The sequence below is a fragment of the Luxibacter massiliensis genome (assembly GCF_900604355.1).
GTDB classification, from domain to species: Bacteria; Bacillota; Clostridia; order Lachnospirales; family Lachnospiraceae; genus Luxibacter; species Luxibacter massiliensis.
In genome coordinates this window covers 1956888-2072230 of sequence record NZ_UWOE01000001.1, presented here as the reverse complement: position 1 = coordinate 2072230, position 115343 = coordinate 1956888, and the positions used below count along the sequence as shown (strand labels likewise).

Here is a 115343-nt window from a genome sequence, read left to right as displayed (position 1 = left end):
TTGTCTGCCACATAAGCATATTCCGTATACTGGCGCAATTCTCTGACCTTTTCTTCATTACAGTCTACAACAATGACCTCTTTTCCAGACTGTGCCAGGCTCAATGCCAGGGCAGTTCCGAAACGGCCAAGGCCGATTACCCCAAAAGAAGCTGATTTTGTATTTTTCATTAGTTTTCTCCTTTAACCGATTGTTATGGACTCTTCGATATACCGGGCATTTGGCGCCGGGCGGCACACCCACATGGAGGCCAGGGTAAAGGCCCCCAGCCTTCCGATAAACATGATTAGGACCAGGGCCAGCTTACTTATATCCCTGAGCTCCGGGGTAATGCCGGTAGAAAGGCCTACTGTACCGAAGGCAGAGGTTACTTCAAATAAAATCTGAATAAATGTACATTGTGGCTCTAGTATACAAAGACCTAGCGTCCCCGCACATACAACCAGCAGAGAAAGCAAGGTGATGTGATAGGCCTTTGCGATCCCCTCAGCCGGAATACTGCGGTGGAACGCACTGTAGTGCTTCTTGGCCATAAGGCTCTTTACAGACTGAACCAGGGCGAAAAAGGTACTGGTCTTAATGCCGCCGCCTGTGGACCCGGGTGATGCCCCGATAAACATTAAAAGGACAAGGATAAAAAGTCCTGCATTGGTAAACTCACCTATGGGGTAAGTAGAAAATCCTGCTGTCCGCGCTGATACACTCTGGAAAAAAGCGCCCAGCCACGAAATATCCTCAGTTGCCTTAAGCAGAAGGGTTCCCATAATCAATAAAGCTGTACTCGTGGTAATTACTACCTTTGAATGCAGGCTGAGTTTTTTAAATGAGCGGTTTTTGAGTATATCAAGAATGACCAGAAAGCCTAAGCCTCCGAAAATTATGAGCACACTGGTTGTCAGGTTAAGCAGCACATCATTTTGATAGGGGATTAGGTTCTGCATACCGCCTAAAATATCAAAACCGGAGTTATTAAAGGCTGCTATGGAGTGGAAAATACTGATACCCAATGCTGCCGGAGGGGGATAGTCCCGGGCAAATACAATAAAACTAAGGATTGCCCCGCCCAGCTCGAAACAAAGCGTCATGAGTAAAACGGACTTTACCAGGCGGATCATACCCTTTGACGTATTTACATTCAGTGCCTCCCTCACTAGAAGCCGGCCTTTCATGCCTACCCGTTTGCCTGTGGCTAAAATAAAGGCTACGCCAACTGAGGTCACGCCAAGGCCTCCTATCTGAATCAGCAGTGCCACCACGGCCCGGCCAAAGACTGTGAAATGGTCGGCTGTATCTATGGCAATCAGGCCCGTGACACACACTGCGCTGGTAGATGTAAAAAGTGCGTCTGTAAAACTGACCTCCACCCCTGGGTTTATAGAAACGGGTAAGAGCAGCAAAAAGGTGCCAAGCAGTATGACACAGGCAAACCCCAGAGTAATCAGCCGCCCTGGGGGTTGTTTTTTTAGTAACTGAAACAGCCTAATCATAACCCCTCCACCTTCTGGCATATAGATCTGCCTGCTTTCACAGGGAAATGGCACACCATAACTGCAGAAAAGCGCAGGGTGTGCCGGACATCATGATCATTCATCACATCTTTATATGTACAAAGGGCAAAGCCGTTTGTGTGATTGTACATGGCTGGGAGTATCTCCTTTCATTTTAATATTACCTCCTGCATGATATCCCCTATCATGGCCCAAAGGCGCCTTTTGGTGAGAAACCCGTCCGTCTGCATAGGACATTTGTTAAGAGGGCCTTGGGAGGATAAATTATTGGGTATTATAAGAGATATTCTCGTTTAATGCAAGCAGGTTTCTGTGAATTTAGCGGAATCTTTATTTATTTCTCTGTCATTCAAAGTCTATTTAATAAAATAATATAGAAAACTAAAAATGTGGAATAATATTTAAATATTTTCCTATGTGTGTTTTGAAACAAAAATCTGTGTCATTATGAAAATAATGTGACAGTATTTCGCCAAAAAGAAGTGACACACTAAAGTTGGCACGACTCTTGCTGTTATATATGGGCAGTAAGATAAATACAAAAGTAGAAAGGGGGAATGAAGGTGGCAAAAAGAATTGTATTTCTGGCCAGTTACGCCACAGATTATACAGGCGTGTGCGCACATCTTCCCAGGGAAGGAGAGACAGTAACCGGAGATTACTTTAAAATTGGGCCGGGCGGAAAGGGAAGCAACCAGGCAGTTTGCGCCCACCGTCTTGGCGCAGATGTAGATCTAATCGTAAAGATTGGCCGTGATATGTCAGGGGACTATGCAAAAAGATTCTATGAGCAGGAACAGATACGTACAGATTACCTGATTGTAGATGAGGCCGTATCTTCCGGCGTGGCGCTGATTGCCGTGGATAGGGAAACAAAACAGAATCAAATACTGATTATGCCGGGCGCCTGTAAGACATTCAACAGCCAGGATATTGAAAAAGCCAGAAGTGTTATTCAAGAGGGTGATATTTTTATGGGACAATTTGAGGTGAATCTGGATGGGTTGGAGAAGGCCATGGATATCGCAAGAAAGGCCGGGAATATGATCATGATCAACCCAGCCCCGGCACAGAAGGTGTCTGATGAATTTTTGTCTAAAATCGATATAATTACACCCAATGAGACAGAGACGGAAATATTAACTGGAATCCATATAGATAGCATAGAAAATGGGCGCAGGGCCGCTGCAGTATTCCACAAGGCCGGCATCCCATATGTTGTCATTACTATGGGAGACAAGGGGGTTTTCGCAAGCTGCCGTGGAAATGACAAATTTATTCCTGCATATGACGTAGAAGCTGTAGACACTACTGGGGCAGGGGATGCCTTTAATGGAGCACTGGCAGCTGCTCTGTCAAGAGACGTAAAATTTATGGAAGCGGTCATATATGCAAACCGGGCGGCTTCTATTGCAGTCCAGCGTTTTGGATCTGGACCGTCTATGCCATATAAGGCAGACATGCAGTAGAAAGGAGAGACTATAGAATTCTTTTAAAAGTGTGGGCTTTAAAACAGATTTTAGATGAGAAGGATCATATAAAAATAGAAGGGAGGGAGAGAGATGATAGGCATTGTTGTTGTCACACATGGTGATTTCGGAAAGGAACTATTAAAAAGCACTGAGATGATTATGGGAGATATAGAGAAAATTAAAGCATTATCACTGTATTCAGGTGACAGTCTGGATACCTTAAGGGAACAAGTCACAAATGAGATCCAGAGCATTGATGAAGGGGATGGTGTGCTGGTGCTGGTAGATTTATTTGGAGGAAGTCCCTGCAATGCAGCGGCAGTGAATGTACGGGAGGATAATGTGGAATGTGTGGCAGGGCTGAGTATGCCAATGCTGATAAAAGCAGTGGAAGCGAGAATGAGCATGCCGCTGAAAGAGCTGCCAAAAGAATGTATGGAGTACGTACAGGAAAGTGCAGTCAATGTAAAGGCGTGCTATACATCCTAGAAAGAGAAAGACAGGAGGGAAAAAGAATGGGAAACTGTGTACTTGCAAGGGTAGATTTCCGTCTGATACATGGACAGGTTATTACAAAATGGGTAAAAAAGACATGTGCTGAAAAGATTATTATTGTAGATGAGGATTTGGCCAGAGATGACTTTATGGGCATGATTTATGCCAATGCGGCGCCTAAAGGGATGAGTGTCACGATTGATACGGTCCTGGGAGCGGCAGAAAAATGGAAGATGGATGAGTATGGAGATGGAAAAATAATGGTTCTGTTCAAAAATGTATCCACCTGCTATGAGGCCATTAAACAAGGAATGTGCATAGAGAAAGTCCAGCTGGGGGGCGCCCCCAATGAGCCAGGCAAAAAGAAAGTTACAAATGAAATATTCTTAAGTGGTGATGAAGTGAAGAACTTAAAGGAGCTTCATGATGCGGGAATAGAGATTTATATCCAGGCGGTTCCGGAAAAACCAGTGGCTGGATATGAAGAGATTATCAAAAGAGCAGGTTAAAGGAGGGATGGCTTTATGACATTTATATTGGCAACTGTAGCAGGATTGTGGTTCTGGCTTGCCAGGACAGAGTTTGGATATCAGTGGATACACCCATTTAAACAGCCGTTGGTTATAGGCTTGGGGTTTGGCATTATTACGGGAGATATTGCATCCGCTATGATAGTGGGCGCTTCATTAGAAATGATTTATATAGGAATTATTTCTCCAGGCTCCAATATTCCTACGGATGAAACACTTGCAGGTACTGTGGCAATCCCGATAGCGCTTTTAAGCGGCATGGATGCACAGACAGCGGTCACCCTGGCCATTCCTGTAGGTATTCTGGGAGTGATTCTGGAGACAGTGCGCAAGAATATCCAGATTGTCTTGGTACATAAGGCGGATAAATATGCAGAGCAGGCAAACATCAGGGGAATAGAGCGGTGTGCGGTACTCTGGCCGCTGCCTATTGGGTTTGTGCTGAGGTTTATCCCTGTTTTTGCGGCTGTTTACTTTGGCACTGATTTTATTCAGGCAGTACTGGATTCCATCCCAGAATTTGTTTCAAGCGGATTGAGTGTTGCAGGGGGCCTGCTGCCAGCTCTGGGTTTTGCAATTACAATTAATGTAATTGGAAAAAAGGTGCTGATCCCATTTTTCATAATTGGTTATTTCCTGGTACAGTACTTAGGATTAAATGTTATGGCATGTGCTATTTTCGGCATCTGTATTGCACTGTTAATAACTATGCTGAAACGTGAAAGTGCCAAAGAGTGTTAAAGGAGGGAATGCTATGAGTGAGGAATTAAAAAATGTAAATGTAGATGCAGAAAATGTAGAAGCCAATAAACTTGAGGATGCTCCCCTCCTTACAAAAAAGGATATTAGGAAATCCCTGCACCGCTGGATATTTGCCTGTGAGGCATCCAATAATTATGAGCGTATGCAGTCCCTGGCATTTTGCTATAGTATGATCCCATGCCTGAAGAAATTGTACAAGGATAAAGAGCAGTTAAGTAATGCCCTGAAACGGCACCTGAACTTCTTTAACAGCCAGGCTATATGGAGTTCCCCAATCCAAGGCATGGTTCTTTCTATGGAAGAGGAGATGGCTAAAACCGGCGCAGTATCGGAGGGTGCCATTACTGGTATTAAGACCGGGCTTATGGGGCCTTTAGCGGGAATAGGCGATACTATTGACTGGGGAACACTGAGATTGATTATTTATTCGGTTGCAGTGACTTTTGCAGCAGAGGGAAGCGCATTGGGGGCAATTATCCCATTTGTTTTTCCTATTATTACATATTTCGTGATTGCAAAACCCCTTTGGTTTTTGGGATACAGGCTGGGCCGGTCCTCTGTGGCAAATATACTGGAATCAGGCTGGCTTAAAGATCTAATCTTTGGATCTAGTATTCTGGGAATGTTTATGATGGGCGCTTTGAGCGGAAGTTATGTAACGCTGGCAACACCGGCAAGTTTTACAATCGGTGAATCTTCTTTTGTCATACAGGAGATTTTGGACAGTATTGCACCGGGACTGCTTCCACTGCTGGCTGTATTCCTTATTTATTACATAATTAAGAATAAGACACAAAAATATGGAAGGATTTCACTTGTTATTATTGCATTGGCGATTATATTATCGCTGATTGGGATTGTATAGGAGGAAGTACTGTGGACAATTTTGAATTCATACTGCCGACAAAATTTTATTTTGGTAAAGATGAGGATAAACGTGTCGGGGAAATTTGTAAAAGCCATGGCGCGACTAAAATTATGATTATTCATTACGGGGATTTTGTAAAGGAAACCGGATTATTCGGACGGATAGCAGATTCCATAACTAACGCGGGGATTTCCTGGGTTGAGATAGACGGCGTCCGCCCGAATCCACGAGTGGACCTAGTTAGAAAATGTATTACACAGGCCAGAGATGAAGGGGTCGATTTCCTGCTTGCCATTGGCGGCGGAAGTGTGATTGATACAGCAAAGGCAACGGGGGTTGGCATGAATTATGATGGGGATGTATGGGATTTATATGAAGGAACAGGAGACGCCAGTAAAATGACCCCGGTGGGTGTTGTGCTGACAATTCCAGCATCAGGGAGTGAGTCCAGCGACGGATCTGTAATTATGAATCAGGAGACACACAGTAAACGCGGCTACGGCAGGGAGTTTATGCGCCCGGCATTTGCTGTTATGAATCCAGAACTCACGTATACACTGCCTCCATTCCAGACAGCGGCAGGGGGGTTTGACATTATGGCCCATGTGATGGAAAGATATTTTACAAAAACTAAACATTGTGATGTGACAGACGAATTGTGCGAGGGAGTTTTGAGGGCCATGGTGAAGAACATACCTGTAGTTATGAAAGAACCCCAGAACTACGAGGCCAGGGCCGAGATTATGTGGGCCGGATCCATGGCCCACAGCGGACTTCTGGGAGTAGGGCGTAAGGAGGATTGGGGAAGCCATGAGCTGGGGCATGCGCTGAGCGCTTTCTATGATATAAACCATGGAGCTACATTGTCGATCATATTTCCGGCGTGGATGCATTATGTATATAAGCTTTGCCCCCAAAAATTTGCTCAGTTTGCAGAGCGTGTGTGGAATGTAGAGAAGAGTGAGGATAACGAATGGATGGCGTTGGAGGGGATCAAAAGGATGAAAGAATTCTGCAGGGGCCTGGGACTTCCGGTGCGCTTTGAGGATGCAGGAATCCCCCCGGATAAGATTGAGGAAATGGCTGGGCATTGTACGCTCAACGACACAGTGGCGGCAGGGGGAATAAAAAAACTATATAAGCAGGACTGTATCAATATTTATAGAGGAGCATTATAACAAAACAGTAAGGAAGGTAGAAACAATGGAAAAAACAAAAATGAGATTCTCATGCCTGGTAAAGAAAGGGGTTTCCGAGATAAGGGAACGCCCACTAGAAGAGATGAAGGAGGATCAGGTACTGGTAAAGCAGCTTGCCTGCAATATCTGTACTACAGATGTAGGACGGATTTTGCGGACATTCAAAATAAAAAAGAATGTGGAGGTAACAGACAATGGCAAAATCATTATTTGAGGAACTGGGCGGCAAATACGAAAGGCAAGGGGATTATTTGATACCGTGCTTAACTGTACCCGCCGAAGAAGAACAGGCAATAGGCATCTGGGGGCAACGGCATTTAGATTATCTAAAACAGTACCGTAAAGTTACATACACCAATCTTCTTACAAGCGGCAGGCTAAACGCCTACCTTGCCGACATCAACAGACAGGCACAGGAACGCTTTGAAAGGCTCATAGAGGGTATGAAACAGGCACAGGGCATAACGGAACAGCTAAAGGCAGAAAACGCCTTAGAATGGACAGGATGCCTCAATAACATAAGGGCTTGTGCGAGGGAGATTGTGGAAAAGGAAATTATTTTTGCATAAACAGATGATTAGTGGCAGGGGGAAATCCTGCCGCTTTTTCTGCTTTAGTTTGTCAGCTTGACAAATAAAGGGTTAAGGAATATAATTAGATTCAGTATTATACAAGGAGTTAATAAATATGCGGCAAGGTATTCTTAAATAAACTGTCAATTTGATAGTGGGAACAAAAAGTAGCAGTCCCGTTTCACTTTTAATATGGGGCTTAGTTTTTTGTACCCAGTTTAAGAATACTTTTATCATGTAATTTTATATGCCCGAAAACATATAAGTGTTTTGGGGCTATTGGAGTTATTTACCCAGTGATAGGAGTATTTATCACTGGGTATTTTTATGCCCTTTTTTGGGTGTTGATAGGAGGAAAATCACATGAAAATAATTAACTTAGGCATTCTGGCTCACGTTGACGCAGGAAAGACAACATTAACGGAAAGTTTATTGTATACCAGTGGTGCAATTGCAGAACTAGGGAGCGTAGATGAAGGCACAACAAGGACAGATACAATGAATTTGGAGCGTCAAAGGGGAATCACTATCCAGACAGCAGTGACATCTTTTCAGTGGGAGGATGTAAAAGTCAACATTATAGATACGCCAGGCCATATGGATTTTTTGGCGGAAGTATACCGTTCTTTATCCGTATTAGACGGAGCAGTATTATTAGTTTCTGCAAAGGATGGCATACAGGCACAGACCCGTATACTGTTTCATGCACTACAGATAATGAAGATTCCGACAATTTTTTTCATCAATAAAATTGACCAAGAGGGGATTGATTTGCCAATGGTATATCGGGAAATGAAAGCAAAGCTTTCTTCGGAAATTATAGTGAAGCAAAAGGTTGGGCAGCATCCCCATATAAATGTAACGGACAATGACGATATGGAACAGTGGGATGCGGTAATTATGGGAAACGATGAACTATTAGAGAAATATATGTCAGGGAAACCGTTTAAAATGTCAGAACTGGAACAGGAAGAAAACAGGAGATTCCAAAACGGAACGTTATTTCCCGTTTATCACGGAAGCGCTAAAAACAATCTGGGGATTCGGCAGCTTATAGAAGTAATTGCCAGTAAATTTTATTCATCAACGCCTGAAGGTCAATCTGAACTATGCGGGCAGGTTTTTAAGATTGAATATTCAGAGAAAAGGCGGCGTTTTGTTTATGTGCGTATATATAGCGGAACATTGCATTTGAGGGATGTTATTAGAATATCTGAAAAAGAGAAAATAAAAATCACAGAGATGTGTGTTCCGACAAACGGTGAATTATATTCATCCGATACAGCCTGCTCTGGTGATATTGTAATTTTACCAAATGATGTTTTGCAGCTAAACAGTATTTTGGGGAACGAAATACTGTTGCCGCAGAGAAAATTTATTGAAAATCCTCTCCCTATGCTCCAAACAACGATTGCAGTAAAGAAATCTGAACAGCGGGAAATATTGCTTGGGGCACTTACAGAAATTTCAGATGGCGACCCTCTTTTAAAATATTATGTGGATACTACAACGCATGAGATTATACTTTCTTTTTTGGGGAATGTGCAGATGGAAGTCATTTGTGCCATCCTTGAGGAAAAATATCATGTGGAGGCAGAAATAAAAGAGCCTACTGTTATATATATGGAAAGACCGCTTAGAAAAGCAGAATATACCATCCACATAGAAGTCCCGCCAAATCCTTTCTGGGCTTCTGTCGGGTTGTCCATAGAGCCGCTCCCTATTGGAAGCGGAGTGCAGTATGAAAGCAGAGTTTCACTTGGATATTTAAATCAATCGTTCCAAAATGCGGTTATGGAGGGGGTTCTTTATGGCTGCGAGCAGGGGCTGTATGGATGGAAAGTGACAGACTGTAAAATCTGTTTTGAATATGGATTGTATTATAGTCCTGTAAGTACCCCCGCAGACTTTCGGCTGCTTTCCCCTATCGTATTGGAGCAGGCTTTAAAAAAAGCAGGGACAGAACTATTAGAGCCATATCTCCACTTTGAAATTTATGCACCGCAGGAATATCTCTCACGGGCGTATCATGATGCTCCAAGGTATTGTGCAGATATTGTAAGTACTCAGATAAAGAATGACGAGGTCATTCTGAAAGGAGAAATCCCTGCTAGATGTATTCAAGAATACAGGAACGATTTAACTTATTTCACAAATGGGCAGGGAGTCTGCTTGACAGAGTTAAAAGGATACCAGCCAGCTATTGGTAAATTTATTTGCCAACCCCGCCGCCCGAATAGCCGTATAGATAAGGTTCGGCATATGTTCCACAAGTTAGCTTAACAGCTTGCAAAAGTCATATAAAATGAGATTTGAAAGGATTAGAGACTAATTATGATGAAATGCGAATGGATATTGTGTCCTGTTTGTGGGAGCAAAACCCGTAATAAAATTAGGAAGGACACTGTTTTGGAGAATTATCCCCTTTATTGTCCAAAATGCAGACAAGAAAGATTGATTAAAGTTGACAACTTGAAGATAACTGTCATCAAAGAGCCAGACGCTTAAGACGCAGAGCCGATGAAATTGTGGAACAATTCACGAATCATCGGCTCTTTTTGTTTCGTATTTGAAAGAACAAACTCACCAAATAAAAAAAACGATATTCGGGTGGGTTATTTTGTTATACCCTAAATTACCCTCTGAATTTGTTTTTAAATTTGGAGGGATTTTTTTATGTCCTTTTTTCGGGCAGTTATCTATCTGCTCATACGAAGCAAAATTTATCAATACATAGCATATCAGAGAACGGCAGGAAACCAGTTAAAAAAATTTCTGCCAGTGCAACGGTACTTCTCACCTTGAAAGTAGAAGTACAATCTCCATACAATAGAATTACTATTTCCTATAACCGTAAAGGTCACAGAGCCTTTGCGGTTTTTCTTTTGTCGATTTTTGTTGGAAAGTGCCGTAGGGCTGTTTCTGATATGCGGTGTCGTTCTCCGCCTCTCCATCTGGATTTTTTACATTTCAAAAATTCAGATGGGAGGTATTTATGGTGAAATATGCACCAAGAAAGGTATATATCAGAGAAAGTGGCGGCTATGTGGAATTATCCTACACGGAGTTCTGCCGTTGCAGGGAATCCGACCAGACCTATATGGACAAGCTGTTTATCCCCATTCAAGGCTGTCTGCTTGAAGTCGTGAGGGAGCAATACACAGACTTCTACCGTGACAAGGAACGGTGGCGTTATCTGCAAAAATTAGATACAAAGAATAGACTGCTATCTCTCGACGGATTTACGGACAGCGAGGGGAATCCTCTGGACTTTATCACTGATGAAGCGGTGGACATTGCAGAAACCGTTGTCAATGCGGTCATGGTGGACAGGCTGAAAGCCGCCCTGCCTTTGCTGTCGGATAGTGAACAGGAGCTGATACAGGCAATCTTTTTTGACGGACTTTCCGAGCGTGAAGTCGGGGCGAGGTTGGGCATAACCCAGAGCGTTGTAAACAAACGCAAAGCCAGAATCCTAATAAAACTAAGAAAGATAATAGAAAATTAAAATTTAAGGCGTTCAGCCCCCTTGTTTTTTCCTTTGGGAAGATGAGGGGGCTTTTCTCTGCCCTCTCAATCAATTCTGATTGGAGGAAGTAAGAATGGCATACAACCACGGACGGGAGGACAGGAAATGGCGTATCTGGAAAGAAGCGGAGGAAAAGCTGCTGCGTGAGTGCGGCGTTGATGAAGCGACCATTGAGCAGATACGCATGGCGGACAGGGCAGACTTCAATTCCAACAGGCGGTTTTACCGATGGACGAATGACGTTGCGGAATATCTTGAGGACATGGCAGGCAGGGAGCGGCAGGCGGAAGTGGGTACGGTTGCGGAGTTACTGGAAGAGATTGAGAGCGAAAATCTCTATCAAGTATTAGTCACGGTGGACGGGCGTACCTTGAAAATCGTCCTGCTGAAAATGCAGGGGTATTCCACAAAGGAGATTGCCCCGCTTGTGCATTTGACGACTGGTGCCATCTATGCGAGGTTAGACCATCTGCGGAAGAAGCTGCGGAAAATTTTATAGCTTCTAAAACAGCCTGCCATCCTGCGGGCTACTGGGTGAGGGATGGAAATCCCCTCACTCATTTTTTGCAGGAGGACAACAGGATGGCATACAGGGTTAAGGCATACACGCTTCGGGAGGAATCCACGGAAAGCGGCACAAGGTATTTTATCAGCTTTAAGGACGGGCAGGGCAAATCCCACGAGTTGGAAGTGTCGGAACAGTTCTTTATGGAGTTTCGGCAGATGGAGCGCAGGAACAGGAATCTTTTCTAATGGGACGAGCGGCACAGGGAGTTTAACGAGGTATGGGACGAAACCCTTTACAGACGGGCGTTGCGTGTGCCTAAGAGCCTTGATGAACGCATGGTTGAGGAAGAACGGAATGAAACGCTCTATAAGGCGGTTGGGAGCCTTCCAGAGATACAAAGGCGGCGTTTCCTGCTCTACTACGAGTATGAGTTCAATTTTTACCAAATCGCCGCTATGGAGCATTGCACCGCTTCGGCAATACAGAAATCTGTTGCGATTGCAAAGGAGAAAGTAAAGGCGGAAATTGAAGAAATATCTCCAACCGTGACCGACACCGCCCGAAAAAGAAATCTGTTTTTTATTTGTGTGGGATTGGCGGCATTACATACTCTCACTTTTTTCCGTGGGAGTAAATCTATTTTTAAGGAGGTCAACGCCTATGTGCAACGAAAACAAAGACACCGCCCGAAAGGAGGAAAGCCATGCAGAAGTTACAGACAGTCAACGCCGAAACGCTCCTTTATGAACCGCTTGAGAAACCATCCTTTGTGGTGGACAGCCTTATCCCGACAGGCTTATCGCTGTTCTGCGGCTCACAGAAGATAGGCAAAAGCTGGCTCATGCTGAAGCTATGCTTATGCGTGTCGCAGGGAATCCCTTTATGGGATATGCCGACAATGGAGGGCGATGTGCTTTACCTCTGCCTTGAGGACACGTTCTGCCGCATACAGGACAGGTTATTTCGTTTGACGGACGAAGCAAGCGGGCGGCTCCACTTTGCCGTGGCAAGCTGCAAGCTGTCAGACGGTCTTATCGTGCAGCTTGAAGATTATCTGAAAGATTACCCAGACAGCAGGCTCATTGTCATTGATACCTTGCAGAAAGTCCGTACAGCTTCAAAAGACAATGCCTATGCAAGCGACTATGGGGACATCTCCCTCATCAAAGACTTTGCCGACAGGCACTCTCTGGCGGTCATTGTCGTACACCACATCCGAAAGCAGAATGACAGCGACGTGTTCAACAAGGTGTCTGGGACGACAGGATTAACGGGGAGTGCGGACGCTACCTTTGTTCTGGAAAAGGAGAAACGTGCGTCTGACACCGCCAAGCTGTATGTGACGGGCAGGGACACGCCTTATCAGGAATACACGCTGCGTTTCCGTGATTGCCGTTGGGAGCTTGTGGAGCGGAAAACGCAGGAGCAGCTTGCGAAAGAAACGATACCAGATGTCCTTTTTCGGTTGGTGGATTTTATGAGGGATAAGGAAGAATGGATAGGCACGGCAACGGAACTGTTAGCCGCTATGGGGGAAACGGAAACCATACCCACGGTGATTACGAAATGGCTGAATGAATACCGCACCACATTTTTAAGCGAGAACCGTATCTGCTACCAGTACAGCCGCAGGAAAGACGGCAGGCGGATTGCCCTTGCAAGGAGGGCGGGTGACAGCGGTGATGGTGGTGACAGCGATATTAGGATACCCCCCTGTTACTGTCATTGACGCTTAAAGCCATGTAAAGCTGGCGGCTCTGCCCTGCGGGTGACAGCAGTGACGGTGGTGACAGTGATTTTAGGATACCCTGCCGCTGTCATCCCTACGGGAGAACACCCCGTAAACGCAAAATGCAGGCGTGAGATTTACTCGCCCTTTTCGGTCGTGTAAAACCACCCCTGCGGTCAGAAAAATCATTCCGATTTTTCCGACTGCGTTTACAGGGTGTAACACACTACACTTTGCCCTGCAAAGTCGTGTGCCAGACGTTCCCTCTGGACTCCCTTAAGGCAGGGCTGTGCCCTGCTATCCTACGCCTTACGGCTTCGGATAAAAGAATGGCGGCATGACGGTGACGGCTCTTGCGAGGGGGGTATCCCAAAAACACCGTCATCATCGACATGACCGTCATGCAGGGGGTGAGGGTGACAGTTGCGGCAGTCGGCAGGGGGTATCCCAAAACTGCTGTCACCACCGTCACCGCTGTCACCCCAAAGGACGGTCACCCGCCGAAAGAAAGGAGGAATCCGCCTATGCCTTATGCAATCCTGCGTTTCCAGAAACGAAAAGCGGGCGGCGTTGCGGCTTGTGAACGCCACAACGAGCGGAAGAAAGAAGCCTACAAAAGCAACCCAGATATAGATATGGAACGCTCTAAAAACAATTACCATCTCATAGCACCACCAAAGTACACCTACAAGAAAGAGATTAACCGCATGGTAGCCGAAGCGGGGTGCAGGACAAGGAAAGACAGCGTGATGATGGTGGAAACGCTCATCACAGCTTCACCAGAATTTATGAACCAGTTACCGCCCGAAGAACAAAAAGCGTATTTCCAGACGGCTCTTGACTTCATTTCGGAGCGTGTTGGAAAGCAGAATATCCTCTCCGCTGTCGTCCATATGGACGAGAGAACGCCCCATATGCACCTCTGCTTTGTGCCGATTACGCCAGACAATAAGCTGTCAGCGAAAGCTATCTTAGGCAACCAGAAATCATTATCCGAGTGGCAGACCGCCTACCATGAGCGGATGTCCTCACGGTGGAATCAGCTTGAACGGGGGCAGTCCTCAATGGAAACCAAGCGGAAACACGTCCCCACATGGCTCTATAAATTAGGCGGCAGGCTTGATAAACAGTATGAAGAAATCGTGTCTGCCCTATCCGACATCAACGCCTTTAACGCAGGGAAGAAAAGGGATAAAGCGTTAGATTTACTCTCTGCATGGCTGCCAGACGTGGAGAAATTCTCTAAGGAAATCGGGAAACAGCAGGCGTATATCGACAGTTTGAAAGAGAGAATTGGGCAGGAATCAGACTATGCGGGGCGTATGCGTGATGAAAAGTACGAGCAGGAACTAAAGGTGCAGAAAGCGAATCAGAAGATATTTGAATTGCAGAGAACCAACGAGCAGATGGGGCGGCTGCTGTCAAAAATACCGCCCGAAGTGTTGGAAGAATTGCAGAAAAATCATAGAAGCAGAGCGAAAGAAAGGTAGATATGTGAATGAAGAAACAGGATTTTAAGGTGTTAAAGACCAAAGACTTGTACCCGTTCCCCGACAATCCGTTTCATGTGGCAGAAGATGAAACACTGTCAGAGTTAGCGGAAAGCATCAAGGAATTTGGCATTGTCACGCCGATAATCACACGCCCGAAAGAGGACGGGGACGGTTATGAAGTGATTGCAGGACAGCGGCGTGTCCGTGCTTCTGAACTTGCAGGGATAAATACCGTGCCTGCGTTTGTCCTGCCCTTAGACCGTGACCGAGCCATCATCACCCTTGTAGACAGCAATTTGCAGCGTGAGAATATCCTGCCATCGGAGCGGGCGTTTGCTTACAAGATGAAATCCGAAGCCATGAAGCGGCAGGGTTTCCGCACAGACTTAACCTCGTCACAAGTTGTGACGAAGTTGCGGACGGACGACAAGGTGGCACAGGGCTTCGGCGTGGGCAGGATGACCGTGCAGCGTTTTATCCGCCTGACGGAACTGATACCGCCGATTTTGCAGATGGTGGACGAGGGGAAAATCGCCCTCACGCCTGCGGTGGAACTGTCCTTCTTGAAGAAAGACGAGCAGGAAAACCTCTTTGCCACGATGGAGAGCGAAGAAGCAACGCCCTCACTCTCACAGGCACAGCGGATGAAACAGTTAAGCCAGAGCGGGCGGCTTGACATGGATACGATATTTGCGATTATGACGGAGGAAAAGGGCAACCAGAAAGAAACCTTGAAAATCAACACAAGCAAGCTGAAAAAATACTTTCCGAAGAACACAACGCCGAAGCAGATGGAGGAAACCATCATCAAACTTTTGGAGCGTGAGTTGCAGAGGAAACGCAACCGTGACAGCCGCTAATCTTCTTTTTTCGGGAAGTAAATACAGAGAGTTGAGGTATGGAGAATGAGAGAAATCCAGTATGAAATCGTAAAGGAAATCGCAGTATTGTCTACGGGCGACAGTGGCTACACAAAGGAAATCAATCTCATTTCATGGAATGGGAAAGAGCCGAAGTATGACATCCGCAGCTTTTCCCCGAACCGTGAAAAGTGCGGCAAGGGAATCACGCTGAACGCTGATGAAGCGGCGGCACTCCTTAAAGCATTACAGAAAGAATTAAACAGCGAGGATTAATGGTATCTGATTGGCAGGGCGGGGACATTTCCAAACTCTTCCCTGCCCTGTCTGGAAAGGAAGATTTAAGTATGGGCGAGGATAAGAAAGCAGATAAAAAGAGAAAGCGTATCGTGCCAAAAGCACCAGTGCAGATGATAATCAGCCGTGAATATGTCGGCACACAGACCGTTACAGAAGCGTTTGTCCCGATTATCTCCGAGGATATTCGGAAGAAGATTGCCGAGGGCGACACCTTCGACAATGAGGGGCTGTCCGCTTAGAATGTACGCAATGGGACATGAAAACAGATAGGACAGATACGGAGGTTTTACAGTATGGCAGGAATCAAAGAAGAAAAGAAAATCTATTTAGTCGGCATTTATTGCCGCTTATCTAAAGACGATGGTACGGATAACGAGAGTGCGAGCATTGCGACACAGAAATCCATCCTCACGGATTATGTGAAAAAGCAGGGATGGCACATAGCAAAAACGTATGTGGACGATGGTTATTCTGGTACAAATTTCCAAAGACCAAGTTTCCAGAATATGATAAAAGACATTGAAAGCGGTCTGATAAACTGCGTGATTACGAAAGATTTATCCCGTCTGGGGAGAAACTATCTTGATTGTGGGTTATATCTGGAAGTTTTCTTCCCAGAGCATAACGTGAGGTATATAGCGGTCAATGACGGCGTAGATACCTTGAATAAATCTGCTATGGACATCACGCCTTTCCGCAACATTTTAAACGAAATGTATGCCGCTGACATATCTGTTAAGATAAAATCGGCATATCGGGCGAGGTTTCAACAGGGGAAATTCATGGGAACTACCGCCCCTTATGGCTATATCAAAGACCCTGCCGACCACAACCATCTGCTGATAGATGATAAAGTGGCACATGTTGTAAAAGAGATATTCGACCTTGCATTAAAAGGGAATGGAGTTGCCAAAATTTGCAGACATCTTAATAAACAGCATATCCTACGCCCTGCCGCTTATGCGGCGGAGCGTGGCGAAACAGGCTTTGAACGTCATTTTGAGGGGAACGAGGACAAACGCTATATTTGGAGTGGGAACAGCGTGAGGAGCATTTTAAGAAGCCCGATATATGCGGGAAATCTTGTAGGCTACAAACGGATTGCCGCCAATATGAAAAGCAAGAAACGCCCCTCTAAGCTGCCCGAAGAATGGGAAGTGATACCCAATACCCATGAGGGAATAGTCACGCAGGAGGAATTTGATATTGTCCAACAGCTTATTACAAGTCGTAGGCTTCCACAGAACAAGGGAGGATTTGTAAATATTTTTGCAGGCGTTATCAAGTGTGTGGACTGCGGATGTGCTCTGCGGGCAATGAACGTACACAGGAGGAAACGCCCAGAGATTATCGACTGTGTACAGTATTCATGTAATAATTATGCAAGAAACGGAAGAAGCGAGTGTAGTGCCCACAATATAGAAGCAAGGGATTTATTCAATGCCGTTCTTGCCGACATCAACTGTTTTGCGGATATGGCAGTGAATGATGAAAAGGCGGTCAGGGCCATAGAAAAGCGGCTCACGGAAACAGACCAGAGCAGGGCGAAAGCATTAGAGAAAGAACGTAAGAAGCTGAACAAACGCCTTGCGGAACTGGACAGGCTGTTTTCCTCTCTCTACGAGGATAAGGTCATGGAGCGTATTACCGAGCGGAATTTTGAGATGATGTCGGGGAAATACCAGAAAGAGCAGCTTGAAATTGAAGCAAGGCTGAAAGAGGTGACGGAAACTCTTAATGAAAGCTACGAGAAATCACGGGGAATCCGTGACTTCCTCGCCCTTATCCGAAATTATCAAGGCTTAAAAGAACTGGATGCAACAGTTATAAACGCACTCATAGACAAGATACTTGTTTCGGAGCGTGAGAAGATGGCAGACGGAACAGTGAAGCAGGAAATCAAGATTTACTATAAATTCATCGGCTTTGTCGATGAATTACATATCATACCTACAAAACGGTGGGCAGCAATGCCCGCTAAAAATTGTACGGTGTGCGGCGTTGAATATGTCCCGGGCTCTGGTGCATCAAGGTATTGTCCTGCTTGTGCCAAGAAGATACGGAGGGAGAAATCAAACGAGAGCAAACGCAGGAGCAGAGAACAGAAAAGGATAGCATGTATGAACTGTCCGCAAAAAATGACCGACTGACTATGGACAGTGGCTGGGACTCCGTGAGCATCAGGGATATCCCCATGCAAATGGGCATGAGGGATCTGGCATCGTCGCTGCAAAGGGAAGTAAAGTCAGCGGCCTGGAAATTGGGGATATGGTTGCCATGGCGTATGATGGATGCGGCGAATGTGAATCCTGCCGCAGGGGGGATTATGCACATTGTGTGAAACTGAAGGGGAGATGGACAGAGGATGGGTACATTGGCGGCTTTGGATTTTCTGACTATTGTGTGAGAAATGCAAGGAGCCTAGTGAAAATGAACAAAGACATGGATCCGTCTGCGGCCGCATTTTTAGAGCCATTGGCAACTGTCGTGAGGGGCATTAAAAAGTTAAGGGTTCAGCCAATGGAGACAGTCGTTGTTATTGGAGCAGGAACCATGGGTATCCTGAATGCACAGATGGCACGGGCATACGGTGCAAGAGTTATTGTAAGTGAATTGATGGAGAAGAAAATCAATACAGCAAAATCCCTTGGATTTGAAGTGGTTAATCCAGGGGAGGCCGATCCGGCGGAGAAAATTAAGGAGATGACAGATGGTACCGGAGCCGACTGTGTGATTGTAGCAGTGGGAAATACGGCTGCAAACCAGCAGGCCCTTGATATGGTGAAATATACAGACGGGCGGATCCTTCTTTTTGCTGCAGGCTACCCGGTGCCGGAGTTAAAGGTGGATTCTAATATGATCCACTACAGAAGGCTGGAGCTCCTCGGCACTTTCGAGGCAGATGTAAATGACTTTATGGCCGCCGGGAAGCTTCTAAGCGACTATACAATCGATGTGTCACGGATTATAGAAGAACCAAGGTTTACCCTTAATACTATGCAGGAAGCATATGAACATGCAGCTGTCCCTGGCATGTACCGTGTCAGTGTTATATTGAATGAGAAGTAGTACATAGCATAGGAAGGTGGAGAAATGCCATTAGTAAATTTGAGGACAATATTAAAAGGATGTGTAGAAAAACATACGGCTGTAGGGGCCTTTGATGTTTTAGACCATACATTTGCGGAGGCGGCCATAGAGGCTGCCCAGGAGACAAATACACCTATTATCATTATGGTGGGAGATTTTGAAGGGCCGGATTATGATAACTTCTATCCATATCTCACACAGCGCCTTAAGAGGGCATCTGTGCCGGTTTGCCTGCATTTTGACCATGGAGAAAGCTTTGAGAGATGTATGCTGGCCATCAGGAGGGGATGCACTTCTGTGATGATTGACGGGTCGGCACTGCCCTTCGAGGAAAATGTGGCCTTGACTAAGAAGGTCGTGGAAGCCGCACATGCCTGTGGAGTAGATGTGGAGGGGGAATTAGGATGTATTGGTAGCGGCGCAGGTACAATAGAGGGCGGCCAGGAAGGCAGTTATACAGATCCTCAGTTAGCCCTGGAGTTTGTGCGGCTTACAGGAGTGGATGCCCTGGCAGTGGGGATTGGCACTGTACATGGAGTCTACAGAGGGGAACCTAAATTGGATTTCCCCAGACTAGAGGAGATCAGGAAGCTGGTAGATATACCTTTGGTCCTCCACGGAGGCTCGGGCCTTTCCACAGAGGATTTCAGGCAGGCTATCCGGTCAGGCATCAATAAGATAAACGCTTTTACAGGACTCTCTATTGCAGTGGCAGATGCAGTCAGAAGAAAAGCAAATGAGGCTGGACCTGGTATAAATGTGGTGCCCCTTATACAGGCGGCCACACAGACAGGCATACAGGAAATTAAAAGGCATATTAAAATATTCCAGACGGAGGCCCAGGAATCATGAAAAAAGCAGTTATTTTAAAAGATTATATGCACCAGGAAGGGCAAATGGAAAAGTTCAGCTTTCTGGAAAAGTATGGGTATAAGACAGTGGTGTTGCCTTTTATAGAAAACTGTACAGAGGATCAATTTATGGAGACTTTTTTGCTGTTTGAGACAAAAGGCCCTGATGCGGTTGCTTCCAACCCAAAGCTGCTGGAAGAAGTCCAGGATGCAGACCTGTTGATTACCCAATTAAGTCCTGTCAGCACAGAGACACTGAAAAAAGCCAAGAAGTTAGAGGCAGTCATAATACTTAGAAGCGGAGTGGAAAATGTAGATTTGGATTTTTGCTCAAAACGGGGCATAAAGGTCATAAATGTACCAGGACGCCTGGCGGTGCCGGTATCAGAATATACGGTGGGCATGATTATTTCAGAGACAAAGAATATTGCACGTTCCCACGAATCTATCAGGAGGGGGAACTGGACAAATAAATATCCTAACCAGGACTTCTCCTTTAATCTAAAAAACCACAATGTGGGGTTAGTTGGATATGGAAATATTGGAAGGCGGGTGGCAAAGGCCATGCAGAGCATGGAGGCAAATGTACTGGTATATGAGCCTTATCTCCCAGAGGAGGACATACGGGCGGAGGGATGCAGGCCAGTATCCCTGGATAGGCTATGCAGGGAGTCAGATGTAATTTCCGTACATTTCCGCCTGACAGACCAGACAAGAGGCATGATAGGAAAAGAACAGTTTCAGCAGATGAAGAAAGGAGCGTTCTTAATTAATACAGCACGCGCAGGATTGATTGATGAACAAGCTTTAATTGACGCTTTGAAGAGCGGCAGTATTGCGGGGGCAGCCCTGGACGTGTTTTATGAGGAGCCGCTGCAGAAGGGCCATCCTTTTATGACATTGGATAATGTGACGCTCACAGCCCATATTGCAGGCTTATCCTGTGACGCATTTGACCTTGCGTACGAGATTGTCTCAAAAGATATTTACAGATATTTAGAGACAGGAACGTGGACTGCAGTGGTGAACCAGTAGGAGAAAATATGGAAAAGGCTATATTGGTGGCTGATTTTGGCACATCAAAGGTACATATAAATTTAATAGAGCCAGGCAGGGGCCGTGTCCTGTATTGTGTAAGCAGAGGGTACAGGACACAGATCCCGAGGCCGGGGTATGCTGAGATAGACCCGCTTGAAATGTGGGAGGCAGTCCAGGAAGGGGTTGGGCTGGCAGCAGAAAATATCCCTCCGGGATATAAAATTTCAGGTATTAGCTTTTCTTATTTTGGCGACAGCATTATGGCTGTGGACCAAAATAAAAGACCTCTGACTAACCTGATCCTGGCCTTCGACGGGAGGGCGAAACAGCAGCAGCGGGAGCTTTCCGGACAGATTGGGGAGACAAGATACCGGCAGATAACAGGGGGCCTTACAAGCAGTGATGATACTGGCGCTAAGATTCTCTGGTTAAAAGAGAATGCCCCAGATATATATAGACAAACAAAGTACTATTATACAAACCAGCAGTTTATACTCCATAAGCTGGGGCTTATACCTTATAATGACATGACTATGGCGAGTAGGAAAATGCTCTTTGATGTGAGAAAAAAGTCGTGGAGCAAAGAGCTGACAGCATATATTGGGATTTCAGAGGAAAGCCTGGGACGGACTGCTAAGAGCGGCACGATAGCCGGGGAAATCAAAGCTTTTGGGAAAGTTAAGTTTGCAGACAGTATCCCCGTAGTTATCGGGGCCCATGACTGTGACTGCGGCATGGTGGGCGCGGGCCTGGATGGGCGGGACAGAAGCACACTTGTGGATATTACAGGTACCTGGGACCACCTTGGATATATAGCCAAAGGCATGGCAGATACTGAGATTGTGGTCAGGGAAAAAACAATGCATACATACTGCGGCCCGGTTGAGGATTCCCACGTTTGTCTAGGTGCGTTTCCAACATCAGGAGCCGTGGTAGAATGGTTTATGAAACAGATTGTAGGGAGCACTAGTGCCAGGGCATATCAGAGTATGTGGGATGAGATTGACTTTACACGGCCTGGCAGTGAAATGTTTTATCCTGATTTTGCGGTGAACAGGGGGAAATTTACAGGACTGGGACTGGGTACAGACAAAGGGAAACTTTTCCGGGCATTAATTGAATCATTGACATTTGAGGCCAGGGGAATTATGGAAATATGTGAAAAGTCTGTGAATAGGGAGTTTTCTACAGTGTGCCTAGGAGGCGGCACGGCAAAAGCGGGGAAGTGGGCGCAGCTTAGGGCGGATGTGTTTGGCAAACCCGTGGCAGTCCTTGAAAATACAGAGATTTCTTCGCTGGGCGCGGCAGTCATTGCCATGAATGCCCTGGGGATTTACAGCACAATAAAGGAAGCCGCGGACCATATGGTGCGGGTGGAACAAATGTTTTACCCAAAAGAATCTGACAGGTGCCTGTACCATGCAAAGTATGCGGCGTATAAAGGAGGTAAAGCAGATGGAGACAGCGTTGATGGCTGTGATGACAGATGTCAGAAAGCTGGAAATTAGAGAATACCCAATTCCTGAACCTGGGGAGGGACAAATTCTGATTAAAGATAGAAGCGACAGCCATATGTGGTTCAGACCAGCATATTTTTAACAACCCTATTGCATATCAGACGGCCCTGGGCCATGAATTTGTGGGCAGGGTCGTGGAAATGGGGAAGGATGCAGAGAAAGAAATTCTTTGTTATGACGGGGAAGTAAAGGTGGGGGACAGGCTGGCAGTCTATCCCTGGCTGACATGCGGACACTGTAAAAACTGCCTGACGTATGGAAGAGGAACTTGTACAGTATGTGATACTTCATTTTTTTATGGAGGCCCGGTAAGTCCTATGGGCCATGAGGCGGATGGATGGCACAGCTCCAACCCGGATATTTACCCTCATTTTAAAGCAGGATATGGGGAGTACTGCATCTTATTTCCGGGAACTTATGTATGGAAGGTGCCCCGCGAAATGCCATCATCAGTGGCTGCATTACTGGATCCCATGGCTGTGGCCATGCGGGGGATAGAATTGGCGCAGACCCAGTGCGGGGTGAAAGAAGAGGCCTTAAATACAAGTACCGATGCATGTATTGTGGGGGCGGGGCCCATCGGGATTATGGCAGGCATGATCCTGAAAATTATGGGAGTCAATTCTGTGACAATGATAGATGGGATTCAGTATAAGCTAGATAAGGCAAGAGAACTGGGAGCTGCAGATTATATCATTGACTTTACAAAGTATACCGATATGGAAGAGAGAAAGAAACTCTTAAATGAATATGCAGGCGGAGGCCCCCGGCTTGTGATCCAATGTGCTAATACGGTGGCCGCATTTGTGGATGCCCTGCACTATGTAAGACCTCTGGGCACAGTGGTAGAAATTGGAAATGCAGAAGATTACGGAGAGACAGTTACATGTAATCCGGCGGCGCTGATCTGCAAGAAACACCTTCGGGTCATGGGAATGTCCGCAAACCAGCCGGGTACTTACGACAAAGCATTTCAATTACTAAAGCGGTATCAGGAATATCCATTTGAAAAGCTATTTACCCACACATGTACACTGGACACCCTTCAGGATACCCTGGGGAAAATGAGGGATAGGGATTATATCAAAGGTGTGTGTCTTTATGACAGATAGGGGGGAAACAAATTGAAGCACATTATATTAGAGAATAAATATAACAAAGTAAAGGCCAGCGGCGTTATATATGGCCCGGGTGAGGCAGGCGGGCTTCTGGATAAAATGACATCCTATCAGTTTATGGATTACTATGTGTACAGAGGGGGGGATACCATTGATACTGCAAGAGTATATGGTTCCTGGTATATGGCAGGCAGGGCACTGAGCGAGGAGATGGTTGGTTCCTGGATGAAGTCCAGGGGGAATAGGGGACAGATAATACTTTCTACAAAGGGGGCCCATCCTCCCATGGACAATATGTATAGTCCCAGAGTCAATGCCAAAGAGATCCGGAAAGATTTAGAGGGCAGCCTTAAGGATCTGGAGACAGAATATGTGGATATCTACTGGCTGCACAGAGACGATATACATAAACCGGTCTCAGAGATAATGCCGGTACTGGATTCTTTCGTAAAAGAAGGGAAGGTGAGAGCCTTAGGAGCCTCTAACTGGACCCATAAGAGAATAGAGGAAGCAAACAGATTTGCTGAGGAAAATGGGCTGACACCATTCTCCGGAAGCCAGATGTGCTGGGCGCTGGCCAAGTACCGCCTGATGCCCCACGATGATACAGAAGTACAAATGACAAAAGAAGCCTATGACTGGTACCTGGCAAATAAAATGCCCGTTTTCGCTTTTACTTCCCAGGCCCAGGGCCTGTTCAGGAAAGCAGCCGCGGCCGGAGGGAGTTTAGAAGCGATGGAGGATGAAAGGTTTACACATTTTTTTGAAAAAGATATTACGAATAAACATATCCGTGCAGTACAGGCACTGGCAGAGAAATACAATGTCAGTCCCTCTACGGTTAATCTGGCATATTTTCACTCGAATAAACTGCCCGCTGCCGCACTTTTTAGTGCAAGCAGGCTTTCCCAGATGGAAGATACACTGGCAGATACTGATATGCTGCTGACTGATGAGGACATGAGACTGTTTGAGTGGTGAAATGGGGGTCACGAATTTCTATAATGCCTGGCAGGCAGACACTGCCCCAGGATATGTTTGAAAATTAAATTAGGAGGAAATATACAATGTTGTTGAATATGTCTGATTTATTGAGTGTAGCAAAGAAAAATCATTTTGCTGTCCCTGCATTTAATGTAGGGAGCAGTGAAATTTTGAAAGGGGTCATGGAGTCGTGCGAGGAGAAGGGTTCACCAGTCATTATACAGATCCATCCTGCAGAACTGGAGTTCGCAGGGGATTCATTTGCACATATGGTGGCTGCAGAGGCGGAGAAAACACATATCCCTGTAGTTTTACACTTAGACCACGGTGGAACCGTGGATGAAATTATGCGTGCCGTGCGCAATGGGTTCACTTCAGTTATGATTGATGCCTCCAGCTATCCATATGAAGAAAATGTGCGGAGGGTAAAAGAAGTTGTGGCCCTGGTCCATCCTTTGAATCTTTCCGTGGAGGCTGAGCTGGGAACCATTGGTTCCACAGGAAACGGTGCAGAGGCCGGGAATAATAAAATCATTTACACAGACCCGGGGCAGGCAGTGGAATTTGTAAAAGAGACTGGGACGGATACGCTGGCTGTGGCAATCGGCACGGCACATGGTATCTATCCAAAGGATATGAAACCAGAGCTGAAGCTGGACCTTCTGAGGGAGCTGGCGGAGGCGATTGATATTCCTCTTGTATTGCACGGCGGTTCTGCGAACCCTGATAAAGAAATTGAAGAATCTGTAGAAATTGGGATTTCCAAGGTCAATATCGCGAGCGACATTAAAGCGGCATTCTTTGAGGGATGCAGGAATGTACTTGCAGACCAGGAAATAAGGGAACCTCATGAGGTCTATGGAAAGGCAATGCCATGGATGAAGCAAGTGGTTTCCCATAAAATTGATTTATTACATGCAGCAGGCAAGGCAGGGCTGTATTAGACAGGAGCCATACCGAGAAAGCTACTGGAAAGGAAATGCCTGGAAAAAACATTACTAAACGAAAAAGTCAAAATAAACAGAGTATAATAAAAGGACAAAAATTCGATGTAGGAAGAGGCATGCCATGAATCGCAGAGAACGGATTTTGAAAGCGCTCACGGAGAACAGCGGTCTGGAAGGGTTAGACGCCCTTGCATTATCCGGACTGACAGGGATAGGAAGGGCAAACATCAGCAGAGAATTGAACGAATTGACCAGAGAAGGCAAGCTTGTTAAGCTCACCGGGCGGCCAGTGAAATACTTCCTTCACGGGATGGAACCCCAGAGACTGGCAGAGCCGGATAAGAAGGGGAAAAGTTTTTCTTTCATAACCGGTGAGGAGGGGCCCCTTGCGGTTCAGGTAAAACAGGCGAAGGCAGCCATTCTCTATCCGCCCAGGGGGTTACATACACTGCTTATCGGACAGACTGGTGTTGGGAAAACCACATTCGCAGAGCGGATGTATGCTTATGCAGTACATATGAAAGTTATCAGTGAAAAGAGTGGTTTTGTAAGTTTTAATTGTGCAGAATATGCTGAGAACCCACAGCTTTTGCTGTCCCAGCTCTTTGGTTATGTGAAAGGTGCCTTTACAGGTGCCGACCAGGAGAAGAGGGGACTTGTGGATAAGGCGGAGGGGGGGATTTTGTTCCTGGATGAGATACATAGACTTCCTCCAGAGGGGCAGGAAATAATGTTCCATCTCATTGACAAAGGAACTTACCGTAAGTTGGGGGAGACAGAAAGTACCCATAAAGGGAATGTCTTAATCATCGGGGCAACAACAGAAGATCCTGAAGAAGCGCTTTTATCCACTTTTATGAGGCGGATCCCTATGGTAATCAAACTGCCTTCGCTGGAAGAGCTTTCTGCCTTTATGAGGCTTAAGCTGATTGAGAATTTTTTTAGGGCAGAGCAGCAGAATATAGGCGTTCCTATTAGAGTAGAGAAGGAAATCCTGCTTGCATTATTACTGTATGAATGTAAGGGTAATATCGGACAGCTAAAGGCTGATATACAGCTTTTGTGTGCGCGGGGGTTTCTGGATTACAAAATGTCCGAGGCAAAACAGGTATATATCAGTACTACAAAACTTCAGGCATATATAGAAAGAGGATTGCTGCGCAGAAATAAAATAAAAGATGAAGTAATTGACTTTATTGAACATTCAATAGAGAATATCTTCTGTTATGAGGGGGCGCAAAAGCCGGAACATGAAGAGGGGATTTATACAGAGATATCCCAGAGATATGCCCACTATGTGGAAAAAGGGCGTGACAGCCAGGAGATCAGGGAAAATTTGGAGTATGGCCTTGAGGCTTATATTGAAAAGCTCAGGCAGCAGTATAATGTGGATAGGGAACAAAGGAGCAGTGATACTGGAGAAAACCTAAATAAGATTCTGGAACCGGAGGCTGCCAGGCCCATAAAAGAAATTCTTCAGTTCATAGAGATCAAACTGGAACGGCCTATTTCCCCTAAATTAAAAACAGGGTTTGCCATGCATGTTAACGCTTTAGTGGAGCGGCTGGAGAGAGGGATTCCAATTGAAAATAGGAATTTAGATAATATTGCGGGCCAATACCCCAAAGAATACAGGCTGGCCAAAATCATAGGGTTTATGCTGGAGGAAGAGTTCCACATTAAGATCCCAGAGGAAGAAGTAGGCTTTTTAACTCTTTTTCTATTAAAAGAAGATGAAAAAAGCGACGGCCCCAGAATCGGAGTCGTAGTGATTGCCCACGGAAAGTACACTGCTACAGGAATGGCAGAGTTTGCCAATCAACTGTTGGGGGCAGACCACTGCCGTGCCATTGACATGCCCCTGGAAAGCCCTGTGGATGAAATTTTGGAGGCGGCGGTGGAGGAAGTAAAAAAAGCGGATCAGGGCAAAGGTGTGGTTTTATTAGTAGATATGGGATCCTTAAGGAATTTCGGGGATATAATTTCTCATAGAAACAGACAGAGAGTGATCTGTATTGATATGGTTTCTACATTGACAGTAATAGAAGCTGTGAGGAAAACTACTATGTCTGACATAAATCTGGATACGTTGGCGTCCCATCTGAGAATGCTCCCTTTTTATACAAGCCAGATGTACATAAAAAATGAAAATGGCAGTGAAGGAATGTATACGATTATAGCGACTTGTATTTCTGGGCAAGGTTCGGCGAAGAAAATCGGAGAGATAGTGATGAAGGCTGTTCCCAAAGAGATTAGGCCTAGTGTGTCCGTCCAGTACATGAACCTGACAGATGCCGGGACGGGGGTAAGCCTGGTGAAGCAGAAAAATATTCAAAACCTGACTGCGGTTGTCGGAACCATAGATTTGGAACTGCCCGGCGTACCTTATATCCCGGCAGATGAGCTGCTGACACAGAATGGGATCAACCGGCTCAGGATGCTGCTTGGCCTGGCTGCGGAAGAAGGGCAGAAAGATAGCAGCAATTTAGGCCGTGAGGTTTTGGTAAATACGTTAAGAGGACTTTTGTCATTTTTAGATGCTGAGAAAGTTATTGATTTAATAGAAGAGTCTTTAGAACAGCTTACAGACAGCCTGGGTCTGGCCATCACAGAAAAAACAGAGATCGGGTATGTTGTCCATACAGCATGTATGATAGAGCGTAATCTGAAAAATGAAGCGCTTCCATATAGATATCTGGAAGAAAAAAAGCAGAGCCGTACCGCCCTGTTTGAAATCCTTAAAAATATACTGGCTCCGATAGAGGAGATGTGGTCAAAAGAAATACCAGACACAGAGATTGCGTATCTTGTAGAAATTGTTGAGAATATACCACGGATGGAGGCAGGGATTGATGAAGATTGAGATGTTAAGAGTGGATGAGCGCCTGCTCCATGGGCAGATTCTGTTGAAGTGGATGGAAGAAGCAGGCTGCACGAAGGTCGTCTTTGTGGATGATGAAACTGCAGAAAATCCTGTGATGAAAAAGATTCTGGAACTGTCATTTCCTCCCGGGTATGAGTGCAGTATCCAGGGAATTTCCGGATTTAGAGGGTTAATGGAGGCCCAGGGAGAGGAAAAGAGTTTTGTGGTGGTGAAAAAGATATCTACTTTATACGAGATGTTTAAACAGGGATATGTCCCTGGAATCATTAACCTGGGAAATACTTCCTATGGGATAGGAAAGCTGAAGCTGGCGCAAGGAGTGTATACTACCCTCCGGGAGAAGGAGCAGCTTATGGAAATATCCTTGAGGGCAGCATTGTTTTACCAACCTGTCCCCGACAGCAGAAAAGTAAATATAAATCAATTATTAGGGCATATTTAATTATTTGTGGGGCAGGCATGTCAAGGGCAGGCCAAAGGGACATTATTATTAATATACTTTGGATATTGGCAGCGGATAAGGGGAGGGGCAGATGAAAGACAGGCACATTTTGATTTTGACACATGGAAACTGGGGGGAAGAGTGTGTAAGAGGGGCGGAGATGATAATAGGGAAAATCCAGGATCTATCTGCTTATTCTCTGGAGCCTTCCGACAATTTGGATGAACTGATCGAGTATATAGAAAAGGATATAAAAGAAAGACATATTGAACATCCCATTGTAATTTCAGATTTAAAGGATGGGAGCACATCCCACGGGGCCACTTATATCGCACATGTATCCGGGGGACTGGCTGTCAGCGGACTAAATCTCTCTCTGTTGATTACGGCGGTAAATGAAAGGGGAGAGTGCGATGAGGGCAGGCTGTATGAATTAATGCTACAGCGGGGAAAAGAAAATATTAGTAATATCAGCATAAAGGGATAATAGGAGAAAGGATTATGGTAAAGGCAAGTATAATAGTTAGGAACAAGTCAGGCATCCATGCCAGGCCGGCGGCAGAGCTTTCTAAATTGGCAGCAAAATGTAAATCTGATATCAGCCTGAATTTTAATGGGAAAAGGGTAAACCCAAAAAGTATTTTGAATCTGCTTTCTGCTTCTATCAACTGTGGGTGTGAGGTGGAACTGGAATGTAAGGGGGATACGGAGGAACAGGATCTAAAAATGCTGGCTGCTGCAATTGAGGCTGGGTTGGGAGAATAAACAGGAGGAATAACATGGAATGCATTCAAGTTGACAGGACAGCATCAGACGGTACAGCCACAGGTGAAGCGTATATCTATCAGGGGGTAAGTCTGCCCTTTTGTATGGAGCTTATCCCTGAAGCTGCAGCAGGGCGGGAGATAGACAAGTTTTTACGGGCCAGGGAGGCTGTCTGCCAGAGGCTCCAAAAGCTCAGCCAGACAAGCACCGTTTTTGAGGCCCATCTAATGATGGCGGCAGATGCAACACTGGAAGAAGCCGTGGCCCATAGAGTCAAGGAGGAAAGGATGAATGCCGGGATGGCATTAACAGAGGCAGTGGGGGAGCTGAGAAATATTTTCCTGGGGATGGAAGATGAATACATGAGGGAGCGGAGCGCTGACATCAAGGATGTGGGACGCCAGCTTCTGGCAGAGATACAAGGGATAGATATTCATAGCTCCTTGGATATAAAAGAGCCGGCTATCCTGGTTGCCAGGGAGCTTATGCCGTCAGATACAGCAAGGCTGAACAAAGACTATGTTCTTGGGTTATTGACGGAAGAAGGCGGAGTTACCAGCCATGTGTCGATTATGGCAAAGGGATGGGGAATTCCGGCATTACTGGGGGTAAAAGGTTTGCTCCAAAAGGCAAAAAACAAAGATATTATATGCATGGATGCCGGGAAAGGCGAAATTATTATTTCTCCCACAGAAGAAATGAAACAAAAGTTTGACCAGAAAAAAGACAGGCACAAATTTGATACCGGGAATATTTAGCTGATAAAAGACGCCAGAAAGGAAAATAAAAGTGATAGAGTACGATCTGAAGCAGCAGCAAAGACAATATTTGTCCCAGACACAAATACAGTCTTTGGAATTGATGGGCATGTGCAATATGGAACTTAGTATTTTCTTAAATAACGAATATCTGGAGAATCCCATCCTGGAACAGTATGGGGGCGGGGAGGCGCCGGGAGCCACAGAAGAATTAGGAGACTGGTACAGCCGGAACCAAAATGATAATGAAGGGTATGGGCACGGGGATTATGCTGAGGGAAGGCATGGCGGTTTTGTGCCTGCAGATAGGGAACCTGGGATTGAAGAATATTTGAAGGAGCAGCTGGATGGAAGGCACTATAGTCCGCTTGAATGGCATGTTATGGAATTCCTTATAAAGAATCTGGATGATAATGGCTTTTATTCTACCTCAGTTAAGGAGACTGCAGGCCTGATAGGCGCCCCCAGGGAGGTGGTGCAAAAATGTTTAAGCCATCTGCAAAAGCTGGAGCCTTCCGGGATTTTTGCAAAAGATCTTTCCTCTTGCCTAATCAGGCAGTTAGAGACTATGGACATAAAGGACACTGCGCTGACCCAGATTTTGTCGGAACATCTTGAAGATATTGCCCAGGGAAGAATCAGCGCCATAACCCGGCATATAGGAATTTCTTCTGTGATGGCCAGAAAATATATTGCCTTTATCCGCACTTTAAACCCCAGGCCTCTGTCTGGTTTTTATTCTGGGAATACTTCTTATATTATCCCGGATGTCCTGGCTGAAAAGAAAAATAATCAATGGGAGATCCGGCTAAACGATCATTGGATGGGCAAATATCAGCTGAATGAATATTACCTGAAAATGCTCAATGAAAGTAAAGATAAAGACCTGAAAGAGTATTTTGGCAAAAAACTGGAAAGAGCCAGATTTATTTTAAAGAGTATCGAGCAGAGAAGGAATACGATCTATGCTGTCGCGGGGGAGATCCTGGAATCACAGAAGGACTTTTTTGAAGGGATAGGGGAGCTTAAATCTTATTCTATGGCTGAGGTGGCACGCAGGCTGGACATTCATCCGTCCACAGTCAGCAGAGCCGTAAAGGGGAAATATATCCAGTATCCGGGAGGGGTCCTGCCCATGAAAGATCTGTATCTCCAGGGCGGCAGGCAGGAGGGGGAGACCTGTGGCAGGACAGCGGCCCAAATGAAAAAAATTTTGAAAGCAGTGATAGACGGGGAAGATAAAGGGCATCCGTACAGTGATAGCAGACTGTCCAAAGAACTGAAGGAACAGGGAATACTGCTGTCAAGGAGAGGGGTGGCGAAATATAGAGAAGAACTGGGGATTAAAGGGAGCTTTGAAAGAAAAGAATACCCGTAAGGGCGCCTGGCTGTGGGCGCCGTTGCGGGTATTTTCTGGTTATAATAAAAAATAATTCTAATGTATTGACATATCAGGAAAATAGTGGTATAACATAATGCATATAATATATATAAGAATAGTAGGATTTAAAAGGAGGTGTTCTATGAAAATATCTACAAAAGGGAGATATGGATTGCGGGCACTTGTGGATATGGCAGTTTATGCAGAAGAGGAGCCTATATCCCTGATACAGGTGGCAAACAGGCAGAAAATATCTTTAAACTACTTAGAACAGGTATTTGGCACTCTGAGAAGGGCAGGGATTGTTGTCAGTATCAAGGGGGCCAGCGGAGGCTATAAGCTGGCCCGGGATGCGCAAAGTATAACGGTCCGGGAGATACTGGAGGCGCTGGAAGGAGAATTTTCTATTATTGACAGACATACAGGGGAGGAACCGGATGCTGTGCAGAGAGCCATTGCAGAATTGGTCTGGGATGAGATTGACAGGCAGGTGAATACATTCCTCAGTGAACGCACTCTGGCACAGCTTGTCAGCGAGTACCAGAAAAATTTAGATTACAATGCAAATATGTACTATATATAAAGAGATTTATCAGGCACATCCTTATATTTGCAGTTCCTTCCCGGTACATTACAATTTAAAAGGCACCCCATAATATATACCCTTAAATGCAGTACATTAGGATGGCAGGAAACATGTAGACAAAAGGCAAAGAAGAAAGTGAGGACGACAAAATGAGTAAAGAAAGACAATTAAAATTTGAGACATTACAGCTTCATGTAGGACAGGAACAACCAGATCCGGCAACGGATGCAAGGGCAGTCCCCATATACCAGACAACGTCTTATGTGTTTCGTGACTGCCAGCATGCAGCAGACAGATTCGGGCTTGCCGACCCGGGGAATATATATGGAAGGCTGACAAACAGCACCCAGGATGTATTTGAAAAACGCATAGCGGCTCTTGAGGGCGGCACAGCGGCATTAGGCGTGGCTTCCGGCGCAGCTGCCATTACCTACACGTTCCAGAATCTGGCCAGGAATGGGGAACATATCGTGGCCTCTAAATATATTTATGGGGGCAGCTATAACTTATTAGAGCATACCCTGCCTGAACAGGGGATAACAACGACCTTTGTAGATCCTGACCAGGAGGGGGCCTTTGAGGAGGCGGTCAAAGAAAACACAAAAGCTATTTTTATAGAAGCCATAGGAAATCCAAATGCGAATCTGGCAGACATACGCAAAGTGGCTGATATCGCCCACAGACACGGCATTGTCCTTGTGGTTGACAGCACTTTTGCGACCCCCTATCTCCTGCGGCCCTTTGAGTATGGCGCAGATATTGTAGTACATTCAGCTACCAAGTTTATCGGTGGGCATGGGACTGCGCTGGGCGGCGTCATAATTGAGAGCGGAAAGTTTGACTGGGAGGCATCTGGGAAATATCCACAGCTGTCAGAGCCGGATCCCAGTTACCACGGTGTGCGCTTCTGCCAGGCTGCAGCGGGGGCGGCTTTTGTAACTAGGATCCGCGCAGTTTTGCTTCGGGATACTGGCGCCACCATGGCTCCCCTCCATGCTTTCTTGTTCCTGCAGGGATTAGAAACCTTATCACTGAGGGTAGAGAGGCATGTAGAGAATACTCGGAAGGTGGTAGAGTTTTTGAATAACCATCCCAGGGTAGAGAGGGTGAACCATCCTTCACTGCCCGATAGCCCTTATCATAAATTGTATCAGGAATACTTCCCGAAAGGAGGGGCATCTATTTTTACTTTTGAGGTCAAGGGAACGGAGCAGGATGCAAAGGATTTTATTGACAGGCTGGAAATTTTTTCCTTGCTGGCGAACGTGGCAGATGTGAAATCGCTGGTTATCCATCCTGCCAGTACGACCCATTCCCAGATGACCCCGGAGGAACTTTCAGCTTCAGGGATCAAGCCTAACTCAGTAAGGCTTTCTATTGGAACGGAGCACATCGATGATATTCTGTATGATTTAGAACAGGCATTATCCTATAAGGGATAAGGATAAAAGTGCCCCGGCAAGGCAGCCATGCGTTATACGCTGCCTTGCCGTAGTATATTTTATGGAGATGTCCGCTGCACGCAAAGTATTCTATGTTTTTACATTTTTACACCCAAAGGGGCGCCCGATCATGTCTGCCCTCACAGGGGATTATGTCAAAAAAGGTGAACGTATTTTTTAGCTTTAACATGGTATTATATAATAAGTAGGAGGTAATGAGGATATGGTATATAAAAGTATAACAGAGTTAATAGGCAGGACACCTATGCTGGAGGTGGCAAATATTGAGAAGGAGCTGGGGTTAAAAGCAAAGGTTCTAGTGAAACTGGAGTATTTTAATCCCGCAGGCAGCGTCAAAGACAGAGTTGCCCTAAGTATGATTGAGGATGCTGAAAGCAGGGGCCTTATTAAGCCGGGAGCCACTCTTGTGGAGCCTACCAGCGGAAATACGGGCATAGGGCTGGCAGCCGCCGCGGCAGCCAAGGGATATAAAGCCGTTTTTGTGATGCCCGAGACAATGAGTGTGGAGCGCCGCAAACTTTTGCTTGGATATGGCGCAGAAATTGTACTGACTGAGGGTTCTAAGGGGATGAATGGGGCAATAGCAAAAGCAGAGGAACTTGTGAAAGAGCGTGAGGATGCGGTTGTACTGGGACAGTTTGTAAATAGCGCCAACCCTAAGGTCCATATGGAAACTACCGGGCCCGAAATATGGGATGATACAGATGGGAAGATAGATATTTTTATTGCAGGCGTAGGGACTGGGGGGACAGTCACAGGTACAGGGAACTACCTGAAGGGGAAAAAAGAAAGTGTACAGATAATCGCCGTGGAGCCTGCAGGGTCCGCCGTGCTCTCAGGGGATAAACCAGGCCCCCACGGAATCCAGGGAATTGGAGCCGGTTTTGTCCCGAAGATTTTGGATACAAAAGTCTACGACAGTATTTTTAAGGTAAAGGAAGAGGAGGCATATGGGGCAGCCAGGCTGCTGGCCAGGAGAGAGGGGATTCTTGTAGGGATTTCATCTGGAGCTGCACTCCATACGGCTATTGAAACTGCAAAACAGCCTGAAAATGAAGGCAAAACGATTGTTGCACTGCTGCCGGATACAGGAGAGCGCTATCTGTCAACACCGCTTTTTACATCATGATCCCCTGGACAAAGTGAAATTAAATAATTCTTAAGCAATTGAAAAAGTATCTAATATGGTATATACTAAGTTAAAATATAAAACAGGAGGACAAAAGTAGTATGAAAGAGTTTAAATATGTTGTGACAGATCCAGAAGGGATCCATGCAAGGCCTGCAGGGTTATTGGTTAAGCAGGCAGCAGGCTATAAATCTGATATTAAAATCGGCAAAGGGGAAAAGACCGCAGACGCTAAAAGAATTTTTGGTGTGATGGGACTGGGCGTCAAGACTGGCGAAGAGGTTGTAATGACTGCTGACGGTGAAGATGAAGATACAGCAATTAAAGAATTAGAGGCATTTTTTAAGGAAAACTTATAATTCGATGATTTCAGGGAAGGTATTATGATTACAATTAAAGGCAAAAGCGTATTCGGTGGTGTATCCATAGGAAAGCTTTCTTTTTATAAAAGGAAGCAAAAGGTAATTAAACGTACGCATGTAGACGACGTGGAAGCAGAATGTACACGTTTTCACGATGCGAAGGCAGAGGCGGTTGAACAGCTCAAGGATCTCTATAACAAATCTTTAGAGGATGTGGGAGAGGCCAATGCCATGATTTTTGAGATCCACCAGATGATGCTGGAGGATTTGGATTATATTGAATCTATCGAGAATATTATCCGTACACAGGAGGTAAATGCTGAGTTTGCAGTGGCCACCACGGCAGATAATTTTGCCCACATGTTTGCCTCTATGGATGATGCATATATGCAGGGGCGGGCGGCGGATGTAAAGGATGTGTCTGAGAGGGTCCTGGATATTTTATGTGGGACAGGCGGCGGTATTTGCCAGACTGATGAGCCGTGTATCATTGCGGCGGATGACCTGGCTCCCAGTGAGACTGTACAGCTGGATAAGAGCAAGGTGCTTGGCTTTGCCACAATGTACGGTTCCTCCAACTCCCATACCGCTATATTGGCCAGAACTATGAATATTCCTGCTGTTATTGGCCTTGGGGAGGAATTAAGCCAGGAGTGTGACGGGCAGATGGCTGTCATAGATGGTTTTACAGGTGAATTATATATTGACCCCGATGAGGAGACTCTGGCCGTGATGCAGAAGAAGCGCGAGAAAGACCTGGAACAGCGCGCCCTTCTGGAGCAGCTTAAAGGCAAGGAAAATGTGACGAAGAGCGGCCAGAAGATCAATGTCTACGCAAATATAGGCGATGCCTCAGATGTTGGGGCTGTCCTGAAGAATGACGCAGGCGGCATCGGATTATTCCGAAGTGAATTTTTATATTTGGAAAATGATAATTTTCCCACAGAGGAGCAGCAGTTTGCCGTATATAAACAGGTTGCAGAGAATATGGCCGGCAAGAAGGTGATTATCCGTACCCTGGATATTGGGGCAGACAAGCAGGTGGATTATTTTGGGTTAGATAAGGAAGAGAACCCGGCGCTGGGTTACCGTGCCATCCGAATTTGCCTGACCAGGACGGAGATTTTTAAGACTCAGCTGCGTGCTTTGTACAGAGCAGCCGTATATGGAAATATTTCTATTATGTTTCCTATGATTATATCTGTCAGCGAGATCCATAAAATTAAAGAAATTATTGCAGAGGTACTGGCGGGACTGAAGGAGGAGGGAATCCCTTACAAAGAGGATGTTGAACTAGGCGTTATGATAGAGACGCCGGCTTCTGTTATGATCAGCCGTGAGCTTGCCAAAGAGGTAGATTTCTTCAGTGTGGGTACGAACGACCTGACTCAGTATACGCTGGCCATTGACAGGCAGAACTCTAAATTGGATGAATTTTATGATCCCCATCATCCTGCCGTGCTGGCTATGATTAAGATGGCCGCTGACAACGCACATGCTGAGGGCAAATGGATAGGGATCTGCGGCGAGCTGGGGGCAGATCTGGAACTGACGGAGGAATTTTTAAAGATGGGACTAGATGAGCTGTCTGTGTCACCTTCCATGGTACTTCCTCTTAGAAATAAGATTAGGGAGTGCGACTAGAAAGTGAGTTTTTATATTCCAGAAGGTGTTTGTCCATCAGGCATATTTATGGCCTGAACCCCCAATAATTAAATAACTTAAGGAACGGCGCCTGCCGTGCAGTTATATTGCACGGCAGGCGCCGTCTTTGCTTCCCGTAAGACAGGATTGAAAAATAAAATGTTATATTCAGTAAAAGATTGGGGAACTTTAATATCAGGGCAGGAGTATGTATGCCTGTAAAAATTTTGCCTCTGTGGGAAACTGATGGAGGCTGGCTGATAGGAGAAGAGTTACTGAGATGGATAAACAAAAGAAATTTTTTATTAATAAATGGATTGGCCCTATACTGGTGGCGGTGTATGCAGTATCAGCAGCCTGTCTGGCCATATATTGTATAAGACTGAATATCTTTCCGGTTAAATACATCGTATATGCAGGGGTGTCCCTGGCCCTGCTGGGAGTTCTGGCAGCCATATTATTCAGGCGCCCTGCCACATCCCCAATAGGGGCACTATTAATGCTTGTCTTGACCGCGGCCTGTCTTACAGGATTTAATTATATCCAGATGACCTGGCAGGCTATTGATAAAGTGACAGAGGCGGATCTGCCCGCGGATATTATTTCTGTTTATGTGATGCAAGAGGATCCGGCCCAAACTGAGGAGGACATTGCAGACTATCAGATTGCTGCTGTCAGCGGGGCCTCTGCAGGGGAGGCAGAATATAAGAATGTAAAAAAGACAATAGAGGATCTGGAAAAAAATATTGGAGGTCCCCTGGATATCAGAGAATATGAAACAGGGTTTGCCATGTTGGATGATCTGAGGGAGGGAAAGATTCAGGCGGTGGTTCTGGGGGATGTCTATTTAAGTATGGCAGCCGATGTTGAAGGGTACGGCTGGGCGTCAGAAGGTCTCCGCAGGGTTGCGGCAGTGGAGCATCAGGCAGAGGAGGAGAACCGCATTGTAATTCCGAAAGATGTGCCAGAGACATTTATTATGTATTTGAGCGGCATAGATACTTATGGCAGTGCCGCCGCACGTTCCAGAAGTGATGTGAATATTTTGGCGGTTGTAAATATTCGTACAAAAAAAATTCTGCTTCTATCCACCCCAAGAGATTATTATATAGAATATGCGGTTACTGGCGGGGCAAAGGATAAGCTGACCCATGCTGGGGTGTACGGGGTGGATGCGTCTGTGGACGCACTCCAGAGATTGTATGATATACAGGTGGATTATTACCTGAAAATAAATTTTACGGGGTTCGTAGAAGTGATTGACGCTCTGGGAGGGGTTGACGTAAATTCAGATTATAGTTTTACAGTACCGGGCGCCGGAGAATTTACAGCAGGGCAAAATCATCTTACTGGGGAGGAGGCCCTTATTTTTGCCAGAGAGAGATACAGCTTTCAGGAGGGAGATTACCAGAGGGCCAAGAACCAGATGGAGGTAGTGCGGGCCATGATACAGAAATGTGCCTCCGGGTCCATGCTGAAAAATTACAGGAAGGTATTAAAAGGCATAGAGGGAAGTATTGAGACAAATATGCCAAATGAACAGCTGGCATCTCTCGTAAAAATGCAGTTGGCTGATATGGCCCAGTGGGAGGTTACGTCTTACACGCCCGGAGGGACGAGCATGTATGCAGAAACATTTTCCATGCCCGGGGAACTGCTTTCAGTTATAGAGCCGGACCAGGCCGAAGTTGAAGAGGCCAAAGCTAAGATACAGAGTATTTATACAGGGGGATCCACAGATATGTAAATAGACGGGGCAAAGATCCCAATGCAAGGAGATGGAGCGTCAAACTAGCAGCGGTGCAAGCATCATAGTATTAGACCCTGGCGGCAGCTGCCAAGGGGACATGCAGGTATGTCTCCTTGGCTTGTTGCCTGTGGAATAAATCTTGGGATCAGTCTGGATAGCCCTTGATTTGGATAAAAAAATGTGGTATCATAATGTAGAACATATGTTCTGAAAGGAAAGGGCGGGAGGGGGACTCCTGGAACCGGAAGAAAGGAAGTGTAGATAGGATGTCTGGAGTCATTCACGAACAGATGTCAATTTATGATAAACTGCAGATCCTAAGTGATGCGGCAAAATACGATGTGGCATGTACTTCAAGCGGCGTGGACAGGCAGGGCGATGGCACTGGCATGGGGAACTGCCATAAGGCAGGGATATGCCATAGCTTTTCTGCAGATGGAAGGTGTATTTCCCTGCTGAAGATTTTGTTTACGAATGAATGCATTTTTGACTGTAAATACTGTATCAACAGATCCTCCAATGACGTGGCGAGGACTTCCTTTACTCCGGATGAGATCTGTACGCTGACAATGGAGTTTTACAGACGGAATTATATAGAAGGACTGTTTCTAAGCTCAGGGGTTTTGAAAAGTCCTGACTATACAATGGAATTGATATATGCGGCGCTGTATAAGCTGCGCCATGAGCATAACTTTCAGGGATATATCCATGTGAAGGCGATTCCCGGGGCTGCCCAGGATATGGTTGAGAGGGTAGGGTTTTTGGCAGATAGGATGAGCGTGAACCTGGAACTTCCCACGGCAGAGGGCCTGCGGCTTTTAGCGCCCCACAAGAGCAGGAAGAATATCCTGTCCCCCATGAGGCTTGTACAGCAGAAGCACAATGACAATAAGAAAGAAATCATGCTTTATAAAAAGGCGCCCAGGTTTGTCCCGGCGGGCCAGAGTACCCAGATGATTATCGGCGCTACCTTAGAGACAGATTTTCAGATACTTAATGTAGCAGAATCTCTTTACAGGAAATTTGAATTAAAACGTGTATTCTATTCTGCCTTTATAGCTGTGAATGACGATTCAGCGCTCCCTGCCAGGAGGGATGAGGGGCCCCCGCTTCTGCGTGAGCACAGGCTGTACCAGGCGGACTGGCTTCTTAGGTATTATAGATTTGAGGCCAGGGAACTTTTGGATGAGGAGAACCCCAATTTTAATATATTTCTTGACCCGAAGTGTGACTGGGCCTTGAAGCATCTGGAATTTTTTCCGGTGGAGGTGAATCAGGCAGATTATAATACATTGCTGCGGGTGCCGGGGATTGGATATAAGTCGGCCTTACGGATTGTAAAGGCGCGAAGGATGGGGGCGCTTAAATTCGAGGATTTGAAGAAAATGGGAGTTGTGCTCAAACGTGCCCTGTATTTCCTGACATGTGGCGGAAGGATGATGTACCGGACAAAATTAGAGGAGGACTACATACTGAGGAACCTGCTGAATACAAAGGAGAGGCTGCCTGATTCTGTGGCAGGCATGACATACAGGCAGCTGTCCCTGTTTGACGATGTGAATTTCCGGGAAGGACAGGTGAAGAATATAATTGGATGAAAGAAGGAACACTATGAGACAGATCTATATCTGCAGTGATACAGTGACAGGGATTTTTTCAGCGATTTATGATGCATGGAAGGAAAACAGGGACGGCGATGCTGGGATTGCACTGAGCGGCATGGCAGCGCCCCAACTATTCTGCGAATACCATGAGGTGCGGGAAGAGGGGCGGAAATCCTCTGCAGTGGAACGCCTGATTAAGAAGAATCTTGGCAGCGGCGTATACAAAGATATTTATCACGCGCTCCTGGCTGATGATGCCATGAAGGCGGATGCAGTATACCAGGCCATGCTTGCATCAAGGAAGATCCATAACAGCCGCAGGATTATGGAGCATTTAAGCAACCCCCATGTGGCGAAAGTATTTGAGCTTAGCCGCAGTGTGATAAATGAGGCCCATCTATTTACTGAATTCATCAGGTTCAGAGAGCTTGAGAATAGAGTCCTGCTGTCAGAGATTACTCCCAAGGGACAGGTACTGACATGTATAGCAGACCATTTCGCTGACAGGCTGCCTTTGGAGAATTGGATGATATATGATAAAACACACAGGATGTTCCTTGTCCACCAGGCCAAAAAAGGATGGATATTGATCACTGGCGGGGAATTAGATGTAAACGCAGCAGAAAAAGTATCTGAGAAGGAATGTGAGTTTGAACGTATGTGGAAAGGGTTCTTAAGTGCCATTTCCATTCAGGAGAGAGAGAACCCTGCCCTCCAAAGGTCCCATCTCCCCATTCGTTTCAGGGAGGATATGACAGAATTTACGGCTTGCCGGCAGTCTATAGGGCCCGGGATTTCACTGAAGCAGGAAAACGCTGCATTCACGCAAAAAGTATTGTATAATAAGCAAAACCAGATTAACATATAAATATCATCAGAGGGGGGGAGGCGGCAGACGGAGGCAAAGGACGCCCCTTTGTTGGCTTAAAAGCCACCCGGGCCCCCTGCATTGGCAGACATTGTTTCTGCAAGGTGCACCTGGTGAAATTAAAATCGAGAGAAGGGAGAAAAATGGAGAGAGAAGCTTTTGTATGGCTTGGACTGCTGATTGTTTTTCTGGTCGTTGAAATTATTACAGTCGGGCTGACATCGGTCTGGCTGGCTGGCGGTGCACTGGCGGCATTGCTTTTGAACATTGCAGGGCTGAACCTTGTATGGCAGATAGGAGCATTTTTTATAGTCTCATTCTTACTGTTGTTTTTTACCCGGCCTTTTGCGGTAAAATACATAAACTCCCACCATGAGAAGACGAATTATGAGGGGGTGATCGGTAAGGTCGTCAGGGTTACAGAGACAGTGGATAATCTGGCCCAGACAGGGACGGCGGTTGTCAACGGACTGGAATGGACGGCAAGGGCCGAAAGTGATGAGGAGACATTGGAGCCGGGAGCGCTGGCAAAGGTAGTCAGTATATCCGGTGTAAAGCTGATAGTAAAGAAGTATGAGGAGGAATAAAAATGGGACTTTGGATAGGGTTTACGCTTTTGATAATTATACTTTTGATCCTAGTTTCAAATATCAGGATCGTGCCACAGGCACATGCATATATACTGGAGAGGCTTGGTGGGTATAAGGACACCTGGGGTGTGGGACTGCACTTTAAGATTCCGCTGATTGACAAGGTTGCCAAAAAGGTGTCATTGAAGGAGCAGGTTGTAGATTTTGAGCCACAGGCAGTGATCACTAAGGACAATGTAACCATGCAGATTGACACAGTTGTATTTTTCCAGATAACAGACCCAAAGCAGTATGCATATGGCGTGGAACGCCCCCTTTCTGCTATTGAGAATCTGACGGCTACGACGCTGCGTAATATTATTGGTGACCTGGAATTAGATGAGACCCTTACATCCAGGGAGACCATCAACTCTAAGATGAGGACTTCCCTTGATATTGCAACAGATCCCTGGGGAATCAAGGTGAACCGTGTGGAGCTGAAAAATATTATGCCTCCAAAAGCCATTCAGGATGCTATGGAGAAACAGATGAAAGCAGAGCGGGAACGAAGAGAGGCAATTTTGAGGGCAGAGGGTGAGAAAAAGTCTACCATCCTTGTTGCAGAAGGCGAGAAAGAGTCTGTAATCCTGGAAGCCGAGGCATCCAAACAGGCAGCCATTTTAAAGGCAGAGGCCGAGAAACAGAGACGGATTAAGGAAGCTGAAGGACAGGCGGAGGCCATACGGTCTGTACAGAGGGCAACCGCCGAGGGTATTGAGTTTATCAAGGAGGCCGGCGCGGATGAGGCAGTGCTCACAATCAAGAGCCTTGAGGCATTTGCAAAGGCGGCTGACGGCAAGGCCACGAAGATCATCATCCCGTCCGAGCTTCAGTCAATTGCCGGACTGACCAAGACGATTGCAGAAGTTGCCCGTCATGAAACCCACGAATAAGAAAGAAAATGCCAAGCATTGGCAGGCAGATGGAGCAGATTATGGCAGAAATATTAGTATTGGAAGATGACAGGGCCAGCAGAGAAGCGCTGGTAAGTATGCTCTGTGCCATATCCGGCCATGTGGCGGTGAAAGAAGCGGAAAGCCTGGCAGAAGCCAGGCTGCTTTTAAATGGCACGACTACTTTCGACTTGTTTTTACTGGATGTAAACCTGAATATATGTCAGGCAGAGGATGCATCAGGACTGGTATTTGCTGAGGAGGTGCGCCGTATTGATGAGTATGAATTTACTCCTATTGTGATGCTGACTTCTGTTGCCTCACTGGAAATGGATGCCTATAGGAAAGTTCATTGTTACCAATATATACTGAAGCCTTATGAGGCCGGGGAAGTGGAGGCAGTCACAAGAAAGGTGCTTGCCCATGCCAGGGCGGAGGAGAAACCGTACATTGTTGTGAAAAAAGATGGTATTAACTATAAAATATTCTGTGAGGACATTGTATTTATACGGGCTATTCCCCGGGGCGTATGCATCTGCATGCGCCAGGAGCAGATGAATGTGCCTTATTTGTCTATACGGCAGCTGCTGGACAGGCTGCCAAAGCAGGAATTTTTTCAATGCCATAGAATGTATGTAATCAATAAAAATTATGTAATATATTATGACATGGTAAACCAGATGATACAGGCAGAGGGGTATGAGGAGAAGATTGATATTGGCGTTACTTATAAAGGGGAGGTCAGGAGGCTTTTGAATGGATAAATCGGTCAGGAGGGCATTGTACAGGATCTTTTGTTTCCTGTCTCTTGTGATAGCTGTATATCTAGCCATTGACCTGAAAGTCAGCGGGACTCTGGATGTGAAGATGATGATTGTGTTTCTGTTGTTTCTGGCAGTCATCATATGGGGCACAATTGACTGGAAGGTGAACAGCGATATTATAAAGGAGCAGGAGAACGAGCTGAAAATGTACCGGCTCTATATCCATCCTCTTGAGGAGTTGGTTAAAGAAATACGTGCAAAACAGCATGAGTTCGATAACCATCTCAATGCTATATTGAACATGCATCTGACTGTAGATTCTTATGAAGGGCTGGTCAGACAGCAGTCTGCATATATCAGGGAAGTCCGGCACGAAGGCATGAATCAGTATCTGCCGCTGCTGAGGATCAGCGACAAAGTACTGGCCGGCTTTTTGTACAGTAAGATCGTGGGCATGGGGGAGCAGGCAGACACACAGATCCAGGTTTTAAATAGGGAGATTATATCCAGAGTTTCCGAGCACAGCCTGATAGAGATTGTGGGAGTGCTGGTGGACAATGCATATGAGGCTTGTCTGGACAGCAGCGGGGATATGTCCCAGACTTTGGCGGGCCGGGGTAAAGTACGCATGATTCTGGATTCTAGGCAGGACCATCTGTATTTTCAGATACTGAACAGGCATAGCAGAGTTTCTTTTGAGGAGATTGGGCGCTTCTTTGAAAAAGGCTATTCTACCAAGGATCATGGCTTCCAGGGGAGGGGACTGGGACTGTACAGGGCAAAATCCCTTGCTGAGAAGGCCGGTGGGGAAATTACCGTAGGCCAGGAGGAGATTGAAGGGGAGAATTATATCCAGTTCACAGTGTTAATTTAAGAGTGGCGTTTTTCCGGCTGCCAGGGTATAATGACACATATGGAAGAAAAAGAAGTAATACGGATATCTGTCAGGAATCTGGTAGAATTTATCCTCCAAAGTGGGGATATAGACAACAGAAGGGCGGGTGCCATGGATATGGATGCCATGCACCAGGGGAGCAGAATTCACCGCAGGATCCAGAGGCGGATGGGTTCTGCTTATTGTGCTGAAGTTTTTATGAAGATTCAGATGCCATGCAGTGAATTTATTATCCAGGTGGAGGGAAGGGCAGATGGCGTCATAGAAGATGAAGAAGGCACCACAATTGATGAAATTAAAGGGACCCTTCGGGGACTGGAGCATATGGAGGAACCTAATGCGGTTCATCTTGCACAGGCCAAATGTTATGCTTATATCTATGCAGAACAAAATGGCCTGAAAGAAATCAATGTCCAGATGACATACTGCCAGATGGAGACTGAGGAGTTGAAAAGATTCCTCTTTAAGTTGTCCTATGGAGAGTTAAAAGAGTGGTTTGTATCCCTCATAAATAGTTATGAAAAATGGGCCCGTTTTCAGATCCAGTGGCGGAAGAAGAGGGATGCATCTATCAGAGAAGTACAGTTCCCTTTTGAATATAGAGAGGGGCAGAGGGAGCTGGTTGCCTCTGTTTATAAGACAATCCTCAGAAAGAAGAAACTTTTTATCCAGGCTCCAACTGGTGCGGGCAAAACCATGGCAACCCTTTTTCCCGCGGTGAGGGCCGTGGGGGAAGGTTTAGGGGAGGGACTCTTTTATCTGACTGCCAGGACAATTACGAGGACAGTGGCAGAGCAGGCATTCCAGATTCTGAAGAAGCAGAAACTCTGTTTCAAAGTCATTACCCTGACGGCTAAGGAAAAGATCTGCTTTTTAGAAGAGACGCTATGTAACCCGGATAGCTGCCCCTTTGCGAAAGGGCATTATGACAGGGTCAATGAAGCTGTCTTTGACATGATCACCCACACGGATGACATGGGCCGGGAGGCATTAGTAAAGCAGGCCAGGAAATACCAGGTCTGCCCTTACGAGATGGCGCTGGACGTGGCCCTCTGGTCGGATGCCGTTATCTGTGATTATAATTATGTATTTGACCCAAATGCACATTTGAGAAGATTTTTCTCTGAAGGAGGCAGGGGAGAGTACTTGTTCCTGATTGACGAGGCCCATAATCTGGTAGAGCGGGGAAGGCAGATGTACAGTGCCTCTCTATATAAAGAAGATGTGCTGGAGATAAAGCGGCTTGTCAGATCCGATTCCCCCGGCCTGGCGAAATGCCTTGAAGAATGCAATAAGCAGCTCCTCTCCCTGAAAAGGGAATGTGAGAATTACCAGGTTTTAGACAGTGTGTCCCATGTGGCCTTAAAATTAATTAATGTTATGTCAAAAACCGAAGAATATTTGGAGGAAGTGCAGGATGAGGAGAAGAGGGAGGCAGTGCTTGGGTTTTATTTTGGGGTGCGGGATTTTTTGAATATCCACGATATTCTGGACGAAAATTATATGGTTTATACAGAGCTGGAGGGAGATGGGAGGTTTAAAGTGCGGCTTCTCTGCGTGAATCCGTCGGTGAACTTAAAGTCTTACTTAGATCAGGGGAACAGCACCATATTTTTTTCTGCCACGCTGCTGCCTATCCACTATTATAAAAATCTGCTCAGTGCACAGGACGATGATTATGCCGTATATGCGAAATCTTCATTTCCGGCCCAAAACCGGCTGCTTTTGTTGGGAAATGATGTCAGTACTAAGTATACCAGGCGGGGGCGCACCATGTATGAAAAGTTTTCCAGATATATTCTTTTAGTTGTGGAAGCCAGGAAAGGGAACTATATGGTTTTCTTTCCCTCCTACCGTCTTATGGAGGATGTATATGAATATTTTCAGAAGGCTGCCGGGGATGTAGGGGACATAGAATGTATAGTCCAGTCCCAGTATATGAATGAGGAAGCCAGGGAGATATTTCTGGAGAATTTTGAGGAGGAGCGCCAAAACAGCCTGGTAGGGTTCTGTGTCATGGGAGGCGTTTTTTCAGAGGGCATTGACTTGGCAAAGGACCGGCTGATCGGAGCCGTGATTGCGGGCACCGGACTTCCACAAGTCTGTAATGACCGGGAGATAGTGAAACAGTACTTTGACAGCAGAGGGATGAAGGGATTTGACTATGCCTATCTCTATCCGGGGATGAACAAAGTGCTGCAGTCTGCGGGGCGGGTCATCAGGACAGAGTATGACAGAGGGATTATTGTACTCCTGGATGAACGTTTTATGGGCAGGCAGTACCAGGAGATTTTTCCCAGGGAATGGAGTGGATACAAGGTCTGCCAGCTGGAGACACTGAGGGGCCAACTGGAAGAATTCTGGGATGAATCCAGCGCAGGAGAGCTTCCTATATGATATCCATCCTGGAAATATACTGGCCCCAGATTTTAGTAAGAAGATTAAAAATAATTTAAAAATTCTGCAGCAGTCCTGGAAAGGGGAATATGCTCATTACAGGCAATTACTAGATCCCGGGCAGGAAGTTCCTCCTGTGTTTCGACAATGAATAAGTCTTTGGGACTGTCAAGGAGGCAGTAGTCAGGAATAAATGCAATCCCAAGCCCTATCCGGGCCATATCAATGAGCAGGTCATTGCTTGTAAGCTCTATCTCGGGGACAAGATCAAGCTGGTGCTGCTGAAAGAGGCGGTGCAGGAACTCGCTTGTCGTACTGTGGCGGTCCAGCATGAGGATGGGATATTGGGAGAGCTGCTTATATGTCAGCTTTTTATTCTTAAGTGCCTGGAAAGTATGGTTGGCGATAAAGACGTCCCGGAAGGTTTTAATTTTCTTTATAGAAGAAACATTGCTCAGATAGTTATTCGGATAATTGACCACGATTAAATCTACCTGCCCGGTTTCCAGCAGCTCTACACATTTGATAGAGGTCTGGTTAATTACCTTTATATGTGCATTTGGAAAGGCCTTATGGAACCTCCCGAGATAAGGGACCAGGAAATAACGGCAGATAGTATCGCTGGCCCCGATGCGGATCTGGCCTCCTGTTGAGGAGGCATCCAGGAGCTGGCTTTCACCTCGTTTTATGAGATCCATGGCAGGCTCGATGTGGCGCAGCAAAATTTCGCCCTCTGGCGTAAGCTGGACTCTTTTGGTGCTCCGTATAAAAAGAACCTGGTCCAGTTTCCGTTCCAGTGTTTTGATAGACTGGCTGACTGCTGACTGTGAAATAAAAAGCCGTTTGGATGCTTCCGAAAAACTCAAGGTTGCGGCTACATGATAAAATACTTTATATAATTCATAGTTTATATCCATGATTGTCCCCTTAAAAAGTGATGTTTGTATTATAAAGCAATTAAAGATGAATTACAATCAGGTTTATGGTAGAATAAAACTATTCCCATCTTGCGTTCTAAAGGCCATCCGACTTTTTTACGGACCGCACGGGAATATATGGAAACGGGGATTTGGATTAAGGAAAGAAAGGAAAAGTAAGCAGATCATTTTTTATGTTGATTTGCCTCTTTTAAACACGGGTGGTTTTGTGTTTGGAAGAGAGGGGACAAATATGAAAAAATTGCAGTGGGTATTCGGGATACTTTTATCCCTTTCGGTGGTTGTGATCCTTCTGATTACAAGTTTTCAGGCAGCTATGTATGCCGACTTCGGGTTTTATCAAAAAGAATATGAAAAGTATGGGGTGCTCTCGGAACTGGATATGAATATGGAGGATGTGATGTACGTCACCCACGAGATGATGGCCTATCTGAAAGGGGACCGGGAGGCTTTAGAGGTAATCACGACTGTGGAGGGAAAAGAACAAGATTTTTTTAATGAGCAGGACAGGCTGCATATGGCAGATGTGCAGGCGCTTTTCCTGGGGGGCCTGAAGCTCAGGGTGGGGGCCTTTGTGGTTCTGCTTATCTGCCTTTTGGCCCTGGCAGGCTGCAGAATGGATTGGAAATATGTAATACCCAGGGCCTTCCAGGCGGCGGTGGCCCTGACAGCAGTGGCGGGCGTGCTGCTGGCATTTGCTTTTTCCAGAGACTTTACAGCTGCCTTTACAAAATTCCATGAGATTTTCTTTACCAATGATCTGTGGATTTTTGACCCTGCGCAGGATTATATGATCCGGATGCTGCCTGAAGGGCTGTTTGCTGATATGGTGGCCAGGATCGGAGCCATCTTTGGAGTGGGGCTGGCTGTGTTGCTGGCTGTAAGTGTGGTTTGGAGAAGGAAAACAAATATTAAAAAAACTAATGAGTAACTTAAGGTATATTAATTATACTAATGATTGGGAATATGGTAGGATGATATAAGAAAGTGAGAACATATACGCAGAAGCATCCAAGTGATACGTGCAGGCATACCATAAAGTGTCCTTGGGGGAATATCTGTTTGGTATGCTGTCCTGCGGGAATAAAATGTAAAGGAGACCAATTATGAGTAGTGTAAAGCGTGTTTATGTGGAGAAGAAGCCAGAATTTGCTGTCCAGGCGAGGGAACTTTGCCATGAGATTCAGCATTACCTTGGTATTTCAGGCATTTCAAATGTGAGGATGCTGATCCGTTACGATGTGGAGGGTATTTCAGAAGCTACTTTTGAGAAGGCCTGCGCTGGTGTGTTTGCAGAGCCGCCGGTGGATATACTCTACAGAGAGAATTTCCCGTCAGGGGAGGGGGACTATATATTCTCCGTAGAATACCTCCCAGGCCAATTTGACCAGAGGGCAGATTCTGCTGAACAGTGTGTGCAGTTTATAAAGGAGGATGAAAAGCCTGTCATAAAAACGGCTGTTACCTATGTGATAGAGGGGGGACTGACAGAGGCCGAGCAGGAGGCTGTCAAAAGCCACTGTATCAATCCTGTAGATTCCAGGGAGACTGGCATGGAAAAGCCAGATACGTTGGTGACAGAGTTTGAAGAGCCTGCGGATATCCCTATATTCGAGAAATTCAGGGAGATGTCTGAAAGGGAGTTAGAGGAGCTGTATGATTCCCTGGGCCTTGCCATGACTTTCAGAGATTTTCTTCATATCCAGAATTATTATAGAGGAGAAGAACACAGGGATCCCACAATGACGGAGATCCGTGTCCTTGACACATATTGGTCAGATCACTGCCGCCACACCACATTCTCCACTGAATTAAAAGATGTTACATTTGGCGAGGGAGATTATAAAGTCCCAATCGAAAATACGTACAGGCAGTATCTGAAAGACCACAGTGAAATTTTTGCAGGCAGAAAGGATAAGTTTATCTGCCTGATGGATCTGGCACTTATGGCTATGCGGAAACTGAAAAAGGAAGGGAAACTCCAGGATCAGGAAGAATCAGAGGAGATCAATGCCTGCAGTATTGTGGTCCCTATTCAGGTGGATGAAGTGACAGAGGAGTGGCTGATTAATTTTAAGAATGAGACCCATAACCATCCTACTGAGATTGAACCCTTTGGCGGCGCGGCTACTTGCCTGGGCGGGGCAATCCGGGATCCTCTCTCCGGGCGTACTTACGTCTATCAGGCAATGCGGGTGACAGGTGCGGCAGATCCCACTGTCCCTGTGAGGGAGACGATGAAAGGAAAGCTGCCCCAGAAAAAGCTGGTTCGCGGTGCGGCAGCCGGCTATAGTTCCTATGGCAATCAGATTGGGTTGGCTACAGGGGCCGTGAAGGAGATATACCATCCTGATTATGTGGCGAAACGCATGGAGATAGGCGCCGTCTTAGGTGCAGCTCCCAGGCGGGCCGTGATCCGTGAAACTTCTGACCCCGGGGACATCATTATCCTTCTGGGAGGACGCACAGGCCGGGATGGATGCGGCGGCGCCACAGGCTCATCTAAAGTACACACTGAGGAATCCATAGAGACTTGCGGTGCAGAGGTGCAGAAAGGGAATCCTCCTACAGAACGTAAGATCCAGCGCCTATTCAGGCGGGAGGAAGTAAGCAGGCTGATTAAAAAGTGCAACGACTTTGGGGCAGGCGGCGTATCGGTTGCCATTGGCGAGCTGGCTGCCGGCCTGCGGGTGGATTTAGATAAGGTGCCTAAAAAGTATGCCGGCCTTGACGGGACAGAGATCGCTATTTCTGAGTCACAGGAGAGGATGGCAGTTGTAGTGGATCCCAAAGATGTTGCCGGCTTTATGGCATATGCGAAAGAGGAAAACTTAGAGGCCGTGGAGGTGGCAGTTGTGACAGAGTCTCCCAGGCTGGTGCTTGTGTGGCGGGGAAAGGAAATTGTGAATATTTCCCGGGCCTTTTTAGATACCAACGGGGCCCATCAGGAGACTTCTGTAGAAGTAGAGATACCGGACAGGGAGGGAAGCCTTTTTGCCGTCCGGGAGATTGGAGACATAAGAGAGAAATGGCTGTCCATACTGGGCGATCTGAATGTATGCTCCCAGAAGGGCCTTGTGGAAATGTTTGACGGCTCTATCGGCGCAGGTTCAGTATTCATGCCCCACGGCGGCAAATACCAGATGACAGAGACACAGGCTATGGTTGCCAAAGTTCCTGTCTTAACCGGCAGGACAGACAGTGTGTCTATGATGAGTTTTGGGTTTGACCCCTATCTCTCAAGCTGGAGTCCTTATCACGGCGCTGTGTATGCGGTAGTAGAATCTGTGGCAAAAATTGTGGCGTCAGGGGGTGATTACAGGAACATACGTTTTACCTTCCAGGAATATTTCCGCAGGATGACAGAGGATCCAAAGAGGTGGAGCCAGCCCTTTGCGGCTCTGCTGGGTGCATATCAGGCGCAGCTGGGATTTGGGTTGCCTTCCATCGGCGGTAAGGATAGTATGTCAGGTACCTTCCAGGATATTGATGTGCCTCCCACTCTGGTTTCCTTTGCGGTGGACATGGCAACAGACAAAGATGTAATTACACCAGAGCTGAAGCAGGCGGGAAATAAATTAATCTGGCTCAGGGCCAGCAGAGATGAATATGACCTTCCTGTGTACAGCCAGCTGATGGAGCAGTATGGGAAGTTTACGGAGGATATACGTAAGGGCAGGATTGTCTCTGCCTATGCGTTGGATCGGCATGGGGTAATCCCGGCAGTCAGCAAGATGGCTTTTGGCAATGCACTGGGCCTGAAAATAGAGCATAGTATGGACAAGAGAGAGCTTTTTGCTCCTGCATTTGGGGACATTGTGGCAGAGGTGCCATCGGACAAGGTGGCTGAACTGGGCATTACGTATACACTAATCGGTGAGGTGACAGATGACGGGAAATTCTCTTATGGAAATACAGTCGTCAAAATTGACGAGGCCAGGACAGCCTGGGTTAAAACTCTGGAAAAGGTATTCCCCACAAAGTCCTCCGCAGACAGTGAGGAAATCCTTGAGGAAAAAGTTTATGATACCCAGGATATCTATGTATGCAGCCACAAAATCGGCCTGCCCACAGTCTTTATTCCTGTATTCCCCGGGACAAACTGTGAGTATGACAGTAAGAGGGCCTTTGAGCGCGCAGGCGCCCGGGTAGTCACAAAGGTATTTAAAAATATGGGTCCAGAGGACATCCGTGACTCTGTGAGAGAGTTTGAAAGAGCTATATCCGGGGCGCAGATAATTATGTTCCCAGGAGGCTTCAGCGCAGGCGATGAGCCAGACGGATCTGCAAAATTTTTTGCCACAGCATTCCAGAATGCAAAGATTAAAGAGGCTGTAGAAAAACTGCTCAATGAGAGGGATGGCCTTGCCCTTGGAATCTGTAATGGTTTCCAGGCCCTGATTAAGCTGGGCCTTGTGCCCTATGGAAAGATAACAGGCCAGAAGGAAGATTCCCCCACACTGACATATAATACCATTGGCCGTCATATTTCAAAGATGGTTTATACAAAGGTGGTTTCAAATAAATCTCCCTGGCTTCGCTGTGCAGAGCTTGGCAAAGTGTATACGAATCCAGCTTCACACGGGGAGGGGCGTTTTGTGGCAGATTCAGAGTGTCTGGATAGGCTATTCGGGAATGGACAGGTGGCAACACAGTACTGTGACCCTAGCGGCGTGGCCAGCATGAGCGAGGAGTGGAATGTAAACGGTTCTTACCGCGGGGTTGAGGGGATTACAAGTCCAGATGGGCGTGTCCTTGGAAAAATGGCCCACTCTGAGAGGCGGGATGCTTCTGTGGCAGTCAATATATATGGGGAGCAGGATTTAAAGATTTTTGAGTCAGGCGTAAAGTACTTCCAATAGGGGATACTGCGTTAGCTATTTATGATTATAGAGGAAAAGCCGAATGTTTCAAATTTTAGTAGTGGAGGATGACAAAGAGCTGCGGGAGCTGTTCTGCACGGTATTGTCAGACAATGGATATACGGCCATACCGGCCACGGATGGCATGGATGCTTTTGATATAATGGAGAATACTTTTGTGGATTTGGTTATTTCAGATGTGATGATGCCCCTGATGGATGGATTTGAAATGACAAGGGTAATCCGCAGGAACGGCTATACCATGCCAATTCTTCTTATTACGGCGAAGGAGGACGCATCAGATAAGAGAGAAGGTTTTCTTGCTGGTACAGACGACTATATGGTAAAGCCTATAGATGTAAATGAGATGGTCTGGAGAGTGGAGGCGCTGCTTAGGCGTTCCCAGATTGTCAGCCAAAAGAAAGTGCAGGTGGGTACATCTGAGCTTAACTGTGACACACTGACGGTACACACGAAAGAATCTGTCACAGAGCTTCCACAGAAGGAGTTTTTCCTGCTGTTTAAACTGGTCTCTGCACTTGGCCGCATTTTTACAAGGCGGCAGATTATGGATGAAATATGGGGGCCGGAATCTGATGCGGATTCCCACACGTTAGATGTGCATATCAGCCGCCTCCGTGAAAAGTTTAAAAGTAATCCAGATTTTGAGATTGTGACTGTTCGCGGATTAGGATATAAGGCGGTGGCAAAGAAGCATGAGTAGGCATTCATTTAAAATTACAGTTATTTTTTCCTTTATAGTATTCATTACCCTGAGTGTGGCGGTACTGCTCACTGTATTATTGACGATCCTGCTGTTAAATTTGGGCGTCATCCAGAGTCCCCGCCGGGAACTAGGACTGATTGCCTTTGGCGCTGTATGTATCTTGTCAGGCACATTTCTGGCCAATAGGATCGGGAGGCAGCCGCTGAAAGTAATCCAGTCCCTGGATGAGGCCACCAAAGAAGTAGTGAGAGGAAATTTTCAGATCCAAATAAATGAAGATATTCCTGCGGCAGAATTGAGGTCCATGACCCATAATTTTAATGTGATGGCCAGGGAGCTTGCAAATACAGAAATTCTACGGAAAGATTTTGTGGAAAACGTATCTCATGAATTGAAAACGCCTCTTTCTGCTATTGAAGGGTATGCGTCCCTTCTGCTAAATGAAGGCCTGCCCGAGGATAAACGTGTCTTATATGCAGACAGAATCTTGTTCAATACCCGGCGGCTGTCTAATTTAACAGGAAACATCCTTTTACTGTCACGCCTGGAACATCAGGAGACAGAAGTGAAAAAGGAATGTTACTCCCTGGACGAGCAGCTCAGGGAAGTGGTTTTGATGTTTGAGCACGCCTGGACAGAGAAGGAGCTGGATTTAGATATTGATCTTTGCGCTATAGATTATACTGGAAACAAAGAACTTCTCGCACAAGCTTGGCAGAATATTTTGGGAAATGCTATAAAATTTGTGCGAAACCAGGGGAGAATACGGGTAATTCTAAAAGAGGGCCCTGGGGCGGTACAAGTTTCCATCACAGATAATGGCATAGGTATGGATGAGGATACTCTGAAACGGGTTTATGAGAAGTTTTATCAGGCAGATACATCCAGGGCAAGCATTGGCAATGGACTGGGCCTGACATTGGCAAAACGGATTATTGACCTCCACCGTGGAACCATAGAAGTGTCCAGCAAAGTCGGAAGAGGGACTACCTTCACTATTTTCCTCCCAGCCGTCCCGGCCGAATAAATATTATGGATATAGATAAAAATATTTGGGGTCAGCAGCAGGCAGAAAAGTTTAGAATATAACTTTTCTGCCTGTTTTTTGTTTTTAAAGAAAGAAAAAGTTGAGGTTGAGTTGAGGTTGGGGTGAGGTTGAATTGAGAAAAGAGATGTACCATGGATCCATAATGAACAAGGAGGTCAATATGATAAGAATATGTAAGTATTTGAAAAAGAGAGATTGGGAATTTGTCTGTCTCAGTCTTGTGTTTATTGTAGCACAAGTGTGGCTGGAATTAAAAATGCCTGATTATATGTCAGAAATTACTGCCTTGGTTCAGACAGAGGGAAGCGAAATGAGTGAAATCCTTTCGGCCGGCGGCTCTATGCTTTTATGTGCCCTGGGAAGCCTTGTCTCTGCCTTTATAGTGGGTTATTTTGTGGCAAAGATAGCAGCCGGGCTTGCCATGCGTCTAAGGGAGATGGTCTATAATAAAACGATGTCTTTCTCTATGGAAGAAATCAATGGTTTTTCTACGTCCAGCCTGATTAACCGTTCCACCAATGATATTACACAGATTCAAATGTTTGTAGCTATTGGACTTCAGGCATTGATCAAGGCACCTATTATGGCGGTATGGGCTGTTGTGAAAATAGCGGGGAAAGGGTTGGAATGGACAGGGGCCACTGGGGTTGCTGTTGCCGTCCTGGTGCTCCTGATTGGATTGATTATAGGATTTGTAATGCCGAAGTTTAAGAAAATCCAGGCACTTACTGACAACCTGAACCGGGTGGCAAGGGAAAACCTTACTGGAATCCGTGTAATCCGCGCTTATAATGCGGAAAAATTCCAGGAAGAACGTTTCGAAAAAGCAAATGAAGAACTGACTTCAACGAATATGTTTGCCAACAGGATGATGTCGGCCATGCAGCCGGGGATGACTCTGATCATGTCAGGCCTCAGCCTTTCTATTTACTGGATCGGCGCCTATTTAATTAATGCAGCGCAGATGGCAGATAAATTGGATCTGTTTTCCAACATGGTTGTATTTACTTCCTATGCCACACAGGTCATTATGGCATTTATGCTGCTTACCATTACCTTTATTATTCTGCCCCGGGCTTCTGTATCGGCAAAACGTATTAATGAAGTGCTGGAGACAAAGGAGAGCATTGTAGATGGGAATGTGAGAGACTCTGAGTTGTTTGAGCAGGGTGAGATTGAATTTAAACATGTAAGTTTCCGCTATCCTGACGCCCATGATTATGTTCTGCATGATATTAACTTTACTGCACATAGAGGTGAGACCGTGGCGTTTATTGGGTCTACAGGAAGTGGAAAGAGTACATTGGTCAATCTTATCCCCAGATTTTATGATGCCACAGAAGGAGAAGTATTGATAGACGGAGTGAATGTAAAGGATTATACGCAGGAAGCACTTCATAACAAACTAGGGTATGTCCCACAGAAATCTGTCATGTTCTCAGGGACTGTTTCCTCCAACGTGACTTATGGGGAAAATGGAAAGGCTCCTGCTGACCGGGAGGCCATTGAGAAATCTGTTGCCATCGCCCAGGCTGAGGAGTTTGTGTTAAAGATGAAAGGGACTTATGACGCGCCAATTTCCCAGGGAGGGACGAATATTTCAGGGGGACAGAAGCAGCGCCTTGCCATCGCAAGAGCTATTTGCCGCAGGCCGGAAATATTTGTGTTCGATGACTCCTTCTCCGCCCTGGATTATAAAACAGACAGGGTTTTGCGGAAAATCTTAAAGCAGGAAATAGGAGGGACGACTTCTATTATTGTAGCGCAGAGGATAGGGACAATTATGGATGCAGATAAGATTGTTGTGCTAGACAACGGGGAGATTGTGGGCCAGGGTACCCATAGAGAACTTCTAAAAAACTGTCCAGTCTACTTAGAAATTGCACAGTCACAATTGTCAAAGGAGGAGATGAAAAATGCCTGAAAAAGAATATGAATTTGGCACACATAAAGCAAGCAAGATGCCAGGCCCTGCAGGTCCGGGAGGTCCGGGTGGAAGGCCGGGTACTGGTGAAAAGGCAGAAAACTTTGGGAAAGCAATTGGGAAGTTAGGCCTCTACTCAAAAAGGTACCTGCCCTTCATGTGCATAGCCGTGATACTGGCAGTGGCCGGGGCGGTGCTGAATATTATTGGCCCTGGAAAACTGTCAGATATTACAGATTTGATTACAGAGGGACTGATAGGCGGGATTGATATTGACAAGGTTCTGAAAATAGCCTGGACTCTGGTTGTTCTTTATAGCCTGGGTTTTGTATTTAATGTATGCCAGGGACTTATTATGGCCACTGTGACACAGAAAATCTCGAAATCTCTCAGGAGGGATTTTTCAATAAAAATTAACTGCCTCCCTTTAAAATATTTTGATGGTACCACCATTGGCAACACTCTTTCAAGAGTAACGAATGATGTAGATACCATTGGGCAGACGTTGAACCAGAGCCTGGGCACACTGGTGACTTCCCTTGCAACTTTTATAGGCGCCCTGGTGATGATGTTTTATACCAACTGGATTATGGCACTGTCAGGGGTTCTGGCAAGCTTGGTGGGATTTGTATTGATGTTGTTAATCATTTCACGTTCACAAAAATATTTTATGCAGCAACAGTCAGAGCTGGGGGTTTTAAACGGCCATATAGAAGAGACTTATGCAGGCCATAATGTGGTTAAGGCCTATAACGGTGAGAAAAAAGCAAAAGAAAAATTTAAAGAAATGAATGCAAAACTATATGGCTGTGCATGGAAGAGCCAGTTTATGTCAGGTCTGATGCAGCCGCTCATGGGATTTATAGGGAACTTTGGGTATGTGGTTGTATGTATTGTAGGCGCTCTTTTGGCAATAAATAACCAGATTTCCTTTGGTGTTATTGTGGCGTTTATGATTTATATCCGGCTGTTTACACAACCCTTGTCACAGCTGGCAACAGCGGCAACCAGCCTGCAGTCTACTGCGGCGGCATGTGAGCGTGTATTTGAATTTTTAGAGGAAGAGGAAATGAGTGATGAAAGTAATAAAAAAATCCGTCTCGTCACGGCCAAAGGCAATGTAGAGTTTGAACATGTTCAGTTTGGGTATAACAAGGATAAAACCATCATCCATGATTTCTCTGCAAAAGTAAAAGCAGGGCAGAAAATTGCAATTGTAGGGCCCACAGGCGCCGGGAAAACTACGATGGTCAACTTGCTGATGCGCTTTTATGACACTCAGAAAGGGGAAATTCTCATTGATGGCATTCCAATCAGCCAGATGGCACGTAAGGATTTACGCAGCCTGTTCTGTATGGTTCTGCAGGACACATGGCTGTTTGAAGGGACGATTAAGGAAAACATCATATATTCTACGCCAAATGTAAGTGACGGGCAGGTAGTTGAAGCAGGCAAGGCCGTTGGACTGCATCATTTTATTATGACGCTGCCCAAGGGGTATGACACGATGCTCAGTGATAATGCAAGCCTGTCCACAGGACAGAGACAGCTTATCACCATTGCACGTGCCATGGTGGCCAATGCGCCAATGTTGATTTTGGATGAAGCAACCAGTTCAGTGGACACAAGGACAGAGATTCTGATTCAAAATGCCATGGACAAATTAATGGCAGGAAGGACCTCTTTTGTCATTGCCCACCGGCTTTCCATAATCCGTAATTCAGACTTGATTCTTGTAATGAAGGACGGGGATATTATTGAAAGTGGAAATCACGAGGACTTGATGGAGAAAAATGGATTTTATGCAGGTCTGTATAACAGCCAGTTTGAGGATGCAAAGGCTGTGTAACGAAAATTAATTGTATTGTCAGGGTGCACGGCAGATGCCTGTATCCCTGCCGGGAATGAAGGGACAAGGCTTATGAATTATAATTATATTGCTATTGAACGGGAATATGGAAGCGGCGGGAGCAAAATAGGGAAAAAACTGTCCGAGGAAACAGGGATCCCCTGTTTTGGAAGTGAGATATTGGAGGAAGTATCAAAGAAATACAATATTTCTGTCGGAGAAATCCAGGAATATGGGGAAAAGGCCACTAACAGCCTGCTGTATTCTTTATATATGATGGGCCAGATACAAAAGGGCCAGGAAAATGTAGTTTCCATGGAAGGCAAAATTTTTCTGGAAGAACAAAAAGTCATACGCCGTCTGGCCGAAGGGGGAAAAGGGATTTTTCTGGGACACTGCGCCTCAGAAGCATTAAGAGGCCAAAATGGGGTTTTAAACGTATTTATCCATGCACATCCAGATGATAAAAAGGAACGGATACAAAGGGATTATGGGGTTTTGCCAGAGGCGGTTGAGCGGACCATGAGGAGGTTTGATAAAAAGCGCGGAAATTATTTTTATGTAAACACGGCTAGAAGATGGAATGATTTATGGCAGTATGATATTGTGCTGGACAGCAGCAGGCTGGGGATTGGGGGCTGTACCTCTATTCTCAAAAGATGTCTGGCGTCTGAAATATGACCCAGGGGCATCACTGATACGCATCCATAGGGAGCGGCAAAGTTCCTGGCAGGAAGCAGGGGCAATCCATGGATGTTGGTTTTATAGGTGTGTATCTGAACGCCCCAGATACACACCTAGTTTTAAGAACTTAAAAAATGGTGCAAGAAAATTAAAAAAACTGTTGACATTTGATGGAAGATAATAGTATAATAGCAAAGCGAGTTACGGGTGAGACAAACTGTAAAGCGCAGAGTATATGGGGTCTTAGCTCAGCTGGGAGAGCATCTGCCTTACAAGCAGAGGGTCACAGGTTCGAGCCCTGTAGGCCCCATACATCTAAAATTAAATATGGCGGAATAGCTCAGTTGGCTAGAGCATACGGTTCATACCCGTAGTGTCGCTGGTTCGAATCCAGTTTCCGCTACTATTTGAGGAGTCCGTTTTTACGGACTTTTTCTTTTGTACAGAATTATATGATGGGGGCAAGATAGCTGGCTGTTTTGTGGTATCTGGGACAGATGGGTTCCCCTGTGGGGGGGCAGTTTCATAAAAGAAAATCTATAGGAATAATTTGCCATATTCGTACATATAATTTAATAGAGCCTTAATTGGGACACAGAGGTAAAAAGAAACGATAGGAGAGAAAAATATGGCAAGACAAAGAAAACCACTAACAGAGCAGATTGAGATTTTAGACGGACAGATTGCAAAATTGCAGGAGAAGCTAGATATCCTGACAAAGCAGCGGGAAGAGCTGATTGTCAAAAAAAGAGAGGAAGAGCTCAGTGAATTATATAAGTTCATGCAGGATAATCAGATATCTATCCAGGATTTATATGGAATGATACAACCCGGGGAAGAGGATAACTGGCAGACAGCATGATGTATTTTTTGTATATCCGCCAGACAGCGCTGTATTTCAATATGGTAAATAATATCTTATTGAACATTAGTGGTTCAATACGTATACCTCATTGAACATTAGTGGTTCAATACGTATACCTCATTGAACATTAGTAGTTCAATGAGTATATATTTTTAATATGTTGATGAATCTATGGGACGGCCGGAAATGGCCGTCTTTTTAATTACATAGGAAATTCTGCTGGATATCCTATGTAATAACAAAATCACTCTGTGCTGGGCCGCACTGGGGCTTAGTGGGATTATATTGTTCATGGGACCCGCCCCAGGCGGAGAATCCTGCTTTGGCAGAATCCTGTTTGATGGGAGTATATAGAATGTATCTATAAATATATTGATAAGAATAATTTGTGCCTGGCTCAGGCAGAGAGTATAATTGTCGTATAGAATTTTATGAATACTAAGGAGGATCATCATGAAAATTGGAGTAACAGAAATTAGTCCAAGGGCTGTGCAGAGGGTGGCGGAGAAAAAGTTTAAAGGAGGTTATTATTGCTGTGAGGCGCTGATGAGCGCTCTCCGCGATGAATTTAAACTGGATGTCCCGGAAGAGGTTATAGGGATGGCATCGGGAATGGCTGTGGGAGCTGGAAAGTCAGGATGCGTCTGCGGCGCGTTTAACGGAGGTATACTTGGACTTGGCATGTTTTTTGGGCGGACAGAGCAAAACGGCCCCAAAGATCCCAAGAGCGTAAAATGTATGGAGCTGACACATGAGCTGCATGAATGGTTTAAAAAAGCGAACCAGAAAAATGCAATCTGCTGCAGGGTTTTGACAAAAGAATTTAATATGGGACAGGGGGAACATAAAGAGCAGTGTATTTTCTATACAGGATTATGTGCATGGAAAGTTACACAGATTGTCTGTCGGGAACTGGGAATCAAAAATTTAGATGAGATTGACGAGCCTGCTGAGCGCCGTGCTCTGGCAGAGATTTAGGGAAAATGGAGAAGGATGATGAAAAATGTAATTAAAAAAGTACCAGTCCCACTTTGTGGAGTAATGCTTGGCACGGCTGCCCTTGGGAACCTGCTGCAGAGCTATTCGGAGGGAATACGTTATGTGTGCGGAGTATTTGCGGCTTTTCTTCTTATACTTGTTCTTTTAAAGCTGGCCATGTTTCCGAAAGCAATAAAGGAAGACATGGGAAATCCAATCATGGCAAGTGTAGCGGCAACATTCCCCATGGCACTTATGATTCTTAGTACATATGTAAAGCCATTTATTGGGCAGGCGGCATATTATATCTGGCTTCTTTCCATAGTGCTGCATGTAATATTGATTATTTACTTTACTATAAAGTTTATTGTGAAGCTTCAGGTTCCAAAGGTATTTGCAAGTTATTTTATTGTTTACGTTGGGATTGCAGTGGCGGCAATCACCGCACCAGTTTATGATAAGCTTTCAATTGGAAGCGCAGCCTTCTGGTTTGGCTTTGCGGCTCTCGTCCTTCTTCTCATTCTGGTTACATACCGGTATGTTACGGTAAAAGAAGTGCCGAATCCAGCAAAGCCACTGATTTGTATATATGCAGCCCCGACAAGCCTGTGCATTGCCGGCTATGTCCAGTCAGTGACACCAAAATCTTATGGGTTTCTGATGGGGATGTTCGCAGTTGCAGCCATTCTTTATATTTTTGCCCTGGTGAAGGCAGTTACATATTTAAAAATGCCGTTTTTCCCAAGCTATGCAGCGTTTACATTCCCCTTCGTAATCAGCGCTATTGCATCTAAGCAGACCATGGCATGTGCGGCAAACTTAGGGCACCCAATGCCATTTCTTCAATATGTGGTCTTGCTGGAGACTGTCATTGCGGTTGTTTTAGTGGTATATACATATATCAGATTTATGGGGGCAATATTTAAACAAGACAAATAGGGAGTGTTTTTGTGCCCTCAAATGGGAAAGAAAAGCAGGTGTGGTTCTTTTGCAGGCCACACCTGTTTTTAGTGTGTGGCTATCCGGTATTCAAGGGAACCAACTCTTGGAAATATATACTTATTGTACAAATTAGTCCAATAAGTATAGAGAAAATGTATATACCTGATGCAAAAGAGCAATGAATATGATATTATGGGGACATGTCCCCCTGGCTCGTTGCTGGCGGGAATAAAGAATTGATAATCTTTACAAAGTACGTATTTGTCAAAAATTAAGTAAGTAAACGGAGGAAGCAAATTATGAATGAAAAGTCCAGGCTGATACTCAGGGTCGTGGCAGGTTTATACCTTGCATATCTGGGGATACAAATGATACGGGGATTAATCGCGGACAGGCCGGAGAACTTTGCATTTATGGCGGCTATGGCTGTAATATTTATTGTAGTAGGAATTGGGTTTGTTATTTTTTCGGCGAAAAATGTAATAGCGCTTAAAAATGAGGAGCCAGAAACCGAGCAAGAGGGGGAAGAGGATACAAAGGAGAATAGTATTACAGAAACTGAAGAAAATATAGAAACAGTGGAAGTAAACGATAAAGAGGAGGGTAAGACCCAAGCATCCGGGGAGGATGAAGAGCCGAAGGCTTAAGTTAAAGGCCCCGATGCAGGTATACGGGACATCAAACTAGCAGCGATGCAAGCACTGGGGCATTAGAACTTTGCTGCAGCCGCCAAATGGACATGCAGGCATGTCCCCTTGGCTTATTGCTTGCGGGAATAAATTTACAGTATAAGGAGGCGGGCAGTATGCGTGTAGGACTGGGATATGATGTGCACAAGCTGACAGAGGGCAGGCGTTTGATTCTGGGGGGGGTGGAGATACCATATGAAAAAGGGCTGCTGGGACATTCAGATGCAGATGTGCTTGTGCATGCGGTTATGGATGCCCTGCTGGGCGCGGCAGGACTTGGAGATATTGGAAAGCATTTTCCTGATACAGATGAACAGTACAGGGGCGTATCAAGTATAAAGCTGTTGAGGCATGTGGCCCAGCTTTTAGACGACAGACAATATCTGATTGAAAATATTGATGCAACTATAATTGCACAGAAGCCGAAGATGGGGCCCCATATCGAGAAGATGCGGGAGAATATAGCGGAAGCACTGGGGATTCTTGTGGAGCAGGTGAATATAAAGGCCACCACAGAGGAAGGGCTTGGCTTCACTGGCAGTGGGGAAGGAATCTCATCCCAGGCAATTTGTGCCCTGGAGAAAATTATGAATTACAGCAGCTATGATGTTACACCCGGCCAGGGAGGGTGTGGAGAGTGTAAAAGCTGCTGCCATAGTATGCCCAAGGGTACTCCTTAATTTGCCCTGGGGCAATCTCACCGGATATTTTAGCAGCCGTCGGCCCAGGGCATCTCAGGTAAACAGCGCTGGTTACTTCAGCATCCATCTGCCTGGCAGGGTATGTATGAAAGGGTGCTCCTGGGGAGGAATGGATGATGAAGAGGGACTGGCAAAGAAAGGATACAGGAATATGCAGCTACGGAAACTGGAGAATAACGAACATGGATTGACAAGAAGCCTGTGGGAGCAAGTATTTTCGGAGGACAGCCGGGAATTTTTAGACTATTACTATTTTATAAAAACAAGGGATAACCAGATATATGTCATTGAGGAGGACGGCACGATACGTTCCATGCTTCAGTTAAATCCTTATCTGCTGAGGACTGGGGAGCAGGAGTATCTGGCTGAATATATTATAGCAGTGGCCACGGAGGAGGGGTACCGCAGGAGAGGGTATATGGGACTGCTGCTTAACCGCGCCATGACGGACATGTATGCCCAAAAGCAGCCCTTTACTTTTTTGATGCCGGCGGCGGAGGCTATTTATACTCCCTATGATTTTAGGTTTATATATGCCCAGAATCAGGAAGAATCACAGGGAGAGCGGGGAGAACCACAGATAGAAGTGGCAGAGGCCGCTATGCGTGACGCCGGCAGTATGGCAGAATTTTTTAACAGGCATTTTAAAGATAAGTATCAGGTATGTGCTGTCAGAGACGAGAAATATTATCAGACTATGATACTGGAGCAGCAGAGTGAAAATGGCGGAGTAAGGCTGCTGAAAAGAGATGGCCAGATTGTAGGTATGTTTGCTTACGCGCAAGAAGAAAGTGTGGAAATTAGAGAGCCTTTGTATCTCCAGGAATACGAAGGGGACTTTGAGAAGATTATAAGAAAATTAAAAGAAGAGAGTGCAGGGACTGTAAAAATATTTGCAGGGAAGGATAGCCATGATAGCAGGAAAGTGCCTGTCATCATGGCCAGAATCCTGCATTTGGAGACAATGTTTTCCCTTCTTAAGACAAAAGAAGGGAAAGACATAGATTGTTCCTTTGCAGTTCTGGATTCTATTATTACAAAAAATAGTAAAGTATGGCGGCTGCAGAGCTTTGAAGATAACAGGCAGATACAAGTGCGGGAGACAGAAGATTCAGAAGGTGTGCTGACAATCGGGGCGTTGGCAAGTCTTTTGTTTGGATATAAGGCTGTGGAAGAGATAAAAAATGAGGAGAATGTTGTAATTTCTGACAGGTTGGAGGAAGAATTGGGGAAGATCGAAACGCTGAACCGGGTTTTTCTGAATGAAATAGTCTGAATATTCTGAAAACGGAGGGCAAAGGGGACAGTCCCTCTTGCAAGAGGGACTGTCCCCTTTGCCCTCCGTTTTCAAAATTAGTTGACAAATTCCAAAAATTTGAATAATATATATCTATATTTATACAGTATAAAAGACTATGAACGGAAAGAGTAGCTGATTTGAAACCATCAGAGAGGGCCTGCCGCCGGCTGAAAGCAGACCTGGAATAAGAATCTGTGAAGTGCATCCGGGAGTTGACTCCGTGAGAGGGTTTTGGTAGCGGAGTACGGGCAGGCATACGTTACATGTGATGAGTGGAAGAAGAAATTTTTTTAGTAGAGTGGAACCGCGGATAATAACTTCGTCTCTTGCAGGAGATGGAGTTTTTTTATTCCATAGAAATTCTGTTGGATTCCCTATGTAATGCAGAAGCATTCCGTGCCAGGCCGCACTGCGGCGGAGTGTTTTAAGAAAGTGTAACTTGTAGTTATAAAAAACCGGTGATAGTTATACCGTAGCTTATTGGTATTTGAAACTTTTGGATGGAGGGAAAACATATGGGAATGATATCTTATATCAGAAATGAGATCCAGGTCATCAGAGAGCGGGATCCGGCAATTAAATCCAATATGGAGGTGTTGCTTTACCCCAGCTTTAAAGTTATACTAAGGTACAGAATAGCCCACCGGCTGTACAAGAAGAACCATTTTTTCCTTGCAAGGTGGATATCACAGAGGGCTGCCAGGAAAACCGGGATAGAAATCCATCCAGGGGCACAGATAGGGCGGGGCCTGTTTATTGACCATGGCAGCGGAGTGATTATTGGAGAAACTACGGTGATCGGGGATAACGTGACCCTCTATCAGGGCGTGACCCTGGGGGGCACTGGAAAGGAGCAGGGGAAGCGGCATCCCACTCTGGAAGATAATGTGATGGTCAGCGCAGGCGCCAAAATTCTTGGCTCTTTTACGATAGGAGAGAACTCTAAGATCGGGGCAGGCTCAGTAGTGCTTGAGGAGGTTCCGCCAAATTGTACGGTGGTTGGAGTACCGGGGCGTATTGTGCGTATGGGCAACAAGAAAGTGCCCAGGACTGACATGGACCAGATCCATCTGCCAGATCCGGTACTCAGTGATATCAAAGAATTGCAGGATGCCAACCTCCGGCTTTACAGACAGCTTAAGGAGATGGAAAAGCATATGAGATGTATGGCCCAGAAAGAAGACATTTAAAAGGAGAAGAAAAATGAAATTATACAATACACTGTCAAAAGCAAAGGAAGATTTCGTCCCTATTGAGGAGGGAAAGGTAAAAATGTATGTATGCGGCCCTACCGTGTACAATTATATCCACATTGGAAATGCAAGGCCTATGATTGTGTTTGATACAGTGAGGAGATATTTTGAGTATAAAGGATATGAGGTGAATTTTGTCTCTAATTTTACCGATGTAGATGATAAAATTATTAAAAAGGCTATTGAGGAAGGCGTAACTGCGGAGGAAATCTCTAAGCGTTATATTAAAGAGTGTAAACACGACATGGATGGGATGAATGTAAAGCCGGCCACAAAGCACCCTCTTGCCACTGAGGAGATTGGCGGCATGGTGGAGATGATACAGACATTGATTGGAAAAGGCTATGCATACGAAAAAAATGGGACTGTATATTTCCGTACAAGGCGGTTCAAAGATTATGGCAAGCTGTCACACAAAAATCTGGATGACCTGCAGTCCGGCGGACGTTCTCTTTTAGTGACAGGGGAGGATGAGAAGGAGGATCCGCTTGATTTTGTACTGTGGAAGCCGAAAAAGGAAGGCGAGCCTGCATGGGAATCCCCCTGGGGGGAAGGACGCCCAGGCTGGCATATTGAATGCTCTGAGATGTCCAAGAAGTACTTGGGAGAACAGATCGACATTCATGCGGGAGGAGAGGATCTTGTATTCCCTCACCATGAAAATGAAATTGCACAGAGTGAGGCAGCCAATGGAAGGGAGTTTGCAAAATATTGGATGCACAATGCATTTTTGAATATAGATAATAGAAAAATGTCAAAGTCCCTTGGCAACTTTTTTACTGTCAGGGAGATTAGTGAGAAATACGACCTTCAGGTTTTACGTTTCTTTATGCTCAGCGCACATTATAGGAGTCCTCTGAACTTCAGCGCAGATTTAATGGATGCAGCCAGGACTGGCCTGGAAAGGATAAGAAACGCTGCAGATAATTTGAAGTTTCTCAGAGAAAACGCAAAGCTTAAAGAGATGACAGAAGCAGAAAAAGAGAAATTGGACAGAGCTGGTGAGTATGTACGGGGATTTGAGAAGGCCATGGACGATGACTTTAATACCGCAGATGCCATAGCTTCTATATTTGAACTGGTGAAATATAGTAATACCACTGCAGATGAAGAGAGTTCTGCAGAGTATTTGGAGAGCTTGCTCGGCCTTATTGTGAAGCTGTCAGATGTCCTTGGGATTCAGTCCGAAAAGGAAGAAGAAATATTGGCAGATGATATTGAAGCTCTTATAGAAGAACGCCAGGAGGCAAGGAAAGCCAGGGATTTTGCGAGGGCAGATAAAATCAGAGATGAGCTGCTTGCAAAAGGCATCATTCTGGAGGATACGCGGGAAGGAGTAAAATGGAAAAAGGCATAGAATTGGAGTTTCACGATTGTATTGAGGAAGTACTGGGACTCAAGGAGGTAAATGCGGCAGAATACTCACCTCTCGTCCTGGCATATATCGGGGATTGTGTCTATGATCTGGTAATTAAGACAATGGTAATCAGCTATGGGAACAAACAGGTGCACAAGCTCCATGAGGAAACCAGCAGTTTTGTAAAGGCATCTTCCCAGTCATTTATGATGCGCGCCATGCAGCAGCATCTGACTGAGGAGGAACACGCAATATACAGGCGGGGGCGAAACACAAAATCAGTTTCGCCGGCCAAAAACCAGACAATCACAGATTACAGAAGAGCCACAGGATTTGAAGCTCTGATTGGCTACCTGTATCTCAAAAGGGAATATAAAAGGCTGCTTGATCTTGTGAAAATAGGCTTGGACAGCTTAGAAGGACAAATAGAATAGGGGGAAACTATGAAGGAAGATTTTGAGCATACTTTAATAATCGAAGGGCGCCATGCAGTCCTGGAGGCTTTTCGGTTTGGGAAACCTATCGATAAGTTATTTGTGTTGGAGGGATGCCAGGACGGCCCGGTCCAGTCCATCATAAGAGAGGCAAAAAAGCACGGTACGATAATCAATTTTGTGGGGAAAGACAGGCTGTCAAGAATGTCAGAGACCGGGAAGCACCAGGGTGTTATTGCCTATGCGGCCGCCTATGAATACGGGGAAATATCAGACATGTTTAAACTGGCAGAACAAAAGGGAGAAGATCCCTTTTTTATCCTTTTGGATAATATCGAAGATCCCCATAATCTGGGGGCAATCATCCGTACTGCAAACCTGGCAGGTGCCCACGGTGTCATTATACCTAAACGCAGGGCCGCAGGACTTACGGCAACAGTGGCCAAGACATCTGCAGGCGCGCTGAACTATACGCCTGTGGCAAAAGTGACGAACTTGGCAAAGACAATCCAGGAATTGAAGGAACAAGGTATGTGGTTTGTATGTGCAGATATGGCGGGAGAATCTATGTACAGCCTGAACCTGACAGGCCCTATGGGACTGGTCATCGGAAATGAGGGGGAAGGGGTTGGCAGGCTTGTGAGAGAAAAGTGCGATTTTACTGCCGCAATTCCTATGAAAGGAGAAATAGATTCCCTCAATGCATCTGTGGCGGCAGGTGTGCTGGCATATGAGATCGTACGCCAGAGGATTCAGAAATAGAAAGGAAACATCTGATGGATAAATATGAGGCGATTGCTGATGAACAGTTGATTGCAGATTTCAGAGAAGGGAACTCTGAGATTATGGATTATATTATGGTGAAATATAAAGCAATGGTCAGAACAAAGGCGAGAGCCATGTATCTAATCGGAGGTGAAAATGAGGATCTGATCCAGGAAGGGATGATAGGCCTGATAAAAGCAGTGCGGGATTATGATATTACCCAGAGAGCCTCATTTGCCAGCTTTGCAGAACTATGTGTGTCCAGGCAAATGTACACGGCCATAGAAGCGTCCAAAAGGAAAAAGCATCTCCCCCTAAATTCATACATATCTCTTTATGAGGAAGGGGGGGAGGCAGGGGGAGAGAAAAAAATTCCCCTCATAGATACTATCGAGCCGGATGTGGAGACGAATCCGGAGGCCTTGTATTTTAGAAAGGAATTTACAGAGGCTTTTGTAGAGCAGCTTAAGGAGAACCTAAGCGCCCTGGAGAGCCATGTGCTGTATCTTCATCTTTTAGGCACAGATTACCGGACAATTGCGGAACTGCTGGGGAAAAGTCCAAAGGCAATCGATAATGCACTGCAGAGAATACGGGGAAAGGCGGAGAGGCTGCTAGGCAGGTAAAAACTGCTTTTCCTGGTTTTAGGACATAAAAATAGAGCTGGACAAAAGGGCAGCATACAAAGCCATTTTAGAACAACTCTTCAATAAAAGCTGTCGAGCGGAATCGAACCGCCGACCTCCGCCTTACCAAGGCGACGCTCTACCGACTGAGCCACGACAGCTTATGTGCATTTCATACACAACGTCATTAATATACACAATAATATGGTTTTTGTCAATATACTTTTAAAAATATTTATACCCCCCCCCAAGGCGCCCAGGGTATATACTCTTCAGGACATTGCATACAAAACAGCAGATGGGGCCTGCCTGCAGGGCGGCAGGAGGGAACAGCCTACATATCCCTGGAATCCAGTATAATGGTGAAAGGTCCGTCATTGACAAGGCGGACTTTCATCTCTGCCCCAAACTTTCCAGTCTGGGCGCGGGGGATGGTGGCCCTGCATTTTTCAATAATATATTCGTATAGTGCATTGGCCTTTTCTGGTTTTCCAGCCTCTATGAAACTTGGACGGTTGCCTTTTCTGCAGTTGGCATAAAGGGTGAATTGGGAAACTAGCAGCAGATTTCCTTCCACATCGGTGAGGGAGAGGTTTGTCTTGCCGTCATGGTCCTCGAAAATACGCAGTCCGAGCATTTTTTTTACCAGCTTATCGGCAGTTTCTTCAGTATCGCTGTCGGAAATGCCTATTAGTACAAGAAACCCTTTCTGGATTTCTCCTATAATAGTACTGTCTACGGTTACAGAAGCTTCTGTGACTCTTTGGATTACAAATTTCATGTCTTTCTCCTTAAAATTCCTTTTCATTTGTCAATAGCAATAGGTGTGCAGGACCGGGTGGCCGGCACAATGGAAACTCTATTTTCAGCTTGTATTTGGCACAGCATTTATTTTATACTTATTATAGAATAAAGTCCAGAGTGTATGTAATAATTGGTTTAATGTTGTTTTTCGGGATTTTATAAAACAGAAGTGAGGGGGAATTGATACATGAAAAAAACTACGATTATGACCGAGGGGGCCATCTGGAAAAAACTACTTTTCTTTGCGATCCCTTTGATCTTGGGCAATTTATTTCAGCAGCTGTACAATACGGTAGATTCAATCATTGTTGGGAACTACATAGGGAGTGAGGCACTGGCTGCCGTGGGCGCCAGCAGTTCTATTATTAATCTCTTGATTGGCTTTTGTATCGGGGCCTCTGCCGGGGCCGGAGTTGTCATCTCACAGTTTTTCGGGGCCCAGGATGGCGAGGGGGTACGAAAGGCTGTGCATACGACAGTGGCGATATCCATAGCGGCGGGGATTCTGCTGACAATTTCTGGTATTGCCCTGACTCCTGTACTGCTGCGGATGATGGGGACTCCCGCAGAAGTATTTTCAGATGCAGCGGCATATCTGCAGGTATTTTTTGGGGGGATTGTGTTTTCCGTCATTTATAATATGTGTGCAGGAATTTTAAATGCGGTGGGGAATTCCAGGCGATCCCTGGTTTACCTTCTCATAGCGGCATGCTCCAATATTTTCCTGGATTTATTTTTTGTTGTGGTCCTGAAGATGGGGATTGTGGGAGCGGCTCTTGCAACAGATATCAGCCAGCTTCTTTCCTGTGTGTTTATTCTTCTTTTTCTGACGAGGACAGAGGAAATGTACAAAGTCAGGATCAGGAGTATCCGCTTTTACGATAATCTGCTTGGAAAAATCCTGAGAATTGGACTGCCCACAGGAGTGCAGAATATTGTGATATCCCTTTCCAATGTAATTGTACAGTCCACTGTAAACAGTTTTGGGGCCGTGGTGATGGCAGGGTTTGCGGCTTATATAAAAATTGATGGCTTTAATTTGCTTCCTGTGCTGAGTATCGGCATGGCAGCCACTACATTTACTGGACAGAATATAGGGGCCGGGAAGATTAGCCGGGTGAGAAAATGTATTGCAACCTCCATTGCCATGGGAGTGGCATACACGGTGGTGACGGGGATTCTCCTGATGCTTTTCGCCCCACAGGTAATCCGGGTGTTTACAGGCAATCAGGAGGTTGTGGAATGTGGGGTTTATCTTATGAAGTTTTTCTGCCCGTTTTACTGGCTGCTGGCCGTCCTGCAGATTTTTTCAGGAACCATCCGGGGAGCGGGGAAGACGATGGAGACAATGCTTATTTTTCTGGCGTCGCTCTGTGTGTTTAGGATCGCCTGGATATGGGGAACCATGGCCATTGAACACCGGTTGGACTGGCTGATGATGGCTTATCCCACTTCCTGGCTTGTGGGGGCAGTTTTGATACTATTGTATGGATGGAAAGGGCATTGGCTCCCTAAGATCACGCTTAAAGAGACAGAGGATGTGCAGGGGATGCCAGAATGACAGGCCTGCACACTCCGGCGGTTAAGGGGCGGCAAACAGGGAAATTGAAGGCGGATAATAGGTGAAAATAAGAAAGCAGACCCCCAGTGCCAGTGTGCAGAGAAAATAAAAAAATGTATATTTTTTCCGGCCGGGCAGGAGCAGAGAGCGTCCCCGGGCATAAAAGCCAACAGCCGCGCAGATAATAAATATCAGGATGTCAAGGGCCAGATAATGGGCGCCTAAAATTCCAAGGGATGTGTAAAATATGACCGGGATGAGCAGGGTACCAGTAAGAATCCCGATAATATCTGCCCGGAAAAGCCGGGGCATGGAGCGGTATAAAAAAACGTACTCAATCATAAAGAAAATAAGCATGGGGAAATAAATGAGCTTCATATGTTCCCATGTAGACTCATTGACAGGTGAGAAGAGTCCAACTATATAGTTTTGGTTTGTCCAGCCATAGGTAAAGTGGAGCAGCACGCCTGCCAGGCATACAGCAAAAAAACCGATGGCTGAACATATGCATAGCCTTTTATATTTTTTATAAAATAATTTCATGAATGTTTCCTCCAATCGGAAATATTAAATCTGCCCAAATGGGGTGCCCTTTGGGCATACCTTAATGGACGAAGTCCATCAGTCCTAAGGACATGAATAGTGGGGTGCCCTTTGGGCATACCTTAATGGACGAAGTCCACCAGTCCTAAGGACATGAATAGTGGGGTGCCCTTTGGGCATACCTTAATGGACGAAGTCCACCAGTCCTAAGGACATGAATTGTGGGATGCCCTTTGGGTATAATATTCGGGAAAGTGGACTTTTCTGGATAGTATGTACAATATTTGGGAAAATATACATATATTTTTGTGGATTGGCAACAATTTGTCGAAATATATATAAATATGTCGAAACTTAGCGAGGTTCCGGTAATAGTATGTTATAATACAAAAAATTCGATGTGTTTTTGGTACAGGCATTCAGAAAGGAATGCCATGGGTAATCTTATGAGGGAGGATTTGGAACCGTTAAAGAAGCGGCTGCAGGAACTGTCAGAGTTTCTATACGCACTACATGTTGAAGAGCTTCCATATTTTCACAGGTTTATTGAGAATATGAAGAATAATCTGGAAATATGCTTTCTGGTTCAATATGATGGGTGGGAAGATTTAGAACATATTCTCAGAAGGGACTGGAATGCTGCAAACAATGTACTGACAGGAATCCCGGACTTTGTTATCTGGGTTGAGAACCAGGAGAGAAGGGCAGAACTGAACTGCCAGTTTATTGAGTTGATAGCGGATGTTGGGAGGTACTTGGAGCTTAAAAGTATGCGGGAAATTGAATAGGAATCATCGGGGACGGCCTGGCGGCTTCTGGTACCTTACAGCAGAACTGCCGGCCGATTCTTTTTGCCCTGGATCACTATGCCTTATGAGCATGGACATCGCTGACTCTTCTATAAACTACAGTATTAATACGCCCAAGTGCATATAGTTGCGCATTTAGGGGACTGATGATTCAAGTATTTCAAATATTAGGAAGTACCATGAAACTATTTGCAGGATACATACGTCTAATAAGTAAGGAGAAGGCAGCCGGCGCTAAATGAAATTGCCTGCGGATACAGCCGTTCTCTGTAGTCTGAGACAGGGGCATCTGTTGGGAAGCTTATAATCCGGGGTGTACCTGACATATAGGATCCTCATTTTGGAATGTGGGTTACACAGAAGGAGGGATTTTGATTGAAATACCTTGTGAAAAAGGCTCAAAAGCATGATAAACAAGCGTTTGTGGAGCTTATGGAGCTGGAAAAGCAAAATATGTATAAGGTGGCCAGAAGCTATCTGAACTGCCAGGAGGATATTGCAGACGCTATTCAGGAGACAATCGTTACATGCTACGAGAAAATAGACAGCCTGAAGAATCCTGAGTTTTTTAGGACATGGCTTGTCAGGATACTGATCAACAAGTGCAAGGATATTCTGAGGTCCGGGAGAAGGGAGTATCTGCTGGAGACATTTCCTGAGCAGGAGGATACATGTATGGAGCTTTTGAATTATGAATTTGAGGAACTGATGGGCCAGATGGATGATAAGTACCGCATTGTCCTTCTACTGTATTACTCGGAAGGTTTTAAAGTCAGAGAGATCGCGCAGATACTGGATCTGGAGGAAAGTACAGTAAAGACAAGGCTTGCAAGGGGCCGGAAGCAGTTTGAAAAAGTATGCTTATTGAACTGCTAATGTTCAATAAGATATGCCTACTGAACTGCTAATGTTCAATAAGATATGCTTATTGAACTGCTAATGTTCAATAAGATATGCCTACTGAACTGCTAATGTTCAATAAGATATGCCTACTGAACTGCTAATGTTTAATTAAGATATGTTTATAGAACTGATAATGTTCAATCGTGCAAAGGAGGTAATGGATGTGAGGAAGGAATATTCCCCAAAAGAGATAGAGAGAATCCTAAAACAAAATATAGAGATCCCAGGTGCTGTGGAAGACCGGATACAGCAGACATATGAAACTCTTGGGATGGAGGGAGAGGTGACAATGAGATATACAAAGAAGCACAAGGTGTGGGCGGCAGTAGCAGCGGTTGCAATATTGACAGTTGGAATATCTGTTGTAACAGTGGCTGCCAGCAAATTTTTGACGGCGGATCTTTTGGAAAAGGAGGGTTCAGTGCAATATAACTTCCAGGTAGACAAAGATTTTGAGGCCCATGAGATTTCTGTGGAACCCACCTATATGCCAAAGGGATACGAGCTGGGCGATGAGAATAGTCCATATGGCGGTAAATGGCACAATTATGATACAGATGGAGGCATAACGATTAATCCCCTGAATGCGGCAGAGCTGGATCGTATAGAAAGAACTGGCGGCGCTGATTTCCTGGAATATCCCAGGGATGAGCATATAAAAGAGATGGAAATAAGCGGGATGAAGACGAATGTGTTTGTCAGTGACAGCTTTTACATGGATAGTGCAAAGACAACTAAGAATCTTTACCTGTTTAATGAGGAATATGGGTACGGGGTGCAGATATTCAGTTACAGTGACCTGCCGGCAGAAGAGCTGATTAAGGTGGCAGAGGGACTGGAGATAACGGTGCTTGATACGGTTGTGCCCTATGCGACAGACGAAGAACTTGCAGCAGAGAAGGAAGACGAAGAAACCTATCAGTCAGAGGAGGAACAGTATAGAAGTACAGGTGTTATTGCAGAGCGTATTTTTGAAATAGGAGATGAAGTGAGGGATCCTCTAATGGAAGCAGACCTGGGGGATGATGCCTATCAGTGGGATGATATCCGCTTTACAGTGGAAGAGGTTCAGATAAAGGATGCACTTCCGGCTGATGAGTATCCGGCGGAAAACTATATCTCCTATGAAGAGATCCAGCCATGGATGAATGAGGACGGCTCACTAAAGGCACACGAAAGGTATAGGTATACAGAAGGACAGGGGGAATCAGAGAAAGTCCTGGAGACAGCGAGTTCTAAATATGTAGTGGTAAAGATGAAGGCAAAGAACTGTGGGACAACAGCAAGTGACTGGAACAAGGAGAGCGGGGTGTCTATTGCCCCAGACCTCACAACGCTGACGCCAAGGGAGGATGGGAACTATTCTTACCCAGAATATTCTTTCATGAGTGCCAATGAAGGCTATTCCCTGCAGTGGTATGCATCAAATGGGAGCAGTTTTCCAGTATATTTTGACCAGATATACTATACAGAGGGCACACAGCGCCTGAAACATGCTTTGTTTAGGCCCATTGAACCAGGGGAAGAATTGGAGTATACGCTTGCCTATGTGGCAGATGAGGATCAGCTTGACAATTTGTACCTTTGGTTTTTCCCCGGGACTGGAGGAACTGCGGCAGACGGAACTATGATCCAAAGTCTTTATGTCAGGATAAGCGAGTAAATCCACAAACATTTGCTTATGTATGATAAAGCAATAATAGAAGTTTAAAATGTTTTTGCAAGCTGGAATCGCGGTCTTTCAGTTCCGCAAAGAGCAGAAATAACAAACCAGACAGAGAATGGATAACAGCGTGTGCGGGGAAGGTTGTAATTATCGAAGTAATCTATGCATAAAGGCATTGGCAGGGAGAAATCTCTGCCAATTTTTTGCAGAAAACAAATATTAAGAGCATATTTGTTTCCTAACAGTTGATTTTATTTCCAAAAGTATCATACCATTCCATTGATTTTACACTCTACTGTAGTTAAAATATAAGGGAAAGAAGGAGATTAGTTTGAATAGTTTAAATATTGCGGATAATATTGTCCGATTACGGCACAACAAAAAAATTACACAAGAACAGTTGGCGGAATTTATAGGTGTTACAAAGGCATCTGTTTCAAAATGGGAAAACCGGCAGAGCACTCCTGATATAACTATTTTGCCGCAGCTTGCCACATTTTTTGATGTCACAATAGATGAGTTGGTAGGATATACTCCTCAGTTGTCAAAAGAACAGATACAACGTCTTTATCAAAGATTCGGGAAGGATTTTGCAGAACGTCCTTTTGAAGAAGTGATGAAAGAAACACAGGATTATGTAAAACGATATTACTCCTGCTACCCTTTCCTGTTGCAGATATGCATTTTATGGTTGAATCATTGTAAAATGGCAGAGAATGAAGAAAGACAAAAAAACATCTGGTTATGCATCGAGGAACTTTGCAGGCATATAAAAGCAAATTGTACAGATATGAAAACCCACGGAAATGCGGTTGTGATTCAAGCACTTGTCTATTTTCAGATTGGACGCATACAGGAAGTTGTTGATGAATTGGAGGAGTTTTCTGCTTCTAACCGATTCGGCAACCAAAGCAGTGTTCTGCTTTCACAGGCTTATGCAATGCTTAATAGTAAAGAAAAGGCAGAAGGTTATGCTCAAATCAGTATGTATGACAATGTAATGAATCTGCTGGCGAATGCAGCCTGTTATCTTTGGATACACAACGAAAATCTGGCTGTGTGCGAGGAAACTATTGAGCGTATTGAGCGTGTGGCAGAAGTCTATAAGATTTCCAAACTGAATCCCAATAGTCTGTTGGCTTTTGAATATCAGTCGGCAATCTGCTATTTGGGACATGGCGGCAATCAAAAAGCGTTGGAACATATTGATAAATATATACAGAATTTATTCAATCTTTTTTCCACAACAGATTTACGCCTGCATGGAGACACTTATTTTGACAAAATTGAAGATTGGTTTGACAAGGAACTTGATAACGGAACAAATGCTCCGCGCAATCGGAAAGTCGTTTTAGAAGATGTAAAAAAAACATTAGATGTACCGCCGTTCACTATACTAAACGGAAACTCTAAATTTGAGAGATTAAAAAGTAAATTAAAGGAGTTAAACTGATGAATACGATTACTGAAATGTTACCATTTTTGATTCCCCTTGTCATTGTGGAACTTGCACTTCTTGGATATACACTGTGGCATATTCTTACACATAAGAATTACAAGCGCGGCACACGGACATTATGGCTGATTGTTGCGGTTGTCGGCATGAACTTTATTGGTCCCATTTTATATTTTGTGTTAGGTAAAGAGGAAGCATAATGAATATTTTAGAGATTTCGCACGTAACGAAAACATTTGGGACAAAGAAGGTTTTAAATGATCTGAGTTTTTCCGTACCTGAACATTCTGTGTTTGGGTTTATTGGACAAAATGGTGCAGGAAAAACAACAACGATGAAAATAGTGCTTGGTCTGTTAAAAAGCGAGCAAGGCGAAGTTTTTGTAAACGGCGAACAAGTAACTTTTGGACAGAATAGCACGAATAAGTATATTGGCTACCTGCCCGATGTTCCAGAATTTTATGGCTTTATGACGCCAAAAGAATATTTGACAATGTGCGGTCAGATTACAGGAATGTGTAAAGAGGAAATAGCAGAAAAATCCGCAGAGTTATTAAAACTTGTGAGACTTGAAACAGAAAACAAATGCATCAGAGGTTTTTCACGTGGAATGAAGCAAAGGCTTGGCATTGCCCAGGCACTTTTGAACAGTCCCAGGCTATTGATTTGTGATGAACCGACATCAGCACTTGATCCTATGGGAAGAAAAGAGGTTTTGGATATACTCGCTTCTGTGAAAAAACATACGACTGTTGTGTTTTCCACGCATATTTTGTCCGATGTGGAGCGTATTTGTGACCGAATCGCATTTCTTCACCAGGGAAAAGTTGCTCTTAGTGGAACATTGGAAGAAATCAGGAACATCAGAAAAGGCGATAGTATAGAAATTGAGTTTTTTACAGAACAGGATGCAGATGCATTTCTGCATATTTGTTCAGGCGGTAAGAAAACAGGCAGAACAAAACTGCTATTCTCCCAAAAGACGGAGCGTGATATGTTAGAAATGATGGGATGTCTGTCAAAAAAACAAATCCCTATTTTGCGCTTGGAGAGGCTAGAACCGACGCTTGAGGATTTGTTTTTGGAGGTGGTTGGAAAATGAAGCAATTAACGGCTTTCATTAAAAAAGAGTTTTTAGGACAAATACGGGGCGGCAGATTTATGATTCTTGGAATTTTGTTTTGCCTGTTTGGAATTATGAATCCGGCTACCGCTAAAATGCTTCCGTGGCTGCTGGAAATAATGTCGGAACAGCTTGCAGAGAATGGTATGTTCATTACAGGGATAGAAGTGGACGCACTGACCTCCTGGACTCAGTTTTTTAAAAATATGCCTGTTCTGCTGATTGTATTCATTGTGATGTTCAGCGGCATTTTGACAGCAGAATATCAGAAAGGGACATTGATCAATGTTATTGCCAAAGGACTGAAACGCTGGAAAATACTGATTTCTAAACTGTTGATTATGTTTGTGGCTTGGACAGCCGGATACCTGATAACATTTGGAATTACTTATGGTTATAATGCGTATTTTTGGGATAACCACATTGTCCAGAATTTATTGTTTGCTGCCTTTGGCTATTATTTAGTGGGAGTGTGGCTTATTTCAATCATATTGCTGGCATCTGTCATTTTAAAATCAGCATCCGCTGTCATACTCTTAGTGGGAGCAGCGTTTGTTATTTCATACCTGAACGGTTTTCTGCCTGCATTTCAGGAATATGTACCTACCTATCTTTTAAATTCTGATGAATTGCTGATGGGAATCCTTAATAGCAGCCGGTGTATGGCTGCCGTAGGGATAACGGTTTTTCTGACGGTATTTAACGGGATTTTATCTGTTCTTATTTTTAATAAAAAGAGGATATAGTCTAATACCCCGATGCCTGCATCGCTGCTAGTTTGACTCCCCGTATGCCTGCATGGGGGTTCTTGACTGGAGATTAACATAGAAATAACAGGGGTAGATATTGATAAAGTTATAAGAGGAAGAGAAGGGGAGACTACTGAAGTGCCTGTATGAAAAGATGAATAAAATTATTGTTTGCATTTAGGAAAGAAGGTATAATAAAAAATAATAAATGAGCCAGCGAAGTAAAGAAGAATTAAAAGAATGATCCAATGCCAGTTCCTCTGCCAGGCAGAACTGGCAATTTGATTTCAGGTGCCCTTTTGGTATACCGTATTGGACGGGGCCAGCCAGTCCGAAGGACATAAATTATGGGGTGTCCTCAGGGCATATGAAATTGAAGGCTTATACAAACATATGGTAGGAGGAATAAAAATGCCGTCATTTTTAAAAGATATTTCATCATTTTATGGAAACAGAGAGAAAAACCAGGAGGGCCAGACATTAGAGGAGTTTTTGGAGACATATGACCCGTATAAATACAAGAATCCCAGTGTGACAACAGACGCTGTTGTATTTTCTTGTGAGGGGATTTATAAGAATTCTCTGGATAAGCTGAAAGTATTGCTTATAAAAAGAGGAAACCATCCAAGTATTGGATTCTGGGCATTGCCGGGAGGTTTTATTAATCTGGAAGAGAATCTGAAAGATACGGCGGCCAGGGAGCTGAGGGAAGAGACTGGGGTGGAAAGCCTTCCCATGGAACAGTTTGCGGTATATGGAGATTATGACAGGGATCCCCGGGCCCGCATTATCACTGCTGCCTATATGGCCCTCATAGATGAGGATGCTGTCAATGTAAATGCCGGCGATGATGCGGCAGATGCGGCATGGTGCCAGGTGGAGATGGAACAGTCTGGCCAGCAAGTGGTTCGGGGGTATACGGAAAAGACGTATGTCCTTTCTTTTGTGAATGAAGAGAAAGGAGTGCACACAAAGGCGGAAGTTGTACATAAGACACGTGGCAGCCTTATAAAGGAAGAAAGCTTTAAAGTGGCAGACGGAGGGGAGATTGCGGTTGACCATGCTGCTATTATTGCTCAGGCGGTCTTAATTTTAAAAGAGCGGCTGGAGGGATAACATGAATTTGAGAGTTTAAAAGACGGCGCATGGGGAGGGGAGGCTTCAATCCTGAGAATCGAAATATTGCAGGTTCAGTCCTTGTGGATGGATACATTTTATGGTAAGATAGTTGGCAGAATGTGACGACTTTGAGGAGGAAACCATGGAAAACGAGACAGTTTCAAAGAATTTTATCGAGCAGGAGATAGATAAGGATCTGGCAGAGGGAGTATATGACCATGTCTGCACTAGATTTCCGCCTGAACCGAACGGATATCTGCATATCGGACATGCCAAGTCCATCCTTTTAAATTATGGACTGGCGCAGAAATATAATGGTACATTCCACATGCGCTTTGATGATACAAATCCAACAAAAGAAAAGATGGAGTTTGTAGATTCTATTAAAAAGGACATCCAGTGGCTTGGGGCTGACTGGAAGGAGCATTTATACTATGCATCTGATTATTTTGAGCAGATGTATGAATATGCTGTCAAACTGATTAAGAAGGGAAAGGCTTACGTCTGCGACCTCACTCCTGAGCAGATCCGCGAATACAGGGGTACCCTAACTGAGGCAGGGAAGGACAGTCCTTACCGCAGCCGGTCTGTGGAGGAGAATCTTGAGCTGTTCCAGAAGATGAAAGATGGTGAGTATCAGGATGGTGAGAAGGTTCTGCGTGCTAAAATTGACATGGCTTCGCCCAACATTAACATGAGGGATCCGATTATTTACCGAGTGGCGCGTATGTCCCACCATAATACAGGAGACAAGTGGTGCATTTATCCCATGTATGATTTTGCACATCCTCTGGAGGACGCAATCGAGGGGATTACCCATTCTATTTGTACCTTAGAGTTTGAGGATCACAGGCCGCTGTACGACTGGGTTGTAAGAGAATGTGAATTTAAGAACCCTCCCAGGCAGATTGAATTTGCGAAACTATACCTTACCAATGTGGTGACAGGAAAGCGCTATATTAAAAAGCTGGTGGAGGATGGCATCGTGGACGGATGGGACGACCCTAGGCTTGTGTCCATTGCCGCACTGCGCCGCAGAGGGTTTACGCCCGAATCCCTGAAAATGTTCGTTGAGATGTGCGGTGTATCCAAAAGCCAGAGTTCTGTGGATTATGCCATGCTTGAATACTGTATCCGTGAGGATTTGAAGCTGAAGAAGCCGCGCATGATGGCAGTTTTGGATCCCATTAAGTTGGTGATTGACAATTATCCTGAGGGCCAGGTGGAATATCTGGATGTGGCCAATAATCTGGAAAACGAAGAGCTTGGAAGCAGGAAGGTGCCATTTTGCCGCGAATTGTATATAGAAAGAGACGATTTTATGGAGGAACCCCCTAAGAAATATTTTCGGCTGTTCCCAGGCAATGAAGTACGCCTGATGCACGCCTACTTTGTGAAATGTGAGAGCTTTGTAAAAGATGAGGAAGGCCGGGTTAAGGAAGTCCACTGTACCTATGACCCAGAGACAAAATGCGGCAGTGGTTTTGCAGGGAGAAAGGTAAAAGGCACGATTCACTGGGTGCCCGCCCCTTATGCTGTAAAGGCAGAGGCCAGACTGTATGAAAATCTGGTGGATGAGGAGAAAGGGGTATATAACAAAGAAGATGGGAGCCTGAATTTGAACCCCAATTCACTAAAAGTAGTTAAAAACTGTTATGTAGAACCCAGTTTTGAGAACGCAAAACCATGTGATAGCTTTCAGTTTGTGAGAAATGGCTATTTCTGTATTGACGGGAGAGATTCTTCGCCTGATGCACTTGTGTTTAACAGGATAGTCTCCCTTAAGAGCTCTTTTAAATTACCTAAATAGAGATAAGGGACAGGCTCCAATCCAGGGCCCTGTCCCTTCACTGATATTTGGGGAGATATTTTGTCATAGATAGAAATGTAGATATACCCGGAATAATGGGAGGCAAAGGCACCCGCGGCAATCCCAGTCCATGCAACGATATTTTGATTATGAGGAGACATTCCATGAATGAGCTGACAATCAACCTGCAGCCGAAGTCAGAGATTCCGCTTTATGAGCAGATTTATACGTATATTAAGAGAGATATACAAAATGGACGTATTCTAAGCGGAGAAAAACTGCCTTCCACCAGGGCCCTAAGCAGACATTTGGAGGTCAGCAGGAGCACTGTGGAGCTGGCCTATGAGCAGCTCCAGTCGGAGGGGTATGTGGAGGCCGAGCCATACAGGGGATATTTTGCGGCCCAGGTTGATGGCCTGTATCAACTGAAGCAGACAGTCGGCCCGCTGCCTGAAGAACCTGGAAGGGGGCAGGTAAAGCCTAAATATGATTTTACCCCCAATGGGGTAGACTTAAAAAGCTTTCCCCATCATGTCTGGAGAAAGCTCTCAAAGGAGTGCCTTCTTGACGACCAGGCGGAACTGTTCAGGCTGGGGGATCCCCAGGGTGAGCCCGGTCTGAGAAGGGCCATATGTGGATACCTGCACCAGGCCCGCGGCGTAAACTGCCTCCCAGAACAGATTATTGTAGGGGCAGGGAATGACTACCTTTTGATGCTTCTGACAACAGTGATAGGGCCAGGCCATAAAGTGGCACTGGAAAATCCTACTTATAAACAGGCCTACAGGCTTTTTAAAAACCTGTCCTATGAAGTCTGCACTGTAGATATGGATGAAAAAGGCATGGAGGTGGAGAAACTGGGGAATACAAATGCAGATATTGCTTTTGTAATGCCATCACATCACTATCCCCTTGGGACTGTAATGCCAGTTAAAAGACGCACAGCCCTGCTGAAATGGGCGGAGGAAGAGGATGGGCGCTATATTATCGAAGATGATTATGACAGTGAATTTCGCTATAAAGGAAAACCAATTCCCGCGCTCCAGGGATATGACAGTAATTCAAAGGTGATATATATGGGTACATTTTCAAAATCTATCGCGCCGGCAATCCGTATGAGCTATATGGTACTGCCTGTCCCCCTCTTGAGGCTTTTTAGGGAAAGGAGCGGATTTCTGAACTCCACAGTATCAAAAGTGGATCAGATGATATTACAGAAATTTATAGAAGGGGGATATTTTGAGAGACATTTAAATAAGACAAGGGCATTGTACAAAAGCAGGCATGATACACTTCTGGGATGCCTTAAGGTGCTTAGGAAACGGTGCAGGATTTCGGGTGAAAATGCAGGAGTCCATCTGCTGCTTCATTTTCAGGATGGGACGACAGAGGAGGAATTAATACAAAGCGCGGAGGCAAGAGATGTAAGAGTATATGGGTTATCCCAATATTTTATTGGGCCGCGGAAAAATGGGCAGGCCACTATATTGCTGGGTTATGCCAATATAGATGAGGAGAAGATTCAAGAAGCTGTTAAGATATTAGCTGAGGCGTGGAAATAAAGGGGAAAATAAAGCTGCCCTACAATGAAACTTCTACATGAAAGTTAGGGCAGCCTTATTCTTTAAAAATGCTATTTTTCTTCCCCGGCAGTCTCTTTATCTTCTTCTTTATTCTCCTCAGCCTCGGCGGCCGGTGTATCAGAAACTGAATCAGCCGTTCTGTGCAGTGGGACATATTCTCTGTCAGCAGGCTGCAAATCGCTGTCTAAATCAAAATCCTCTTCTTCCGTATCCTGGCCGTTATCGTGGCAGTCATCAGAGCATCTGCCTTTGCAGAAATAAGCGATGATCAGGCCCACTGCTGAACCGATAGCTGCAAGGGCAATAAACCATTTTAGAAATTTTTTCAATGTAAGAGTCTCCTTTCTGAACTTCTTTCACAGATATACTGTGCCAGATAAAATAATTCATTATCTATTGTAATACTTTTCTTCTGCAATTACAACAATAGAGAGTAAATAAACGGCATTTATTGTGTATATTTGCCGGACTTCTAATGCGGGATGAATTGTGCTATACTATTGTGTATTGGCGCGCATACATGAGGGATACACGGGAGGTGTGTATGATAAAAGACCAGACTTCCAGGAAACAGACAGTCAGAAAAGCACAAAAAGGATTGCTTGGCGTTATATTCAGCCGTACGGCGCTTTTGCTTCTGCTTGTCCTGATGCAGCTTCTCCTTATGCTGGGGGCAGCAACTTATCTGAGTGATTATGTAGTATATGTCTATGGGGCCATGAATATACTTGGCGCTGTTATTGTTGTTTATATTATTAACCAAAGGGGCAATCCTGCCTTTAATATGACCTGGGTGCTTTTAATCCTTGTTTTTCCGGCATTTGGATGTCTTTTCTATATATATGTAAAATCACAGATCGGTACCAGATATATTGGGAAAAGGCTGGCCAGGCTTAAACTCGATACATATCATTATATGGAGCAGAGAAAAGACATTATTGAGGATTTGCGTCTGAGTAAGCCGGCAAATGCAAATTTGGCACATTATATGAAGTATCAGCTGGGTTTTCCTACTTATAGAAATACAAAGGCTCAGTTTTTCCCCTCTGGAGAAGCAAAATTTCCCGTAATGGCCGAAAAACTCAAACAAGCTAAAAAGTTTATATTTATGGAGTATTTCATAGTCGAAGAAGGGTATATGTGGGGGACGATCCTGGATATTCTGAAGGAAAAGGTGCAGGAAGGGGTGGAGGTCCGCTTTATGTATGACGGGATGTGCAGTATCTCCATGCTTCCTTATAATTATCCAAAGCTTATCCGGAGATATGGCATTCAATGTAAAATGTTCAGTCCTATAAGGCCTGTGCTGTCTACCACACAGAACAACAGGGATCATAGGAAGATTTGCGTGATTGACGGGACAATCGGCTTTACCGGAGGGATTAACCTGGGGGATGAATATATTAACAGGAAAGAGCGTTTCGGTTACTGGAAGGACACTGCCGTCATGCTTCAGGGAGATGCCGTGCAGAGTTTGACTATGTTATTTCTTCAAATGTGGAATGTCACAGAGATAAGGCCGGAGCAATATAAAAAATATCTCACTCCTATGTCGGCAGGACTTCACAGGGAGTTAGGGTTTATGATTCCTTATGGCGACAGTCCTTATGACAATGAGGATGTGGGGGAGGAAGTATATTTCCATATATTAAACCATGCCAAAAAATATGTACATATTATGACCCCATATCTGATATTGGATAATGAAATGCTGGATACATTAATGCGGGCGGCCAAGAGTGGAATAGAGGTATGTATTATTATGCCCCATATACCGGATAAGTGGTATGCTTTTGCAGTAGCTAAAACATTTTACAGAGAGTTAATTGAGTCTGGGGTGCAGATATATGAGTTCACCCCCGGCTTTGTCCATGCCAAGATCTTTGTGTCTGACAATGATACGGCCGTTGTGGGGACAATCAACCTTGATTACAGGAGCCTGTACCTCCATTACGAATGTGGTGTGTTTATATATAATAATCCAGTGGTCCAGGATATCGAGGGAGACTTCCAAAAAACATTAAAGCAGTGCCAGAGGATTTCTATTGCGGATTTAAGAGAAACTGGACTGCTGATGGCTGTGTGCGGCCGTGTACTCAGGCTGATAGCGCCCCTGATGTAAGAATCCCCACAGACAAGAAGGCCAGACAGCTGCGAACAATGGGGAGAATGGGAAATAATATTTTACATCACACAAAAAATATAGTATAATTTTTAAGGTAGTTTGATTTCTTAGGCTGCCGTGCACAGAGGACAGGGGGATATGTATCCCAAAGCCTGGCATAAGGGGTGCATATCCTCCTGTCCTCTGTGGATGATCAAGTGTAATAGCGACAAAATACGCAGGAGGGTTTGAAATGGTAAAAGCAGTAGTAGGTGCTAACTGGGGCGATGAAGGGAAAGGCAAGATTACAGACATGCTCGGTAAAGAGGCTGACATCATTGTCCGCTTTCAGGGAGGGGCGAATGCAGGCCATACAATCATCAATGATTATGGGAAATTTGCCCTTCACACACTGCCGTCTGGAGTTTTTTACAGCCATACAACCAGTATAATCGGCAATGGGGTGGCACTGGATATCCCTGTATTGTTCGAAGAAATCCAGACGATTGTGGGCCGGGGGGTACCCATGCCAAAGATTTTGGTATCCGACAGAGCGCAGATTGTGATGCCATACCACAAGGATTTTGACGCATATGAGGAGGAACGGCTTGCAGGGAAGTCCTTTGGATCCACTAAGTCAGGGATTGCACCGTTTTATTCTGATAAGTATGCTAAGATTGGTTTTCAAGTGAGTGAGCTCTTTGACGACGGACTTTTGAAAGAAAAGACAGTGCGTGTGGCAGAGCAGAAGAATGTGCTGCTTGAACATTTATACCATAAACCACTGATCAACCCTGAGGATTTATATAAAGAACTGAAAAAGTATAAAGAAATGATAGCTCCCTATGTCTGCGACGTATCTCTGTACCTCAATCAGGCGCTGAAGGAGGGCAAGAATATATTACTGGAGGGGCAGTTGGGTTCCTTGAAGGATCCAGACCACGGCATTTATCCTATGGTGACATCCTCCTCCACTCTGGCTGCCTATGGCGCTATAGGGGCGGGCATACCTCCATATGAGATTAAGCAGATTATCACCGTATGCAAGGCCTACTCCAGCGCAGTGGGGGCAGGGGCATTTGTCAGCGAGATATTTGGCGAGGAGGCAGATGAACTGAGGCGGCGCGGAGGCGATGGCGGAGAGTTCGGAGCCAAGACAGGACGTCCCAGGCGTATGGGGTGGTTTGACTGTGTAGCTTCCAAGTATGGGTGCAGAATGCAGGGCACAACAGATGTGGCATTTACGGTCCTTGATGTGCTGGGGTATCTGGATGAGATTCCTGTATGTGTGGGATATGAGATTGACGGGGAGGTTACAACCGAGTTCCCTGTTACCCATCTTCTTGAGAAAGCAAAGCCTGTTTTAAAAACACTCCCGGGGTGGAAAACAGATATCAAAGGTATCAGGAAATACGAAGAACTTCCTGAGAACTGCCGTAAGTATATTGAATTTGTGGAGCAGGAGATTGGATATCCAATTACCCTGATCAGCAATGGCCCGGGAAGAGATGATATTATTTATCGATCATAAAATTCTGATACACACCAAAATCTTATAAAAATAATAAAGAAGGATTGTTATAAAATGTATCTCTCATACAGGCCGGTAGGCTCCAGGAGGATTTTACGTTTTATGGCAGTCCTTTTTTGGCCACAGGAATATTTAAGAGACAGATTATAAAGTTTTTAGAGTTCTTCCATAGCTCCGACACATTTGGCGGCTACAATATACCTGTAATAACAAATGAGCAACACATAAGGATATAAGTTTTTAGGAATATTTGCAGGTATGTATTCATATAATGATAAGGCTGAGATTTAGTAAAGGAGGTATTTATATGTATAGAAGCAATAAAAAGAAAATGCAGGAGATGATATCCATGGAAGAATATCTGGAAAGAAGGAAACAAAAGGAAAATACAGAGAAAAAGCATAAGACTTTAACAGAAAAAAGAGCAGCACAGTGGGGAGCTGCCCTGGAGCTTGTACAATTATATGTCTGATGGGTTATTGCTCTGTATCTGTTTTATCTGCCCTGTCTTTATGGGCCAGGCGGAAGAGGAGAGTGTATCCATATATGAGGACGGGAAGCAGGATTGTAGCGGCCATGGATGCTTTCAAAAGTCCCAGTGAAGCAGAGCTGCCAGACAGTGCAAAAACCAATGTGCTGCCATAAAGGCATATGAGAAGAGCTGCGGCGGCCAGCGCCAGGATCCGTTTCGTTTTTTTCATAAATACATCCTTTCTGATTACATAACATGTAATTATAGATATTATAACAAAAAGCAGGTGTAATGCAAGCCCAGATTCCCGGCAGATAAAAAAGGTTTTTAGTAATCGTACAAACGGATAATATTTATTTACTATATTTGAATTTTGGTATATAATGGGGACACGAGTGAAAAATTAAAAAAGGAGTTATATACAATGAGTGAAAAGTGTTTATTGGATCAATGGAGAGACACGGCCTATAACAAGGATTTGACAAGGGAACAGCTGGAGAAGTTCTGGGGAGTGTACTTTAATATCGAGAAGGAGATTTATGAGCAGCTTCTGACAGATCCTGATGTGGAAGTAAAGGGGACAGTAGAAGAGCTTGCCGGCAAGTACGGCCAGGACGTCATGACAATGGTAGGTTTCCTGGATGGCATTAATGACAGCCTGAAGATTCCCAATCCAATTGAGACAATGACAGAGACTACGGAGGTCAGCCTTGCTTTTGATAAAGAGAAACTATATAAAAATATGGTGGATGCTAAAGCAGACTGGCTGTATGAACTGCCCCAGTGGGAAAGTATTTTTGATGAAGAGACAAGAAAGCGGCTCTACCGGGAGCAGAAGCAGTCAGGTACTGTCCGTAAAGAGAAGAAGATAGGAAGAAATGACCCATGTCCCTGTGGAAGCGGCAAAAAATATAAAAAATGTTGTGGGAAGAATATTTAATTCCCTTAAGTCTATATCGGATTTGGACATCCCCCGGACAACTGCGGCCGGGGGATGTGGCTGTTTTATAGGATGGTTTTTGGGAAGGGGAAGCGATGCACATTTATTTTGGGGTGGCGGGCCTAATTTGTGTTGTGTATTATCTAATAATTTGTAAATATACAGGAAGGTGGAATTCTACTTTTTCCGGTTTCTGGCTCATGGCGGCAGCCTTGAATTTTCTTTTAGGGATTTTTTCAGGACACCCGGCTGTGGATAAATTTTTATTTATAGTGATGCTGCCTCTGTGGAGCGTTTTTGTAGTGACAGAACTTTGTATATGTATGGCAATGAGAAACCGGGATGGTGTGAAAGTTAAGTATTTAATTATTCTGGGTGCGCAAGTACGGGGGACAAAGATTACAAATTCCCTGCTAAGGAGGCTGGACGCTGCCCTGAAGTATTTAGAGGAACATCAGGAGACCATTGCAATTGTGTCAGGAGGGCAGGGGAAGGAAGAAGATATAACAGAGGCCTGTGCTATGGCCAGTTATCTGGAAGGGCACGGGATCGAAAGACAGAGGATCTGGCTGGAGGATGCCTCTGTCTCCACATGGGAAAATCTAAGAAACAGCCGGGCCCTGATCGGGGATGGCACACAGCCTGTGGCGGTTGTGACGAATAATTTCCATATGTACCGTGCCTTGAAGATTGGGAGAAGGGCCGGATTTTCTGATATTCATGGAATTTGTGCAAGTGCAAACCCGGTTTTGCAGTTAAACTATATGGTACGTGAATTTTTCGCCGTGATCTGGATGTATGTGCGGAATCTTTCGGGTTGACAAAAGCTAAAGCAGTGTTATAATGAGTCTATATTCAAACTGACAATACATTGATGAGACGAGTAAAGTGTGGAAAGACACAGAGAGGGGAATCTTAGGCTGGAAATTCCCTGTCCTGGAAACATTTGAAAACTACCTCTGAGTGGCTGAAAACAGTCCGGTGATTCCGTTATAATCAAAATTAAGAGGTGCCGGCAATGAGATAATGCCGGGGCAATTAGGGTGGAACCGCGAGATATGTCTGTACTCGTCCCTTTCTGTATTATTATATACGGAAAGGGACTTTTTTATTTCATAGGAAATTACGTCCTATGAAATAAAAACTCTCCGCGGGATCGCGCTGCGGCGGCAGGGAATTATGTTGCTAATGCAGCCCGCCGCAGGCGGAGAATCCTGCAAGCAGGATTCTTTCTTAGTGTCATTAGAAAGGAGAATTTTATGAATAGTATTCGAGATTGTTTTACGTTGAGTAATGGTGTAGAGATTCCCTGCATGGCTTTTGGGACGTATAAAGCTTCTGAGGGCCAGACTGCCGACGTTATTAAAAGGGCCATCGAAGCAGGCTACCGGTATTTTGATACTGCCTCTTTTTACGGTACGGAGAAATATTTGGGGCAGGCTATCAAAGATAGCGGCATACCCCGCAAAGAATTTTTTATTGCCTCCAAGGCATGGAAAGATGAGATGGGACATGAAAAAACAAAAGTGGCCTTTGAGTCCTCTCTGGAAAGGCTTAAAACAGACTATCTTGATTTATACCTGATCCATTGGCCCCTTCCGGTACCAGAGTGTGAAGATTGGAAGGAGTTGGATGTGGATACATGGAGGGCGCTGGAGGAATTATACGGTGAGGGACGGGTGCGTGCCATTGGCCTGAGCAATTTTCTGCCACACCATATTGAGAATATTTTGGAGCATTGTGAGATTAAACCAATGGCAGACCAATTGGAATTCCATCCGGGTTATTCTCAGGAAGCAGCCGTCAGATACTGCCAGGAGAGAGGAATACAAGTCCAGGCCTGGAGTCCTCTGGGGAGAATGCGTATGTTTAAAGAGCCGCTGCTTGTAGAGATATCTGAAAAGCATGGGGTATCTCCGGCACAGGTATGTTTAAGATATGCATTGCAGAGGAATATTATTCCTCTGCCAAAATCTTCTTCTATAGAGAGAATGAAACAGAATCAGGAGATTTTTCATTTTGAGCTGTCCGCTGAGGAGATGTACAGGCTGGAGACAATGCCTCAGGCCGGGTGGTCGGGAGAGCATCCAGACAGGGAGAGGATTATTTTAGGGTAACTGAAATCTATAAAATTTGAATGAAGAAAAGTGAGGAATAAATAATGATTATCAAATTAAAAGACGGTTCCTGCAGAGAATATGCAGAGAGTAAGGCGGTGATTGAAATTGCGGCAGATATAAGTGAAGGACTTGCAAGGGTGGCCACAGCGGGGGAAATCGATGGCCAGATTGTGGATTTAAGGACTATAGTCGACCGAGACTGTGACTTAAGCATCCTGACTTTCCAGGATGAAAACGGGAAAGGTGCATTTTGGCATACGGCCTCCCATATAATGGCACAGGCAGTGAAGCGTTTGTACCCAGATGCAAAGCTGGCAATCGGGCCGTCTGTGGCAGATGGTTTCTATTATGATATTGACAAGGAAATCCCGCTGACAGCAGAAGACTTGGAGAAAATCGAAGGGGAGATGAAAAAAATCGTAAAAGAAAATCTTCCTATCCAGCAATATACAAAGCCAAGAGAAGAGGCAATTGCATACTTTAAAGAAAAAAACGAACCATATAAAGTAGAATTGATAGAGGATCTTCCCGAAGATGAAGTCATTAGTTTCTACTCGCAGGGTGAGTTTACTGATTTATGTGCCGGGCCTCATCTGATGTCTACTAAGCCAGTTAAAGCGTTTAAGCTGACAAGCCTTGCCGGCGCCTATTGGCGGGGAAGTGAAAAAAACAAAATGCTGCAGCGGATCTATGGCACGGCATATCCTAAAAAAGCAGATCTGGAAGCATATCTGACAATGCTTGAGGAGGCAAAGAAGCGGGATCACAGGAAGATTGGAAAAGAATTGGGCCTTTTTATGATGCGCGATGAAGGCCCTGGGTTCCCGTTCTTCCTCCCCAAAGGGATGGTTCTTAAAAATGTACTTCTGGATTATTGGAGGGAAATCCACCGCAGAAACGGCTATGTGGAGATCGCCACGCCTATCATGCTCAGCAGGCATCTCTGGGAGACGTCAGGGCACTGGGATCACTACAAAGATAACATGTATACAACGGTCATCGATGATGTGGACTTTGCCATTAAACCTATGAACTGTCCGGGAGGTATTTTGGCGTATCAGTCAGAACCCAGGTCCTATAGAGATCTGCCTATCCGGATGGGAGAATTGGGATTGGTACACCGCCATGAAAAGTCCGGGCAGCTTCACGGACTGATGCGAGTCCGGTGTTTTACTCAGGATGACGCCCATATTTTTATGATGCCAGATCAGATCAGAGATGAGATCAAAGGAGTTGCCAGGCTTATTGATGAGGTGTACAGGCTGTTTGGCTTTAAATATCATGTCGAGCTTTCCACCCGGCCTGAGGACAGTATGGGAAGCGAAGAGGACTGGGAGATGGCAACAGACGCACTCCGGGGCGCCCTGGATGATTTAGGGCTTGACTATGTAATCAATGAAGGGGACGGCGCCTTTTACGGGCCAAAGATAGACTTCCACCTGGAGGATTCTATCGGAAGAACCTGGCAGTGTGGGACCATCCAGCTTGATTTCCAACTTCCACTCAGGTTTGACCTTGAGTATACGGGAGACGATGGGGAGAAGCACAGGCCTATAATGATCCACCGCGTTGCATTTGGGTCTATTGAGCGTTTTATCGGTATATTGATTGAGCATTTTGCAGGTGCATTCCCTACATGGCTTGCGCCTGTACAGGTAAAGGTACTGCCCATCTCAGATAAATATATGGAGTATGGGAAAAAGGTTCTGGATGTGTTAAATGACAATGGGATCCGTGCAGAGATAGATACTCGTGCAGAGAAAATTGGATATAAGATACGCGAGGCGCAGATGCAGAAGATACCCTATATGCTTGTAGTCGGGGCAAGGGAGGAAGAGGAAGGCCTGGTATCAGTGAGAAGCCGGTTTGCAGGCGACGAGGGCCAAAAGAGGACGGAAGAATTCCTTGCGGATATACAAAAGGAAATTTCTTCCAGGTCTGTAAGAGAGACAGAGACGCAGGAATAAATGCATTGATTATGGGGCATAATGATACTGATTTCAATATAGAAGGAGGTATGATCATGCCAGAATTAAAATGTACAGTACAGACATGTGTGCATAACCAGCAGTTTTTATGTGCTCTTGACAAAATCCAGGTGGGGGGCAGCCAGGCTACGACCGCAAGGGAGACAAGCTGTGACAGTTTCCAGAAGAGAAACGGGGACAGCTACAGTAATGTGACAGGGGCGGCTTCAGACTGCAGCTGTATTGACTGTAAGGCGACAGGATGTAAATATAATGATAACTGTGAATGCCATGCAGGGAAAATCAGTGTGGAAGGCAGCAATGCCTGTCAGTGCGAAGGTACTGAATGTGCCACATTCTCCTGCAGAGGATGAGGAAAATAACATCCGCTTTGTAAAAAGTGAAGTATATGGGCAGGCGCCCGGCATATATCCGCCGGCACCTGCCTTTTACATGTGCAGAAAAATTTCACCTGCCTAAAAGGCTGTCCTATGTTGACTTGCCTATAGCAGACGCGCTATAATCATCATATGTGTAAAATTGGGAGAGGACTTAAGGATGAAAGATGATAAGCAAAAACAACAGGATAGGATAAAAGGGGATTTTCAGGAAAAGGACAGGCAGCATGTAAAGCAACAGGAAGAGAGCAGCGGATATTATGCAAACAGGCCTTCTTTTGGCAACGGCGGCCCATCTAAGCTGCGGCAGAAATTCAGCCGGGGAATGACATTTTTTGTGGTGATTGCCGCATGTATTATATTTTATTTTGCACTTTTGAGGGTTCACGCCATATCTGGTGTATTAAAAGAAATTATTCAAGTTTCAAAGCCAGTAGTCTACGGACTTGCCATTGCATATCTTTTGAATCCCATTGTAAAATTTGTGGAAGGCCATTTAAAGCCATTCCTTGAAAAAAGGATTTCCAATGACAGACGTGCGCAGAATATAGCCCGCTGTACGGGGATTTTTATAGCGGTCACGGTGCTGCTCCTTATTATTGTGGCACTTTTTAATATGATGATCCCTGAACTGTACAGGAGTGTCCGGGATATGATCCTGACTGTGCCAAGCCAGCTGAACCAGGTAGTAAATTCAATTATGAAAATGAACAGCCAGGATTCTACACTGAGCCAGCTTCTTGCAAATATATTGAAGGAGCTCACTGATTATGTGCAGACATGGATGCGCAGCGATCTTTTGAATCAGATTAATATTGTAATGTCCAATCTGACTGTGGGGGTTATCAATATAGTCAGTGAGCTGTTAAATGCTGTCATTGGAATCATTGTGTCTGTATATGTGCTTTTCAGTAAAGAAAAGTTCTCAAGCCAGTGTAAAAAAATTGTATATGCACTGTGCAAGCCGTCCCACGCAAATATGGTTTTGCATCTGACCATTAAAAGCAACCAGATTTTTGGCGGATTCATTATTGGCAAGATTATTGATTCGGCTATTATCGGGGTTCTGTGCTTTATTGGGTTATCGGTGCTGAATATGCCCTACACGCTGCTGGTCAGCGTGATAGTGGGGGTGACAAACGTCATTCCCTTTTTTGGCCCCTATATTGGGGCAATACCCAGTGCTATCCTGATTATGCTCTCAGATCCGAGGATGGGGTTATATTTTATTATTTTTATACTTGTCCTGCAGCAGCTTGACGGGAATGTAATCGGGCCTAAAATCCTGGGGGACTCTACAGGACTGTCGGCTTTCTGGGTTGTATTTGCTATCTTGCTGGGCGGAGGCCTCTTTGGTTTCTTGGGAATGATACTCGGAGTACCTACTTTTGCTGTGATCTACTATATTGCGAATATGCTGATTAACCACAGGCTTGAGAAGAAAGGCCTGCCTGTGGAGACTGTGGCATATGGTGAAATGAGTTATGTGGATTCTGACGGGACATATGTATCCTCGGATGACAATGAGATGAACCAAGAGCCTGTCATGGGCAGCGGACCAAAAGAAAAAGTAAAAAAAGGAAAGGGAGAATAGAAGATGCCAATACGTGTACAAAATGATTTGCCGGTAAAAGAAATATTAGAACAGGAAAATATTTTTGTTATGGATGAATACCGCGCGGCGCATCAGGATATTCGCCCAATCAGTATTGGACTGTTAAATCTAATGCCCTTAAAAGAGGACACGGAACTGCAGATTCTGCGTTCTCTTTCTAATACGCCCCTGCAGGTGGATGTGACATTTGTGCGGGTAAAAAGCCATGTATCCAAAAATACTTCCACAAGCCATATCTATAAATTTTATGAGACTTTTGACAGTATAAGAGACAGAAAGTTTGATGGATTTATCATAACAGGGGCGCCAGTAGAGCAGATGCCTTTTGAGGAAGTCGATTACTGGGAAGAACTGAAAAGTATTATGGACTGGACTGCTTCTAATGTGACTTCGACCCTGCATCTGTGCTGGGGGGCACAGGCAGGTTTGTATTACCACTATGGGATAGATAAAGTGCAGCTGCCCCAGAAAATGTTCGGTGTATTCAGGCATCATGTGAGAAACCGAAAAATTCCGCTGGTAAGAGGGTTTGACGATATCTTTTATGCCCCCCATTCCAGGCATACTACAGTTCCGTCAGAACTCCTTAAGAAGGATGCAAGGATTACAATTCTTGCAGATTCTGATGAGGCAGGAGTGTTTTTGTGTATGGCCAAAGATGGGCGCGAGATATTTGTCATGGGCCATCCAGAGTATGACCGGGTGACGCTGGATACGGAGTATAAGAGAGATAAAGGGAAAGGGTTGGATATTCAGATTCCTGCCAATTATTATCCAGATAACAATCCAGACAACAGGCCGGAGCTTGTATGGAGGTCCCACGCAAATAATCTGTACACAAACTGGCTGAATTACTACGTGTACCAGGTGACGCCATATGATATGATAGGGACGCCGTTTTAGAATGATGTAAATGGTGTGGTAAAAAAGAACTGGAAATAGTGTAAGGAGAAAAGGCATGAAAAGATACATAACAAGACAGACGATAACATTCTTAAGAAACGAGTATAAATATTTAGTGGGTTGGGGCGCTGGAAGAGATGAGTTCTTTAGGCGTTATAATCCAGCCATGTATCAGCTGGATTATATGATTGACAGTAAAAATTGTTATTTTGGTGATATCTGCGGCATAAAAATATCATCGGAGGCTATCCTGGATGGCCTAAAGGATAGAGGGAGGATTTGCTTTATTATATATCCAAATGCAGAGCTGGAAATTATAGAACAGATTCAGCAACACGTTTTAGATTTTGATATAATTGCGGCCAGACTTATTGACTGCGGTGATCAGCCTGTTAGTACTGGGTTTTCTTCAGATAATGAGGATATCATAATTGCCCATGCATTGTCAAAACTTGGTGTGGAAAATCCTTATTATGTGGATATTGGAGTGTGTCACCCGGTAATCCGTAATAATACGTATTTGTTTTATGAAAGAGGGTACAGGGAAGGGGTTTTGGTAGAACCCAACTTGGATATGTGTGGACTTGCAGAAGCTTACCGGGGAGAAAATACAATAGTCAGGGCTGGAGCCTGTGCCTCAGAAAGCGGGATACTTAAATATTACCGTCATCCTTTATCTACTTTTGCCGGGCATAATACATTTAGCTTAGAAGAGGCAGAAAAAGGAGGGTTTGCTGATAATTATATCGAGGTTCCTGTCTATAATATCAATCAGATAATGGCTGAGAATTGCAGAAGAAATCCAGATATACTTGATATAGATACAGAGGGAATGGATTATGAGCTGCTGAGAGTTCTGGACATGGAGAAATATAGGGCAAAGATAATTTGTACAGAGTCATGTATGATCAGGGAGCAGATGAATAAGCTGATGGCAGAGAAAGGATACATACATTTTATGGATACTTTGGAGAATTCCATTTATATAGCCAGAGAATGTATGGAAATGCTCATTAAATAGTCATTGGTGTGCAGCTTATAGGAGGGATATGGTTACTTTATAACCATGTCCTTTTGTTTTGGGGAAGGATTGCTTGTGAAAATACAATAGGCGGCATGCAAGTCCTATTTTTGCCTTATAGGTTCAGTCCAAAAAGGCAGGATATGGCGGCGCGGAATTCTTCTTTTATCAGTGCGGAATCAGCTTCAGGGTTCTGGCATTTATATTCTATCTTATATTTGCAGTATGCAACACTGATCTCATTGAGTATCTCCAGGTTGTCAGGCGTGACAGCCGTGTCCTCAGAGAGAAGTATCTTAAGCAGATGCAGGGAACGTTCTGTAAGATTTCTGCCAAAATACATAATCTCTATATCATCAGAAAAATATTCACGCTCTTCCGGGAAAAGCTCATAATACGTATTCATTATATTATATAAATTATCACTGTCCTTGCCGAAAAAGAAATTATAGAATACGAGAGGTTCTTCCAGGACAGCATCAAAAAAATAATTCCATATCTTGATAAACTGCTCTATAGGGGTACGGGCCTCATGGCTTAAGTGGTTTAATGCGTGGCTGTATTCTCCGAAATATTTCATGGATGCCAGCATAAGGAGCTGGTTTAAGTCCTGGAAATATAAATAAAGTGTAGAGTTGTGGAAACCGGCCCTTTGGGCGATCTTCCGAATAGAGACATTCTGGAAGCCTTCCAGGTCAATCAATTCCTTTGCCGCATTTATAAATTGGATACGTTTCTGCCTCTTCTGCGCGTCTGCTTCTATATCATTTACATTCATAATCTGTTCTCTTTTCTCCGGCCATATGCCGGTCTGAATTTCTTTAATAATATACCACATTTTTGAAACTAATAAAACGGATATCTGTTTAACTTTTCCGCAAATGTCGGCCTGATTATAGATTATGTCTATAATCAGGGCCAGCAAGGGGACTTTTATGATAAAAAAATAACAGGTATACCTTGACAATAAGCGCGCTTATTGTTAAGATGATTGTATAATATTTATTATAAGCGCGCTTATCAAAATGTGGAATTGGCAAAAATGACATATAGATAATATCTATATGAAAAAGAAGGAGGAAGTCATGAAACTGGAGATTGGTAATTTCTATGTGAAAGATATCGTATTTGGGGAGCAGCTGTCGTTTAATGACGGCGTGCTGACCATTAACAAGGAAGAGGCTCTTAAGTTTATCTGCGAAGATGACCGAATCACAGAAGCAGATCTCTACATCGCAAAGCCAGGCGATAAGATCCGCATGTGCCCTGTAAAGGAAGCCATCGAGCCAAGGACCCGTCCAGACGGGAGAAGCCTGTTCCCGGGATATACAGGAGATTTGGCCCAGGCAGGAGAAGGCGTTACCTATGCATTAAAGAATTGTAGTGTACTGGTAGTAGGAAAGCATTGGGGGGGATTCCAGGACGGACTCATTGACATGAGCGGCGAAGGCCAGAAATATACATATTTTGGACAATTGAACAATATTGTGCTGGTGGCCGACACAAACGAAGATTTTGAAAAGAATGAGCAGCAGAAGAAGAACGATGCGCTCAGGAGGGCAGGGCATAAGCTGGCCGAGTTTATCGGTGCCTGCTTAAAAGACCTGACACCGGAGGACACAGAGGTTTATGAGTCTAAACCAATGATTAAGCGGGGGGAAGAGATTGAGAAACTCCCTTCTGTTGTCTATGTAATGCAGCCGCAGTCCCAGATGGAGGCGATGGGATATAATGACCTTATCTACGGCTGGGATACAAACCACATGGTACCCACGGTTATGCAGCCTACGGAGGTGCTGGATGGCGCTATTGTATCAGGAAGCTTTATGCCGGTTTCCTCCAAGTGGTCCACTTATGACTTTCAGAATTGCCCCAATATTAAAGCTCTTTACAGAGAGCATGGCAAAACCATCAATTTTCTTGGGGTTATCATGTCCAATCTGAATGTTGCCCTTGAGGAGAAAGAAAGATCTGCCCTTTATGTTGCGCAGATTGCGACGACCCTGGGAGCCGATGCAGCAGTTGTGGCAGAAGAAGGGTACGGCAACCCGGATGCGGACTTTGTAGGGTGCATCGTTGCACTGGAGGATGCAGGCGTTAAGACAGTAGGCGTGACAAATGAGTGCACGGGCCGTGACGGGCAGTCCCAGCCTCTTGTGACATTGGATGAGAAATGCGATGCAATCGTATCCTGTGGTAATGTATCAGAGATGATTGAATTACCTCCTATGGAAACAGTACTTGGAGAACTGGAAGCCCTGGGAAGGGACGGACTTTCCGGCGGATGGGCAAATGACGAGATTTTAGGGCCATCAGTCAGGGCAGACGGTTCTATCATTATGGAAAATAATGCAATGTTCTGCGGCGACCAGGTTTGCGGATGGTCTCCGAAAACAATGAAAGAATTCTAATGGAGGGAAGAAAATGAAAAAAGCGATTGTATATATAAATCAGTTTTTTGGCCAGATTGGCGGAGAAGAGCAGGCTGGGATAGAACCTCAGATTCACGAAGGGCAGATAGGCCCGGCTATGCAGTTTGACAAACTTTTGGATGCAGAAGTGACACATACGATTATCTGTGGTGACAACTATATGGGGTCTAACACAGAGGCCGCCATTGCAACAATTTTGGGAATGCTGGAGGACAAAGAGTTTGATATTTTTCTGGCAGGCCCGGCGTTCCAGGCAGGGCGCTATGGAGTTGCCTGCGGTACCATCTGTAAAGCTGTAAAAGAAAAGTTTGGCGTTCCGGTTGTTACTTCTATTAATGAGGAGAACCCAGGGGCGGAGATGTTCAAGAAGGAGATGTATATATTAAGAGGCGGAAATATTGCATCTAAGATGAGGAAGGATGTTGCCGCCATGGTCAGCCTTGCCAATAAGCTGCTGAATGGGGAGCCGGTGGGCAGCGCTGAGGCGGAGGGGTATTTCCCGAGAGGAATCCGCCGCCAGGTATGGCGGGAAGATGCAAAGCCTGCTTCTGAGCGTATGGTAGAGATGCTTGTTAAAAAAGTAAATGGGGAACCCTTTGAGACGGAACTTCCTATACCTAAGATGGACAGAGTGCCTATAGCGCCCCCTGTGAAAGATTTAAAGACAGCCAGGATTGCCTTGCTCAACACGGGCGGTATTGTGCCGGTGGATAATCCAGACCGTATCCAGTCCGCATCCGCCACACGCTGGGGAAGATATGATATCTCTTCCACAGAGGCTTTAAAAGGCGGAGAATATAAGACAATCCATGCGGGGTTTGACCCGGCTGCAGCAGATGCGGACCCCAATGTCATCACACCCGTAGATGCACTGAAGGTATTGGAAAAAGAGGGAGTGTTTGGAAGCCTGCACCCATACTTCTATTCAACAGTAGGTACAGGAACTACCCAGGCGGAAGCGCAGAGAATGGCGCAGGAGATGATTCCATATCTTAGGGAGGACCATGTAGACGCATGTATTATGGTTTCCACGTGAGGCACCTGTACTCGTTGCGGTGCAACGATGGTGAAAGAAATTGAGAAGGCTGGCTTCCCGATTGTACAGATGTGTAATCTGGTTCCTGTGGCAAAGACCGTAGGATCGAACAGGATTGTGCCTACCATTTCCATCCCATATCCTCTGGGAGATCCGGGGACAACCAAGGAAGAGCAGTGGAAGCTGCGTTATCACAGGACGAAAGTGGCTCTGGAAAGCCTGGCTACTGAGATTAAAGAACAAACCGTATTTCGTGTTTAATGGTACAGAGAGTAAAGTGAAATAAGGTTGGAAGAAATTCATAAGGGAAGGGAAAGGGTATGCAAATCACTCTTTCAACCTGAGATTTGCAGGACTGCCCTAAAATAAATATTCACGCGGGAGAAGTGTGGCGGCTGTGGCCATGAAGTGATATCCTGCTGGAGCTTCATATTTTAAGGCAGTCCCATGGTGCAAAATATGGAAAAAAGTAAAGTGAGCAATGTCGTTTTTTATGCATCATTGATACTGACAGGTGGTATTGCCATCTGGGCAGTGGTAGGGAATGCTAGTTTTTCAATTGTATCCAATGCCGTATTTGGATTCCTGACTACGAATATGGGGTGGTTGTATCTCCTTGCAATGACCTTTTTTGTAATCTTTGCGATTGGCATTGCGTTTAGTAAATACGGGAATATCCGCTTGGGCCCGGATGGATCCAAACCAGAATATAAGACGGTGTCCTGGTTTGCCATGCTCTTCGGGGCAGGTATGGGTGTAGGGTTAGTATTCTGGGGGATTGCAGAGCCAGTTTCCCACTATATCAACCCAATTGCAGGGGTGGAGCCGGCTACGGCGGAGGCAGCGGATTTTGCTATGAAGTCATCCTTTATGCATTGGGGAGTCCATCCGTGGGCTGGCTATGCCATCATAGGTATGGCGCTGGCATATTTCCAGTTCCGTAAGAATAAACCAGGACTGATTAGTTCTATTTTTGAGCCTCTGATCGGTGAAAAAGGGGTGAAAGGCCCTGTAGGGAAATTGATAGATGTACTTGCTGTGTTTGCGACTGTTGCAGGAGTTGTAACTTCTTTAGGACTGGGAGTCCTCCAGATTAACAGTGGGCTGCAGTATCTGTTCGGGATTCCCACCACCCTGATTATCCAGATTATTATTATAGCTGTCATTTCTGTAATTTATATATGGTCGGCTGTATCTGGAATTGATAAGGGCATCAAGATTATATCCGATGCAAATCTGTATATTGCCTTTGCCATTATGATTGCGGCAGTCCTGGTGGGCCCGAAGCTGGAGATTGTAAATAATCTTGTGAATGGCTTTGGGAGCTATATTGGGAACTTTATGCAGGATAGTCTGGGAATCAGTACATACGGTGATAATTCCTGGGTAGAGGCATGGAGAATTTTCTACTGGGCATGGTGGATTGCCTGGGCGCCATTTGTCGGTATTTTTATTGCCAGGATTTCCAAAGGCAGGACCATCCGGGAATTTGTCCTGGGTGTAGTTGCGGCTCCCAGCTTGGGGTCTATCCTGTGGTTTGCTATTTTTGGGTCCATGGGCCTGCACTTGGGGGAGACAGGGACGTTGTCCCTTGAGACATTAAAGGAGGTTGCAGCGGTTCCTGAAACCGGCCTCTTTGTAGTCATGAAAGAATTCCCGCTGGGAACAGTGCTGTCGCTGGTTGCGCTTGTACTGCTGTGTACGTTCTTTATTACATCGGCAAATTCTGGCACATTTGTGCTATCTATGCTGACATCGGACGGAAATTTAAATCCGCCGAATAACAAAAAGGTATTGTGGGGAGTTGTCCAGTCTGTGACTGCAGTGGGCCTTTTGATTGCAGGAGGGTTAAAACCTCTTCAGACGATCTCCATTGCAGCTGCATTTCCATTTATATTTATTATGCTGTTCACCTGTGCTTCGTTAATAAAAGCATTAAAGACGGAAAAGAAATAAGGATAGTAACTGACAGGCAATAGTTTGAGAAAATGCAGGGCGAAGTTTTTCCTGGGATGCTTTGGCCCATGGGTTAATTTGCGGAGATCCATACCCTGCATTTTCTATGAGAAAGAGAGTGGGTGCAGGTGAGTACTTTAACTGGATGGACGCGCCAGGTTCCGCAGGTCTGGGAAGAAATACAAAGGACAGGCCAATACAGTGTGAGAGAAGAGTATATACAGTCAAAAAATGATACGATTGCAGATTATTATATCCGGCTGTACCGCTGGTATACCCAGAAGAGCCGCAGCTATATCCATATCCCCCCAGAGGAGGAGTACCCTGTGTGGTTCTCCCTCTCTGAAGGGTTCCGCTTGCAGAAAGTTCCGGATACGGTTATACTAAAGGTGGAGATTCCAATAGAGAAGGCGCTTATTATTGATATAGAAATGTGGGAGTACCGCGGGAATATGATGTATGTGCCTGTGGATAAACAAGACAGGAATGCCTTTGAAAAGGAACTGGCCCGTTATGGCATCGGGGATGAGACTGCCCTGGCAGAATCTGCCAAGGGAAATTACTATCCTCTGCTGAAAAAGAAAATCATAGACAGCTGGGAACGTTTGTTTACTATGCCCTGCAAGGATCCGGAAAAAAGCTACGCCACAACCTGGGGGATTCAGAGGGAGTGGGTAAAGGAGGTAATATCCGATGAATAGCGGGAAAAGGGTACACATGTGGACTGGGCAGGACGGACGTGTTATGGAGACATTGGCCCGCTCAGGCAGATATGCTGTTAAACAGGCATTTATTGAGGAGAAGTACCAGGATACTGCATGGATTTTTAAAGAGGCTTATCAATTTTTGGCATCCTGTGCCCAGGAAAGGATTTCAAGGCCGCCTGATGCACAGAGTCCGGTTTGGGTCTATAAATGTGTCCAGAATATCCACGGAGGGGCGGGACTTTATTATCTGCAGCTTGCCATACCTGAAGATCAGATCCTCATCTTTGACATCAGAAAATGGAACCGGGTTCTGAACCTGAATTTTATAGGAGAAACAAGGGAAGAGGAAGAAGAGTTCCAGAGAAGGCTGGAAAGAAAGGGAATTAAAGATTCGGTCTCTGTGTTTACTTCCCCCTTCTATCCTGTGGAAAAGCAAGAAATTAAGAAAAGCTGGAACAAACTGCTGGAAATGCCGGCAGAAGAAGAAATGTACGTGCAGGGCATGACTTGGGAGATCAGGCAGGAATGGATTGAGAAAACCATCACATAAAAAATAAATATGGGGGCAGGAAGGTAACTGGTGTGCCTCCTGGTCTTCAAAACCAGTGTTGGGCGTTTGTAGCGTCCTGGGTGGGTTCGATTCCCACATGCCTCCGCCAAAAGAGAATACAATTCCAAGACCTTTAAGCAATGTTAAATCATGTGGCTTAAAGGTTTTTATGCGTCATCTTTTTCAGATAATATAGTTTTAATTCTTTGATAAATCTTATCTTTTTCCAGATTAATCTCTCCTGGCTGGCTGATATAATCAGCGAAAAAGTCAGGTGTCTCTTCAAAGAAACGTTCTTGGGCATCTTCCGGCAGATCGGCAATATATTCTTCATAAAACTGAAAGTCATCCATAAAAATAAATTCCAAGAACCTTTTATGTTGTTCTAAAGTCATCCGTGTAATCATATTGAATCACCCCTTATAACAATTATAGTCTTTATATAGATTATAGTCAATTAAAAGACGCCATACTATCCTATAAACAGGAGGCGACGAAAATGATTGATTATAGTCCTTTCTGGCTGACGCTGCAGAATTCAGAAGAAACTACGTACACTTTAATCCACAAACATCATATATCTGGCTCAACATTGGACAGGCTGAGGAAAAATCTGCCTTTAAGTACAGTCACGATCAATGATTTGTGCAGGATACTGGATTGTGACATCTCAGATATTGCACGGTACATCCGATCGGACGATGAACAGAAATTATAAATATGCTGTATATACGAGGGAAAGAGATGCGGGAGGCATGGCTTTCCTATTTTATTTCCGCGGGCAACGGGCCAGGGGGTGCCCTGTGGGTATACCTTGCTGGACGGAGTCCGCCCGTCCGAAGGACATGTGTCAAGGGGTGCCCTGTGGGTATACCTTGCTGGACGGAGTCCGCCCGTCCGAAGGACATGTGTCAAGGGGTGCCCTGTGGGTATACCTTGCTGGACGGAGTCCGCCCGTCCGAAGGACATGTGTCAAGGGGTGCCCTGTGGGTATACCTTGCTGGACGGAGTCCGCCCGTCCGAAGGACATGTGTCAAGGGGTGCCCTGTGGGTATACCTTGCTGGACGGAGTCCGCCCGTCCGAAGGACATGTGTTAGGGGGTGCCCTTTGGGTATAGATTTATGGATGATATTATGTTGACAGCAAATTGGTATTAATATATAATACCAATTAGAAAGGGATATAACTTTTGCGCGGGAAGGAGGAAGCTATGCGGATTTTTCAGAAAGGCTTTAATTATTCCCAGGATGGGTTTGGGAATAGGCTTGTTTATCATTTGCAGGGGTGCAATATGCATTGCCCCTGGTGTTCCAACCCAGAGGGAATGAAGCAGGAGGGAGTCCTTATGACGGACGAAGAGTGGTTGTTGGACTCTGTCTGTCCCAAACATGCAATCAAGGAGGGAAAATTGGACCGTACCTTTTGTGCCGGCTGCCAGGAAAAGGAATGTGTCACCCAGCATCGGACAAAGGGGATCCGGCTGTCTTATGAAGAAATGAGTGTGGAGTCAATCGTGGATGAGGTTCTGGCAAACAGTCCAATGTTTTATGACAAAGGAGGAGTGACTTTTACAGGGGGCGAGGCCACCATACAGTTAGGGGAACTTCTGTCTGTATGCAAGCTGCTCAGGGAATGCGGCATCCATACGGCCCTGGAGACAAATGGGAGCCACCCTAAGCTTAAGCGGGCATTTCCTTTCGTCAGCCAGCTTATCATGGACTGTAAGCTTTGCGATGAGGAAAAGCATAAAAAGGCGGTTGGGATATCGAACGCGGCAGTGATGGAAAATATACGTCTTGCGGCGGCTGAGCACCCCTGTGTACATATCCGGGTTCCCCTGATTGGCGGCATCAATGACAGCAAAGAAGATATCCGGGAATTTCTGGACTTTTTTCAGGAAATTGGCGGGGGCAACGTAACTTTTGAGATATTGGCGTACCATGAGTTTGGCAGGAAGAAATGGGAACAGTGCGGTTTCAGTTACCAGATGACGGACAGGGCCCATGTGAATGCGGCAGCCGTAAGGAGATTTCAGGATGAGATTGTAAGGCTGGGACTCAAATACATGAGGACATGATTGGAAGGAGAGAGGAGAATGCATACAATGACAGCAATGCAAGTATTGGAAAAGTCACTTACACCAGGACAGATCACAAAGATAGCAAAAAGAAGGTTTCAGGAGGAGAGAAGCATTGACCATCTGGAGGGATGGTTTCTGGCGAAAGAAATAGGAAGGAAATGCGATCAGGAGTATAAAGATGATGCAGACTGTATGAGGGCGGCAAAAACATTATGTGCAGTTGCAGAGGAACTTCCGCTGTGGATTGGTGACTATCATTTGTTTGCAGGCACCCAGGATGACGCCTTTGCCCGCTCCTATGCTTTAATTAATCCGGCCTTTACTGTAGACTCTTTCAGCGGGTACTGCGACCCAGTGGCTGTATTTGGAGATATTGAGCCTACCCGGGAGATATCCAGGGAGAGGATTGAGGCGCTGAAAGAGTACAATGACCATACAGCCTTTGCAGACGCCCTGCGCAGAGCCTATGACATAGCCGGGGACAGTACAAGTGAGGCCGTCTTTTTCATAGAACAGGTGACAGGGCATATGATTCCTGACGTACGGCCTCTCCTGAGAATTGGCGTGGCAGGTGTCAGGGAAGAGATACAAAGTGCCATGGGACGAGAAACAGATGCTGAAAAAAAACTGTATTACCGGGCAATGGACAGGGCCTTGGAGGCTGCCCTGATCCTGGCCAGGAGGTATGCCCATCTGGCCCACGAAAAATGGGAGAAGGCAGATGAGGGTACTAAGCCTGTATTTGCCATGATGGAAAACACCCTAAAAAAGGTGCCCGGGCAGGGAGCGGAAAATCTTTATGAGGCGATCCAGTCATTTCTTTTAATCTGGCAGGCGATGTGCCTGGAGCAGGCGCCCAACCCCTTTGCTTTTTCAGTCGGGAATGCAGACAGAATTTTTGAGCCTTACCGGGCCATGGAGAATACGGGCCAGGAGATGGCGGCTGCGCTGTTTAAGCATATGCTTGTATTTTTTAATGTGGCCGACAGAAGCTGGGCCATATCCCAGAATCTGATAGTGGGAGGGAAATCATCCGGCGGCAGAGACATGACGAACCTCTCTTCTTATGCTCTTTTGGATGCCTATTATGACATGAACCTTCCACAGCCGATCCTCTCGGTGAAGCTCCACAAAAATACGCCTGATCGACTATATAAAAGTCTCGGGAGATTTTTCTTTACTCCCGGCTGCCTGACGCCTTCTATTTTCAATGATGATGCTGTGTTCCAGGTGTTGGAGGAGAAAAGCGGGGTAGATAAGGCGGAGTTGGAGGACTACGCTGTTGCAGGCTGCCAGGAGCCATTGATCATGGGGAAAGACAATGGGAATACGACCAACAGTTGGCTGAATCTGGGAAAAATACTGGAACTCTCTTTAAATAGCGGCGTGTCTGCCCTGACTGGGAGACGGCTGGGAAAAAGTGACGGGGAGATGGGGTTTAAGACCAAGACAGAGGTTCTTAAAAATATCAGGGAGATATTTTACCGCAACTTGGAAGAATATACAGACAAAATGGTGGAGTCTGCCAATGTCGCTTCTGAAGCTATAGGACTTCTTAAGGTTCCTTTCCTGTCAGCAATGATGGGGGGCATCACGAGCGGGGCGGATGTAAGAGATACAAAGCGCCAGGGGACAAAATATAACGGAAGCGGCTGCCTGATCCATGGCCTGTCAGTGGTGGCGGACTCTTTTATTGCCATTGACACGCTGCTTCAGGAAAGGCCCCAGGATGCAGGCCGCCTGATAGAGGCGCTGAGGACAAATTTTGAGAATGACCCGGAAATGCAGCAGTATCTTTTAACTGCCCCTAAATATGGAAATCATATTGCCAGGGCAGACCAGGAGGCGGCTGATATAGCGAACCGTGTCAGCGACCTTATAGCCTCTAAGAAAAATTATTTAGGAAATCCATTCAGGGCCGACTGGTCTACGCCGTCAACACATTTGCTGTATGGGTACTGGGTGGGGGCCACGCCAGACGGAAGAAAGGCCAGGGAACAATTGGGATATGGTATAGACCCATTATATGGGGAGGCCCATCAGGGGTTAGGTTTCCGTATACTTTCCAATATGGGGCTGCCCTTTGAAAAAATGAACGGCGGCTATGCCTCACACTTGGGAATTAACCCCCATTATTTCAGGGGCGCTGATTATGAGGAGAAGGGACTGGAATTTTACAATAAGATTATCAGGCCTCTATTCTATAATCCACATAAGGCCGGTGTATCTCCTTTCTATTTGTATGTAAATGTCACCACTCCTGAGATGCTGCGCAAGGTTCTTGCAGATCCCAAAAAATATGCGCCCAGTGGTGTATATATTATGAGGATACATGGAACTTTTGTAAATTTCCTGGATCTGTCGCCGGATATACAGGAGGATATTATCAAACGCCTGGATCTGGAGTCCACCAGCCTGGAGGCCAGCTGATTGCCAGCCAGAGCGTGCCTGAAAACGGAGATGCAGGAAAGCGAGGCGCCCGGATGGGAATGGGGGCCAACTTACCCTGGCCCATAATAGGCCCGCTGTTTATGAAAAAGGAGAGAAGGATGAAGTACTATATTGGAATTGACCTGGGTACTTCCAGTGTAAAGTCGCTGCTGATGCAGGAGGACGGGACAGTGGTGGGTACCGCACAGGAGGGGTACGATATTGTAAAACATAAACAACAGTATGCGGAGCAGGACATGGATCTGCTCTGCCGGGCTGCGTTTCATACGGTCAGAAGCCTCACAAAAAGGTATCCTTTGGAGGCAGGGAAAGTGAAAGGGATTGGGTATTCCGGGCAGATGCACGGACTTGTCATGACAGATGGTGAAGGGCGGCTTGTGCGGGATGCAATTATCTGGGCGGACCAGCGCTCTGCCGGCGCCGTCCGGGATATATACAAGGTTATACCAGAGGCAGAATATAACAAAGTCACGCGCAATGCCCTGAGTACTGGGTTTTTAGCCAGTTCCCTTGTATGGGTAAAGGAGCAGGAGCCGGCTGTCTATGAAAGAATCAGGAAAGTGATGCTCCCCAAAGATTATCTGAGATTTCAGATGTGCGGGGAAATGGGGACAGATATGTCAGACGCCTCCAGTACAGTGATTTTTGATACTGGGAAAGGGCAGTGGGCCTGGGAGTTTATTGACCGTCTGGGATTGGAGAGAAGTTTTTTTGTGCCCTGCCATGAGGCTTGTGAGACGGCCGGCGAGGTGACGGCGGGATGCGCCGCCCTGACAGGTTTGGAAAAGGGGATACAGGTGGTGTATGGAGGCGGTGACAGCCTCATGCAGGCAGTGGGGAATAATATGGTGTCTCCGGGAGTGCTTTCCTCCAATATTGGGACTGCCAGCCAGCTTGCCTGTGTGCTGGATGAACCACTGTGTGACAGCTTATACAGGACAAACACATTCTGCCATGTAAGAAATGGGCATTGGATGCTTATGGGGGCAAATTTAAGCGGAGGAGTGGCGCTTAAATGGCTGATGAGCCAGATTCTGCACATGGATTCATACGATGAAATGAACGAGTTGGCTGGGAAATCTCCTGCGGGGAGTCAGGGACTCTTGTTTTTACCTTATCTGAGCGGGGAACGCACGCCCCATAATGACCCGGATGCAAAGGGGATTTATATGGGACTGACTCTCAAACACAGCAGAGAGGATCTAATCAGGAGTACAATGGAAGGGGTGGTATTCGGCCTAAAGAATTCCCTGGAGATATTCCAGGCTATGGGAGTGGGATATGAAAAGATTCTTGCCTCCGGGGGCGGGGCAAGGGGCCGCCTTTTCCGGCAGATCCAGGCAGATATGTTTGGCAGGGAAATCTACACAAGCCTTATCACAGAGCAGGCTTGTGTGGGGGCTGCAATAGCGGCAGCTGCAGGCACCGGAGGATATGCATCCCTGGAAGAGGCGTGCGGGGCCATTGTCCGTTTCAGCAGTGAAGTTACAGAACCGGATGCAGAGAGCCAGAAAATATATGCAGAGAGGTTTGAGGTTTACAAGGAGCTGTACCCACGGAATAAAAATCTGTTTATGAAAGGCTGATAATATCAGATATTTCAGAATGGGAGAGAGCCTATTTTAGGAAAAACAGCTTATCTGCTGCAAATACCGCCATATAGGGGGATAGGAATCAGATTGCTGCTTGCATAAAAGGAATTTCAGAAATATAATGGTCAGTATGAGTGAAGAAAATCTTTATTTAAATGTGAAAAACAGAATCTGTGATTTTATTTTCCAGGGCGCCTACGAGGAAGGGGGGCGCATACCGGCAGAACGGCAGCTTGCAGAGCAGTTAGACGTCAGCAGGGTGACGGTGCGCAGGGCCCTGGAACTTCTGGAGCAGGACAGGCTGGTGGTCAGGGAAGTGGGAAGCGGCACCAGGGTCTGCCTGCATAATTATGGAAATATGAGCAGCATGGACATGATTGTGCTGGTGGCGCCGGCGAAAAATCCGTTTTTTGCAGAATTTATCGCACATTTCCAGGAATATGCCCAGAAAGAAAACTCCCTGCTTCTGTATGTGGAAAAACCAGGAAAAGAGTCCCTTGAGAACTGTCTGTACCGCCTGTATGGGCGGGGCCTGCATGACGTGGTCATATGGCTGGAAGATTTGGCGGTGGATCTGGAGAAATTGAAACGCCTGAGGGCCCTGGGGATGAATATGGTGTTTTTTGATACAGACAGAGGATTTCCTTATGCAGACTGCGTGACTCTGGACAATGAAGGGGCCATCCGCGCCTTATATGAAAACCTGAGGGACAAAGGATGTACTGAGATTGCATATGCCGGGTGGGACAGAAAAGATATATATAGTATTGCCAGGAGGGAGAAGGCATACGCCTCTGTATCCGGCCAAAGAGAGGTGTTTTTGCATCTGCCCTGGGGGGAGAGGCAAAAAAGCCATGATATTGTCCTCGCCAGGCTTTCCAGTGGGCCGGAGGGTCTCCCTGACGCTATCATTTGCGGTGACAGGGAGTGTGGAAAGGCTGTTTCCGGCGCCCTGGGAAAGCTTAAGCTCAAGCAGGTACGGGCGGCGGCGGTGGATGGGTTCCCAGAGGCCAGGAGACGGCATGTGACGGTCTGTGCGCAGAACCTGGAGCGGACGGTGGGGGAGATATATGACTGTCTGCGGAGGCAGAGCCGGGAGGGAGAGAAGTGGAAAGCAAGAGTGTATATGATAGAGGGGATCCTTCATCTGCATTGAGGGGCCTTCTCCTAATAAATATTTTTTGCTTTTCATATATGGCCTGGGTTTCCATGTGTTTATTTCAGAGCGGCACATGAGGGCAGATTTAGAAAGTACTTTAATTTTAAAAGGAAAGAGAGGGACAAAAGAGTGGATTATAGTGAAGTGATAAAGAAAGCCGCCTCTTGTATCGGGCCTTACTGCAGGGCCTGTGCTGTCTGTAATGGGAAGGCGTGTAAAAATACCATTCCGGGCCCTGGGGCAAAGGGCAGCGGGGACGTGGCAGTGCGTAATTTTGAGAGTTGGCAGGATATACGCATCAATATGGATACAGTCTGCGGGCAGAAATCCGTGGATACATCTTTCAGCCTGTTTGGCAGACGTTTTGCATATCCGTTTTTTGCCGGCCCGGTCGGCGCCGTAAAGCTGCACTATGGAGATAAGCACACAGACCAGGAATATAATGAAATCCTTATAGAGGGGTGCGCCAAAAATCAGATCGCTGCTTTTACAGGAGATGGAACTGACAGGGAGGTTATGAAGGAGGCCACAAAGGCAGTCAGTAAATTTAATGGCCTGGGGATTCCCACGGTAAAACCATGGGATATGGGAACCATCCGGGAAAAGATAGAATTGGCCAAAAAGTCAGGCGCTTTTGCAGTGGCCATGGACATTGACGCGGCGGGACTGCCATTTTTACAGAACTTAACGCCCCCTGCCGGAAGCAAGTCTGTGGAAGAACTGAGGGAGATTGTGAAAATGGCCGAGGTACCTTTTATTTTAAAAGGAATTATGACCCCTAAGGGGGCCCTAAAGGCAGTGGAGGCTGGAGTCTCGGGCATTGTGGTATCTAACCACGGGGGACGTGTTTTGGATCAGTGCCCTGCAACGGCAGAGGTGCTTGAATCCATTGTAGATGCTGTGGGGGGAAAAATAAAGATTTTAGTGGATGGCGGCATCAGGACTGGGACAGATGTGTTCAAAGCTCTGGCTATGGGAGCGGACGGGGCGCTGATTGCACGTCCATTTGTAACTGCAGTTTACGGAGGCGGCGTAAAAGGGGTGTCTGCCTATGTGCAGAAATTAGGGGCAGAGCTGAAAGATACGATGGCAATGTGCGGTGCATTTAACCTCGGTGAAATACAGAATGATATGGTCTGGAAATAAGTCGGAAATAGTCGGATGATTATTCACTAAAATTTCCTTCTGAAAAAACTGCGTTTTTTGTGAAAGATTTTGTATTGACGATACACATCAGATAGTGGTAGTATTGTTTGTACTGGCACATGATATGGAGTGAAAATCATGTGAGGCATACTAAATATAGAAAAACAGCGGCTGGAAGGGAGTTTTGAGAATGATTCATGTGGTGAAGAAAGATGGTACAAAAGAGGACTTTAATGTGCAGAAAGTGGTGGTGGCTGTGAATAAGTCTGCCTACCGCGCCCTGATTAAGTTTACAGATGAAGAGCTGGATTATATCTGTAAGTTTGTGAAAGAAAAAGTAGAGTCTATGCACATTACGGATATTCCCATTGCAGAGATGCACAATGTGGTGGAAGGCGCTTTAGAGAAGGTAAATCCGGTTGTGGCGAAGAGCTACCGGGATTACCGGAATTATAAGCAGGATTTTGTACAGATGTTAGATGAGGTGTATAAAAAGAGCCAATCCATCATGTATATCGGCGACAAGGAAAACAGCAATACAGACAGCGCTCTTGTGTCCACCAAAAGGAGCCTTATTTTTAATGAGCTGAATAAAGAATTATATAAGAAGTTTTTCCTGACAGTGGAGGAAATACAGGCAATCCGGGAGGGATATATCTATATCCATGATATGTCCGCCAGAAGAGACACAATGAACTGCTGCCTTTTTGACGTGAAGAGTGTTTTGAGCGGCGGTTTTGAGATGGGGAACCTCTGGTACAATGAACCCAAGACCCTGGATACGGCTTTTGATGTAATTGGAGATATTGTCTTAAGTGCGGCCAGCCAGCAGTACGGCGGATTTACAGTGCCCAGCGTGGATGAGATTCTGGAGCCATATGCGGAGAAATCCCACAAAAGGCTCCTGCAGAAATATACAGATCTTGGACTGCCAAGAAAGACGGTAGAAGAGGTTGCCTGGGCAGACCTAGAGAAGGAGATGGAGCAGGGATTCCAGGGATGGGAATATAAATTTAACTCTGTATCCTCAAGCCGCGGCGACTATCCCTTCATAACCGTGACAGCAGGTACCCGGACAAGCCGCTATGGAAAACTGGCCACCATAAAAATGCTGGAAGTACGGCGCAAGGGGCAGGGGAAGGAAGGGCACAGAAAACCAGTCCTGTTTCCGAAGATTGTATTTTTATATGACGAGAACCTGCATGGGCCGGGGAAGCCGCTGGAAGACGTGTTTGAAGCAGGCATTGCATGCTCGAGAAAGACAATGTACCCAGACTGGCTCAGCCTTACCGGGGAAGGTTACGTTCCCAGTATATATAAGAAGTACGGTAAGATTATCAGCCCTATGGGATGCCGGGCATTTTTATCCCCCTGGTATGAGCGCGGCGGCATGGAGCCTGCAGACGAGAAGGATGAACCTGTATTTGTGGGCAGATTTAATGTGGGGGCCATCAGCCTCCACCTGCCCATGATCTATGCCAAAGCACAGCAGGAGGGCAGGGATTTTTATGAGGTTTTGGATTATTATCTGAATCTGATCAGAAAGCTGCACCAGAGAACCTACGACTATTTGGGGGAGATGAAGGCCTCCACCAATCCCCTGGCATACTGTGAGGGAGGGTTCTATGGCGGCCGCTTAGGGTTATATGATAAGATCAAGCCGCTTTTGAAGGCTGCCACCGCCTCTTTTGGCATTACGGCCCTCAATGAACTGCAGCAGCTCCACAACAAAAAGTCTATAGCAGAGGATGGCAGTTTTGCCCTGGAGGCTTTGAGGTACATCAATGACAGAGTGAATGAATTTAAGCAGGAAGATGGGCATCTGTATGCAATTTACGGGACGCCGGCAGAGAATCTGTGCGGCGTGCAGGTACAGCAGTTCCGCAAAAAGTATGGCATTATTGAAAATGTATCTGACAGGGAGTATGTAAGCAACAGTTTCCACTGCCATGTCAGTGAGGAGATCACTCCCATAGAGAAACAGGATTTAGAAGGCCGGTTCTGGAATCTGAGTAATGGGGGAAAGATTCAGTATGTCAAGTATCCTATAAGCTATAATACTGAGGCGGTAAAAGCTCTTGTCAGACGCGCCATGGACAGAGGTTACTATGAAGGGGTGAACCTGTCACTTTCATACTGTGACGATTGTGGGCATGAGGAGCTGGATATGGATGTGTGCCCCAAGTGCGGGAGCACAAACCTGACAAAGATAGACAGGATGAATGGATATCTTTCTTATTCCAGGGTAAAGGGAGACACTAGGCTCAACGATGCCAAGATGGCGGAGATCGCAGAAAGGAAAAGTATGTAGTATGCGGTACCACAATATTACAAAGGACGACATGTTGAATGGTGATGGACTGCGGGTTGTCCTGTGGGTGGCGGGGTGCTCCCACCATTGCCGGGAGTGCCATAACCAGGTCACATGGGATCCAAAAGGGGGAATCCCTTTTGGCCCGGAGGCTAAGCAGGAGATCTTTGAGCAGCTGGAGAAGGACTATATCAGTGGTATTACATACAGCGGGGGCGATCCCCTGTTTGAGGGCAACCGTGCCGCAGTTACAGAGCTGGCAGCGGAGGTGAGAAAGAAGTTCCCTGGCAAGACCCAGTGGCTGTATACAGGATGGGAGTGGGAAGATGTCAAGGAGCTCCCTGCCATACAGTATTTGGACGTGCTGGTGGACGGTAAGTTTGACGCCAGCCTGAAAGATACGCAGTTACACTGGAAGGGAAGCTCTAACCAGAAAGTGATTGATGTACAGGCCAGCCTCAGTCAAAATAAAATTGTGCTGCATAATTCTTAAGCAGGCAGGAAAGGTATATACATGAGAAGAATAGCAAAATTCCACAAAGTTAGCATAGAGCAGTTTTCAAAGGATTGGGAAGATACTTTTGGGGATGGGAAAAGAGAACAGGTTCAGGACATATATGAGGGAATCGTACTGCCAAAAAGGGCCACATCGGGATCCGCAGGCTACGATTTCTATGCGCCTGTCAAGTTGGTTCTTAAACCAGGGGAGACGGTAAAAGTCCCAACCGGAATCCGTGTACAGATGGAGGAAGGATGGGTCCTGAATTGTTATCCCAGGAGTGGGTTGGGGTTTAAATACAGACTGCAGCTGAATAATACGGTTGGTATTATAGACAGCGACTACTTTTACTCTGACAATGAAGGGCATATTTTTTCTAAAATAACCAATGATACTAATGAAGGGAAGACTGTTGAAATCGCCAGAGGCGAAGGGTTTATGCAGGGGATCTTTACTGAGTATGGCATCACAATGGATGATGAAGCCAGTGAAGTAAGAAACGGCGGATTTGGAAGCACCACCAAAAAATAGACGATTTTAAGTTCCCCACCAGGATTTTTTTGTATATTTAAGGAGTATATGGGGATTCTAACCATAGGATATGTATAGCATACACTTTGCAGATAGCATTTGGAGAAAGGACGCACATTCTATGGTTAAGAAAAATACAAAAAAGGTCAGCTCCTATCAGGAGAATATTGAGTATATGGATCAGGCCCTGCCGCTTAAGGAGAGTTTTGATATTATCCGGCGGGATCTGATGATTGGTGGGAAGAAGGCTTCATTTTATTTCATAGACGGGTTTACCAAAGATGAGACAATGCTGAAAATCATGACATCCTTTTTCGGCCTTAAAGAGGATGCTTTGCCGGGGGATGCAACCGCATTTGCCCAGCAGTGTATCCCATATGTTGAGGTGGATATTGTAGGAGATTTTGACCAGGTACTGCGCAATGTCCTTTCAGGCATCACCTGCATGTTTATGGAAGGATACGACGGTGTATGTATCGCCATCGACTGCCGCACTTACCCGGCCAGGGGCGTGGAGGAGCCTGATAAAGACAAATCACTGCGTGGTTCCAGGGATGGGTTTGTGGAGACCATTGTTTTTAATACTGCCCTTATGCGAAGGCGGATTCGAGATCCCCATCTGGTTATGGAAATGGTGGAAGCCGGGCAGACAACCAGGACAGACATAGCAATCTGCTATATGTCGGACCGGGTGGACGATGAATTGCTCAAAAATGTAAAGGGCCGGATTGAAAAACTGGAGCTGGATGATCTGCGTATGACCCAGCAGAGCCTGGCAGATGCCATGTTTAAGCGTAAATGGTTTAATCCATTCCCTAAATTTAAGTTTACAGAGAGGCCGGATACAGCGGCGGCATGCCTGCTGGAAGGGAAGGTTGTCATTATGGTAGATAATTCGCCTTCCGCGATGATTCTGCCTACCTCCATACTGGATATGATAGAGGAGGCGAATGACTATTATTTCCCTACTCTGACAGGGGTATACTTGAAAATATCGAGGACTCTGATCACGATTCTGACAGTATTTCTGACACCAATATTTCTGCTTTTTATGCAGAATATTAACTGGCTTCCAGATATTTTTGCCTTTGTGGCGGTTAAAGATACAGTGAATATCCCCCTGATTTTCCAGCTCTTAATACTGGAACTTTCGATCGACGGACTGCGGC

At 45.5% G+C, this 115343-nt stretch carries 109 protein-coding genes, 4 tRNA genes, 2 pseudogenes and 2 other annotated features (2 of these 117 cut by a window edge); of the genes and pseudogenes, 104 read left to right on the top strand and 11 right to left on the bottom strand.

From position 1 onward, the window contains the following. The 3 genes in view from EFA47_RS09610 to EFA47_RS19875 are tightly spaced (at most 12 nt apart) and all read right to left on the bottom strand, a layout consistent with a single transcriptional unit that may run on beyond the window. Window positions 1-170, bottom strand: partial view of a potassium channel family protein gene (locus tag EFA47_RS09610; protein ID WP_122643066.1) — the beginning only. The gene continues 499 nt to the left of window position 1, outside the view; the window shows 170 of its 669 coding nt (coding positions 1-170); it begins with the start codon at window positions 168-170; the stop codon falls past the left edge of the window. A gap of 12 nt (window positions 171-182) precedes the next feature. Then, window positions 183-1487: a TrkH family potassium uptake protein gene (locus tag EFA47_RS09605; RefSeq protein WP_122643065.1), complete on the bottom strand. Its 1305-nt coding sequence runs from the start codon at window positions 1485-1487 to the stop codon at window positions 183-185. Continuing rightward, window positions 1484-1639 carry a hypothetical protein gene (locus tag EFA47_RS19875; protein ID WP_164689969.1) on the bottom strand — a complete coding sequence of 52 codons (156 nt, stop codon included), beginning with the start codon at window positions 1637-1639 and terminating at the stop codon, window positions 1484-1486. Before EFA47_RS19875 ends, EFA47_RS09605 begins: the two co-directional genes overlap by 4 nt. Window positions 1640-2071: 432 nt before the next feature. Between EFA47_RS19875 and rbsK the strand changes: the two genes are divergently transcribed. From rbsK to EFA47_RS09370, 46 genes and pseudogenes are all read left to right on the top strand, one after another. Further along, window positions 2072-2977 carry a ribokinase gene (rbsK, locus tag EFA47_RS09600; protein ID WP_164689968.1) on the top strand — a complete coding sequence of 302 codons (906 nt, stop codon included), beginning with the start codon at window positions 2072-2074 and terminating at the stop codon, window positions 2975-2977. Window positions 2978-3070: 93 nt separating this feature from the next. Beyond that, on the top strand, window positions 3071-3469 hold the full coding sequence (locus tag EFA47_RS09595) for a PTS sugar transporter subunit IIA (protein ID WP_122643063.1): 399 nt from the start codon (window positions 3071-3073) through the stop codon (window positions 3467-3469). A gap of 26 nt (window positions 3470-3495) precedes the next feature. After that, on the top strand, window positions 3496-3984 hold the full coding sequence (locus EFA47_RS09590) for a PTS sugar transporter subunit IIB (RefSeq protein ID WP_122643062.1): 489 nt from the start codon (window positions 3496-3498) through the stop codon (window positions 3982-3984). 15 nt (window positions 3985-3999) lie between these two features. Beyond that, a complete protein-coding gene (locus tag EFA47_RS09585) occupies window positions 4000-4746 on the top strand; it encodes a PTS mannose/fructose/sorbose/N-acetylgalactosamine transporter subunit IIC (protein WP_122643061.1) in 747 nt (248 codons plus the stop codon). A gap of 13 nt (window positions 4747-4759) precedes the next feature. Next, window positions 4760-5632: a PTS system mannose/fructose/sorbose family transporter subunit IID gene (locus EFA47_RS09580; RefSeq protein ID WP_122643060.1), complete on the top strand. Its 873-nt coding sequence runs from the start codon at window positions 4760-4762 to the stop codon at window positions 5630-5632. An 11-nt stretch (window positions 5633-5643) separates the two neighbouring features. Next, a complete protein-coding gene (locus EFA47_RS09575; RefSeq protein WP_122643059.1) occupies window positions 5644-6813 on the top strand; it encodes an iron-containing alcohol dehydrogenase in 1170 nt (389 codons plus the stop codon). Between the two features lie 25 nt (window positions 6814-6838). Further along, window positions 6839-7048 carry a hypothetical protein gene (locus tag EFA47_RS09570; RefSeq protein ID WP_122643058.1) on the top strand — a complete coding sequence of 70 codons (210 nt, stop codon included), beginning with the start codon at window positions 6839-6841 and terminating at the stop codon, window positions 7046-7048. After that, entirely contained in the window at window positions 7029-7403 is a 375-nt protein-coding gene (locus tag EFA47_RS09565; RefSeq protein ID WP_001129922.1) for a TnpV protein, read from the top strand. Before EFA47_RS09570 ends, EFA47_RS09565 begins: the two co-directional genes overlap by 20 nt. A gap of 366 nt (window positions 7404-7769) precedes the next feature. Continuing rightward, window positions 7770-9689 carry a tetracycline resistance ribosomal protection protein Tet(O) gene (gene tet(O) / locus EFA47_RS09560; RefSeq protein WP_000691758.1) on the top strand — a complete coding sequence of 640 codons (1920 nt, stop codon included), beginning with the start codon at window positions 7770-7772 and terminating at the stop codon, window positions 9687-9689. Between the two features lie 51 nt (window positions 9690-9740). Further along, window positions 9741-9914 (top strand): cysteine-rich KTR domain-containing protein, encoded by a 174-nt coding sequence (locus tag EFA47_RS09555; protein WP_002779755.1) that lies wholly within the window; start codon window positions 9741-9743, stop codon window positions 9912-9914. A 490-nt stretch (window positions 9915-10404) separates the two neighbouring features. Continuing rightward, the gene (locus EFA47_RS09540; protein ID WP_105116765.1) at window positions 10405-10914 is read left to right on the top strand and encodes a sigma-70 family RNA polymerase sigma factor; all 510 of its coding nucleotides are present in this window, start codon (window positions 10405-10407) and stop codon (window positions 10912-10914) included. 94 nt (window positions 10915-11008) lie between these two features. Then, window positions 11009-11434, top strand: coding sequence for an RNA polymerase sigma factor (locus EFA47_RS09535; RefSeq protein WP_000323895.1), 426 nt, complete (start codon window positions 11009-11011; stop codon window positions 11432-11434). An 83-nt stretch (window positions 11435-11517) separates the two neighbouring features. Further along, a pseudogene (locus EFA47_RS09530) lies at window positions 11518-11992 on the top strand (RNA polymerase sigma factor). Between the two features lie 154 nt (window positions 11993-12146). Continuing rightward, a pseudogene (locus EFA47_RS09525) lies at window positions 12147-13179 on the top strand (AAA family ATPase). Between the two features lie 517 nt (window positions 13180-13696). Then, the gene (mobV, locus tag EFA47_RS09520; protein WP_001820668.1) at window positions 13697-14662 is read left to right on the top strand and encodes a MobV family relaxase; all 966 of its coding nucleotides are present in this window, start codon (window positions 13697-13699) and stop codon (window positions 14660-14662) included. 8 nt (window positions 14663-14670) lie between these two features. After that, the gene (locus EFA47_RS09515) at window positions 14671-15525 is read left to right on the top strand and encodes a ParB/RepB/Spo0J family partition protein (protein WP_000743700.1); all 855 of its coding nucleotides are present in this window, start codon (window positions 14671-14673) and stop codon (window positions 15523-15525) included. A gap of 45 nt (window positions 15526-15570) precedes the next feature. Beyond that, on the top strand, window positions 15571-15801 hold the full coding sequence (locus EFA47_RS09510) for a YdbC family protein (RefSeq protein ID WP_001206986.1): 231 nt from the start codon (window positions 15571-15573) through the stop codon (window positions 15799-15801). A 71-nt stretch (window positions 15802-15872) separates the two neighbouring features. Further along, window positions 15873-16064: a hypothetical protein gene (locus EFA47_RS09505; RefSeq protein ID WP_001820669.1), complete on the top strand. Its 192-nt coding sequence runs from the start codon at window positions 15873-15875 to the stop codon at window positions 16062-16064. 54 nt (window positions 16065-16118) lie between these two features. Continuing rightward, window positions 16119-17975, top strand: a complete 1857-nt coding sequence (locus tag EFA47_RS09500; protein ID WP_001820670.1) for a recombinase family protein — start codon at window positions 16119-16121, stop codon at window positions 17973-17975. 13 nt (window positions 17976-17988) lie between these two features. After that, the gene (locus EFA47_RS09495) at window positions 17989-18894 is read left to right on the top strand and encodes a zinc-dependent alcohol dehydrogenase (RefSeq protein ID WP_122643057.1); all 906 of its coding nucleotides are present in this window, start codon (window positions 17989-17991) and stop codon (window positions 18892-18894) included. Window positions 18895-18918: 24 nt separating this feature from the next. After that, a complete protein-coding gene (locus tag EFA47_RS09490) occupies window positions 18919-19767 on the top strand; it encodes a class II fructose-bisphosphate aldolase (RefSeq protein WP_122643056.1) in 849 nt (282 codons plus the stop codon). Further along, window positions 19764-20801 carry a 2-hydroxyacid dehydrogenase gene (locus EFA47_RS09485; protein WP_122643055.1) on the top strand — a complete coding sequence of 346 codons (1038 nt, stop codon included), beginning with the start codon at window positions 19764-19766 and terminating at the stop codon, window positions 20799-20801. Before EFA47_RS09490 ends, EFA47_RS09485 begins: the two co-directional genes overlap by 4 nt. Before the next feature lie 8 nt (window positions 20802-20809). Further along, window positions 20810-22312, top strand: a complete 1503-nt coding sequence (locus tag EFA47_RS09480; RefSeq protein ID WP_122643054.1) for an FGGY-family carbohydrate kinase — start codon at window positions 20810-20812, stop codon at window positions 22310-22312. Next, window positions 22260-22403 (top strand): hypothetical protein, encoded by a 144-nt coding sequence (locus EFA47_RS19870; protein ID WP_164689880.1) that lies wholly within the window; start codon window positions 22260-22262, stop codon window positions 22401-22403. Before EFA47_RS09480 ends, EFA47_RS19870 begins: the two co-directional genes overlap by 53 nt. Further along, entirely contained in the window at window positions 22360-23433 is a 1074-nt protein-coding gene (locus EFA47_RS09475; RefSeq protein ID WP_306438881.1) for a zinc-dependent alcohol dehydrogenase, read from the top strand. Before EFA47_RS19870 ends, EFA47_RS09475 begins: the two co-directional genes overlap by 44 nt. A 12-nt stretch (window positions 23434-23445) precedes the next feature. After that, a complete protein-coding gene (locus EFA47_RS09470; RefSeq protein WP_122643052.1) occupies window positions 23446-24420 on the top strand; it encodes an aldo/keto reductase in 975 nt (324 codons plus the stop codon). Window positions 24421-24506: 86 nt separating this feature from the next. Then, entirely contained in the window at window positions 24507-25367 is an 861-nt protein-coding gene (locus tag EFA47_RS09465) for a ketose-bisphosphate aldolase (RefSeq protein WP_122643051.1), read from the top strand. 124 nt (window positions 25368-25491) lie between these two features. Continuing rightward, window positions 25492-28233, top strand: coding sequence for a sigma 54-interacting transcriptional regulator (locus EFA47_RS09460; protein WP_122643050.1), 2742 nt, complete (start codon window positions 25492-25494; stop codon window positions 28231-28233). After that, window positions 28223-28696 carry a PTS sugar transporter subunit IIB gene (locus tag EFA47_RS09455; protein WP_122643049.1) on the top strand — a complete coding sequence of 158 codons (474 nt, stop codon included), beginning with the start codon at window positions 28223-28225 and terminating at the stop codon, window positions 28694-28696. Before EFA47_RS09460 ends, EFA47_RS09455 begins: the two co-directional genes overlap by 11 nt. Before the next feature lie 91 nt (window positions 28697-28787). After that, entirely contained in the window at window positions 28788-29183 is a 396-nt protein-coding gene (locus EFA47_RS09450; RefSeq protein ID WP_122643048.1) for a PTS sugar transporter subunit IIA, read from the top strand. Window positions 29184-29197: 14 nt separating this feature from the next. Continuing rightward, entirely contained in the window at window positions 29198-29461 is a 264-nt protein-coding gene (locus EFA47_RS09445) for an HPr family phosphocarrier protein (RefSeq protein ID WP_122643047.1), read from the top strand. Window positions 29462-29475: 14 nt separating this feature from the next. Then, window positions 29476-30219: a phosphoenolpyruvate-utilizing N-terminal domain-containing protein gene (locus EFA47_RS09440; protein ID WP_122643046.1), complete on the top strand. Its 744-nt coding sequence runs from the start codon at window positions 29476-29478 to the stop codon at window positions 30217-30219. 31 nt (window positions 30220-30250) lie between these two features. Then, window positions 30251-31597 (top strand): RNA polymerase factor sigma-54, encoded by a 1347-nt coding sequence (gene rpoN / locus EFA47_RS09435; protein WP_164689966.1) that lies wholly within the window; start codon window positions 30251-30253, stop codon window positions 31595-31597. A 145-nt stretch (window positions 31598-31742) separates the two neighbouring features. After that, window positions 31743-32183, top strand: coding sequence for an RrF2 family transcriptional regulator (locus EFA47_RS09430; RefSeq protein WP_122643044.1), 441 nt, complete (start codon window positions 31743-31745; stop codon window positions 32181-32183). Between the two features lie 152 nt (window positions 32184-32335). Next, window positions 32336-33628 carry an O-acetylhomoserine aminocarboxypropyltransferase/cysteine synthase family protein gene (locus EFA47_RS09425; protein ID WP_122643043.1) on the top strand — a complete coding sequence of 431 codons (1293 nt, stop codon included), beginning with the start codon at window positions 32336-32338 and terminating at the stop codon, window positions 33626-33628. 223 nt (window positions 33629-33851) lie between these two features. Next, a complete protein-coding gene (gene cysK, locus EFA47_RS09420) occupies window positions 33852-34778 on the top strand; it encodes a cysteine synthase A (protein WP_122643042.1) in 927 nt (308 codons plus the stop codon). Between the two features lie 101 nt (window positions 34779-34879). Beyond that, window positions 34880-35137 carry an HPr family phosphocarrier protein gene (locus EFA47_RS09415; RefSeq protein ID WP_122643041.1) on the top strand — a complete coding sequence of 86 codons (258 nt, stop codon included), beginning with the start codon at window positions 34880-34882 and terminating at the stop codon, window positions 35135-35137. A 24-nt stretch (window positions 35138-35161) separates the two neighbouring features. After that, window positions 35162-36784 (top strand): phosphoenolpyruvate--protein phosphotransferase, encoded by a 1623-nt coding sequence (ptsP, locus tag EFA47_RS09410; RefSeq protein ID WP_122643040.1) that lies wholly within the window; start codon window positions 35162-35164, stop codon window positions 36782-36784. 280 nt (window positions 36785-37064) lie between these two features. Continuing rightward, window positions 37065-38531 (top strand): LCP family protein, encoded by a 1467-nt coding sequence (locus EFA47_RS09405; RefSeq protein WP_122643039.1) that lies wholly within the window; start codon window positions 37065-37067, stop codon window positions 38529-38531. Window positions 38532-38800: 269 nt separating this feature from the next. Continuing rightward, window positions 38801-40132 carry a putative DNA modification/repair radical SAM protein gene (locus EFA47_RS09400; RefSeq protein WP_122643038.1) on the top strand — a complete coding sequence of 444 codons (1332 nt, stop codon included), beginning with the start codon at window positions 38801-38803 and terminating at the stop codon, window positions 40130-40132. 13 nt (window positions 40133-40145) lie between these two features. After that, window positions 40146-41006 (top strand): TIGR03915 family putative DNA repair protein, encoded by an 861-nt coding sequence (locus EFA47_RS09395; protein ID WP_122643037.1) that lies wholly within the window; start codon window positions 40146-40148, stop codon window positions 41004-41006. A 143-nt stretch (window positions 41007-41149) separates the two neighbouring features. Next, window positions 41150-41593, top strand: a complete 444-nt coding sequence (locus EFA47_RS09390; RefSeq protein WP_122643036.1) for an NfeD family protein — start codon at window positions 41150-41152, stop codon at window positions 41591-41593. 2 nt (window positions 41594-41595) lie between these two features. Continuing rightward, window positions 41596-42528 (top strand): SPFH domain-containing protein, encoded by a 933-nt coding sequence (locus tag EFA47_RS09385; protein WP_122643035.1) that lies wholly within the window; start codon window positions 41596-41598, stop codon window positions 42526-42528. 41 nt (window positions 42529-42569) lie between these two features. Beyond that, window positions 42570-43292, top strand: coding sequence for a LytR/AlgR family response regulator transcription factor (locus EFA47_RS09380; RefSeq protein WP_122644488.1), 723 nt, complete (start codon window positions 42570-42572; stop codon window positions 43290-43292). Next, the gene (locus EFA47_RS09375; protein WP_122643034.1) at window positions 43285-44166 is read left to right on the top strand and encodes a sensor histidine kinase; all 882 of its coding nucleotides are present in this window, start codon (window positions 43285-43287) and stop codon (window positions 44164-44166) included. Before EFA47_RS09380 ends, EFA47_RS09375 begins: the two co-directional genes overlap by 8 nt. 39 nt (window positions 44167-44205) lie before the next feature. After that, the gene (locus EFA47_RS09370; RefSeq protein WP_122644487.1) at window positions 44206-46584 is read left to right on the top strand and encodes an ATP-dependent DNA helicase; all 2379 of its coding nucleotides are present in this window, start codon (window positions 44206-44208) and stop codon (window positions 46582-46584) included. 44 nt (window positions 46585-46628) lie between these two features. On the opposite strand, the gene EFA47_RS09365 is transcribed toward EFA47_RS09370, so the two are convergent. Next, window positions 46629-47501 carry a LysR family transcriptional regulator gene (locus EFA47_RS09365; protein WP_122643033.1) on the bottom strand — a complete coding sequence of 291 codons (873 nt, stop codon included), beginning with the start codon at window positions 47499-47501 and terminating at the stop codon, window positions 46629-46631. A gap of 253 nt (window positions 47502-47754) precedes the next feature. Between EFA47_RS09365 and EFA47_RS09360 the strand changes: the two genes are divergently transcribed. The 20 genes from EFA47_RS09360 to EFA47_RS09265 all read left to right on the top strand — a co-directional run bounded on the left by EFA47_RS09360 (window position 47755) and on the right by EFA47_RS09265 (window position 68526). Beyond that, entirely contained in the window at window positions 47755-48453 is a 699-nt protein-coding gene (locus tag EFA47_RS09360) for a TIGR01906 family membrane protein (RefSeq protein ID WP_122644486.1), read from the top strand. A gap of 175 nt (window positions 48454-48628) precedes the next feature. Beyond that, the gene (locus EFA47_RS09355; RefSeq protein ID WP_122643032.1) at window positions 48629-52384 is read left to right on the top strand and encodes a phosphoribosylformylglycinamidine synthase; all 3756 of its coding nucleotides are present in this window, start codon (window positions 48629-48631) and stop codon (window positions 52382-52384) included. A 43-nt stretch (window positions 52385-52427) separates the two neighbouring features. Next, window positions 52428-53108, top strand: a complete 681-nt coding sequence (locus EFA47_RS09350) for a response regulator transcription factor (RefSeq protein ID WP_122643031.1) — start codon at window positions 52428-52430, stop codon at window positions 53106-53108. Beyond that, complete coding sequence (locus EFA47_RS09345) at window positions 53101-54138, top strand: sensor histidine kinase (RefSeq protein WP_122643030.1); 1038 nt, start codon at window positions 53101-53103, stop codon at window positions 54136-54138. The genes EFA47_RS09350 and EFA47_RS09345 overlap by 8 nt, the downstream gene beginning before the upstream one ends. A gap of 181 nt (window positions 54139-54319) precedes the next feature. Further along, a complete protein-coding gene (locus EFA47_RS09340) occupies window positions 54320-56083 on the top strand; it encodes an ABC transporter ATP-binding protein (RefSeq protein ID WP_122643029.1) in 1764 nt (587 codons plus the stop codon). Continuing rightward, on the top strand, window positions 56076-57932 hold the full coding sequence (locus tag EFA47_RS09335) for an ABC transporter ATP-binding protein (RefSeq protein WP_122643028.1): 1857 nt from the start codon (window positions 56076-56078) through the stop codon (window positions 57930-57932). Before EFA47_RS09340 ends, EFA47_RS09335 begins: the two co-directional genes overlap by 8 nt. Window positions 57933-58004: 72 nt before the next feature. Further along, window positions 58005-58613: a cytidylate kinase-like family protein gene (locus EFA47_RS09330; protein WP_122644485.1), complete on the top strand. Its 609-nt coding sequence runs from the start codon at window positions 58005-58007 to the stop codon at window positions 58611-58613. A 240-nt stretch (window positions 58614-58853) separates the two neighbouring features. Next, a tRNA-Val gene (locus EFA47_RS09325) sits at window positions 58854-58926 on the top strand. A 19-nt stretch (window positions 58927-58945) separates the two neighbouring features. After that, window positions 58946-59019 (top strand) — tRNA-Met (locus tag EFA47_RS09320). Window positions 59020-59244: 225 nt separating this feature from the next. Continuing rightward, the gene (locus EFA47_RS09315; protein WP_122643027.1) at window positions 59245-59478 is read left to right on the top strand and encodes a hypothetical protein; all 234 of its coding nucleotides are present in this window, start codon (window positions 59245-59247) and stop codon (window positions 59476-59478) included. A 456-nt stretch (window positions 59479-59934) separates the two neighbouring features. Then, the gene (locus EFA47_RS09310) at window positions 59935-60459 is read left to right on the top strand and encodes a C-GCAxxG-C-C family protein (RefSeq protein ID WP_122643026.1); all 525 of its coding nucleotides are present in this window, start codon (window positions 59935-59937) and stop codon (window positions 60457-60459) included. 18 nt (window positions 60460-60477) lie between these two features. Then, window positions 60478-61398: a TDT family transporter gene (locus EFA47_RS09305; protein WP_122643025.1), complete on the top strand. Its 921-nt coding sequence runs from the start codon at window positions 60478-60480 to the stop codon at window positions 61396-61398. Between the two features lie 302 nt (window positions 61399-61700). Next, complete coding sequence (locus EFA47_RS09300) at window positions 61701-62048, top strand: hypothetical protein (RefSeq protein WP_122643024.1); 348 nt, start codon at window positions 61701-61703, stop codon at window positions 62046-62048. A 158-nt stretch (window positions 62049-62206) separates the two neighbouring features. After that, on the top strand, window positions 62207-62770 hold the full coding sequence (gene ispF / locus EFA47_RS09295) for a 2-C-methyl-D-erythritol 2,4-cyclodiphosphate synthase (protein WP_122643023.1): 564 nt from the start codon (window positions 62207-62209) through the stop codon (window positions 62768-62770). 130 nt (window positions 62771-62900) lie between these two features. Continuing rightward, window positions 62901-64067 (top strand): GNAT family N-acetyltransferase, encoded by a 1167-nt coding sequence (locus EFA47_RS09290; RefSeq protein WP_235853245.1) that lies wholly within the window; start codon window positions 62901-62903, stop codon window positions 64065-64067. A 130-nt stretch (window positions 64068-64197) separates the two neighbouring features. Beyond that, window positions 64198-64421 (top strand) — a binding site (T-box leader). Window positions 64422-64606: 185 nt separating this feature from the next. Continuing rightward, window positions 64607-65281, top strand: coding sequence for a serine O-acetyltransferase EpsC (epsC, locus tag EFA47_RS09285; protein WP_122643022.1), 675 nt, complete (start codon window positions 64607-64609; stop codon window positions 65279-65281). A gap of 13 nt (window positions 65282-65294) precedes the next feature. After that, a complete protein-coding gene (cysS, locus tag EFA47_RS09280) occupies window positions 65295-66701 on the top strand; it encodes a cysteine--tRNA ligase (protein ID WP_122643021.1) in 1407 nt (468 codons plus the stop codon). Continuing rightward, window positions 66686-67135, top strand: a complete 450-nt coding sequence (locus EFA47_RS09275; RefSeq protein ID WP_122643020.1) for a Mini-ribonuclease 3 — start codon at window positions 66686-66688, stop codon at window positions 67133-67135. Before cysS ends, EFA47_RS09275 begins: the two co-directional genes overlap by 16 nt. Window positions 67136-67144: 9 nt before the next feature. Continuing rightward, entirely contained in the window at window positions 67145-67897 is a 753-nt protein-coding gene (gene rlmB / locus EFA47_RS09270; protein WP_122643019.1) for a 23S rRNA (guanosine(2251)-2'-O)-methyltransferase RlmB, read from the top strand. A 14-nt stretch (window positions 67898-67911) separates the two neighbouring features. After that, window positions 67912-68526, top strand: a complete 615-nt coding sequence (locus tag EFA47_RS09265) for a sigma-70 family RNA polymerase sigma factor (protein WP_122643018.1) — start codon at window positions 67912-67914, stop codon at window positions 68524-68526. A gap of 88 nt (window positions 68527-68614) precedes the next feature. On the opposite strand, the gene EFA47_RS09260 is transcribed toward EFA47_RS09265, so the two are convergent. Both EFA47_RS09260 and dtd read right to left on the bottom strand, forming a co-directional pair. Then, a tRNA-Thr gene (locus EFA47_RS09260) sits at window positions 68615-68687 on the bottom strand. A 173-nt stretch (window positions 68688-68860) separates the two neighbouring features. Continuing rightward, on the bottom strand, window positions 68861-69307 hold the full coding sequence (dtd, locus tag EFA47_RS09250) for a D-aminoacyl-tRNA deacylase (RefSeq protein ID WP_122643016.1): 447 nt from the start codon (window positions 69305-69307) through the stop codon (window positions 68861-68863). A gap of 210 nt (window positions 69308-69517) precedes the next feature. Here dtd and EFA47_RS09245 point away from each other — a divergent pair, with 210 nt between their 5' ends. Next, entirely contained in the window at window positions 69518-70891 is a 1374-nt protein-coding gene (locus tag EFA47_RS09245) for an MATE family efflux transporter (protein ID WP_122643015.1), read from the top strand. A gap of 21 nt (window positions 70892-70912) precedes the next feature. Here the strand turns inward: EFA47_RS09245 and EFA47_RS09240 are convergent, their stop codons facing one another. Further along, the gene (locus EFA47_RS09240; RefSeq protein WP_122643014.1) at window positions 70913-71434 is read right to left on the bottom strand and encodes a DUF6512 family protein; all 522 of its coding nucleotides are present in this window, start codon (window positions 71432-71434) and stop codon (window positions 70913-70915) included. Window positions 71435-71868: 434 nt separating this feature from the next. Here EFA47_RS09240 and EFA47_RS09235 point away from each other — a divergent pair, with 434 nt between their 5' ends. The 10 genes from EFA47_RS09235 (at window position 71869) to pdxR (ending at window position 82631) form a co-directional block, all read left to right on the top strand. Further along, window positions 71869-72222: a hypothetical protein gene (locus tag EFA47_RS09235; protein ID WP_122643013.1), complete on the top strand. Its 354-nt coding sequence runs from the start codon at window positions 71869-71871 to the stop codon at window positions 72220-72222. Between the two features lie 396 nt (window positions 72223-72618). Beyond that, on the top strand, window positions 72619-73119 hold the full coding sequence (locus tag EFA47_RS09230) for an RNA polymerase sigma factor (RefSeq protein ID WP_122643012.1): 501 nt from the start codon (window positions 72619-72621) through the stop codon (window positions 73117-73119). 190 nt (window positions 73120-73309) lie between these two features. Further along, a complete protein-coding gene (locus EFA47_RS09225; protein WP_164689965.1) occupies window positions 73310-74809 on the top strand; it encodes a DUF4367 domain-containing protein in 1500 nt (499 codons plus the stop codon). A 334-nt stretch (window positions 74810-75143) separates the two neighbouring features. Beyond that, entirely contained in the window at window positions 75144-76265 is a 1122-nt protein-coding gene (locus tag EFA47_RS09220; RefSeq protein WP_164689964.1) for a helix-turn-helix domain-containing protein, read from the top strand. Beyond that, window positions 76265-76468, top strand: a complete 204-nt coding sequence (locus tag EFA47_RS09215) for a PLDc N-terminal domain-containing protein (protein ID WP_122643009.1) — start codon at window positions 76265-76267, stop codon at window positions 76466-76468. The genes EFA47_RS09220 and EFA47_RS09215 overlap by 1 nt, the downstream gene beginning before the upstream one ends. Further along, on the top strand, window positions 76468-77370 hold the full coding sequence (locus tag EFA47_RS09210) for an ABC transporter ATP-binding protein (protein WP_122643008.1): 903 nt from the start codon (window positions 76468-76470) through the stop codon (window positions 77368-77370). Before EFA47_RS09215 ends, EFA47_RS09210 begins: the two co-directional genes overlap by 1 nt. Beyond that, window positions 77367-78137: an ABC transporter permease subunit gene (locus EFA47_RS09205; RefSeq protein ID WP_122643007.1), complete on the top strand. Its 771-nt coding sequence runs from the start codon at window positions 77367-77369 to the stop codon at window positions 78135-78137. The genes EFA47_RS09210 and EFA47_RS09205 overlap by 4 nt, the downstream gene beginning before the upstream one ends. Window positions 78138-78551: 414 nt before the next feature. Beyond that, a complete protein-coding gene (locus EFA47_RS09200; protein WP_122643006.1) occupies window positions 78552-79256 on the top strand; it encodes an NUDIX domain-containing protein in 705 nt (234 codons plus the stop codon). Window positions 79257-79401: 145 nt separating this feature from the next. Beyond that, window positions 79402-81069 carry a glutamine--tRNA ligase/YqeY domain fusion protein gene (locus EFA47_RS09195; protein ID WP_122643005.1) on the top strand — a complete coding sequence of 556 codons (1668 nt, stop codon included), beginning with the start codon at window positions 79402-79404 and terminating at the stop codon, window positions 81067-81069. A gap of 164 nt (window positions 81070-81233) precedes the next feature. Then, the gene (gene pdxR, locus EFA47_RS09190) at window positions 81234-82631 is read left to right on the top strand and encodes a MocR-like pyridoxine biosynthesis transcription factor PdxR (RefSeq protein WP_122643004.1); all 1398 of its coding nucleotides are present in this window, start codon (window positions 81234-81236) and stop codon (window positions 82629-82631) included. Window positions 82632-82702: 71 nt separating this feature from the next. Here pdxR and EFA47_RS09185 read toward each other — a convergent pair whose 3' ends face one another. Next, the gene (locus EFA47_RS09185; RefSeq protein WP_122643003.1) at window positions 82703-82981 is read right to left on the bottom strand and encodes a hypothetical protein; all 279 of its coding nucleotides are present in this window, start codon (window positions 82979-82981) and stop codon (window positions 82703-82705) included. A gap of 215 nt (window positions 82982-83196) precedes the next feature. On the opposite strand from EFA47_RS09185, the gene cls reads away from it, so the two are divergent. The 3 genes from cls to EFA47_RS19865 all read left to right on the top strand — a co-directional run bounded on the left by cls (window position 83197) and on the right by EFA47_RS19865 (window position 86759). Continuing rightward, on the top strand, window positions 83197-84774 hold the full coding sequence (cls, locus tag EFA47_RS09180; protein ID WP_122643002.1) for a cardiolipin synthase: 1578 nt from the start codon (window positions 83197-83199) through the stop codon (window positions 84772-84774). A 235-nt stretch (window positions 84775-85009) separates the two neighbouring features. After that, on the top strand, window positions 85010-86287 hold the full coding sequence (locus EFA47_RS09175; protein WP_122643001.1) for an adenylosuccinate synthase: 1278 nt from the start codon (window positions 85010-85012) through the stop codon (window positions 86285-86287). Window positions 86288-86594: 307 nt separating this feature from the next. After that, on the top strand, window positions 86595-86759 hold the full coding sequence (locus tag EFA47_RS19865) for a hypothetical protein (RefSeq protein ID WP_164689963.1): 165 nt from the start codon (window positions 86595-86597) through the stop codon (window positions 86757-86759). A gap of 4 nt (window positions 86760-86763) precedes the next feature. Here EFA47_RS19865 and EFA47_RS09170 read toward each other — a convergent pair whose 3' ends face one another. Continuing rightward, on the bottom strand, window positions 86764-86988 hold the full coding sequence (locus EFA47_RS09170) for a hypothetical protein (protein ID WP_122643000.1): 225 nt from the start codon (window positions 86986-86988) through the stop codon (window positions 86764-86766). A gap of 195 nt (window positions 86989-87183) precedes the next feature. On the opposite strand from EFA47_RS09170, the gene EFA47_RS09165 reads away from it, so the two are divergent. From EFA47_RS09165 to EFA47_RS09130, 8 genes are all read left to right on the top strand, one after another. Beyond that, window positions 87184-87699 carry an SEC-C metal-binding domain-containing protein gene (locus EFA47_RS09165; protein ID WP_122642999.1) on the top strand — a complete coding sequence of 172 codons (516 nt, stop codon included), beginning with the start codon at window positions 87184-87186 and terminating at the stop codon, window positions 87697-87699. 251 nt (window positions 87700-87950) lie between these two features. After that, entirely contained in the window at window positions 87951-88520 is a 570-nt protein-coding gene (locus tag EFA47_RS09160; RefSeq protein WP_235853244.1) for a YdcF family protein, read from the top strand. 41 nt (window positions 88521-88561) lie between these two features. Next, window positions 88562-88778: a binding site (T-box leader), on the top strand. A 180-nt stretch (window positions 88779-88958) separates the two neighbouring features. After that, window positions 88959-89816, top strand: coding sequence for an aldo/keto reductase (locus EFA47_RS09155; protein WP_122642997.1), 858 nt, complete (start codon window positions 88959-88961; stop codon window positions 89814-89816). Between the two features lie 44 nt (window positions 89817-89860). After that, window positions 89861-91786, top strand: coding sequence for a threonine--tRNA ligase (gene thrS / locus EFA47_RS09150; protein WP_122642996.1), 1926 nt, complete (start codon window positions 89861-89863; stop codon window positions 91784-91786). Between the two features lie 56 nt (window positions 91787-91842). Next, window positions 91843-92160 (top strand): DUF1540 domain-containing protein, encoded by a 318-nt coding sequence (locus EFA47_RS09145; RefSeq protein WP_122642995.1) that lies wholly within the window; start codon window positions 91843-91845, stop codon window positions 92158-92160. A gap of 184 nt (window positions 92161-92344) precedes the next feature. After that, on the top strand, window positions 92345-93778 hold the full coding sequence (locus EFA47_RS09140) for an AI-2E family transporter (RefSeq protein WP_122642994.1): 1434 nt from the start codon (window positions 92345-92347) through the stop codon (window positions 93776-93778). 3 nt (window positions 93779-93781) lie between these two features. Next, window positions 93782-94702: a homoserine O-acetyltransferase MetA gene (gene metA / locus EFA47_RS09135; protein WP_122642993.1), complete on the top strand. Its 921-nt coding sequence runs from the start codon at window positions 93782-93784 to the stop codon at window positions 94700-94702. A gap of 55 nt (window positions 94703-94757) precedes the next feature. Continuing rightward, window positions 94758-95723 carry an FkbM family methyltransferase gene (locus EFA47_RS09130; RefSeq protein WP_122642992.1) on the top strand — a complete coding sequence of 322 codons (966 nt, stop codon included), beginning with the start codon at window positions 94758-94760 and terminating at the stop codon, window positions 95721-95723. A 115-nt stretch (window positions 95724-95838) separates the two neighbouring features. On the opposite strand, the gene EFA47_RS09125 is transcribed toward EFA47_RS09130, so the two are convergent. Then, entirely contained in the window at window positions 95839-96501 is a 663-nt protein-coding gene (locus EFA47_RS09125; RefSeq protein ID WP_164689962.1) for a TetR/AcrR family transcriptional regulator, read from the bottom strand. Between the two features lie 307 nt (window positions 96502-96808). On the opposite strand from EFA47_RS09125, the gene EFA47_RS09120 reads away from it, so the two are divergent. The 6 genes from EFA47_RS09120 (at window position 96809) to EFA47_RS09095 (ending at window position 102513) form a co-directional block, all read left to right on the top strand. Further along, window positions 96809-98134 (top strand): glycine/sarcosine/betaine reductase component B subunit, encoded by a 1326-nt coding sequence (locus tag EFA47_RS09120; RefSeq protein ID WP_122642990.1) that lies wholly within the window; start codon window positions 96809-96811, stop codon window positions 98132-98134. A gap of 13 nt (window positions 98135-98147) precedes the next feature. Then, window positions 98148-99452, top strand: coding sequence for a betaine reductase selenoprotein B (gene grdH, locus EFA47_RS09115; protein WP_122642989.1), 1305 nt, complete (start codon window positions 98148-98150; stop codon window positions 99450-99452). 198 nt (window positions 99453-99650) lie between these two features. After that, entirely contained in the window at window positions 99651-101147 is a 1497-nt protein-coding gene (locus EFA47_RS09110; protein ID WP_122644483.1) for a glycine betaine uptake BCCT transporter, read from the top strand. 128 nt (window positions 101148-101275) lie between these two features. Beyond that, window positions 101276-101848 (top strand): DUF3841 domain-containing protein, encoded by a 573-nt coding sequence (locus tag EFA47_RS09105; protein ID WP_164689961.1) that lies wholly within the window; start codon window positions 101276-101278, stop codon window positions 101846-101848. Next, window positions 101841-102404 (top strand): DUF3841 domain-containing protein, encoded by a 564-nt coding sequence (locus EFA47_RS09100; RefSeq protein WP_122642987.1) that lies wholly within the window; start codon window positions 101841-101843, stop codon window positions 102402-102404. Before EFA47_RS09105 ends, EFA47_RS09100 begins: the two co-directional genes overlap by 8 nt. Window positions 102405-102415: 11 nt before the next feature. Continuing rightward, window positions 102416-102513, top strand: a tRNA-Sec gene (locus EFA47_RS09095). A 58-nt stretch (window positions 102514-102571) separates the two neighbouring features. On the opposite strand, the gene EFA47_RS09090 is transcribed toward EFA47_RS09095, so the two are convergent. Then, entirely contained in the window at window positions 102572-102811 is a 240-nt protein-coding gene (locus tag EFA47_RS09090) for a hypothetical protein (RefSeq protein WP_235853243.1), read from the bottom strand. A 92-nt stretch (window positions 102812-102903) separates the two neighbouring features. On the opposite strand from EFA47_RS09090, the gene EFA47_RS09085 reads away from it, so the two are divergent. From EFA47_RS09085 to EFA47_RS09040, 10 genes are all read left to right on the top strand, one after another. Next, entirely contained in the window at window positions 102904-103122 is a 219-nt protein-coding gene (locus EFA47_RS09085) for a helix-turn-helix domain-containing protein (RefSeq protein ID WP_122642986.1), read from the top strand. Between the two features lie 493 nt (window positions 103123-103615). Then, window positions 103616-104482, top strand: a complete 867-nt coding sequence (locus tag EFA47_RS09080) for a glycyl-radical enzyme activating protein (RefSeq protein WP_122642985.1) — start codon at window positions 103616-103618, stop codon at window positions 104480-104482. A gap of 27 nt (window positions 104483-104509) precedes the next feature. Then, window positions 104510-106915 carry a pyruvate formate lyase family protein gene (locus tag EFA47_RS09075; RefSeq protein ID WP_235853242.1) on the top strand — a complete coding sequence of 802 codons (2406 nt, stop codon included), beginning with the start codon at window positions 104510-104512 and terminating at the stop codon, window positions 106913-106915. A 119-nt stretch (window positions 106916-107034) separates the two neighbouring features. Then, complete coding sequence (gene xylB / locus EFA47_RS09070) at window positions 107035-108522, top strand: xylulokinase (protein ID WP_122644480.1); 1488 nt, start codon at window positions 107035-107037, stop codon at window positions 108520-108522. Between the two features lie 127 nt (window positions 108523-108649). After that, complete coding sequence (locus EFA47_RS09065) at window positions 108650-109684, top strand: GntR family transcriptional regulator (protein ID WP_235853241.1); 1035 nt, start codon at window positions 108650-108652, stop codon at window positions 109682-109684. Window positions 109685-109816: 132 nt separating this feature from the next. Further along, entirely contained in the window at window positions 109817-110833 is a 1017-nt protein-coding gene (locus tag EFA47_RS09060; protein ID WP_122642984.1) for an alpha-hydroxy-acid oxidizing protein, read from the top strand. A 190-nt stretch (window positions 110834-111023) separates the two neighbouring features. Next, complete coding sequence (gene nrdD / locus EFA47_RS09055; protein WP_122642983.1) at window positions 111024-113144, top strand: anaerobic ribonucleoside-triphosphate reductase; 2121 nt, start codon at window positions 111024-111026, stop codon at window positions 113142-113144. Window position 113145: 1 nt separating this feature from the next. Continuing rightward, window positions 113146-113637 carry an anaerobic ribonucleoside-triphosphate reductase activating protein gene (gene nrdG, locus EFA47_RS09050; protein WP_122642982.1) on the top strand — a complete coding sequence of 164 codons (492 nt, stop codon included), beginning with the start codon at window positions 113146-113148 and terminating at the stop codon, window positions 113635-113637. 21 nt (window positions 113638-113658) lie between these two features. Continuing rightward, entirely contained in the window at window positions 113659-114174 is a 516-nt protein-coding gene (locus tag EFA47_RS09045; RefSeq protein WP_122642981.1) for a dCTP deaminase/dUTPase family protein, read from the top strand. Between the two features lie 121 nt (window positions 114175-114295). Then, a protein-coding gene (locus EFA47_RS09040) for a spore germination protein (protein ID WP_122642980.1) crosses the window boundary here: on the top strand, window positions 114296-115343 show its 5' portion. 320 nt of this gene lie beyond the right edge of the window; the window shows 1048 of its 1368 coding nt (coding positions 1-1048); the start codon lies at window positions 114296-114298; its stop codon lies beyond the right edge, outside the window.

Bases quoted from the DNA above. Each gene is read 5' to 3' on its own strand.
- EFA47_RS09415 (WP_122643041.1), top strand. From the start codon at position 34,880: ATGAAAGAGTTTAAATATGTTGTGACAGATCCAGAAGGGATCCATGCA.
- EFA47_RS09075 (WP_235853242.1), top strand. From the start codon at position 104,510: ATGACAGCAATGCAAGTATTGGAAAAGTCACTTACACCAGGACAGATC.
- EFA47_RS09120 (WP_122642990.1), top strand. From the start codon at position 96,809: ATGAAACTGGAGATTGGTAATTTCTATGTGAAAGATATCGTATTTGGG.
- cls (WP_122643002.1), top strand. From the start codon at position 83,197: ATGATAAAAGACCAGACTTCCAGGAAACAGACAGTCAGAAAAGCACAA.
- epsC (WP_122643022.1), top strand. From the start codon at position 64,607: ATGGGAATGATATCTTATATCAGAAATGAGATCCAGGTCATCAGAGAG.
- EFA47_RS09315 (WP_122643027.1), top strand. From the start codon at position 59,245: ATGGCAAGACAAAGAAAACCACTAACAGAGCAGATTGAGATTTTAGAC.
- EFA47_RS09585 (WP_122643061.1), top strand. From the start codon at position 4,000: ATGACATTTATATTGGCAACTGTAGCAGGATTGTGGTTCTGGCTTGCC.
- EFA47_RS09445 (WP_122643047.1), top strand. From the start codon at position 29,198: ATGGTAAAGGCAAGTATAATAGTTAGGAACAAGTCAGGCATCCATGCC.
- EFA47_RS09355 (WP_122643032.1), top strand. From the start codon at position 48,629: ATGAGTAGTGTAAAGCGTGTTTATGTGGAGAAGAAGCCAGAATTTGCT.
- EFA47_RS09155 (WP_122642997.1), top strand. From the start codon at position 88,959: ATGAATAGTATTCGAGATTGTTTTACGTTGAGTAATGGTGTAGAGATT.
- nrdG (WP_122642982.1), top strand. From the start codon at position 113,146: ATGCGGTACCACAATATTACAAAGGACGACATGTTGAATGGTGATGGA.
- EFA47_RS09465 (WP_122643051.1), top strand. From the start codon at position 24,507: ATGTTGTTGAATATGTCTGATTTATTGAGTGTAGCAAAGAAAAATCAT.
- EFA47_RS09385 (WP_122643035.1), top strand. From the start codon at position 41,596: ATGGGACTTTGGATAGGGTTTACGCTTTTGATAATTATACTTTTGATC.
- ispF (WP_122643023.1), top strand. From the start codon at position 62,207: ATGCGTGTAGGACTGGGATATGATGTGCACAAGCTGACAGAGGGCAGG.
- EFA47_RS09305 (WP_122643025.1), top strand. From the start codon at position 60,478: ATGAAAAATGTAATTAAAAAAGTACCAGTCCCACTTTGTGGAGTAATG.
- cysS (WP_122643021.1), top strand. From the start codon at position 65,295: ATGAAATTATACAATACACTGTCAAAAGCAAAGGAAGATTTCGTCCCT.
- EFA47_RS09485 (WP_122643055.1), top strand. From the start codon at position 19,764: ATGAAAAAAGCAGTTATTTTAAAAGATTATATGCACCAGGAAGGGCAA.
- EFA47_RS09565 (WP_001129922.1), top strand. From the start codon at position 7,029: ATGGCAAAATCATTATTTGAGGAACTGGGCGGCAAATACGAAAGGCAA.
- EFA47_RS09175 (WP_122643001.1), top strand. From the start codon at position 85,010: ATGGTAAAAGCAGTAGTAGGTGCTAACTGGGGCGATGAAGGGAAAGGC.
- EFA47_RS09345 (WP_122643030.1), top strand. From the start codon at position 53,101: ATGAGTAGGCATTCATTTAAAATTACAGTTATTTTTTCCTTTATAGTA.
- EFA47_RS09125 (WP_164689962.1), bottom strand. From the start codon at position 96,501: ATGAATGTAAATGATATAGAAGCAGACGCGCAGAAGAGGCAGAAACGT.
- EFA47_RS09400 (WP_122643038.1), top strand. From the start codon at position 38,801: ATGTCTGGAGTCATTCACGAACAGATGTCAATTTATGATAAACTGCAG.
- EFA47_RS09365 (WP_122643033.1), bottom strand. From the start codon at position 47,501: ATGGATATAAACTATGAATTATATAAAGTATTTTATCATGTAGCCGCA.
- EFA47_RS09590 (WP_122643062.1), top strand. From the start codon at position 3,496: ATGGGAAACTGTGTACTTGCAAGGGTAGATTTCCGTCTGATACATGGA.
- EFA47_RS09450 (WP_122643048.1), top strand. From the start codon at position 28,788: ATGAAAGACAGGCACATTTTGATTTTGACACATGGAAACTGGGGGGAA.
- EFA47_RS09350 (WP_122643031.1), top strand. From the start codon at position 52,428: ATGTTTCAAATTTTAGTAGTGGAGGATGACAAAGAGCTGCGGGAGCTG.
- EFA47_RS09605 (WP_122643065.1), bottom strand. From the start codon at position 1,487: ATGATTAGGCTGTTTCAGTTACTAAAAAAACAACCCCCAGGGCGGCTG.
- mobV (WP_001820668.1), top strand. From the start codon at position 13,697: ATGCCTTATGCAATCCTGCGTTTCCAGAAACGAAAAGCGGGCGGCGTT.
- EFA47_RS09440 (WP_122643046.1), top strand. From the start codon at position 29,476: ATGGAATGCATTCAAGTTGACAGGACAGCATCAGACGGTACAGCCACA.
- EFA47_RS09080 (WP_122642985.1), top strand. From the start codon at position 103,616: ATGCGGATTTTTCAGAAAGGCTTTAATTATTCCCAGGATGGGTTTGGG.
- EFA47_RS09515 (WP_000743700.1), top strand. From the start codon at position 14,671: ATGAAGAAACAGGATTTTAAGGTGTTAAAGACCAAAGACTTGTACCCG.
- EFA47_RS09110 (WP_122644483.1), top strand. From the start codon at position 99,651: ATGGAAAAAAGTAAAGTGAGCAATGTCGTTTTTTATGCATCATTGATA.
- EFA47_RS09570 (WP_122643058.1), top strand. From the start codon at position 6,839: ATGGAAAAAACAAAAATGAGATTCTCATGCCTGGTAAAGAAAGGGGTT.
- EFA47_RS09100 (WP_122642987.1), top strand. From the start codon at position 101,841: ATGAATAGCGGGAAAAGGGTACACATGTGGACTGGGCAGGACGGACGT.
- EFA47_RS09455 (WP_122643049.1), top strand. From the start codon at position 28,223: ATGAAGATTGAGATGTTAAGAGTGGATGAGCGCCTGCTCCATGGGCAG.
- xylB (WP_122644480.1), top strand. From the start codon at position 107,035: ATGAAGTACTATATTGGAATTGACCTGGGTACTTCCAGTGTAAAGTCG.
- thrS (WP_122642996.1), top strand. From the start codon at position 89,861: ATGATTATCAAATTAAAAGACGGTTCCTGCAGAGAATATGCAGAGAGT.
- nrdD (WP_122642983.1), top strand. From the start codon at position 111,024: ATGATTCATGTGGTGAAGAAAGATGGTACAAAAGAGGACTTTAATGTG.
- EFA47_RS09245 (WP_122643015.1), top strand. From the start codon at position 69,518: ATGAAAAAAACTACGATTATGACCGAGGGGGCCATCTGGAAAAAACTA.
- EFA47_RS09490 (WP_122643056.1), top strand. From the start codon at position 18,919: ATGCCATTAGTAAATTTGAGGACAATATTAAAAGGATGTGTAGAAAAA.
- EFA47_RS09380 (WP_122644488.1), top strand. From the start codon at position 42,570: ATGGCAGAAATATTAGTATTGGAAGATGACAGGGCCAGCAGAGAAGCG.
- EFA47_RS09210 (WP_122643008.1), top strand. From the start codon at position 76,468: ATGAATATTTTAGAGATTTCGCACGTAACGAAAACATTTGGGACAAAG.
- EFA47_RS09510 (WP_001206986.1), top strand. From the start codon at position 15,571: ATGAGAGAAATCCAGTATGAAATCGTAAAGGAAATCGCAGTATTGTCT.
- EFA47_RS09390 (WP_122643036.1), top strand. From the start codon at position 41,150: ATGGAGAGAGAAGCTTTTGTATGGCTTGGACTGCTGATTGTTTTTCTG.
- ptsP (WP_122643040.1), top strand. From the start codon at position 35,162: ATGATTACAATTAAAGGCAAAAGCGTATTCGGTGGTGTATCCATAGGA.
- EFA47_RS09235 (WP_122643013.1), top strand. From the start codon at position 71,869: ATGGGTAATCTTATGAGGGAGGATTTGGAACCGTTAAAGAAGCGGCTG.
- EFA47_RS09145 (WP_122642995.1), top strand. From the start codon at position 91,843: ATGCCAGAATTAAAATGTACAGTACAGACATGTGTGCATAACCAGCAG.
- EFA47_RS09265 (WP_122643018.1), top strand. From the start codon at position 67,912: ATGGATAAATATGAGGCGATTGCTGATGAACAGTTGATTGCAGATTTC.
- EFA47_RS09165 (WP_122642999.1), top strand. From the start codon at position 87,184: ATGAGTGAAAAGTGTTTATTGGATCAATGGAGAGACACGGCCTATAAC.
- EFA47_RS09130 (WP_122642992.1), top strand. From the start codon at position 94,758: ATGAAAAGATACATAACAAGACAGACGATAACATTCTTAAGAAACGAG.
- EFA47_RS09085 (WP_122642986.1), top strand. From the start codon at position 102,904: ATGATTGATTATAGTCCTTTCTGGCTGACGCTGCAGAATTCAGAAGAA.
- EFA47_RS09555 (WP_002779755.1), top strand. From the start codon at position 9,741: ATGATGAAATGCGAATGGATATTGTGTCCTGTTTGTGGGAGCAAAACC.
- rlmB (WP_122643019.1), top strand. From the start codon at position 67,145: ATGAAGGAAGATTTTGAGCATACTTTAATAATCGAAGGGCGCCATGCA.
- EFA47_RS19870 (WP_164689880.1), top strand. From the start codon at position 22,260: ATGGAGACAGCGTTGATGGCTGTGATGACAGATGTCAGAAAGCTGGAA.
- EFA47_RS09290 (WP_235853245.1), top strand. From the start codon at position 62,901: ATGGATGATGAAGAGGGACTGGCAAAGAAAGGATACAGGAATATGCAG.
- EFA47_RS09240 (WP_122643014.1), bottom strand. From the start codon at position 71,434: ATGAAATTATTTTATAAAAAATATAAAAGGCTATGCATATGTTCAGCC.
- EFA47_RS09460 (WP_122643050.1), top strand. From the start codon at position 25,492: ATGAATCGCAGAGAACGGATTTTGAAAGCGCTCACGGAGAACAGCGGT.
- EFA47_RS09200 (WP_122643006.1), top strand. From the start codon at position 78,552: ATGCCGTCATTTTTAAAAGATATTTCATCATTTTATGGAAACAGAGAG.
- EFA47_RS09500 (WP_001820670.1), top strand. From the start codon at position 16,119: ATGGCAGGAATCAAAGAAGAAAAGAAAATCTATTTAGTCGGCATTTAT.
- EFA47_RS09330 (WP_122644485.1), top strand. From the start codon at position 58,005: ATGAATTATAATTATATTGCTATTGAACGGGAATATGGAAGCGGCGGG.
- EFA47_RS09335 (WP_122643028.1), top strand. From the start codon at position 56,076: ATGCCTGAAAAAGAATATGAATTTGGCACACATAAAGCAAGCAAGATG.
- EFA47_RS09360 (WP_122644486.1), top strand. From the start codon at position 47,755: ATGAAAAAATTGCAGTGGGTATTCGGGATACTTTTATCCCTTTCGGTG.
- EFA47_RS09430 (WP_122643044.1), top strand. From the start codon at position 31,743: ATGAAAATATCTACAAAAGGGAGATATGGATTGCGGGCACTTGTGGAT.
- EFA47_RS09425 (WP_122643043.1), top strand. From the start codon at position 32,336: ATGAGTAAAGAAAGACAATTAAAATTTGAGACATTACAGCTTCATGTA.
- EFA47_RS09205 (WP_122643007.1), top strand. From the start codon at position 77,367: ATGAAGCAATTAACGGCTTTCATTAAAAAAGAGTTTTTAGGACAAATA.
- EFA47_RS09595 (WP_122643063.1), top strand. From the start codon at position 3,071: ATGATAGGCATTGTTGTTGTCACACATGGTGATTTCGGAAAGGAACTA.
- EFA47_RS19865 (WP_164689963.1), top strand. From the start codon at position 86,595: ATGTATAGAAGCAATAAAAAGAAAATGCAGGAGATGATATCCATGGAA.
- EFA47_RS09395 (WP_122643037.1), top strand. From the start codon at position 40,146: ATGAGACAGATCTATATCTGCAGTGATACAGTGACAGGGATTTTTTCA.
- EFA47_RS09535 (WP_000323895.1), top strand. From the start codon at position 11,009: ATGGCATACAACCACGGACGGGAGGACAGGAAATGGCGTATCTGGAAA.
- dtd (WP_122643016.1), bottom strand. From the start codon at position 69,307: ATGAAATTTGTAATCCAAAGAGTCACAGAAGCTTCTGTAACCGTAGAC.
- metA (WP_122642993.1), top strand. From the start codon at position 93,782: ATGCCAATACGTGTACAAAATGATTTGCCGGTAAAAGAAATATTAGAA.
- EFA47_RS09300 (WP_122643024.1), top strand. From the start codon at position 61,701: ATGAATGAAAAGTCCAGGCTGATACTCAGGGTCGTGGCAGGTTTATAC.
- EFA47_RS09170 (WP_122643000.1), bottom strand. From the start codon at position 86,988: ATGAAAAAAACGAAACGGATCCTGGCGCTGGCCGCCGCAGCTCTTCTC.
- EFA47_RS09140 (WP_122642994.1), top strand. From the start codon at position 92,345: ATGAAAGATGATAAGCAAAAACAACAGGATAGGATAAAAGGGGATTTT.
- EFA47_RS09090 (WP_235853243.1), bottom strand. From the start codon at position 102,811: ATGATTACACGGATGACTTTAGAACAACATAAAAGGTTCTTGGAATTT.
- cysK (WP_122643042.1), top strand. From the start codon at position 33,852: ATGGTATATAAAAGTATAACAGAGTTAATAGGCAGGACACCTATGCTG.
- pdxR (WP_122643004.1), top strand. From the start codon at position 81,234: ATGAATGAGCTGACAATCAACCTGCAGCCGAAGTCAGAGATTCCGCTT.
- EFA47_RS09580 (WP_122643060.1), top strand. From the start codon at position 4,760: ATGAGTGAGGAATTAAAAAATGTAAATGTAGATGCAGAAAATGTAGAA.
- EFA47_RS09215 (WP_122643009.1), top strand. From the start codon at position 76,265: ATGAATACGATTACTGAAATGTTACCATTTTTGATTCCCCTTGTCATT.
- EFA47_RS09340 (WP_122643029.1), top strand. From the start codon at position 54,320: ATGATAAGAATATGTAAGTATTTGAAAAAGAGAGATTGGGAATTTGTC.
- EFA47_RS09505 (WP_001820669.1), top strand. From the start codon at position 15,873: ATGGGCGAGGATAAGAAAGCAGATAAAAAGAGAAAGCGTATCGTGCCA.
- EFA47_RS09375 (WP_122643034.1), top strand. From the start codon at position 43,285: ATGGATAAATCGGTCAGGAGGGCATTGTACAGGATCTTTTGTTTCCTG.
- EFA47_RS09045 (WP_122642981.1), top strand. From the start codon at position 113,659: ATGAGAAGAATAGCAAAATTCCACAAAGTTAGCATAGAGCAGTTTTCA.
- EFA47_RS09370 (WP_122644487.1), top strand. From the start codon at position 44,206: ATGGAAGAAAAAGAAGTAATACGGATATCTGTCAGGAATCTGGTAGAA.
- EFA47_RS19875 (WP_164689969.1), bottom strand. From the start codon at position 1,639: ATGTACAATCACACAAACGGCTTTGCCCTTTGTACATATAAAGATGTG.
- EFA47_RS09480 (WP_122643054.1), top strand. From the start codon at position 20,810: ATGGAAAAGGCTATATTGGTGGCTGATTTTGGCACATCAAAGGTACAT.
- EFA47_RS09310 (WP_122643026.1), top strand. From the start codon at position 59,935: ATGAAAATTGGAGTAACAGAAATTAGTCCAAGGGCTGTGCAGAGGGTG.
- EFA47_RS09195 (WP_122643005.1), top strand. From the start codon at position 79,402: ATGGAAAACGAGACAGTTTCAAAGAATTTTATCGAGCAGGAGATAGAT.
- EFA47_RS09065 (WP_235853241.1), top strand. From the start codon at position 108,650: ATGGTCAGTATGAGTGAAGAAAATCTTTATTTAAATGTGAAAAACAGA.
- EFA47_RS09405 (WP_122643039.1), top strand. From the start codon at position 37,065: ATGGATAAACAAAAGAAATTTTTTATTAATAAATGGATTGGCCCTATA.
- EFA47_RS09275 (WP_122643020.1), top strand. From the start codon at position 66,686: ATGGAAAAAGGCATAGAATTGGAGTTTCACGATTGTATTGAGGAAGTA.